At 64.2% G+C, this 115,343-nt stretch carries 93 protein-coding genes and 2 pseudogenes (2 of these 95 only partly in view); 53 read left to right on the top strand and 42 right to left on the bottom strand.

Annotation, left to right across the window (positions count from 1 at the left end; translation table 11 throughout):
- From ACVIN2_RS22430 to ACVIN2_RS22400, 7 genes are all read left to right on the top strand, one after another.
- On the top strand, positions 1–274 hold the 3' end of the coding sequence (locus ACVIN2_RS22430; protein WP_456767203.1) for a shikimate dehydrogenase. 605 nt of this gene lie to the left of the window's left edge; only the last 274 of its 879 coding nucleotides appear in the window; its start codon lies beyond the left edge, outside the window; the stop codon is at positions 272–274.
- A gap of 57 nt (positions 275–331) precedes the next feature.
- Entirely contained in the window at positions 332–1,462 is a 1,131-nt protein-coding gene (locus tag ACVIN2_RS22425; RefSeq protein ID WP_007597937.1) for an ABC transporter substrate-binding protein, read from the top strand.
- A 219-nt stretch (positions 1,463–1,681) separates the two neighbouring features.
- A complete protein-coding gene (locus ACVIN2_RS22420; RefSeq protein WP_456767202.1) occupies positions 1,682–2,557 on the top strand; it encodes a branched-chain amino acid ABC transporter permease in 876 nt (291 codons plus the stop codon).
- Complete coding sequence (locus tag ACVIN2_RS22415; protein ID WP_456767201.1) at positions 2,554–3,552, top strand: branched-chain amino acid ABC transporter permease; 999 nt, start codon at positions 2,554–2,556, stop codon at positions 3,550–3,552. Before ACVIN2_RS22420 ends, ACVIN2_RS22415 begins: the two co-directional genes overlap by 4 nt.
- Complete coding sequence (locus ACVIN2_RS22410; RefSeq protein WP_456767200.1) at positions 3,549–4,292, top strand: ABC transporter ATP-binding protein; 744 nt, start codon at positions 3,549–3,551, stop codon at positions 4,290–4,292. The genes ACVIN2_RS22415 and ACVIN2_RS22410 overlap by 4 nt, the downstream gene beginning before the upstream one ends.
- A gap of 11 nt (positions 4,293–4,303) precedes the next feature.
- Entirely contained in the window at positions 4,304–5,041 is a 738-nt protein-coding gene (locus tag ACVIN2_RS22405; RefSeq protein ID WP_456767199.1) for an ABC transporter ATP-binding protein, read from the top strand.
- The gene (locus ACVIN2_RS22400; RefSeq protein WP_456767198.1) at positions 5,038–6,909 is read left to right on the top strand and encodes a bifunctional sugar phosphate isomerase/epimerase/4-hydroxyphenylpyruvate dioxygenase family protein; all 1,872 of its coding nucleotides are present in this window, start codon (positions 5,038–5,040) and stop codon (positions 6,907–6,909) included. The genes ACVIN2_RS22405 and ACVIN2_RS22400 overlap by 4 nt, the downstream gene beginning before the upstream one ends.
- A 170-nt stretch (positions 6,910–7,079) precedes the next feature.
- Here the strand turns inward: ACVIN2_RS22400 and ACVIN2_RS22395 are convergent, their stop codons facing one another.
- Positions 7,080–8,252, bottom strand: a complete 1,173-nt coding sequence (locus ACVIN2_RS22395; protein WP_456767197.1) for an ABC transporter substrate-binding protein — start codon at positions 8,250–8,252, stop codon at positions 7,080–7,082.
- 298 nt (positions 8,253–8,550) lie between these two features.
- Between ACVIN2_RS22395 and ACVIN2_RS22390 the strand changes: the two genes are divergently transcribed.
- The gene (locus ACVIN2_RS22390; RefSeq protein WP_456767196.1) at positions 8,551–9,813 is read left to right on the top strand and encodes an NAD(P)/FAD-dependent oxidoreductase; all 1,263 of its coding nucleotides are present in this window, start codon (positions 8,551–8,553) and stop codon (positions 9,811–9,813) included.
- A gap of 229 nt (positions 9,814–10,042) precedes the next feature.
- On the opposite strand, the gene ACVIN2_RS22385 is transcribed toward ACVIN2_RS22390, so the two are convergent.
- Positions 10,043–11,254, bottom strand: coding sequence for an ABC transporter substrate-binding protein (locus ACVIN2_RS22385; protein WP_456767195.1), 1,212 nt, complete (start codon positions 11,252–11,254; stop codon positions 10,043–10,045).
- A gap of 44 nt (positions 11,255–11,298) precedes the next feature.
- A pseudogene (locus ACVIN2_RS22380) lies at positions 11,299–12,520 on the bottom strand (cytochrome P450).
- Between the two features lie 83 nt (positions 12,521–12,603).
- Between ACVIN2_RS22380 and ACVIN2_RS22375 the strand changes: the two are divergent.
- Positions 12,604–13,110, top strand: a complete 507-nt coding sequence (locus tag ACVIN2_RS22375; RefSeq protein ID WP_456769780.1) for a MarR family winged helix-turn-helix transcriptional regulator — start codon at positions 12,604–12,606, stop codon at positions 13,108–13,110.
- Between the two features lie 394 nt (positions 13,111–13,504).
- Here the strand turns inward: ACVIN2_RS22375 and ACVIN2_RS22370 are convergent, their stop codons facing one another.
- Positions 13,505–15,358, bottom strand: coding sequence for a feruloyl-CoA synthase (locus ACVIN2_RS22370; RefSeq protein WP_456767194.1), 1,854 nt, complete (start codon positions 15,356–15,358; stop codon positions 13,505–13,507).
- A 308-nt stretch (positions 15,359–15,666) separates the two neighbouring features.
- On the opposite strand from ACVIN2_RS22370, the gene atzF reads away from it, so the two are divergent.
- The gene (gene atzF / locus ACVIN2_RS22365) at positions 15,667–17,472 is read left to right on the top strand and encodes an allophanate hydrolase (protein ID WP_456769779.1); all 1,806 of its coding nucleotides are present in this window, start codon (positions 15,667–15,669) and stop codon (positions 17,470–17,472) included.
- A 92-nt stretch (positions 17,473–17,564) separates the two neighbouring features.
- On the opposite strand, the gene ACVIN2_RS22360 is transcribed toward atzF, so the two are convergent.
- From ACVIN2_RS22360 to ugpB, 10 genes are all read right to left on the bottom strand, one after another.
- Positions 17,565–18,287, bottom strand: a complete 723-nt coding sequence (locus tag ACVIN2_RS22360) for a GntR family transcriptional regulator (RefSeq protein ID WP_456767193.1) — start codon at positions 18,285–18,287, stop codon at positions 17,565–17,567.
- Positions 18,288–18,291: 4 nt separating this feature from the next.
- Positions 18,292–18,684 carry an oxalurate catabolism protein HpxZ gene (gene hpxZ / locus ACVIN2_RS22355; RefSeq protein ID WP_007615793.1) on the bottom strand — a complete coding sequence of 131 codons (393 nt, stop codon included), beginning with the start codon at positions 18,682–18,684 and terminating at the stop codon, positions 18,292–18,294.
- Position 18,685: 1 nt separating this feature from the next.
- Positions 18,686–20,083, bottom strand: a complete 1,398-nt coding sequence (locus ACVIN2_RS22350) for an AtzE family amidohydrolase (protein ID WP_456767192.1) — start codon at positions 20,081–20,083, stop codon at positions 18,686–18,688.
- A gap of 7 nt (positions 20,084–20,090) precedes the next feature.
- On the bottom strand, positions 20,091–20,270 hold the full coding sequence (locus tag ACVIN2_RS22345; protein ID WP_456767191.1) for a DUF4089 domain-containing protein: 180 nt from the start codon (positions 20,268–20,270) through the stop codon (positions 20,091–20,093).
- A 19-nt stretch (positions 20,271–20,289) separates the two neighbouring features.
- Entirely contained in the window at positions 20,290–22,029 is a 1,740-nt protein-coding gene (locus tag ACVIN2_RS22340; protein WP_456767190.1) for a dipeptide ABC transporter ATP-binding protein, read from the bottom strand.
- Positions 22,030–22,132: 103 nt separating this feature from the next.
- Entirely contained in the window at positions 22,133–23,032 is a 900-nt protein-coding gene (locus tag ACVIN2_RS22335) for an ABC transporter permease (RefSeq protein WP_354127039.1), read from the bottom strand.
- A 2-nt stretch (positions 23,033–23,034) separates the two neighbouring features.
- Positions 23,035–24,048, bottom strand: coding sequence for an ABC transporter permease (locus tag ACVIN2_RS22330; RefSeq protein WP_018456013.1), 1,014 nt, complete (start codon positions 24,046–24,048; stop codon positions 23,035–23,037).
- Positions 24,049–24,284: 236 nt separating this feature from the next.
- Positions 24,285–25,907, bottom strand: a complete 1,623-nt coding sequence (locus ACVIN2_RS22325; RefSeq protein ID WP_456767189.1) for an ABC transporter substrate-binding protein — start codon at positions 25,905–25,907, stop codon at positions 24,285–24,287.
- 384 nt (positions 25,908–26,291) lie between these two features.
- Positions 26,292–27,236, bottom strand: coding sequence for an aminoglycoside phosphotransferase family protein (locus ACVIN2_RS22320; RefSeq protein ID WP_456767188.1), 945 nt, complete (start codon positions 27,234–27,236; stop codon positions 26,292–26,294).
- Positions 27,237–27,426: 190 nt separating this feature from the next.
- A complete protein-coding gene (gene ugpB / locus ACVIN2_RS22315; protein WP_456767187.1) occupies positions 27,427–28,809 on the bottom strand; it encodes a sn-glycerol-3-phosphate ABC transporter substrate-binding protein UgpB in 1,383 nt (460 codons plus the stop codon).
- Between the two features lie 143 nt (positions 28,810–28,952).
- Here ugpB and ACVIN2_RS22310 point away from each other — a divergent pair, with 143 nt between their 5' ends.
- The 10 genes from ACVIN2_RS22310 (at position 28,953) to ACVIN2_RS22265 (ending at position 40,153) form a co-directional block, all read left to right on the top strand.
- Positions 28,953–29,948 (top strand): TRAP transporter substrate-binding protein, encoded by a 996-nt coding sequence (locus tag ACVIN2_RS22310; RefSeq protein WP_456767186.1) that lies wholly within the window; start codon positions 28,953–28,955, stop codon positions 29,946–29,948.
- Between the two features lie 54 nt (positions 29,949–30,002).
- Positions 30,003–32,033 (top strand): ATP-binding protein, encoded by a 2,031-nt coding sequence (locus tag ACVIN2_RS22305; RefSeq protein WP_456769778.1) that lies wholly within the window; start codon positions 30,003–30,005, stop codon positions 32,031–32,033.
- Positions 32,003–33,748 carry an ATP-binding response regulator gene (locus ACVIN2_RS22300; protein WP_456767185.1) on the top strand — a complete coding sequence of 582 codons (1,746 nt, stop codon included), beginning with the start codon at positions 32,003–32,005 and terminating at the stop codon, positions 33,746–33,748. Before ACVIN2_RS22305 ends, ACVIN2_RS22300 begins: the two co-directional genes overlap by 31 nt.
- A 10-nt stretch (positions 33,749–33,758) precedes the next feature.
- Positions 33,759–34,493, top strand: coding sequence for a response regulator (locus ACVIN2_RS22295; RefSeq protein WP_007597984.1), 735 nt, complete (start codon positions 33,759–33,761; stop codon positions 34,491–34,493).
- A 411-nt stretch (positions 34,494–34,904) separates the two neighbouring features.
- Positions 34,905–35,516, top strand: a complete 612-nt coding sequence (locus ACVIN2_RS22290) for a sigma-70 family RNA polymerase sigma factor (protein ID WP_018456005.1) — start codon at positions 34,905–34,907, stop codon at positions 35,514–35,516.
- A gap of 334 nt (positions 35,517–35,850) precedes the next feature.
- Positions 35,851–36,549 (top strand): cytochrome c biogenesis CcdA family protein, encoded by a 699-nt coding sequence (locus ACVIN2_RS22285; RefSeq protein ID WP_456767184.1) that lies wholly within the window; start codon positions 35,851–35,853, stop codon positions 36,547–36,549.
- A gap of 31 nt (positions 36,550–36,580) precedes the next feature.
- Entirely contained in the window at positions 36,581–37,144 is a 564-nt protein-coding gene (locus ACVIN2_RS22280; RefSeq protein WP_456767183.1) for a redoxin domain-containing protein, read from the top strand.
- A gap of 84 nt (positions 37,145–37,228) precedes the next feature.
- A complete protein-coding gene (locus tag ACVIN2_RS22275; RefSeq protein WP_456767182.1) occupies positions 37,229–38,203 on the top strand; it encodes a hypothetical protein in 975 nt (324 codons plus the stop codon).
- A gap of 264 nt (positions 38,204–38,467) precedes the next feature.
- Positions 38,468–39,061, top strand: coding sequence for a L,D-transpeptidase (locus ACVIN2_RS22270; RefSeq protein ID WP_354206045.1), 594 nt, complete (start codon positions 38,468–38,470; stop codon positions 39,059–39,061).
- Between the two features lie 54 nt (positions 39,062–39,115).
- Complete coding sequence (locus ACVIN2_RS22265) at positions 39,116–40,153, top strand: amino acid ABC transporter substrate-binding protein (protein ID WP_027514482.1); 1,038 nt, start codon at positions 39,116–39,118, stop codon at positions 40,151–40,153.
- 222 nt (positions 40,154–40,375) lie between these two features.
- Here ACVIN2_RS22265 and ACVIN2_RS22260 read toward each other — a convergent pair whose 3' ends face one another.
- Positions 40,376–41,515, bottom strand: coding sequence for an acyl-CoA dehydrogenase family protein (locus ACVIN2_RS22260; RefSeq protein WP_456767181.1), 1,140 nt, complete (start codon positions 41,513–41,515; stop codon positions 40,376–40,378).
- Positions 41,516–41,657: 142 nt separating this feature from the next.
- Positions 41,658–42,872: an acyl-CoA dehydrogenase family protein gene (locus ACVIN2_RS22255; RefSeq protein ID WP_456767180.1), complete on the bottom strand. Its 1,215-nt coding sequence runs from the start codon at positions 42,870–42,872 to the stop codon at positions 41,658–41,660.
- Positions 42,873–43,009: 137 nt separating this feature from the next.
- On the opposite strand from ACVIN2_RS22255, the gene ACVIN2_RS22250 reads away from it, so the two are divergent.
- Entirely contained in the window at positions 43,010–43,555 is a 546-nt protein-coding gene (locus tag ACVIN2_RS22250; RefSeq protein WP_377828516.1) for a carboxymuconolactone decarboxylase family protein, read from the top strand.
- A 91-nt stretch (positions 43,556–43,646) separates the two neighbouring features.
- Complete coding sequence (locus ACVIN2_RS22245; protein WP_456767179.1) at positions 43,647–44,141, top strand: VOC family protein; 495 nt, start codon at positions 43,647–43,649, stop codon at positions 44,139–44,141.
- Between the two features lie 127 nt (positions 44,142–44,268).
- Here ACVIN2_RS22245 and ACVIN2_RS22240 read toward each other — a convergent pair whose 3' ends face one another.
- Both ACVIN2_RS22240 and ACVIN2_RS22235 read right to left on the bottom strand, forming a co-directional pair.
- Complete coding sequence (locus tag ACVIN2_RS22240; RefSeq protein WP_456767178.1) at positions 44,269–45,507, bottom strand: MFS transporter; 1,239 nt, start codon at positions 45,505–45,507, stop codon at positions 44,269–44,271.
- Between the two features lie 141 nt (positions 45,508–45,648).
- Positions 45,649–46,896 (bottom strand): MFS transporter, encoded by a 1,248-nt coding sequence (locus ACVIN2_RS22235; RefSeq protein ID WP_456767177.1) that lies wholly within the window; start codon positions 46,894–46,896, stop codon positions 45,649–45,651.
- A 219-nt stretch (positions 46,897–47,115) separates the two neighbouring features.
- On the opposite strand from ACVIN2_RS22235, the gene ACVIN2_RS22230 reads away from it, so the two are divergent.
- Complete coding sequence (locus ACVIN2_RS22230; protein WP_456767176.1) at positions 47,116–49,185, top strand: prolyl oligopeptidase family serine peptidase; 2,070 nt, start codon at positions 47,116–47,118, stop codon at positions 49,183–49,185.
- 171 nt (positions 49,186–49,356) lie between these two features.
- Here the strand turns inward: ACVIN2_RS22230 and ACVIN2_RS22225 are convergent, their stop codons facing one another.
- A complete protein-coding gene (locus ACVIN2_RS22225) occupies positions 49,357–50,031 on the bottom strand; it encodes a DUF938 domain-containing protein (protein WP_456767175.1) in 675 nt (224 codons plus the stop codon).
- 259 nt (positions 50,032–50,290) lie between these two features.
- On the opposite strand from ACVIN2_RS22225, the gene soxX reads away from it, so the two are divergent.
- From soxX to ACVIN2_RS22175, 10 genes are all read left to right on the top strand, one after another.
- Positions 50,291–50,644, top strand: a complete 354-nt coding sequence (soxX, locus tag ACVIN2_RS22220; protein ID WP_456767174.1) for a sulfur oxidation c-type cytochrome SoxX — start codon at positions 50,291–50,293, stop codon at positions 50,642–50,644.
- Positions 50,645–50,682: 38 nt separating this feature from the next.
- Complete coding sequence (soxY, locus tag ACVIN2_RS22215; protein WP_456767173.1) at positions 50,683–51,174, top strand: thiosulfate oxidation carrier protein SoxY; 492 nt, start codon at positions 50,683–50,685, stop codon at positions 51,172–51,174.
- Positions 51,175–51,189: 15 nt separating this feature from the next.
- Positions 51,190–51,501 (top strand): thiosulfate oxidation carrier complex protein SoxZ, encoded by a 312-nt coding sequence (gene soxZ, locus ACVIN2_RS22210; protein ID WP_456767172.1) that lies wholly within the window; start codon positions 51,190–51,192, stop codon positions 51,499–51,501.
- Entirely contained in the window at positions 51,501–52,364 is an 864-nt protein-coding gene (soxA, locus tag ACVIN2_RS22205; RefSeq protein ID WP_456767171.1) for a sulfur oxidation c-type cytochrome SoxA, read from the top strand. The genes soxZ and soxA overlap by 1 nt, the downstream gene beginning before the upstream one ends.
- Positions 52,361–52,666 (top strand): hypothetical protein, encoded by a 306-nt coding sequence (locus tag ACVIN2_RS22200; protein ID WP_456767170.1) that lies wholly within the window; start codon positions 52,361–52,363, stop codon positions 52,664–52,666. Before soxA ends, ACVIN2_RS22200 begins: the two co-directional genes overlap by 4 nt.
- 55 nt (positions 52,667–52,721) lie before the next feature.
- Positions 52,722–54,473, top strand: coding sequence for a thiosulfohydrolase SoxB (gene soxB, locus ACVIN2_RS22195; RefSeq protein WP_456767169.1), 1,752 nt, complete (start codon positions 52,722–52,724; stop codon positions 54,471–54,473).
- On the top strand, positions 54,470–54,928 hold the full coding sequence (locus ACVIN2_RS22190) for a DsrE family protein (protein WP_456767168.1): 459 nt from the start codon (positions 54,470–54,472) through the stop codon (positions 54,926–54,928). The genes soxB and ACVIN2_RS22190 overlap by 4 nt, the downstream gene beginning before the upstream one ends.
- Positions 54,929–55,200: 272 nt before the next feature.
- A complete protein-coding gene (locus ACVIN2_RS22185) occupies positions 55,201–56,238 on the top strand; it encodes an MBL fold metallo-hydrolase (protein ID WP_027565962.1) in 1,038 nt (345 codons plus the stop codon).
- 75 nt (positions 56,239–56,313) lie between these two features.
- Positions 56,314–56,487, top strand: a complete 174-nt coding sequence (locus ACVIN2_RS22180) for a hypothetical protein (protein WP_456767167.1) — start codon at positions 56,314–56,316, stop codon at positions 56,485–56,487.
- A 265-nt stretch (positions 56,488–56,752) separates the two neighbouring features.
- Positions 56,753–57,961 carry an MFS transporter gene (locus tag ACVIN2_RS22175; RefSeq protein WP_456767166.1) on the top strand — a complete coding sequence of 403 codons (1,209 nt, stop codon included), beginning with the start codon at positions 56,753–56,755 and terminating at the stop codon, positions 57,959–57,961.
- 77 nt (positions 57,962–58,038) lie between these two features.
- On the opposite strand, the gene ACVIN2_RS22170 is transcribed toward ACVIN2_RS22175, so the two are convergent.
- Positions 58,039–59,373, bottom strand: coding sequence for an MFS transporter (locus ACVIN2_RS22170; RefSeq protein WP_456767165.1), 1,335 nt, complete (start codon positions 59,371–59,373; stop codon positions 58,039–58,041).
- Between the two features lie 145 nt (positions 59,374–59,518).
- Here ACVIN2_RS22170 and ACVIN2_RS22165 point away from each other — a divergent pair, with 145 nt between their 5' ends.
- The 4 genes from ACVIN2_RS22165 to ACVIN2_RS22150 are packed head-to-tail and all read left to right on the top strand — an operon-like array spanning position 59,519 to position 64,116.
- On the top strand, positions 59,519–60,172 hold the full coding sequence (locus tag ACVIN2_RS22165) for an ABC transporter ATP-binding protein (RefSeq protein WP_456767164.1): 654 nt from the start codon (positions 59,519–59,521) through the stop codon (positions 60,170–60,172).
- Positions 60,169–62,631: an ABC transporter permease gene (locus tag ACVIN2_RS22160; RefSeq protein ID WP_456767163.1), complete on the top strand. Its 2,463-nt coding sequence runs from the start codon at positions 60,169–60,171 to the stop codon at positions 62,629–62,631. The genes ACVIN2_RS22165 and ACVIN2_RS22160 overlap by 4 nt, the downstream gene beginning before the upstream one ends.
- A complete protein-coding gene (locus ACVIN2_RS22155; protein ID WP_456767162.1) occupies positions 62,621–63,703 on the top strand; it encodes a lipocalin-like domain-containing protein in 1,083 nt (360 codons plus the stop codon). Before ACVIN2_RS22160 ends, ACVIN2_RS22155 begins: the two co-directional genes overlap by 11 nt.
- Positions 63,704–63,729: 26 nt before the next feature.
- Positions 63,730–64,116: an MAPEG family protein gene (locus ACVIN2_RS22150; RefSeq protein WP_456767161.1), complete on the top strand. Its 387-nt coding sequence runs from the start codon at positions 63,730–63,732 to the stop codon at positions 64,114–64,116.
- A gap of 63 nt (positions 64,117–64,179) precedes the next feature.
- On the opposite strand, the gene ACVIN2_RS22145 is transcribed toward ACVIN2_RS22150, so the two are convergent.
- The 3 genes from ACVIN2_RS22145 to ACVIN2_RS22135 form a co-directional block, all read right to left on the bottom strand.
- Positions 64,180–65,373, bottom strand: a complete 1,194-nt coding sequence (locus ACVIN2_RS22145; RefSeq protein WP_456767160.1) for an ABC transporter substrate-binding protein — start codon at positions 65,371–65,373, stop codon at positions 64,180–64,182.
- A 275-nt stretch (positions 65,374–65,648) separates the two neighbouring features.
- On the bottom strand, positions 65,649–68,813 hold the full coding sequence (locus ACVIN2_RS22140) for an efflux RND transporter permease subunit (protein WP_456767159.1): 3,165 nt from the start codon (positions 68,811–68,813) through the stop codon (positions 65,649–65,651).
- Positions 68,810–70,027, bottom strand: coding sequence for an efflux RND transporter periplasmic adaptor subunit (locus ACVIN2_RS22135; RefSeq protein WP_456767158.1), 1,218 nt, complete (start codon positions 70,025–70,027; stop codon positions 68,810–68,812). The genes ACVIN2_RS22140 and ACVIN2_RS22135 overlap by 4 nt, the downstream gene beginning before the upstream one ends.
- Before the next feature lie 390 nt (positions 70,028–70,417).
- On the opposite strand from ACVIN2_RS22135, the gene ACVIN2_RS22130 reads away from it, so the two are divergent.
- The 7 genes and pseudogenes from ACVIN2_RS22130 to ACVIN2_RS22100 all read left to right on the top strand — a co-directional run bounded on the left by ACVIN2_RS22130 (position 70,418) and on the right by ACVIN2_RS22100 (position 79,091).
- Positions 70,418–71,572, top strand: coding sequence for an iron-containing alcohol dehydrogenase (locus ACVIN2_RS22130; protein WP_456767157.1), 1,155 nt, complete (start codon positions 70,418–70,420; stop codon positions 71,570–71,572).
- Positions 71,573–71,590: 18 nt separating this feature from the next.
- Positions 71,591–73,141 carry an AMP-binding protein gene (locus tag ACVIN2_RS22125; RefSeq protein WP_456767156.1) on the top strand — a complete coding sequence of 517 codons (1,551 nt, stop codon included), beginning with the start codon at positions 71,591–71,593 and terminating at the stop codon, positions 73,139–73,141.
- A gap of 295 nt (positions 73,142–73,436) precedes the next feature.
- Positions 73,437–75,035, top strand: coding sequence for an ABC transporter substrate-binding protein (locus ACVIN2_RS22120; RefSeq protein WP_456767155.1), 1,599 nt, complete (start codon positions 73,437–73,439; stop codon positions 75,033–75,035).
- 35 nt (positions 75,036–75,070) lie between these two features.
- Positions 75,071–76,019: pseudogene (locus ACVIN2_RS22115) on the top strand (ABC transporter permease).
- 188 nt (positions 76,020–76,207) lie between these two features.
- Positions 76,208–77,101, top strand: a complete 894-nt coding sequence (locus ACVIN2_RS22110; protein ID WP_456767154.1) for an ABC transporter permease — start codon at positions 76,208–76,210, stop codon at positions 77,099–77,101.
- Positions 77,101–78,108: an ABC transporter ATP-binding protein gene (locus ACVIN2_RS22105; RefSeq protein ID WP_456767153.1), complete on the top strand. Its 1,008-nt coding sequence runs from the start codon at positions 77,101–77,103 to the stop codon at positions 78,106–78,108. Before ACVIN2_RS22110 ends, ACVIN2_RS22105 begins: the two co-directional genes overlap by 1 nt.
- A complete protein-coding gene (locus ACVIN2_RS22100) occupies positions 78,105–79,091 on the top strand; it encodes an ABC transporter ATP-binding protein (RefSeq protein ID WP_456767152.1) in 987 nt (328 codons plus the stop codon). Before ACVIN2_RS22105 ends, ACVIN2_RS22100 begins: the two co-directional genes overlap by 4 nt.
- A gap of 15 nt (positions 79,092–79,106) precedes the next feature.
- Here ACVIN2_RS22100 and ACVIN2_RS22095 read toward each other — a convergent pair whose 3' ends face one another.
- The 7 genes from ACVIN2_RS22095 to ACVIN2_RS22065 all read right to left on the bottom strand — a co-directional run bounded on the left by ACVIN2_RS22095 (position 79,107) and on the right by ACVIN2_RS22065 (position 87,950).
- The gene (locus ACVIN2_RS22095) at positions 79,107–81,083 is read right to left on the bottom strand and encodes an acetyl-CoA carboxylase biotin carboxylase subunit (protein WP_456767151.1); all 1,977 of its coding nucleotides are present in this window, start codon (positions 81,081–81,083) and stop codon (positions 79,107–79,109) included.
- Positions 81,080–82,696, bottom strand: coding sequence for an acyl-CoA carboxylase subunit beta (locus ACVIN2_RS22090; protein ID WP_456767150.1), 1,617 nt, complete (start codon positions 82,694–82,696; stop codon positions 81,080–81,082). The genes ACVIN2_RS22095 and ACVIN2_RS22090 overlap by 4 nt, the downstream gene beginning before the upstream one ends.
- Positions 82,697–82,808: 112 nt before the next feature.
- Positions 82,809–83,675, bottom strand: coding sequence for a BKACE family enzyme (locus tag ACVIN2_RS22085; RefSeq protein ID WP_027514515.1), 867 nt, complete (start codon positions 83,673–83,675; stop codon positions 82,809–82,811).
- Positions 83,676–83,893: 218 nt separating this feature from the next.
- Positions 83,894–84,694, bottom strand: a complete 801-nt coding sequence (locus ACVIN2_RS22080; RefSeq protein WP_354205983.1) for an AraC family transcriptional regulator — start codon at positions 84,692–84,694, stop codon at positions 83,894–83,896.
- Positions 84,695–84,978: 284 nt separating this feature from the next.
- Positions 84,979–85,635 carry a glutathione S-transferase family protein gene (locus ACVIN2_RS22075; protein ID WP_456767149.1) on the bottom strand — a complete coding sequence of 219 codons (657 nt, stop codon included), beginning with the start codon at positions 85,633–85,635 and terminating at the stop codon, positions 84,979–84,981.
- Positions 85,635–86,798 carry an acyl-CoA dehydrogenase family protein gene (locus ACVIN2_RS22070; RefSeq protein ID WP_456767148.1) on the bottom strand — a complete coding sequence of 388 codons (1,164 nt, stop codon included), beginning with the start codon at positions 86,796–86,798 and terminating at the stop codon, positions 85,635–85,637. The genes ACVIN2_RS22075 and ACVIN2_RS22070 overlap by 1 nt, the downstream gene beginning before the upstream one ends.
- Positions 86,799–86,813: 15 nt before the next feature.
- Positions 86,814–87,950: an acyl-CoA dehydrogenase family protein gene (locus ACVIN2_RS22065; protein ID WP_456767147.1), complete on the bottom strand. Its 1,137-nt coding sequence runs from the start codon at positions 87,948–87,950 to the stop codon at positions 86,814–86,816.
- 264 nt (positions 87,951–88,214) lie between these two features.
- On the opposite strand from ACVIN2_RS22065, the gene ACVIN2_RS22060 reads away from it, so the two are divergent.
- Together ACVIN2_RS22060 and ACVIN2_RS22055 are read left to right on the top strand one after the other, a co-directional pair.
- A complete protein-coding gene (locus ACVIN2_RS22060; RefSeq protein ID WP_456767146.1) occupies positions 88,215–89,765 on the top strand; it encodes an acyl-CoA synthetase in 1,551 nt (516 codons plus the stop codon).
- An 83-nt stretch (positions 89,766–89,848) separates the two neighbouring features.
- Complete coding sequence (locus ACVIN2_RS22055) at positions 89,849–91,069, top strand: ABC transporter substrate-binding protein (RefSeq protein WP_456767145.1); 1,221 nt, start codon at positions 89,849–89,851, stop codon at positions 91,067–91,069.
- A 46-nt stretch (positions 91,070–91,115) separates the two neighbouring features.
- Here ACVIN2_RS22055 and ACVIN2_RS22050 read toward each other — a convergent pair whose 3' ends face one another.
- Together ACVIN2_RS22050 and ACVIN2_RS22045 are read right to left on the bottom strand one after the other, a co-directional pair.
- A complete protein-coding gene (locus ACVIN2_RS22050; protein WP_456767144.1) occupies positions 91,116–92,621 on the bottom strand; it encodes a glycosyltransferase family 2 protein in 1,506 nt (501 codons plus the stop codon).
- A 48-nt stretch (positions 92,622–92,669) separates the two neighbouring features.
- Positions 92,670–93,440, bottom strand: a complete 771-nt coding sequence (locus tag ACVIN2_RS22045; RefSeq protein ID WP_247426651.1) for a helix-turn-helix transcriptional regulator — start codon at positions 93,438–93,440, stop codon at positions 92,670–92,672.
- 183 nt (positions 93,441–93,623) lie between these two features.
- Here ACVIN2_RS22045 and ACVIN2_RS22040 point away from each other — a divergent pair, with 183 nt between their 5' ends.
- From ACVIN2_RS22040 to ACVIN2_RS22020, 5 genes are all read left to right on the top strand, one after another.
- Positions 93,624–95,885, top strand: a complete 2,262-nt coding sequence (locus tag ACVIN2_RS22040) for a marine proteobacterial sortase target protein (protein WP_456767143.1) — start codon at positions 93,624–93,626, stop codon at positions 95,883–95,885.
- Positions 95,886–96,055: 170 nt separating this feature from the next.
- The gene (locus tag ACVIN2_RS22035; RefSeq protein ID WP_456767142.1) at positions 96,056–96,625 is read left to right on the top strand and encodes a class GN sortase; all 570 of its coding nucleotides are present in this window, start codon (positions 96,056–96,058) and stop codon (positions 96,623–96,625) included.
- A gap of 152 nt (positions 96,626–96,777) precedes the next feature.
- Positions 96,778–97,758 (top strand): glycosyltransferase family 2 protein, encoded by a 981-nt coding sequence (locus ACVIN2_RS22030; protein WP_456767141.1) that lies wholly within the window; start codon positions 96,778–96,780, stop codon positions 97,756–97,758.
- A 159-nt stretch (positions 97,759–97,917) separates the two neighbouring features.
- Entirely contained in the window at positions 97,918–100,137 is a 2,220-nt protein-coding gene (locus ACVIN2_RS22025; RefSeq protein ID WP_456767140.1) for an acetate--CoA ligase family protein, read from the top strand.
- Between the two features lie 147 nt (positions 100,138–100,284).
- On the top strand, positions 100,285–101,115 hold the full coding sequence (locus ACVIN2_RS22020; RefSeq protein WP_007598064.1) for an MlaD family protein: 831 nt from the start codon (positions 100,285–100,287) through the stop codon (positions 101,113–101,115).
- Positions 101,116–101,181: 66 nt separating this feature from the next.
- Here ACVIN2_RS22020 and ACVIN2_RS22015 read toward each other — a convergent pair whose 3' ends face one another.
- The 8 genes from ACVIN2_RS22015 to urtA all read right to left on the bottom strand — a co-directional run bounded on the left by ACVIN2_RS22015 (position 101,182) and on the right by urtA (position 108,945).
- Positions 101,182–102,222: an aliphatic amidase gene (locus ACVIN2_RS22015; protein ID WP_027514530.1), complete on the bottom strand. Its 1,041-nt coding sequence runs from the start codon at positions 102,220–102,222 to the stop codon at positions 101,182–101,184.
- Positions 102,223–102,262: 40 nt separating this feature from the next.
- Positions 102,263–102,640: an FmdB family zinc ribbon protein gene (locus ACVIN2_RS22010; protein ID WP_456767139.1), complete on the bottom strand. Its 378-nt coding sequence runs from the start codon at positions 102,638–102,640 to the stop codon at positions 102,263–102,265.
- 90 nt (positions 102,641–102,730) lie between these two features.
- Entirely contained in the window at positions 102,731–103,960 is a 1,230-nt protein-coding gene (gene fmdA, locus ACVIN2_RS22005) for a formamidase (RefSeq protein ID WP_456767138.1), read from the bottom strand.
- 27 nt (positions 103,961–103,987) lie between these two features.
- A complete protein-coding gene (gene urtE / locus ACVIN2_RS22000) occupies positions 103,988–104,677 on the bottom strand; it encodes an urea ABC transporter ATP-binding subunit UrtE (protein ID WP_456767137.1) in 690 nt (229 codons plus the stop codon).
- Between the two features lie 11 nt (positions 104,678–104,688).
- Complete coding sequence (gene urtD, locus ACVIN2_RS21995; RefSeq protein WP_456767136.1) at positions 104,689–105,444, bottom strand: urea ABC transporter ATP-binding protein UrtD; 756 nt, start codon at positions 105,442–105,444, stop codon at positions 104,689–104,691.
- A 10-nt stretch (positions 105,445–105,454) separates the two neighbouring features.
- On the bottom strand, positions 105,455–106,594 hold the full coding sequence (urtC, locus tag ACVIN2_RS21990) for an urea ABC transporter permease subunit UrtC (RefSeq protein ID WP_456767135.1): 1,140 nt from the start codon (positions 106,592–106,594) through the stop codon (positions 105,455–105,457).
- A 17-nt stretch (positions 106,595–106,611) separates the two neighbouring features.
- The gene (urtB, locus tag ACVIN2_RS21985) at positions 106,612–107,538 is read right to left on the bottom strand and encodes an urea ABC transporter permease subunit UrtB (protein ID WP_018455942.1); all 927 of its coding nucleotides are present in this window, start codon (positions 107,536–107,538) and stop codon (positions 106,612–106,614) included.
- A gap of 147 nt (positions 107,539–107,685) precedes the next feature.
- Positions 107,686–108,945, bottom strand: coding sequence for an urea ABC transporter substrate-binding protein (gene urtA / locus ACVIN2_RS21980; RefSeq protein WP_018455941.1), 1,260 nt, complete (start codon positions 108,943–108,945; stop codon positions 107,686–107,688).
- Between the two features lie 173 nt (positions 108,946–109,118).
- Between urtA and ACVIN2_RS21975 the strand changes: the two genes are divergently transcribed.
- Both ACVIN2_RS21975 and ACVIN2_RS21970 read left to right on the top strand, forming a co-directional pair.
- A complete protein-coding gene (locus ACVIN2_RS21975) occupies positions 109,119–112,490 on the top strand; it encodes a hybrid sensor histidine kinase/response regulator (protein WP_456767134.1) in 3,372 nt (1,123 codons plus the stop codon).
- On the top strand, positions 112,474–113,403 hold the full coding sequence (locus tag ACVIN2_RS21970; RefSeq protein WP_456767133.1) for a response regulator: 930 nt from the start codon (positions 112,474–112,476) through the stop codon (positions 113,401–113,403). The genes ACVIN2_RS21975 and ACVIN2_RS21970 overlap by 17 nt, the downstream gene beginning before the upstream one ends.
- A gap of 202 nt (positions 113,404–113,605) precedes the next feature.
- Here ACVIN2_RS21970 and ACVIN2_RS21965 read toward each other — a convergent pair whose 3' ends face one another.
- The gene (locus ACVIN2_RS21965; protein WP_456767132.1) at positions 113,606–115,108 is read right to left on the bottom strand and encodes a flavin-containing monooxygenase; all 1,503 of its coding nucleotides are present in this window, start codon (positions 115,106–115,108) and stop codon (positions 113,606–113,608) included.
- A gap of 125 nt (positions 115,109–115,233) precedes the next feature.
- Positions 115,234–115,343, bottom strand: partial view of a S1 family peptidase gene (locus ACVIN2_RS21960; protein WP_456767131.1) — the 3' end only. Its footprint extends 649 nt past the window's final position; the window shows 110 of its 759 coding nt (coding positions 650–759); its start codon lies off the right edge, out of view; its stop codon occupies positions 115,234–115,236.

Below are 115,343 nucleotides of genomic sequence, written 5' to 3'. Positions count from 1 at the left end.
CGGCATGCTGCCGAACCGGGAAACGCCGGTCGCGCCGACGCTGCTGCGTCAAAACCTGTGGGTCGCCGATGCCGTCTACTCACCGCTGATCACGCCGCTGCTGGCGGCCGCCCAAGCCAAGGGCGCGCGGATCATGACCGGCCGGGAGCTTGCGATCTACCAGGCCGCCGACGCTTTCGAACTGTTCACTGGCCTTGCCCCATCCACCGAGATCATGGGAGAGGCATTCGACGAGGTGATGGCGGCACGAAGCCCGGCCTATCACGCAGCGTAACCGAAGCGGCCGGACACAAGGCCGCACGTAACATCAAAAGAAATCGGAGGAGAGACCATGAAATCGACCATTCTGGCAGGCGCCCTGCTTGCATTCGCGACCGCAACCAGTGTCCATGCCCAGGCGATCAAGCTCGCCGACGTCGCCGAGTTGTCCGGCGGCGGCGCCACCGTCGGCACCAATTGGAAGAACGGCATCGACCTCGCGATCGAGGAGATCAACGCCAAGGGCGGCGTACTCGGCCGCAAGCTCGAAGTCACCCATGCGGATTCGCAATCCAATCCGGGCGTCGCGCGCGCGCAGGTGCAAAAGGCGCTCGACGCCGAGCCCTATGTGCTGCTCGGACCCGGCTATTCCGGCTCGGTGAAGGTGACGGCGCCGCTGGCGGCCGAGGCCGGCATCGCGCAGATCATGGGCGGCGAAGCCGCCGAGCTGACGCAGGGCGGAAACAAATTCCTGTTCCGCACCTCGTTCGGCCAGCAATCGTCGATGCCGAAGGTCGCCAAATACATTCATGACGACATGAAGGCGAAGTCGGTCGCGGTGGTCTGGGTCAACAATGACTTTGGCCGCGGCGGTCGCGATGTCGTCGTCAAGGAGCTCGACCGGCTCGGCTCCAAGGTGGTCGCCGATCTCTCCACCGAGGCGGGTCAGGCCGATTTCGCCGCCGACGTCGGCAAGATCAAGGCCGCCAATCCCGACGCCGTGTTCGTCTATTTGAACGAGGAAGAGAGCGCGCGCATCCTGAAGGAGCTCAAGCGCCAGGGCGTCACCGCGCCGCTGATGGGCGAGACCACGCTGATCGGGCAGAAGGTGATCGAGCTCGCCGGCGATGCCGCCAACGGCGCGCGCGGCCATGTCGGTCTCACCACCGATGCGCCGGTCGACCTGATCAAGGCGTTTCGCGACAAGTTCGCGAAGAAGTACAATTACGTGCCCGACCATAACGGCCTGAAAGGCTATCTCGCGGTCTACATGGTGAAGGCCACGACCGACAAGATGGGCAAGGTCGATTCCAAGGCGTTCGCCGACACGCTGCACGGCCTGACCATCAAGGCCGCGGACGAGCCGGGCATCCTGATGGACGTCACCTTCAGCGACACCGGTGACATCGACCGCCAGAGCTTCCTGGTCGAAGTGGTCGAAGGCAAGCAAGTCGTGAAGCAGGTGCTGCCGAAGGTGAAGTGAGGTCTTTGCCCTTCGCCGGCTTCTTGCGGGGAGAGATCTTTCGTCTCCCTCTCCCCGCCCCTTCGCGGGGAGAGGGCGGGGTGAGGGGCTGCTTCCGCGGATACGGTGACAATCGAGTTCGCGGAGACAGCCCCTCACCCTGACCCTCTCCCCGTAAGAACGGGGAGAGGGAGAAAAGGAAGAGCGGGGCGAGGGAAGACAGAGCGCCGAGAGGGGAAAATGTCCAGTCTGTTCGATCTTCTGGTCGCGGGACTTGCCACCGGGGCGATCTATGCGCTGGTCGCGGTCGGCTTCACGCTGCTGTGGCAGACCTCGCAGACCATTAATTTCGCGCAAGGCGAGTTCGTGATGCTGCCGGCGTTCCTGATGCTGGCGGCGATGCATGCCGGCGCGCCGTTCTGGCTCGCGATCATCCTCGGTATCCTGCTTTCGATGCTCCTGCTCGGCCTCGCCTTCAAGATGCTGCTGGTGGATCCGATGATGCGCCATGGCGTGCTGCCGCTTGCGATTGCGACCATGGCGCTCGCGATCGGCCTCAAGGAGGCCGTAAAACAGTTCTTCAGCGCCGAAGCCTCACCCTTCCCCTCGATCGTGCCGACCGGCGACGTCTCCATCCTCGGCCATGCCGTCTCGCTGCAAAGCATCGGCGTCCTCGTCCTCGCTATCGTTGCCGTCTTCGGCTTGACCGCGCTTCTCAACCGCACCTCGCTCGGCCACCAGATGCAGGCGGCGGCGCAGAACCCGACGGTGGCGCGCATCATCGGCGTTCCGGTCGAGCGCATGATTCTCCTGACCTTCCTGATCAACGCGTTCCTGGTCGCTCTCGCCTCGCTGTTGATCACGCCGATATATCTCGCGAAATTCACGTCCGGCGAGGTGCTGGGCCAGGCTGCCTTCATCGCCGCGATCGTCGGCGGGTTCAATCAGGTGCGCGGCGCGATCGCAGGCGGCCTCCTGATCGGCGTGCTCGACAATCTCGCGGCCGCCTATGTCTCGACGCAGTACCGCGCCGCCGTGCCTATGATCTTCCTGATCGCCGTCATCCTGTTCCGGCCGCAGGGCCTGCTCGGTCGCGCCGAGGAGCGCACCGTATGAGCGGCTTCGCCAAACCTCTCAAGATCGCGTTCGGCCTCATCGTCCTCGCTGCGCTGATCGTCGTCCCCATGAACTTTAACCGTTATGGCCTGTTCATCCTGAGCCAATGGGCGGTGATGGCCATCGCCGCAATGGGCCTCAATCTTACGCTCGGTTATGCCGGCCAGGTCTCGCTGGCACAGGGCGCCTTCGTCGGCATCGGCGCCTACGCCGCGGCAATCATGACCACGCATGGCTGGCCGCTCCCGGCGGCGATCGTCGTCGCGATCACCTTGAGCTTCGCGGTCGGCTGGGTGCTCGGCTATCCCGCGCTACGGGTGCAGCACCACTACCTGGCCTTCGTCACGCTCGCCTTCTCCACGCTGGCCTTCCTGGTATTTCGCAACGAGAGCTGGCTCACCGGCGGCATCTACGGCATCTCCAACATTCCGCGTCCGCACATCTTCGGCATCGCGACCAACAAGCCGCTGCCGTTCTATTATGTCTGTCTCGGCTCGCTCGCGATCGTGTCGCTCGCGGTGTGGTGGCTGATCCGCTCGCCCTGGGGCCGCGCCTTCATGGCGCTGCGCGAAAACCCGCTGCGGGCGCAGTCGCTCGGCGTCGACACGCGACGCTATACGCTGATGGCGTTCGCGATCGGCTCGGCGCTCGGCGGCGTCGCTGGCGCGCTTTATGCGCCGCTGACGCAATATATCGATCCCGTGCCGTTCAACCTGTCGCTCTCGCTCGACCTCCTGATGATGGTGATCGTCGGCGGCGCCGGATTCTTCCTCGGACCGTTCCTCGGCGCGATGATCGCGGTGCTGCTGCCGGAATGGCTGCGCTTCACCGAGGGCTATTATCTGATGCTGTACGCGATCGCGGTGATGGGGCTGCTGATCTGGTCGCCGACCGGAATCTTGGGAATCCTCGACCGCTATCTCGCCGAACGCCGTACCAAGGTGGCCTCGGCCCAGCGCGCCGTCGCAAAGTCCCGGCTGGAGACGGTGCAATGAGCGCGGTTCTCGAAGTCACCGACATCAAGAAGAACTTTGGCGGCATCAGCGCCGTCGGCGGCGTCTCTTTCGACGTCCGCGAGGGCGAGATCCTCGGCCTGATCGGACCGAACGGCTGCGGCAAGTCGACCCTGTTCAACTGCATCCTCGGCCAGCTCACGCCGAGCGGCGGCGAGGTCAAGCTCGACGGCAAGGTCGTCACGGGCTTGCGACCCGCCGAGCTCAACAAGCTCGGGGTCAGCCGCACCTTCCAGCTCCTGCAAGTGTTCCCAAAACTCTCGGTGCGCGAGAACCTGATCCTCGCAGGACAGGAGCACCAGGGCAGCATGGCCTCGCGCCTGGTCGGCCGCTCCGATGCCGGACTGACGCAGGCCGCCAACCAGATGATCGGTTTCTTCAAGCTCGACCATCTCGCGGATGAACCTGCCGGCGGGCTGTCCTATGGCCAGCAAAAACTGCTCGACGCCGCCATGGCCTTCATGGGCGGACCGCGGCTGGTGCTGCTCGACGAGCCCGCCGGCGGCGTCAACCCATCGATGCTGACGGATTTGAAGGAGCGGCTGGTCGCGATCAACCGCGAGAAGAACGCCACCTTCGTCGTGATCGAGCACAACATGGAATTCGTGATGTCGCTGTGCTCGCGCGTGATGGTGATGGCGGAAGGCAAGGTGCTGGCGATGGGACGACCGGACGAGGTGCGAAAAAACCCCGCCGTGATCGAAGCCTATCTCGGACACTAGGGAGAGCCATCATGAGCGATCCGATCCTCTCGGTCCACAATCTCGTCGGCGGTTACGGCAAGATGACGATCCTGAACGGCACCACCTTCGCCGTGCCGCAGGCCACCATCACCACCATCATCGGCCCGAACGGCGCCGGCAAGTCCACCGTGTTCAAGGCGATCTTCGGCCTGCTCAAGCTGCGCGAGGGCAAGATCAACTTCGCCGGACGCGACATCACCAATTTGAGCCAGCGCGCGCTGCTCAATGCCGGCATCTGCTACGTGCCGCAGGGCCGCAACATCTTTCCCGAACTGTCGGTGCGCCACAACATCGAGCTCGGCGGCGTCTCCGCCGGCAAGGGCATCGACCTGCAGAGCCGGATCGAGGCCGCGCTCGACCTGTTCCCGGCGCTGCGCCGGAAATCGACGCAGCAGGCCTCCACGCTATCAGGCGGCGAGCAGAAACAGCTCGAAATCGCCCGCTCGCTGCTGCTCGAACCGAAGCTCGTTCTGATCGACGAGCCCTCGATCGGCTTGTCGCCGCTGATGGTGCAGCAGACTTTCGATATCCTGAAATCCCTGCGCGACCGCGGCGTCACCATTCTGATGATCGAGCAGAACGCACGCTCGGCACTGGAGATTTCCGACATCGGCATCGTGCTCGAACTCGGCCAGACTCGGATGATCGACGACGCGAAGCGCATTTTGAATGATCCCCGCATCGGACAATTGTTCCTCGGCGGCGCGATGGAGGACAACGCAGCATGACCAAACGCTCGATCGCAACCGTCTCACTCTCCGGCGCTCTCGACGAAAAGCTCCGCGCCATCGCATCCGCCGGATTCGACGCGGTCGAGATTTTCGAGAACGATCTGCTGTCGTTCGGCGCCGGCCCGCGCGACATCGCAAAGCTCTGCGGGGACCTCAATCTCGAGATCTGCGCGTTTCAGCCGTTCCGCGATTTCGAGGGCATGCCGGAGCCGCAGCGTGCGCGCAACTTTGCCCGCGCCGAACGCAAGTTCGACCTGATGCAGGAGCTCGGCACCGACCTGCTGCTGATCTGCTCGAACGTGTCGCCGGCCGCGCTCGGCGGCATCGACCGCGCCGCGGATGATTTTCGCGAGCTTGGCGAGCGCGCGGCCAAACGATCTTTGCGCGTCGGCTACGAGGCATTGGCCTGGGGACGCCACGTCAACGACTACCGCGATGCCTGGGAAATCGTGCGGCGCGCCGATCACCCCGCGATCGGAATCATCCTCGACAGCTTTCACGCACTGGCCCCCGGCTTTCCGGTCCGCGCGATGGCCTCGATCCCCGGCGACAAGATCTTCCTGGTCCAGCTTGCGGACGCGCCGAAGCTAGAGCTCGACATCCTCTCCTGGAGCCGGCACTTCCGCTCCTTCCCCGGTCAGGGCGACCTGCCGGTCGGCGAGTTCATGGCGGCGATCGCGGCGACCGGCTATGCCGGGCCGCTGTCGCTGGAGATCTTCAACGACCAATTCCGCGCCGGCTCGGCCATACAGACCGCGGTCGACGGCCTGCGTTCGCTGATCCTGCTGGAGGACCAGCTTGCACGGGATTGGCCAAAGCTCATCAGCGAGCCCCTGGCGCCCAAGCCCAGAAGTCGCGGCACGGGATTCATCGAGTTTGCCGTCAACGAGACCAAGGCCGGCGAACTCGCCCGCCTGCTCGCGCAGCTCGGTTTCCGCAAAACCGGCAAGCATCGCAGCAAGGCGGTGGAGCGCTGGTCGCAAGGCAAGGTCGAGCTCGTCGTCAACTCCGAGACCGACGGCTTTGCGCATTCGCACTACGCGACGCATGGCCCCGGCGTCTGCGCCATCGCGCTCGACGTCGACAATGCCGGCCTCGTCATGCAGCGCGCCGAAACACTGAAAGCGCGCACCTTCTACCAGCCGGTCGGACCGGGCGAGCTGGAGATTCCCGCAATCCACGGCGTCGGCGGCAGCCTGCTTTACTTCCTCGACCAAGCCGGCAAGAACTGGGACACCGATTTCGAACAAGTCCCGAGCGACGCTCGCGCGGACGCCCTGCTGGCCGTCGATCACATCGCGCAGTCGATGCCCTATGACGAGATGCTGTCCTGGCTGCTGTTCTACACCGGCATCCTCGACCTCAAGCGGCTGCCGCAGATGGAGATCGCCGATCCCAGGGGCCTCGTGCAAAGCCAGGCCGTCGTCAACGGCGACCAAAGCCAGCGCTTCGTGCTCAACGGCTCATCCGCCAACCGCACGCTGCCGGCCCGTTTCATCTCGGAATTCTTTGGCTCGGGCGTGCAGCACGTCGCGTTCACGTGCCGGGACATTTTTGCGGCGGTCGCGGAGATGCGCAAGCGCGGCGCGGATTTTTTGGATATCCCTGACAATTACTACGACGACATCGAAGCCAAATACGACCTCGCGCCCGACCTGATGGCGCAGCTGCGCGCCAACCACATTCTCTACGACCGCGAAGGCGACGGGGAGTTCTTCCAGGTCTACACCCACATCTTCGACGAGCGCTTCTTCTTCGAGATCGTGGAGCGACGCGATTATCAGGGCTTCGGCGCGGCCAATGCCGGGATCAGGCTTGCCGCGCAAGCGCGCGAGGTGCGGCCTGTTAGCATGCCGCGGGTGTAGGTCTTTTCCCCTCTCCCCTTGTGGGAGAGGGTGGATCGCCGCGAAAGCGGCGAGACGGGTGAGGGGTTCTCTCCGCGAATTCGATAGACTTCGCTTTGCGGAAACAACCCCTCATCCGGCGCTTCGCGCCACCTTCTCCCACAAGGGGAGAAGGGGCATCGTGCTTGTGGCTACTTCATCGCGCATTTGTCGTGGAAGCGATCCTGGTCGTTTTCGACGATGGTCGCGACCGTCTTCAGCGAGAGCTGGCCTTCGCCGTCCTTGACCACGTCCTGGAGATAGAAGTTCTGCACCGGGATGTGGTTCTTGCCGTACTTGAAGGGACCGCGCAGCGACTTGAAGTTGGCCTTCTCCATCTCGGCCTTCATCGCGTCCTTCTTGCTGGTGTCGCCCTTCACCGCGACCACGGCGCTGTTGATGAGCTGGGCCGCGTCATAGGCTTGCGCGCCGTAATAGGTCGGGCGCAGGCCGGGGTACTTCTTGCGATAGTCGGTGACGAAGCGCTTGTTCTGCTCGTTGGGCAGATCATTCACCCATTCCTGCGCGCCGGGAACGCCGAGCGCGTTCTCCTTTTGCAGCGGCAGCGACAGCTCGTCGACGGTGAACGCCGTGTAGAGCGGCATCGTGCTCTTCAGCCCGGCCTGCGCATATTGGTTGAGGAACTGCACGCCGGCTGCACCGGGATAGAACACGAAGATCGACTCGGCGCCCGAGGCCCGCGCCTTGGAGAGCTCGGCGGAGAAGTCGAGCTGGCTCGGCCAGACCGTGTATTCCTCGCCCTTGACCTCGCCCTTGAACGTGCTCTTCACGCCCGCGAGCATGTCCTTGCCGGCAGCGTAGTTCGGGCCGATCAGGAACACGCTCTTGACGCCCTTCTGGTTCATGTAGAGGCCCATGGCGGCCGGCGTCTGGTCGTTCTGCCAGGAGGTCGAGAACACGTAGGGCGAGCAGAGCTCGCCGGCGAGCTGCGACGGACCGGCATTGGCCGAGATCAGGATGGTCTGCGAATCCACGGCGGTCTTGAGCGAGGCCAGCAGCACGTTCGACCAGATGTAGCCGACGATGAAATCGACCTTGTCGGACTGCACCAGCTTCTCGGTCTTCTGCTTGCCGACGTCGGGCTTCTGTCCGTCGTCCTCGTAAATCACCTCGACCGGCTTGCCGTCCATCTTGCGGCCGATGTGATCCAGCGCGAGCTCGAACGAGTTGCGCATGTCGTTGCCGATCACGGCGGTCGGGCCGCTGAAGGTCGAAACGAACCCGATCTTGATGGTGTCGCCGGCGGATGCCGGGCCTGCCAGCACCAGCGCCGCTGCGCCCGCCAGCCAGAATGCCGTCCTCATAACCACTCCCCTCCATATTATTATGCCCGGAAGCGGGGTGATTGCCGCCCCGGGTCATCTCTATTGAACGCAAAATCTGTCGCGCCGCCAATGGCTCAGCGCCCACCTCTGCACCATATTTCGCCCCGAATGGCGATAGCAAGAAATATAATTCTACTTACTTCGACTGAGGCTGCGGCGCTTGTTCGCGGGAGATCGATACGCCAGGCCTATTCAGCGATTGATGACGGCTATTGGACCGCGGCGCCTGATCAGCGTTTAGATGAGGATAGAGCCGCGAGATTCGGAGGGGCGCATCATGACCACGACACCGCACCGCGTCGTCATCGTCGGAGCCGGCTTCGGCGGGCTGGAGACGACCTACCGGCTCGCCGGCAGCCCGGTCGAGATCACGCTGATCGACCGCCGCAACCATCATTTGTTCCAACCGCTGCTCTACCAGGTCGCGACCGCCTCGCTCGCCACCAGCGAGATCGCATGGCCGGTCCGCCACCTGATGCGCGACCGGCGCGATGTGACGACGCTGTTTGCGACCGTCAGCGGCGTCGATGCCGACAGGCGCTGCGTGCTGATCGACGACGGCAGCGAGGTGCCTTACGACACGCTGGTGCTCGCCACCGGCGCGCGGCATGCCTATTTCGGCCACGACGAATGGGAGCAGTTCGCGCCGGGCCTGAAGACGCTGGAGGACGCGACGACGCTGCGCCGTCACATCCTGGTGGCGTTCGAGCGCGCCGAGCGCGAGACCGATCCGGCCAAACGCGCGGCACGGCTGACTTTCGTCATCGTCGGCGCCGGCCCCACCGGCGTGGAGCTCGCCGGCACCATCGCCGAAATGGCGCATCACACCTTGCCAGCCGACTTCCGCAACATCGACACCAACAAGGCGCGCGTGGTGCTGATCGAGGCAGGTCCGCGCGTGCTCGCGGGCTTTCCCGATGATCTCTCGGCTTACGCGCAGGCCTCGCTGGAGAAAATCGGCGTCGAGGTCGTGCTCGGACAGGCCGTCACCGAGATCAATCGCGAGGGCGTGGTGTTCGGCGGCAAGCTGCTCGAAGCCAAGACGAGAATCTGGGCCGCCGGCGTGCGCGCCTCGCCCGCAGCCGAGTGGCTGGGCGCACCGGCCGATCGTGCCGGGCGCGTGCAGGTCAAAGACGATCTTACGATCCCCGGTCATCCCGAAATCTTTGCGATCGGGGATACCGTTCTGATCAACGCCTGGGAGGGCAAGCCCGTGCCCGGCATCGCGCCGGCCGCCAAGCAGCAGGGCCGCCACGTGGCCGAGACCATCAAGGCCCGGCTGCGCCAGGAGCCGACCAGCCCGTTCCGCTACAAGCACTCCGGCAGCCTCGCGCAGATCGGCAAGCGGCTCGCGGTGATCGACTTCGGCCGCATCAAGCTGCGCGGCACCATCGCGTGGTGGATCTGGGGCGTCGCCCACATCTACTTCCTGATCGGCTTGCGCCACCGCCTCAGCGTCGCGCTGAGCTGGCTCTGGATCTATGCCCGCGACCAGCGGGCGGCGCGGCTGATCACGCAGGGGAGTAGTAAGGTGGTGTAGCTCTCCTTGCCTTCTCCCCTTGTCTTGTGGGAGAAGGTGGCGTAGGCGGCCTTCAGCCGCCGTCCTTAAAAGGACGCCGATGCTTCGCATCGGCTATGGCGCCGGATGAGGGGTTTCTCTCCGCTCGCAATACCATTCGTGAGGAGAGAGACCCCTCACCCGGCTTCGCTTTGCGAAGCCACCCTCTCCCACAGGGGGAGAGGGTGCAGCGGCGCTCGCGGCTACATCACTACTTAACCAACTCACACCCACCTTCCGCCAGCGGGCGGAACGCCTGCTCCGCAGAGATCGTCGAAATCAGCTTGTAATAGTCATACGGATATTTCGATTCCTCCGGCTTCTTCACCTCGAACAGATACATCGGATGCACGACGCGGCCGTCCTGGCGGATCGCGGTGTCGCCGAACAGCTTGTCCTTGCCTTTGAACTTCTTCATCTCGGGCACCGCGTCCTTGGCATTGTCGCTGCCGGTCGCGGCGACCGCGTTGAGATAAGCGAGCGTGGACGCATAGACGCCGGCCTGGTTGCCGCTCGGCATCTTGCCGTTCATGCCGGGCCGCGCGGCGAAGCGCTTGGCGAAGGCGCGGGTGTCGTCGTTCATGTCCCAATAGAAGGCTTCCATGAGCTGGAGGCCCTGAGCGACCTTGATGCCCATGCCATGGACGTCGTTGATGAAGAGCAGGAAGGCGACGAGCCTCTGCCCGCCCTGCTGGATGCCGAACTCGGCGGCCTGCTTCACGGCATTGATGGTGTCGCCACCGGCATTGGCAAGTCCGATCACCTGCGCCTTCGAGCCTTGCGCCTGCAACAGGAACGAGGCGAAGTCGGAGGTACCGAGCGGATGTTTGGATGAACCGATCACCTTGCCGCCATGGGCCTCGATGTATTTCTGGGCCTCGGCCTCGATGCCCTTGCCGAGCGCGAAATCGACCGTGAGGAAGTACCACTCCTTACCGCCACGCGACATCATCGCGGCTGCCGTGGTGTTGCCGGTCGCCCAGACGTCGTTGACCCATTGGATGGTGTTGGGCGAGCAAGCCTTGCCGGTGAGGTCGGAGCTCGCCGTCGACGACGCCAGGAAGGTCATACGGCTGTCGCGCAGCAGCGTGTTGATGGAGAGGCCAACGGCCGAGTTCGGCACGTCGACGATGGCGTCGACGCCCTCGACATCTAGCCATTTGCGCGCGATGGCGTTGCCGACGTCGGCCTTGTTCTGGTGATCGGCATAGACGATGTCGACCTTGATGCCTTTGCCGCCGCCGTTGAAATCCTCAGCGGCCATACGCGCGGCCTCGACCGAGCCCATGCCGTTGGTGTCCTGGAAAATGCCGGAGATGTCGTTGAGCACGCCGACGCGCACGACATTGTCCGATATCTCGGCATTTGCCGCGCCGCCAATCAGGCTCGCGGCCAGCGCAAGCGTCCATTTCAAGTTCTTCATTGTTCCCTCCCCTGTCGCATTTGTTGTTTTCGATGCCGGTAGCGTCAGGCCGGCGTGATGCTCACAGGCAGGCTGTCGAGCCCGCGCAGCGTGTTGTTGAAGCGGCGCTGTGGCTTGCCCGTGATCTCGATTTTCGCGATCCGGCGGGCCAACGCCGCGAGCATTGTCTCGCCTTCGAGCCGCGCGACCAGCTGGCCGACGCACATGTGAATACCCGAGCCATAGCCAACATGGCCGGAGGTGCGGCGGCTGATGTCGTAGCTGTTCGGCTTGTCCCAGCGCCGCGGATCGCGATTGGCAGCGGCCAGAAACATCAACACCTTCTCGCCCTCACCGATGGTCGCACCTGATAGTTCGACCTCGCGCGTTGTCGTGCGGAAGAAGGTCTGCACCGGGCTTTCAAAACGAACAGCCTCCTCGAAAGCGTTGCGCGCCAGCGTGACATCGTTGCGCAGGCGCTGCCACTGCTCAGGGAAGCGCGCGAGACAGTAGACCGCCGCCCCGATGCCATTGACGGTGGTGTCGAGGCCCGCCGACAGCAGCGAACGCACCAACAGCGGTGCTTCGCTGGCGGTGATGGCGCCCTCGTCGACATGGGCGTGGATACAGGCGCCGATGCCGCCGGGCGTGAGGTTGTCGCGCTGGCACTGATCGGTGACGTAAGCCTGGTGCGGGCGCCGAACGCGCGATCGCTTCCTGGCGCAGCTCGTTCGGCGGGCCGAAAGCATTGAACACGACACTGGCATAAGGAATCAGATGTTCGCGGCCCTCCGGCTTCAGCCCGAGCGCATCCGGGAAGATCGACAGCGGATAGGCCTCAGCGAGGTCCGTGATGGCATCGAAGCTGCGCTTCTCCAGCAGCGCGTCCACACGCTGTTCCGCTACCGCGGCAAAGCGGTCGCGGAGCCCCTTCATCACCGTCGGCGACAGCACCTTTGAGAGCACGGCGCGGGTCCGCGAATGCGCGGGCGGATCGGCTTCGAGGATCAGGCTCGGCGGCCGCCACGGCGTCTCCTTCTTGAAGTCGGAAAGGCCGACGCCGCGGCTGGAGCAGAACGTCGCGGGATCATTCAGCACGGCATGAACCTCGGCATAGCGCGCCACGCCATAGACGTTCCACTTGTCGAGATAGACGACAGGCCCCGCCTCCCGCAGCAGCTCATGCGTGGGATAGGGATCGGTGAAAAAATCCATCGCGAAGGGATCGACGTCGAGATGCGGGACGGCCGACGAACCGCTAATTTCCGGGGAGCTGGAAGTGCTCATGGAAGTCCTCCCTCATTTTGATCTTGTGAAAGGGCCGCGCTTACCCTTAGGTCTTCGGACACGCCGTGAGACAGAATCCCGACATGCCGCCGTCTTCGACCAAACCCCGTCAAAAACCTGCGCCCGCCGAGACGGGACCGACGCTCGATCTCGACCGCTACGTTCCGGCGTTCATCACCTTCATCGCCAACAAGCTCTCGAACAGCGCCACTGCGTTCTATCAGCGGCAGTTCGGCGTCAACGTCACCGAATGGCGGATCATGTCGCTGCTGGCGATCGAGCCCGGCATTCCCGCCTCGCGCATCTGCCACGTCATCGGTTTCGACAAGGGCCCGGTGAGCCGGACGCTGGCTGGTTTGGAAAAGCGGGGGCTGATCTCGATCCGCACCGATCCCAACGACGGGCGCACCCATTCGATCTCGCTGACCGCCAAGGGCCGCGCCATCCATGACAAGGTGATCGTCGCCGCATTTGAGCGCGAACGGCGCCTGTTGTCGTGCCTGGACAAGGACGAGCGCGAGGTGCTGATCGACCTGTTGCGCCGCCTGCACGAGAATCTCGGCGTGGTGACCGGCAGCACCGAGACCTGACGGGGCACGCGCGGTAGGCGGACCTCTGTCATCTCCAGGCATACGCCGGCATTCGCCCGCGGCACCCTCTCTGCCGAGCATTGCTTCCTCCGATCCGACGCGGCGGTTCCTCCCGCCGTCATCCTTGTCTGGAACGGTTCGCACAAATTAGTTGCTTAGGCAACAAAGGAATTGTGCAGGATAATACGGCAGGGCGGCTGGCGTATCGCGAGCTGTCTCTCTCCCTCTCCCCGTCTTCACGGGGAGAGGGTGGGGTGAGGGGCTGTTTCCGCAGATGAGATGATCGCGAGACCTGTACCCCCTCACCCGGATCGCGCCGGACGATGCTCCGCATCCCCGGGGCGTTCCGACCTCTCCCCGCAAGCGGGGAGAGGTTAGGAGCAGCGGCGCGCAATCAGTAGCAACCGATCCACTCGCCCGACGCATCGTCATCCAACCGCGCCAGTGCATCGGCACGCCGCGTCAGCACCGCGCGCTGGTTGATGTAGCCCTTGTCGGTGATCTCGCCGCCGTCCACCGACGGCGGCTCGGCGAGCAGCAGCGCACGCGTCGCGTGGCCGGAGGAGTTGGCGCCGTGTTGCTTGAGCTTCGCCAGACCCTGCGCGATCGCGGCTCTGACCTTGTCATGCGCGAGCAATTCGTTCACGTCCGCGGTCTCGGGCAAGCCGGCATGCGCGCGGCATGCGGCGATGTTCGGGAACACCAGGAAGCGCACCTCGTCGCCGCCATGGCCGGTGACGACGATGTCCTGCGCGAGCGGCGTCAGCGCGGCGATGCCGGCGACGCGCAGCGTGCCGACATTGACCCAAGTGCCGGAATTGAGCTTGAAGTCCTCCGCAACGCGGCCGTCGAAGAACAGGCCGCGCTCAGGCCGGTTCGCATCGGCGAACTTCACGGCATCACCAATGAGATAAAAGCCCTCCTCGTCAAAAGCCTGCCTGGTCAGCTCCGGCGCCTTCCAATAGCCCGGCGTGACGTTGGGGCCGCGCACGCGCACCTCCAGCTTGTCGCCGGAGGTGACGAGCTTCAATTCGGTGCCGGGGATAGGCACGCCGATATTGCCCGAGCGTTCCGCGAGAAAATGGCAGTCGGTGGCCAGCGGCGACGTCTCGGTCGAGCCCCAAGCCGAGACCATCGGCATCGCGCGGCCTACAGTCTTGACGGAAAGTTCTTCCAGCGCGTCCCAAAGATTCTGCGGCAGCGCAGCCCCAGCGTAGAACGCGAATTTCACCTCGCTGAAGAAGCGGCGACACAGCCGCTCGTCGTCGCGCAGCGCCGCAATCAACATGTCGAAGCCGCGCGGCACGTTGAAGTAGACCGTCGGCATCACGCTTCTGAGATTGGCAAGCGACGTCGCAAACAGGCCGGGCGCCGGCTTGCCGCCGTCGATATAGAGCGAGCCGCCATTGCGCAGCACGAGATTGAAATTGTGGTTGGCGCCGAACGTGTGGCTCCAGGGCAGCCAGTCGAGAATGACGAGATCGTCGCGCCCCTGTTCGAGAAAGGTCCAGGTCTGCGCCTTCGCTTGCTGGCTGGAGGTCAACATGCGCTGGGTGTTGATCACGGCTTTCGGCGTGCCGGTCGAGCCCGAGGTGAACAGGAATTTTGCGATGGTGTCCGGTGTGACAGCGGCGAAGGCTCTTGCGACGTCCGCAGTTTCAGGCGTCGCCGCAACGGTGCGAAAGGCGAGCGCATCGGCGTCGCTCGCGTTGCCGCTGATGACCTGCGCACGATGCAGCGGCTTGATCGCGGCCAGCGCCGCCGCAAACGGCTTGGTCGCGGAGACATAGATCGCGCCGGGCTCCAGCAACGAGATCATGCTCCTGAGCTTGTCAAAATCCTTCGACATCAGCGAATAGGCTGGCGAGATCGCGGCCGAGGGCACGCCGACATGCTGGGCCGCGAGTGCAAGCAGCGCATGGTCGATACTGTTATCGGATAGGATCACGAGCGGGCGTTCGGCGCCGAGTCCTTGCGCCAAAATCCACGACGCCGCCGCGCGGACTCTCCGCAAGGCCCCCGCGTAGGTCATGGTAGCCCAGGGCGTATCGGCGCTGTCACGCTCAGCGAGGAAGACCGTGTCGGGCTTTTGCCGGGCCCATTGCTCCAGCCAGTCGCCGACACAGCGCGCGCCATCGCGCAAGGGGTCGGGCGAGCGCAGCACGATGCTGCCGTCGGCGCGATGCTCGGCAACGGTTTGGGGTGTCGCAAACAAGATTGAAGCATCACCGCGTCGGGCGGCTGTCATGGTTTCCTCCTCGCCCGGAAGCCGGGATCGGCCGCAGCCTCGTCACGGACCGCGTTGGCGGGCATGTTGGCCATGACAATTGTTGGGGCGCAAGCTCGGGCCCGGTGAGCTGCCTATTATTTGCGCAAATGCTCGTAACAGGGCGCTGACGCGCAGGCCCGCCGGCGCTCGAAATATCCCCCAAGCCACTGATCTCTCGATAACATCCGCAGCACTTGTCCTGCCCGGATTCTGTACACAATGGCACATCGCTTGCTTCGATCGGGCTGAAGAGACGTAGCCGGAGATTTGTCGCCATGAAGGCTGAAATGGGGGCTGAGCAGCCTGAAACGATCGCCGCGATCGTGGCCGCGCATCGCGCGGGCACGCTCACCCCGGCGCAGACGGTCGCGCGCACCTATCAGCGCATCCGCGACCACAATGATCCCGCCGTCTTCATCAGCCTGCGCGACGAAAAGGACGCGATCGCCGAGGCCGAGAAGCTCGCCACCAAGGAGGCCGCCAGCCTGCCGCTCTATGGCGTGCCGGTGGTGGTGAAGGACAATATCGACGCGCTGGGATTTCCGACCACCGCGGCGTGCCCGGCCTTCTCGTACATCCCGACGCACGATTCGACCGCGGTTGCGCGGCTGCGCGCCGCCGGCGCCATCATCATCGGCAAGACCAATCTCGACCAGTTCGCGACCGGCCTTGTCGGCGTGCGCTCGCCCTACGGCATCCCCAGAAACGCGATCCGCGACGACCTCATTCCCGGCGGATCGAGCTCGGGATCGGCCACCGCCGTTGGCGCTGGCCTCGTGCCGCTGTCGCTCGGCACCGACACCGCCGGCAGCGGGCGTGTGCCGGCGATGCTCAACAACATCGTTGGTCTCAAGCCGAGCCTCGGCATGATCTCGACCGCCGGCCTGGTGCCGGCCTGCCGGACGCTCGACTGTATCTCCCTGTTCGCGCTGACCGTGGACGACGCTGCGCTGGCGCTCTCCGTGATGGCAGGTCCCGATCAGGCCGATCCGTTCTCGCGCGACCGGCCGCTTGGCGCGATCACCCCGCTCCCGGCAAACCTGCGCCTGGGCGTGCCGCGCAGCGGACAGCTGATCTTCTTCGGCGACAAGAAGGCGGAAACGGCTTACGCCGACGCGTTGAAGCGCTGGACCGCGCTTGGCGCAACGCTCGTCGAGTTCGACCTCGAGCCGTTCTATGAGACGGCCCGACTGCTCTACGAGGGACCGTGGGTCACCGAGCGCTATCTCGTGATCCGCGACCTGCTGGCGTCCGCGCCGGATGCGATCCATCCGGTGACGCGCGAGATCACCGCGGCCGGCGCGCGGCTGACGGCGGCGGACACCTTCTCCGCGCTCTATCGTCTGCAGGGCCTGCGCAAGATCGCCGAACGCACCTTCACAAATATCGACGCGCTGGTGCTGCCGACGGCGCCGACGGCCTATACGACCGCGCAGGTGCTGGCCAATCCGGTCGAGCTCAACAGCCGGCTCGGCACCTACACCAATTTTGTCAATCTGCTCGACCTCTGCGGTCTCGCGCTGCCGGCGGCGATGCGCGCCGACGGCATCCCGTTCGGCATCACGCTGCTTGCGCCCACGGGTCACGACGCGCTGCTCGCTAGCATCGGGCGCGTGTTTCATGCGGATACCAAATTGACGCTTGGCGCAAAGGGCGTGGCGCAAGCTGCGCTGGCGCCGCTTGCCGCCGATAGCAGCGATGAGATTCCGATCGCGGTGGTCGGTGCGCACCTCTCCGGCATGGCGCTGAACGGCGAACTGAAAGCGCTGAACGGTCAGCTGATCGAGGCGACCAGGACCGCGGCGGACTACAAGCTCTACGCATTGAAGACCACGCCGCCGAAGCCGGGCATGCTGCGCGTCGAAGCCGGCAAGGGCGCGTCGATCGAGCTGGAGATCTGGTCGCTGTCGTCGTCCGCCTTCGGCAAGTTCGTCAACGCGATTCCTGCGCCGATGGCGATCGGCACCGTGCGGCTGGCGGATGGCCGCAACGTGAAGGGATTTCTGGTCGAGCCGGAAGTGCTGAGCGAGGCTCGCGACATCACCGCGTATGGTGGGTGGCGGAAGTATATGGCGGAAGCCGCGACAGCGTAGCTTTCGTAGGGTGGGTTAGCGCAGCGTAACCCACCTCTTCTGTCTGTGCGGACGCGAACAGTGGTGGGTTACGCTGCGCTAACCCACCCTACTTAAACCGACACCGCGTAGATCTCGTACTCCCCGCGCACCAGCTCGATATGCGCGCGCATCGCGGCGGCGGCGCCCTGCTTGTCGCCGCGCATGATGGCGACGACGACGCGGTCATGCTCGGCTTGCGATTTTGCGAGGCGACCGAGATTGCGGAACTGGGCGCGGCGAAACGGCTGCACGCGCACGCGCGTCGCCAGCGTGATCTCGGCGATGTAGCCGTTCTGCGATCCCGCATAGATCGCATTGTGGAAGCGCTCGTTGACCTCGTGGAAGCGATCGGGATTGCCGGCGTAGCTCAACACCCGCAGCTCTTCGTGGATGGCTTCGAGGCCGTGACGCTCAGTGGCGGACATGCGCTCGGCGGCAAGACCCGCGCACAGCGCCTCGAGTTCCGCCATGGCCTCGAACATGCCCGTCAGCCGTTCGAACGAGGGCTGCGCCACCACCGCGCCGCGATGGGCGCGCGCTTCGACGAGGCCGCTTGCCACGAGCTGACGCAGTGCTTCCCGCACCGGCGTGCGCGAAACGCTGAAGCGGCGCGCGATGTCGGTCTCGTCAAGCGGTGCGCCGGGGGGCAGAGCTCCGCGCACGATCTCGTCGGCGAGCTGCAGGCGCAGCTCCTCGGCGCGCGTGACCTTGTGCGCTGATGGCGACGCCCGGTCGACACGCGGCACCGCCGGTTCGGCCGGCAGCGTTCCGGGCGGAAGATCGTCAAGCGTCATACGGTCAGGTCTCTTTCGACTCGTCGATGATGCTGACATGGGCGGCGACGACGCGCCAGCCCTCCGGGAATTTTACCCAGGTCTGCATCTGCCGGCCGACCTTGCCCGGCATCGTGTCGCGATAGAACAGGGTGGAGGCGACCGCGGTGTCGCGGCCATAGCTGGTGATCACGGTTTTCGCGGTGCGGCGGTTGAGGCCGACCGGCGAGCGCCCGGCGCGAAAGCCGGAGATCGCCTCATAGCCGTACAGATTCTCGCCGATGCCATAGCGCAGCGTGCGGGGATCGTTACGGAAGAGCTCGCCGAGCACTGCGACGTCGTTGGTGATCAGGGCCTGCTCATAGCGCTCGAACGCGGCTTTGACGTCCGCGATCACGTCGGGGAGATCGATCTCCATCTCAAAATCCTTTTGGGCTGGGCGCGGCGGCGACGCCCATCTTCTCCAACGCGTAAGCGACGCGCAGCGCGATGTCCTCGCGCCAGGGTGCGGCGATGATCTGCACGCCGATCGGCAGCGGCTCGAGCGGCACCGGCACGGCGACGACCGGCAGGCCGATGAATGAGATCGGCTGGGTGTGGATGCCGATATTGGCGCGCACCGGCAGCTCGACGCCGCCCAGGTTGAAATTGACCTGGCCGAGCTTCGGCGCGGTGCATGGCGTCGCGGGCGCAATCAGCACGTCGACGGATTTGAAAATCTCCGCGAATTGCGCGCGATACCAGCGGCGGAATTTTTGCGCGCGGTCGACCAGCGGCGCCGGCACCATGGCGCCCGCGATCAGCCGGTCACGCACGGCAGGATCGAAATCGTTCGGGCGTTTGCGCAGCCGATCGAGATGCAGCGAGGCGCCCTCGGTGGTGGTAATGACGTAGGCCGCCGCGCGGGCGCGTGCGGCTTCGGGCACGTCCACCACGCGCGTTGCGCCCAGCGCCTTGGCGACGCGGCCGACGGCTTCGACGGCTTCCGGAAACAGATTCTGCTGGAAGTAGCCGCCGGCGATCGCGATGCGCAGGTCCGAAACCGGATTGGCGAGCAGCGGCGTCGTCGGCTCCAGACCACGTGTGGTGGTGCAGGCGGCATCGTCGGCATCCGGTCCCTGCATCGCGTCGTAGGCGAGCGCGAGATCGGTGACGGAGCGCGCGAACGGACCGAGATGATCGAGGCTCGCGACGAACGGGAAAGAGCGCGCACGCGAGAGCCGGCCATAGGTCGGCTTCAGGCCGAAGATGCCGCAGAACGAGGACGGCACGCGGATCGAACCATTGGTGTCGGAGCCGAGCGCGATCGGCACCAGCGCGCCGCCGACGGCGCTGCCGGATCCGCCGGAGGAGCCGCCGCTCATCCGCGTGGTGTCGTGCGGATTGCGCGAGGGACCGTCATGGACGTTCTCCCCGGTGAAATCATAGGCGTATTCGCCCATGTTGAGCGCACCGACCAGCACGGCGCCGGCCGCTTCCATGCGCTCGATCAGCGTGGCGTCGCGCGTGGCGGGTGCGCGATCGCGGTTGATCTTCGAGCCTGCCCGCGTCGCGAGGCCTGCGACGTCGAACAAATTCTTCACCGCGAAGGGCACGCCGGCCAATGGGCCGACGGTTTTGCCGGCAGCGATATCGGCATCGATCGCGCGCGCCTTGGCGCGGGCGCGATCGGCGGTGATGTCGGTGAACGCATTGAGGATGGTGTCGTGCTGCTTGATGCGCGCAAGCGCTGCTTCGGTCACATCGAGCGCCGACATCTTGCGGCCGGCAACCGCGCTCGCGATCTCGGAGGCCGTCATCTCTGGCTTGGTCGTCATGGCGGCGTCAGACCGTGAACACGGGCGCCGGCTCGGTCTCGTCCGGCAGCGCGAATTCGTCGACGAGACGGCCGAGCCACAGCGAGACCTCGAGATTGGCGCGAATGGACGACCTCCATGCTTCCTCGACGGGCAACGCCAACGCTTTCGTGACAGCGTCGATATAATCGTCCAGCGGTTCGGCCATCACGCTCCCAAACAAGCTCTCAGTGTGCGCCCAGTGTCTGCAGCGGCGGATGCGGGATCGCCGTCAGCAGCTCCTTGGTGTAATCGTCCTGTGGATCGCTCAAGACCCGCTCGGAAGACCCTTCCTCGACGATTCGACCCGACCGCATGACAATGACACGATCACACAGCAAGCGCACTACGTTCAAATCATGCGAGACGAACAGATAACTCATACCTAGCCGCGCCTTGAGGTCCTGGAGCAGATTGAGGACCACGGCCTGGACCGAAACGTCGAGCGCGGCGGTGGGCTCGTCCAGGATGACGAGCTTCGGGTGCAGGGCGATGGCGCGGGCGATGCCGACGCGGGCCTTCTGGCCGCCCGACAATTGGTGCGGGAAGCGATCCAGCAGATTGTGCGGCAGGCCCACCATGGTGGCGAGCTCCTCACAGCGGGCGCGGAGCGCGTCGCGCCCCCTGATGTCACCGAGCTGCATAATGGGATCGGCGATGGCGCGGACGGCGGTGAAGCGCGGGTTGAGGCTGTCGGTCGGATCCTGGAACACCATCTGGATGCGGCTGCGCTGCGGCAGCCGGGCAAAGCCAGCGGGCGCGATGGCGCCGATGTCCTCGCCGTCGAACTGGATCAGGCCCGAGGTCTGGTCCAGCAGCCGCATCACCATCATAGACGTGGTCGATTTGCCGCAGCCGGACTCGCCGACCAGGCCGACGCTCTCGCCATGGCCGATCGAGAAGCTGATGCCGTCGACCGCGCGGAACACGTCGGGCTCGACCGGCGGCTTGCGGCCGAACAATTTGCCGAGCGTGGCCGTGGCGCCCTGACGGGGATATTCCTTGACCAGCTTGTCGATGAGGAGAAGGGGCGTCTTGCCCGCCGCGGCGGTCGGAGCCAATTCCGCGGATGCTGCGCTCGTGGCGGCGAGTGCTGCGCTCTCCTCCTCCGGCAACAGATCCCGCAGGCTCACACCGAGCCGCGGCGTCGCGCGCATCAGCTTCTTCGTGTAGGGGTGCTGCGGGTTGGCGAAGATGTCGGCGGCCTTTGCGGTCTCGACCACCCGGCCCTTCTCCATCACGACGACGCGGTCGCAATAGGCGGCCGCGAGGCCGAGGTCATGCGTGATCAGGATGGTGGACATCGCCTTGCGCTTGGTCAGCTCGACGATCAGATCCATCATCGCCTTCTGCGTGGTGACGTCCAATCCTGTCGTCGGCTCGTCCGCGATCAGCAGCTGCGGATTGCAGGCGAGCGCGAGCGCGATGACGACGCGCTGGCACATGCCGCCGGACAATTCGAACGGATATGCGTGATAGCGCTCGCGCGGGCGGGCGATCTTGACCTGCTCCAGCGCCTCGATCGCCTTTTCGCCGCGGTCCGAAACCATGGCCTGCTGGACATGGGTGCGCAGCACGTCCTCGATCTGGTCGCCGACCTTCCGGATCGGGTTGAGCGCGGCGCGCGGGTTCTGGAAGATCATCGAGACTTCGCGACCGCGCAAATCGCGCATCTGGTCTTCGGTCGCGGCCTTGACGTCGATGCCCGAGAACATCACCGAGCCTTCGGCGATCCGCCCCGCACGATCGAGGATGCGCATCACCGCATACGACGTCACCGATTTGCCGGAGCCGGACTCGCCGACGATGGCGAGCGTCTCGCCCTTGGCGACGGAGATGTTGACGTGCTGGACGGCTTTGACGATGCCGCGGCGGGTGGTAAATTCGACCGTGAGGTCCTGGACGTCGAGCAGGGGCTGGGCGGTCATGAATGCCTCCCAAACAAAAACATCGAAAACAACCCCATGCACAGTAGAACGGCATTGATTTCATTAGAGAATTTTGAGCGAAAATTTGCGCCTAAACCCGCCATCACGTCCTCCGCTGGGGGTCGACGATGTCGCGCAGGCCGTCGCCGAGGAGATTGAAGCAGAACACGGCGATCATCAAAGCAAGGCCCGGGAATAGCGCGATCCACCATTCGCCTGACACCATGAAGCCGGCGCCTTCGGCGACCATGATGCCCCATTCCGCCGTCGGCGGACGCACGCCGAGGCCGATGAACGAGAGACCGGCGGCGTTGAGGATGGCGTAGCCCATGGTCAGCGACATCTGCACGATCATGATCGGCATGATGTTCGGCAGGATATGCACGAGAAGAATGCGGAATTCGCCGTTGCCCGACAGACGCGCGGCCTGCACGAAGCCGGCGTTGCGGCGCACGTTGGCTTCGGCGCGCGCGACGCGGGCATAGAGCGGGAAGTTCACGATTGCCGTGGCCAGGATGATGTTCTGCACGGTGTTCCCCAACGCGGCGACGATGCCCATGGCGAGCACGAACAGCGGGAACGCCATGATGGTGTCGGCGATGCGGCCGACGATGCGATCGGTCCAGCCGCCGAAATAGCCGGCCGCGATGCCGGCGAGCCCGCCCATCAAAAACACCAGCACGACGGAGGCGACCGCGATGAACGTATCGAGCCGCGTCGCCACCACGACCCGGCTAAAGATGTCGCGGCCCAACTGATCGGTACCGAACCAGTGCGCGGCCGAGGGTGGCTTCAGCGACGCCGCGGTGTCGGACGCCAGGGGGTCATACGGCACCACATAGGGGCCGAAGATCGCGGCAAGGAGGATCACGATCAGCAGCGCGAAGGCAAAGCCGGTGACCTTGTTCTCGCCGAGCACGTAGCGGGTCTGGTCGAGCAGCGCGACGAACCCTGAGGTCCGCGCGGGACCGACAGGTTCAACAGCAGGCGCAACGGTGCTCATGATTAGCCCTCCAGCCTGACGCGCGGATCGATCACGCCGTACAAAATGTCGATCACGAGATTGAGCAGCACGTACATCACCGCCATGGTCAGCACGAAACCCTGCACCGGCGCGAAGTCCGACGAGATCAGCGCTTCGACCGCATAGGAGCCGATGCCGGGCCAGGCGAACACTTTTTCCACCAGCACGTTGGCGCCGAGCAGGAAGGAGAACACCATGCTCAACGTGGTGATGACGGGGAGCATCGCGTTGCGGAAGGCGTAGGTGACGATGACGGTTGCCGGGGACAGGCCGCTGGCGCGCGCGGTGCGAACGAATTCCGACGACAGCACCGCCAGCATCGAGGCACGCGTCATGCGCGCGATCGGCGCCAGCGAGAAGATCGCAAGCGTCGTCGCCGGCAGGATCAGCTGGCTGCATGCCGAACGGAACGCCTCGAAGTCGCGCGCGATCAGGGTGTCGATCAGATAGAAGCCTGTGACCGTCGGCGGCGCGCTGTAGAACACGTCGAGCCGGCCGAGCGGCGCGGGCGACCAGCCGAGCCGGAAATAGAACACATAGACCAGCACCAGGCCGGTGAAGAACACCGGCAACGAGACGCCGGCGGTCGTCGTCACACGACAGAGATGATCGACCCACGAGCCCGGCCGCGTCGCCGCCAGCACGCCGAGAGGGATGGCGATCACGACCGAGACGATGAGACCGAGCAGCGTCAACTCGGCGGAGGCCGGCAGGCGGTTGCGGATCTCGGCTGCGACCGGCTGGCCCGTCGTGAGCGAATTGCCGAAATCGCCATGGGCGAGATCGTTGGTGTAGCGGAAGAACTGCTCGATCAGCGGCTTGTCGAGGCCAAGTTTTTTCCGGATCTGCTCGACGGCCTCCTTCGTTGCGGCGGGTCCGGCGAAATACGCCGCGGGATCACCCGGCAGCGCGCGGGTCAGCAGGAAGGTGACGATGACGACCCCGATCAGCGAGGGAATCGCGAACATCAGGCGCTTGCCGATCATGGTCAGCATTAGAGCGCTCTCCTGCTGCTCTGCGTTTGTGGGCGGGTTCGCGCCACCTGCTCCGCTGCGCCCCCTCTCCCCTTGTGGGAGAGGGTTGGGGTGAGGGGTAGCCCCAAGCGAGGTCGGAGTTCGTGGCTACCCCTCACCCTGCCCCTCTCCCACAAGGGGAGAGGGAATGAGAGAGCGGTGGCCGCCTCACTCAGAAAGAGAGTCGACGACGCGACCATCTCGCCCGCCATGCCCCCTCACCCCTTCGCCATCGCGCGATAATCCAGCCTCCGATGGAACCAGTATTGGTAGCCGCTGATGTTCTTCTGCATCGCGACGTTGACGAAGGGCTGGTACAGCGGGATGCGCGGGATGTCGCTGTAGGCGAGGTCGACGAAGCCCTTCACGTCGGCGTCGTAGGTCGCGGTGTCGCCAGTCGCGGCGGCTGCGCGTGCGCCGTCGATCAGCTTGTCCATCTCCGCCGACTTGTAGCTCATGGTGTTGAAGACGGAATTGTTGCCGTGATAGCACCAGTAGAAGAAGTATTCAGGGTAATCGAGCCAGCCCGAGAACACGTTGGTGAACAGCGGCATTTCCTTCTTGTTCAACTCGGTGCGCCAGTTGGCGCCAGGCACCTTGTTGATGGTGGTCTTGATGCCGATCTGGGCGAGGCTCTCCTGCACCAGCACGCAGAGCGGCTCGTTGACGCCCGCGAAATTCAGGTCGAACGAGATCGTGGTCTCGAAGCCGTTGGGATAACCAGCTTCAGCGAGCAGCGCCTTCGCCTTGTCCATGTCGGTGTTGTATTTGTGCGGCTGCGGCCAGGCGACTTCGGTCGGCTTGTCCTTTGCCGCGCCGAACATCGGGTTTGCCAGCCCGAACATCACGGCGTCCATGATCTTCTGGTAGGGAATCGCGTAGGCGACCGCCTGACGCACCTTGGGATTGTCGAACGGCGGCTTGGTCACGTTCATGCCGATGTACTGGATGCCGTTGGAGAACGGCAGCGACACCACGTTGAGCTTGCCGCTCGCCTTCATCTCCTGGAAATCCTTGAACGGCAGCTCGTAGGAGATGTCGGCGTCGCCGCGCTCCAGCAGCGCGCGGCGATTGCCGGCCTGCGGCACCATGCGCCAGATCACGCGCTTGATCTTCGGCAAGGGGCCGCCGACCCAATCGTCGTTGCGCTCCATCACGACTTCGGTGCCGGCAGTCCACTTCGTCACCTTGTAGGCGCCGGATCCCGCGGTCTGCTGCTTGGTGTACTCAAGACCCCAGGGATCCTTCTCGCTGGCGTTCTTCTTCACCAGCTCGGAATTGATGATGCAGGGCACGATCACCGCGAGATCGGGGATCGTCAGCTTGTCCTTTTTCAGGAAGTCGACACGCACCGTGTAGTCGTCGATCACGACGAACTGCTCAGGCTTCGTCAGCGAGCCCGCGCTCATCTGGAAAGTGGGGAAGCCGCCGACGCTGACGGCGCGGTCGAGCGACCACTTCACGTCCTTGGCGGTGACAGGCGCGCCGTCGTGGAATTTGGCGTTCTTCTTCAGCTTGAAGGTGACCGACATGTCGTCGATCTTGAACTCCTCGGCGAGCTCGCCCTTGAACTTGTCGCGGTCGTAATAGGGCACGCCGCCGGGGCCGGTCTTCATCTCGTGGCTGAGCAGGCGGTCGTAGCAATTCCAGGACACCTCGTAGCCGGGCACGTTGGTGCCGACGCCGTGGATGTCGAGATTATTGGGGCCGCCTTCCGAGACGATCAGCAGCGTCTCCGAGCGCGCATCGGCATAGGCGGACGAGACCACGGACGGCATGGCCGGAAGCGCCGCGCCTGCGGCCAATCCGGAAACGGACTTGAGGAAATCGCGGCGCTTCATGAAATGGCTCCAACACAAAGTTTTCTGGTTGGAACTGGATTCGCAAGGTTCGTGCCAAGGCTTAATGAGAGTTTAAACCGGAATAAGCCTCTGAAATGCTTAAGGGAAACAGCCATCGGTCGCGCCGTCGATCAAACGCCAAGTCTTGGGGCATTGCATACAAAGATGCGCATTTGCTCATAAAATGAGCTGAATGAAGTCTCGCTTGTTGGCAGGCGGCTTATTGAACCGCCGTCGTCCTGGCGAAAGCCAGGACCCATTACCCCAGGGAAAAGTTGCGGCGCGAAGCTGGCAACCACGAGTCTTCGCAAAACACCTCCCTCGGGTAATGGGTCCTGAATCGCGCTGCGCTTGTCCAGGACGACGGCGGGGGATCGCCGGCGATCACCCCGGCCAGATCAGGTCCTGAAGTTCGACCAGATCGCCGGCCTTGTCCTGCCAACCCTCGATGCAGATGTGGCTGTTGAGGTCGCTGGCGCGATGCAGCAGCATCAGTGCCATCAGGCGGCGCTTGAGCGCGTAGTCCGGCTTCGCATAGCCAAAACCTTCGAGCAGGTTGCGCACGCGACCGGGCCGGCCCGCTGCCATGAAGGCGCTGGGGCCGAGCAGATCGTAGTCGCGCCATCCCGCCAGCACGTCGCCGAAGTCGAACAGGCCGGCGAGCGACCATTGATCGCCATGGCAGGCGAGCAGGAAGTTCTCCGGAATGTATTCGCCGATCAGGATCACCGGCGCATCCATCGGAATGAGCGCGGCCGCATCACGCAGGATGTCGTCGAGGCCGGCGAGGAATTTCGGCGCAAGGCCGAGCCGCGTGTGCCGCGCGCGGCACGCCTGCATCTGGGCGCGCATGAAGTCTCCCCAGCGCGGCTCGATCTGCGCGAGCGGGCCGAGCGGGGCGCGCTGCACGGCGGCGATGGTCTCGCCGATCTGGCGCAGCACGCGTTCCTTCTGCGCTTCCGCCAAGTGCGGCCAGACCTCCGAGCCGAGCGTGCCGGCAAGGCGTGTGATGACGAGATACGGCCAGCCGTCGCGCTCGCCTTCCGCGACGATCTCGGGGATCGGCAAATGGAGGCGGCCGGCAAGCTGGGTCAGCGAACCGCGCTCGGAGACGAATTGCGCGCGGAGCAGCGGAGGGAAGATTTTCAGGATCAGCCTATCGCCAAGCCCGACCACAAGATTGGTGCCGGTGGCAAACACGTGCGGCGCGCTGACGTCGAGATCGTGGCTGCGGGCGATGTCGATGGCGATCGGCAGCCAGCGCGATGGGTCGGCGCGAAAGGCGCGAAAGCTTTCCGCGTCGATAAAGTGGGGGAGTGACATCGACATCGTAACCTAATGCATTTCAAGAGTAGTTTCCCCGCGGCCCATCCTTCGAGACGCCCGCTTTGGCGGGCTCCTCAGGATGAGGACGGAGTGCGCGACAACAATTTTGGCGGGCACCGATGCCGCTTAGCCTCTTCCTGAGGAGACCGCGCCAGCGGTCGTCTCGAAGGACGAGGCGTGCGCTCGGCGCGCTCTACCTATCCGGGCTGGCGCGTTCGAACTGGCGCAGGATCTTGTTGCCGCGCTCGACCGCGGCATCGAGCGCGGCTTGCGCGCTCTTGCGGCCGGCAAAGGCCTGCTCCAGCTCGTCCTCGATCGCGCCGCGGATCAGCACGAAGGAGCCGAGCCGGATGCCCTTGGAATTCTCCGTCGGCGGATGCAGCGTGATCTCTTCGAACGACATCGCCGAGCCCGGATTGCGCTCGTAAAAACCTTGCGCGCGGGTCAGCTCGAAAGCAGCGCGGGTCACAGGCAGATAGCCGGTGTTCTGGTGCCAGGCAGCCTGCACGCCGGGCTGCGACAGATAGGCGAAGAATCGCGCCACACCCTTGTATTCCTCGCGCGGCCGGTCGCGCAGCACCCACAGCGTGGCGCCGCCGATGATCGAGTTCTGCGGCGCACCCTTCACGTCGGGCCAATACGGCATCATGCCGTAGCCGATCTCGAACTTCGAATTCGCCTTGATGTCGGCGCGCGTCGCCGAGGAGCCGATGAAGATGCCGCATTCGCCGTTCTGAAAGCGCGGCTCGGCCGACTGGCCGCGGCCGCTATAGTCGAACAGTTTGGTCTTCTGCCACTCGCTGAGCTCGGCGACGTGACGCACGAGAGACGGATTGTTGATGGTCAACTCCGCATCGAGCGCGGCAAAGCCGTTGGTGCGCGTCGCCAGCGGCAGATTATGAAAGGCGGAGAAATTCTCGACATGGATCCAGGACGGCCAGGACGTGGTGAAGCCGCACGCCGCGCCGCGATCGCGCAGGCGCTTTGCGGCAGCACCGAGCTCCGGCCAGGTCTTCGGCGGCGCCTCCGGATCGAGCCCTGCGTCGCGGAACATGGTCTTGTTGTAATAGAGGATCGGCGTCGACGAATTGAACGGGAAGGACAAGAGATTGCCGGCCGCATCGGTGTAGTAGCCGGAGACCGCCGGAAGGTAATCATTGAGCGAGAACGGCTCGTTCATGTCCCGCATCAGGCTGAACACGGGATAGATCGCGCCCTTGGCCGCGGTCATGGTGGCGGTGGCGACCTCGTTGACCTGGACGATCGCGGGCTGGCTGCGCGAGCGGAAGGCGAAGATCGCGGCCGTCACCGTCTCGGTGTAACTGCCCTTGTAAGTCGGCACGACGCGATAATCCGGCTGCGAGGCGTTGAAGTCGGAGGCGAGCTTCTCGAGCTGTCGGCCGAGCTCGCCGGACATGGCGTGCCACCAGGCGATGTCGGTCGCGGCCCGCACCGGCGCGGCCAAGGAGAGGGCCGCAAGGGCGGCAACGAGCTGCAAGAAGCGCAATGCTGAAATCACGATGGCTCTTTCCGTATCGCGCGACGACGGCGATGGTCCCTGCTTAAGGCGCGGCATTTGCGGTTTCAACCGGGAATGAGCCCCGGCCGCGCCGCACAATCACGCCGAAGCCCCGGGCGGGATGGCCTTCCCCCGACCATCTGCTAGATTGCATTGAACCTTTTGCTCCCGCCATAGACTCCACCACTGAGGGGTTGAGTGTGCCAGTATTGAACCGTGCCGAACGCTCGCGGACCGGGGTGGTTTTCGTCGCGCTTCTGATCGCCATCTGCGCGACGGGAGCCGCTGCGCGGGAATTCCGCGCCGCCGACACCCAGACCGAGGATTATCCGACCGTGCAGGAGCTGCGCTACATGGGCGCCCTGATCGCCGAGCGCAGCGGCGGCCGGCACGAGGTCAAGGTGTTCCACTCCCGCCAGCTCGGCGAGGAGAAGGAGACCATCGAGCAGACCCGGGTCGGCGCGATCGATCTCAACCGGACCAATGTGGCGCTGATCGGCAACTTCGTCCCGGCGATGAACGTGCTGGCGATGCCGTTCCTGTTCCGGTCCATCGAGCACATGCAGAAGGTGCTGGACGGGCCGATCGGCGTCGAGATTCTCGGGAGCTTCGAGCCCTATGGCTTCGTTGGCCTCGCCTTCTACGATTCCGGCGCGCGGTCGATCTACAACGGCGCCCGGCCTGTGCGGAGTGTCGCGGACCTCAAGGGATTGCGGATCCGGGTGCAGCAGTCGGAGTTGATGAGCCAGATGATCCGCGCGCTCGGCGCGGAGCCGGTCGAGATGCCCTATGGGCAGGTGCTTGCCGGGCTTGCCAACCATCTGATCGACGGCGCCGAGAACAACTGGCCCTCCTACGTGACGACGGACCATTACAAGCATGCCGGCTATCTCGCCCTCACCGAGCACACGATGAGCCCCGAAGTGCTGGTGATCTCGCTGAAGGCCTGGAAAAGCCTCTCGGTCGACGACCAGACCATCTTCAGGGAAGCCGCGCAGCGCTCCAGCCGGTTCATGCGCGAGAAATGGCGCGACCTCGAGGAGCAGTCGCAGCGCAAGGCGGAAGAAGCGGGCGTCACCATCGTCAGGGATATCGACCGCAAGCCGTTCGAGGACGCGATGGTCGCGATCTACGCCAAGGCCGGGCAAGATCCGGTCGCGGCCGCGCTGATCGAACGCATTCGCAAGGTGGAGTGAAGCCTCTTGCCCGGGCTTGGACACAGCGAGCATGCAGACAGGTCGCCCGGCCCGATGGGGCGGCTGCGCGCGCGGCTGGTCGGCGTGCTCCGGGCGGTGCCGATCCGCTGGCGCATCCTGTCGATCGCGGCGCTGAACTCCGCCGTGGTCATCGTGCTGGTCGGGCTGATCTGGAACGGCTCGCAGGTGCTCGGCTCGGCCTGGGACGACGTGCGCCAGGTGCGCGAGTCCGACCGGATCCTGGCGCTGCTCGAAAGCGAGACCGGGCGGCTGCACAATCTGATCCACCGCTACATCAACCAGCCGAGCCCCGATTTGTTCGCCGAGATCCTGCTGCTGCGCGAGGCGGTGCTGGGGACGCTGGCCAATCGCGCCGCCAAGGACCCGATGCTGTCGGGCTCGGTCGAGGAGCTGGAGCGCACCACCGACCGCTTCCTCAACGGCTTCGGCGAGCTGCGCGGCGTGCAGGCCACCATCGCGAAGACCTATGAGGATCAGGTGCAGGGACCGGCCAGGGACATGGCCGGGCTTTACTCCATCATCGAAGGCGCCACCGGCCATCGCGACGCGCTGATCTGGCCGTCGCTGGGCAAGTCGCGCGAGGCCTTCACCGCGATGCTGGTCGCGGCCAATTCCTACTATCTGTCGCTGTCACCGGGTGCGGCCGACGACGCCCGCCGCAACACCGAGACGATCGAGAAGACCATTCCCGTGATGATCGATCTCGCCGACAACGACCTCCAGCGCATGGCGCTGCGACGGCTGGCGGCCCGGACCGCCGCGCTGCGCGAGGGCTTTGCAAAGCTCTCCGAGCAGCTCACGAACCGAACCGAGCTGCTGCGCAACACCATCGACGCCAACCAGGCCGAGGCGATCGGCGCCATCGACGATCTCTCCACCAAGATGCGCCAGCGCGAGCAGAAGGCGCAGGAAACGTTCGACCGCACGCTGGCGGACATTTCCCGTCGCGTTCTCTCCATCGCCGTGATCTTCCTCGGCATCATCCTCACCGCCGGCGTGCTGATCGCGCTGTCGATCCGGCTGCCGCTGCAGCAGATCATGGCAGCGATGCGCGCGATCACGCTCGGCGACCTCGGCCGCGAGGTGCAGGGCACGCGCGCGCGCGACGAAGTCGGCGCCATGGCGCGCGCGGTGGAAGTGTTCCGCGAAAACGCCATCGCGAAGCGCCAGACCGAGGACGAGCTGCGCGCGTCCAAGGAGAAGGCCGAGAGCGCGCTGCTCGAGCTCAACGCCGCGCAGCAGAATCTGATCGATGCCGAGAGGCTCGCAGCTCTCGGCGGCCTCGTCGCCGGCGTCGCGCACGAGGTCAACAATCCGATCGGCATCAGCCTCACCGTTGCGTCGAGCTTTGCCCGGCGCACGGAGATCTTCGAGGCCCAGCTCAAAGGCGACGGCGGCCTGCGCCGCTCGCAGCTGGAAGAATTCGTGCAGTCCTCGCGCGACGCCTCGCAGCAGCTCGTCGCCAATCTCCAGCGCGCCGGCGAACTGATCCAGTCTTTCAAGCAGGTCGCGGTCGACCGCTCCCATGCCGAGCGGCGGCAGTTCTCCCTGAGCGAAGCCACCGACCAGATCATCGCGAGCCTGCGCCCGGTGCTGAAGCGCTCGCCGATCACGCTCAATGTCGACATGCCCGAGGGGCTGCTGCTCGACGGCTATCCCGGCTCATACGGCCAGATCCTGACCAATTTGTTCCTCAATGCAGCCAACCACGCCTTTGCCGACGGCCGCGCCGGCACGATCACGATCTCGGCGCGGCCCCGCGGGGCCGACGACGTCGAGATCATCTTCACCGATGACGGGGCCGGCATGACCTCCGACGTGCAGCGCCAGGCCTTTGACCCATTCTTTACCACCAGGCGCAATGAAGGTGGCACGGGACTCGGCCTCCATATCGTCTATAACCTCGTCACCCAGCAGCTCGGCGGTCGCATGATGCTGGAATCCAAGCTGGGACAAGGCACCACTTTTCGCATTATCATGCCCCGGGTCGCCAAAGGCGGCGGGCAAAGCACAGAGACTGACGGGACTTCTCAATGGCCGAACAGGACGATGTCCTCCACCTGATCGACGACACCGGTACCGCATCGGAGGATGTTGACGCCCGGAAATGGAAGATCGCCGTCATCGACGACGATCCGGCCGTGCATGACGGCACGCGCTTCGCGCTGTCCGACTACAACCTCAACGGCCAGGGCCTGGAGATCCTCTCCGCCCATTCCGCGGCGGAAGGCCGCAAGCTGATGTCCGCGCATAACGACATCGCCGCCGTGCTGCTCGACGTGATCATGGAGACTGATGTCGCCGGCCTCGAGCTGGTCGAGTACATCCGCAACGAGCTCAAGAACGAGACCGTGCGCATCATCCTGCGCACCGGACAGCCCGGCCAGGCGCCCGAGCGGCGCGTGATCGTGCAGTACGACATCAACGACTACAAGGCCAAGACCGAGCTCACCGCCGACAAGCTGTTCACATCGCTGACCGCGGCGCTGCGCTCCTATCAGCAGCTCGAGCGCATGCTGCAGACGAGGCGCGGGCTCGAGATCATCATCGACGCGGCTTCCACGCTGTACGACTTCAAGTCGATGCAGCGGCTCGCCGAGGGCGTGCTGACCCAGCTCGCCTCGCTGCTCAACGTCGATTGCGCCGGCATATTGGTCCTGCGCGACAATGGCGGCATCGACCCCGAGCTCTCGGTGCTCGCCGGCAGCGGCTGCTACAGCCGGTTCATCGGCACGACCTCGTCGAAGGCGCTCGACCCCGATCTGCGCGCGATGGTGGAAGCCGCTTTCCAGGGCCGCAAGAACGAATTCGCCGACCACCGTAGCGTGATCTATTTGCGCACCGGAAGCGGGCGCGAGGTCGTGGTGCTGCTGCAGGCCGAGCGCGAGCTGTCCGAGACCGACCGCTCGCTGGTCGAGATCTTCTCCAGCCGGCTCTCGATCGCCTTCGACAACGTCATCCTCTACCAGCAGCTCCAGGCCGCCAACACCCAGCTGGAAGACCGCGTCGCCCAGCGCACCCGCGCGCTGATGCAGGCCAACCGCCGGCTCTCGGCGCAATGGCTGCGGCTGCAGCGTGCCAACGGCTTCAAGAACGAGATCCTCGGCACCGTCGCCCACGATCTGAAGAATCCGCTCGGCGTCATCCTCGGCCGCACCGAGATGCTGAAGGAGCTGATCTCGACCGGCGCGTCGTCAAGTGGCGTGGTCGCCCAGGTCGATCACATCCGCGATGCGACCAAGCGCCTGACCTCGATGGTCGACCATCTGATCTCGGACGCGATGGCCGATGCCTTCGACATCACCATCCGCCGCGAGCCGGTCGACGTCGCGGCCCTGGTCAAGGAAGTCGCCGAGGCCAACCAGCCGCTCGCCGTCAACAAGCAGCAGGCAATCAGCGTCACCGCGCCCGTCAACATCGTCACCATGTGCGACACCGACCGCATCCGCGAGGCGATCGACAACCTCATCAGCAACGCCATCAAATACTCGCCGATCGGCGGCAAGATCGGCGTCATCGTCAGCCATGAGGGCGGCGACACCATCGTCCGCGTCAGCGACGAGGGCGCCGGCCTGTCGCCGGAGGATCTCGGCCGCTTGTTCGGCCGGTTCCAGCGGCTGTCGGCAAAACCGACCGCCGGCGAGAGCTCGACCGGGCTTGGGTTGTCCATCGTCAAGCGTATTATCGATATGCACGGCGGCGAGGTGACCGCCGAGAGCGAGGGCCCCGGCAAGGGCTCGACCTTCACCATCACCCTCCCCGCGACCGAAATACCGTGATCTCAGGACCATGACCCAAAGCCAGCACATCATGATCGTCGACGACGAGGCCCCGGCCCGGGAGATGGTCGGCGATTACCTCAAGATGCACGGCTTCACCGTGACGCTGTGCGACGGCGGCAAGTCGTTGCGCACGGCGATCGACGGCAGCATGCCCGACCTCGTCGTGCTCGACCTCAACATGCCGGAGGAAGACGGGCTCTCGATCATCCGCGACCTCAAGAGCCGCATCAACGTGCCGGTGATCATGCTGACGGCGACGGCGAGCCCGATCGACCGCGTCGTCGGCCTCGAGCTCGGCGCCGACGATTACGTGGCCAAGCCGTGCGAGCTGCGTGAGCTGATGGCGCGCATCCGCTCGGTGCTGCGCCGGAGCGCGCCGGCGAAAGCCGTGGCGGAAACGGCGGCTGCGAAGTCGGACAAGGAGCAATTGGTACGGTTCGGGACGAAGTGGCTCGATCTCGAAGCGCAGGCCTTGCGCGACGACGAGGGCAACGAGCACCCGCTGACCGCATCCGAGTTCGGGCTCTTGAAGGTGTTCGCGGCCAATCCAAAGCGCGTGCTGTCGCGCGAGCGCCTGCTGGAATTGGCCAATGCGCGCGACGCCGAAGCCTTCGACCGCGCCGTCGACCTGCGCATCATGCGCATCCGCCGCAAGATCGAGCCCGATCCGGCCAAACCCGCCGTGATCCGCACCATCCGCGGCGGCGGCTATCTGTTCTCGCCGGCGGGCGAGAAGGCGTAGATCACCCATCGTCGTCCTGGCGAAAGCCAGGACCCATTACCCCAGGCAGAAGTTGTGGCGCGAGCTGGCAACCACGCGTCTCCGCAAAACGTCTCCCTGGGGTAATGGGTCCTGGATCGGCGCTCGCTTTGCTCGCTTGTCCAGGACGACACGGGGAGTGCGAACGCGAAGGCCCGAAATACGTTCCCGGCGCCTCCGCTCGTCGCCTAATCCCCACCCCCGTATTTTCCGTACATTGAAATTGCACGCTTTTTTGCCCCGAATGTTTCATCGCGGCTAATCCGACGAAACAATTTGATGGCGCACGAAACCATTTTCCCCTTTTCGTGCAGACGTCCCGAAACGTTGGCTCATTAACACTTTGGTCGAAGGAAACGCCGCTCGGTTGCGGCGCTACGGGGAGCCAAGTCAATGCCGAACGTCATCGCCATCAACGCCCAAGCCAGCCAGAGCATCATTGCCGCTCAGGCGACCTCGGACGACATGCTTCTCGAAAGCATTGCCGACGGCAACCGGACGTCCATGCACATCCTTTATTGCCGGCACAATGTGCGCGTCTACCGCTTCATCCTGCGGATCGTGCGCGACGCCACCACGGCGGAAGACCTCGTCAGCCAGGTGTTTCTGGACGTCTGGCGGACCGCCGGCCAATTCCAGGGCCGCTCGCAGGTTTCGACCTGGCTGCTCTCGATCGCCCGCTTCAAGGCGCTGACCGCGATGCGCCAGCGCCGCTTCGAGGACATCGACCAGGAAGACGTGCGTCAGATCGCCGACGGTTGCGACACGCCGGAGACGTCGCTCGACCGCAGCGACACCAGCGCCATCCTGCGCGCCTGCGTTCAGAAGCTGTCACCCGCGCATCGGGAAATCATCACCCTCGTCTACTACCATGAGAAGTCGGTGGAGGAGGTCGGGCAGATCATCGGCATCCCGCAGAGCACTGTGAAGACCCGGATGTTCTACGCCCGCAAGCAACTCGCCGAATTGCTTAAGGGCTGCGGCGTCGAGCGCTTCGCCGCCTGAAGTTCAGATATTTCAATGGGGTAGGACATTGTTTTGGCCCTGCCCCGGACACGGAAGTGTTACCGCCGACGAAACAATTGAAACAAAGCACAACATCAGGCGGAAAAACTTCCCTCCTATAAAGCTCACATACGGTTTCGTTAAACCTCCCAAGACCTCCAACGACCCGGACGGGATGCCCCCCTCCGGGTCGTTTTGTGTTTGGGGGTGGTTCAGGTGCCGGCCTTATGGTTCGAGACGCCCGCTGCGGCCACCCGTCACGAAGGCGTGACACGGCGTAACGACAACCTCTCTCCCCCCGAACAGCCCTCGTGACCCTCTTCACGAGTGCCCGATGCTCGAACTTCTCTTCGCTCTCCTCGCCGGAATCCTCACCATCGCCGCGCCGTGCACGCTGCCGATGCTGCCGATCCTGCTTGGCGCCTCGATCGGGCGCGCGGGACACTTACGCCCGGCGATGATCGCGCTCGGCTTCGTCATGTCTTTCTCCGCGACCGCGCTGTTGCTCGGCGCCATCACGCGACTGCTCGATTTCGATCCGAATGTGCTGCGCGAGGTGGCATCGATCCTGCTGCTCGGGTTCGGCCTGTTGATGCTGTGGCCGGCGCCGTTCGAATGGCTGTCGATCCGGCTCAACGGCTGGCTCGATCTCGGCAACTCCGGCGCCACGCAGCGCGAGGGCGCGCTCGGCGGGCTCGTGCTCGGCACCACGCTTGGCCTGGTCTGGACGCCCTGCGCCGGCCCGGTGCTCGGCTCGATCCTGACGCTGGTCGCGACGACGAAGAATTTTGGCTGGGCCGGCACGCTGCTGATCGCCTACGCGATCGGCGCGGCGATCCCGATGCTGGCGATCGCCTATGGCGGGCAGGCCGCGACCACGCGGGTGCGCAGTCTCGCGCGCATCTCGCCACGGCTGCAGCAGGGCTTTGGCGTTGTCGTGATCGGCTTCGCCGTCGCCGCCTATTTCCAATACGACACGCTGATCGTGGCGTGGCTCACCGGCTTCTATCCCACCGGCCAGATCGGCCTGTGATCATCGCGCATCTCAACCGGAGGACTCGTCCATGACTTTCAAACTGCTCGCCGTCTCCGCCGCACTGGTCGGCATCGCCGTGACAGGCGCCGTCATCCCCGGCATCTGCGACGAGGCTGCGCGCGCCGTCCCTATCGTCACCGCTGCTGCAAGCCAGCAGACCGCGCCCGACTTCACCGGCATCAACAACTGGTTCAACTCGAAGCCGCTCAGCCTCGCCGACCTCCGCGGCAAGGTCGTGCTGGTCGACTTCTGGACTTATGGCTGTGTCAACTGCGTCAACACGCTGCCGCACGTCACCGAGCTCTATGCCAAGTACAAGGACCGGGGTCTCGTCGTGGTCGGCGTGCACACGCCGGAATTCCCGTTCGAGCGCTCGGCCTCCAATGTGCAGGCGGCGCTGAAGCGGCACGGCATCACCTATCCGGTGGCGCAGGACAATGATTCCAGGACCTGGAACGCCTACAGCAACCAGTACTGGCCGGCGCAGTACATTATCGACCAGAACGGCAAGATCGTGTTCCAGCACGCGGGCGAGGGCCGCTATGATGAGATCGACCGCACCGTGGCAAAGCTGTTGAACGCCAATAGCTAACACCCGGCGCGGGTCGCGCCGTTGTTGCTTGACTCCACGGACCCGTCCGTGGAGTTTCGCGGGCCACGTAATCAGCCGCCCGCGATGGACGACGCCACCAGCAGCACTGACATTCGCCTTCGTGAAGGCGCCTCGATCGCGCAGCGGCTGGTCATGTCCGGCTTTGCGGCCGCCGTTGCGCTGTGCTTCACGCCGGGCCTGTTCACCCATGACATCCTGGAGGTGACCATCTCCGTGGTCGCGCTGCTGGTGGGAGCAGCGTTCGTCGGCATCATCATGCTGGCGCCGGCGGTGGTGTGGATCATCACGCCGGACGAGATCTTGATCGGGGAGCAGCGTCCGTTCGGAAAACTTCGGACGCGGATCGTTGCCAAAGATGACATCAGGGGATTGCAGGTTCCCGGCAGCAAGAGGGCGAAAGCGCGCTTCCAGCTGGCCTTCACGTTGGCCTCCGGTGAGCGCCTGACATCGCCGCCGATCGCCGATGTCACCCACGTGCACGACACGGTGGCGCGGATCGCCGCGCAATTCGACGTTCCCGACGTCGAGTCTCCGGTCAATCCGCTCGATGCCAGCAATCCCGAGATGCGTCTCGGCGACCCCCTCGAGCCGTTTTCCACGAGGGACATCAGGATCGTCGCACTGATCGTCGTCGCATTGTGCGCCGTTCCCTACGCCTACAGGCTGTGGCGTGGCCTGTCGCCCGGGCCGATCGACATCATGCTGCTGCCGGTCGGCGCGATCGCCGCTTTCGGCGTTTCCCGTTATGCCAACCTTGTGACCGGCGCTTTCTGGATCATCCGGCAAGGCGATATCCGCGTCGAACGCCTGTGGGGCGACGGCACGTTGCGCGCCGACCACATCGAAGGGCGCGACGTGAAGACGATCACGGTCGAGCGCCGCGGCCGCTCCGAGGACGAGCACTGCATCGTCGTGATCCGGTTGCAGTCCGGGCAACGGTTTCGCAGTCCTCGCATTGGCTCTCGGCCTGAAGCCCGGGCCGTAGGCGCCGAAATCGTCCGGCGGCTCGGGATCGCGCCGGAGAACAACCAGATCTAGCTGGCATCTCGTGCGAATTGGCGAAGTTTGATCTCGCCGCTAGTTCGGTCCGCCCCTCTCCCGCAAGCGGGAGAGGGAGCACATCGCGCCCGGCTCACTGCTTTTCGCGCCATCCCCTGTTTGTGGCATTGCGCGCGGTCCGTCAAAAAACCAAAGCATTCTCGTGACATACCAGCCGGGCGCGCCATCAACTTGCCATGAAGCTGCCGCTGGGTTCAGATGGTTCCGAACGATATTCGCTGTGGTAGTGGGGGAGAGCTTGAAATGACGGATTTTCGTCGCCTGACCGGGATATTTGTGGCTGCGATCGGCCTGATCCTGTCCGCGCCCCATGCCTACGCCCAGCAGCCCGACCGCGGCGACGAGCCGGGCCTGGTCGCCGACGATGCTTTCGAGCTCGATCCGGAATGGCAGAAGCAGGTCGTCTACTTCCGCACCACCGAAGCGCCCGGCACGCTCATCATCTCGACGGCCGAACGGCACCTCTATCTGGTGCAGCCCGGCGGTCGTGCGATCCGCTACGGCATCGGCGTCGGCCGCGATGGTTTTCAGTGGCAGGGGCTGGTGAACATCACCAACAAGAAGGAATGGCCGGACTGGACGCCGCCGCCGGAGATGATCCAGCGCCAGCCCTATCTGCCGCGCTTCATGGCCGGCGGCCCCGGTAATCCGCTCGGCGCCCGCGCGATGTATCTCGGCACCACGGTCTACCGCATCCACGGCACCAACCGGCCCGACACGATCGGCACCAAGGTCTCCTCCGGCTGCTTCCGGCTCGTCAACCGCGACGTCGCCGATCTCTACGATCGCGTCCCTGTCGGCACCAAGGTTGTCATCCGGCAGAAGCCCGAGCTCTGATCTCCTCGCCCTGGCGAATATTCCTTTTCCCGATTATTTCGAGAGAGCAACATGATGCGCACTTTTCGTGGCGGCCTGCTGATCGGGCTCGCAGTCGCCGTGCTGGTCGCTGTTCTGGCCATCATCTATGAATTCTACGACACCCGCACGCTGAAGCGCACCGTGCGCCGCGGCGAAGTGCTGTGCGGCGTCAACAAGGGCCTGCCGGGCTTCTCGATCCCCGACGACAAGGGCAACTGGACCGGCTTCGACGTCGATTTCTGCCGTGCGGTGGCCTCCGCGATCTTCAACGACCCGAGCAAGGCGAAATTCGTCGCGCTCGATGCCAGCGAGCGCTTCAAGGAATTGCAGAGCCGGAAAGTGGACATCCTCTCGCGCAACTCGACCTGGAGCATGGCGCGCGAGCTCGACTACGATCTCTATTTCCCCGCGGTCGCCTATTACGACGGTGCAGGCTTCATGCTGCCGCGCGCGCGCAACAAGGAAACCGCGCTGGATCTGACCGGCAGCAAGGTTTGCGTCCAGACCGGGACCACCACGGCGCTCAACGTCGCGGATTACTTCCGTGCCAACAACATGAAGTATGAAGAGGTGAAGTTCGACAAGCTGGACGACGTCGTGAAAGCCTACGACACCGGCAAATGCGACACGCTCTCCGCCGACGTCTCCCAGCTCTACGCGCTGCGGATCAACCTGTCGAAGCCCGGCGACCACATGATCCTTCCGGACATGATCTCCAAGGAGCCGCTCGCGCCCGTCGTGCGCCAGCGCGACGACGACTGGATGATGATCGTGAAGTGGACGCTGTACGCGATGATCAACGCCGAGGAGCTCGGCGTCTCCTCGGAGAACATCGACGAAGCCCTGAAGTCGAAGAAGCCGGAAGTGATGCGGCTGGTCGGTACCGAGGGCAATTACGGCGAGCAGCTCGGCCTCACCAAGGATTGGGTGGTCCGCATCATCCGCCACGTCGGCAATTACGGCGAGATGTACGAGCGCAACATCGGCGAGAAGTCGAAGCTGAAGATCCCGCGCGGCATGAACCAGCTGTGGAATGCGGGCGGCGTGCAGTACGCACCGCCGGTGAGATAAGGAGCGGTCTAGCCGCCGTCATTGCGAGCGTAGCGAAGCAATCCAGAATCTTTCCGCGATGACAGGCTGGATTGCTTCGTCGCAAGTGCTCCTCGCAATGACGGGACGAGAGCTTTCATCCTCGCGAGGACCGTAGCCCGGATGGAGCGCAGCGCAATCCGGGGCGATCTCGCCGCGTGGACAGAACCCGGATTTCGCTGCGCTCCATCCGGGCTACGAGCCTCAATACCCCCGCGCCCTGGCCAGCTGCTCGGTGTGGTAATTGGCGTCGCCGAACAATTCCTCGCACACGCGCGCGCGCTTCATGAAGAAGCCGATGTCGAACTGGTCGGTCATGCCCATGCCGCCATGCATTTGCACGCCTTCCTGCACCGCGCGGGTGGCGGTGGTGCCGGCGCGGGCTTTTGCCACTGCGACGCTTGATGCGGCCTTGGCGACATCCGTATCCAGCGCTTGCAGCGCCTTCATCACGGCGGCGCGGGTGATCTCGATGTCGACATAGAGCTCGGCGGCGCGGTGCTGCAGCGCCTGGAATTCGCCGATCAGCTTGCCGAACTGCTTGCGGCTCTTCAGGTACTCGACGGTGCGGTTGAACACTTCTTCGCTCAGGCCGACCATTTCGGAGGCCACCGCGCCGCGCCCGATATCGAGCACGCCGTCGAGCAAGCCGGCGCCCTGGTCGACTTCGCCGAGCACGCTGTCGGCATCGACTTCGACATTGGCAAGCTCGATCCGCGCCGCATTGTGCGCGTCGACCATGATGGTGCGCTCGATCGCAACGCCCTTGGCCTTCGGGTTGACCAGGAACAGCGTCAGCCCCTCGCGCTCACCGGCCGAGCCGGCGGTGCGTGCCGCGACAATGAGAAGATCGGCGACGTGACCGTCGACCACCAGCGCCTTGGCGCCGGAGAGCCTGAAGCCGTTGCCGGCGCGTACGGCCTGAAGGTTGGTCTGAAGCGGGCGATGTTTTGCGCCCTCGTCGATCGCGAGCGTCGCGAGCAGGGAGCCGTTGGAAATCTTCGGCAGATACTCCGACTTCTGCGCGGCATTGCCGCCACGGTTCAGCGCCGAGGCCGCGACCACGCTGGTGGCGAGGAAGGGCGACGGCATCAGCGTGCGGCCGATCTCCTCCATCACCACGCCGGCCTCGACATAGCCGAGGCCGCTGCCGCCGAACTCTTCCGGCACCAGCAAGCCGGCAAAGCCCATCTCGGCGAAGGAATGCCAAAACTCCTTGGAAAAGCCGGTGGGGTCTTTGCTGTCGCGCAGATGCCGCAAATGCGACACCGGCGCCTTGTCGCTGATCAACCCGCGCGCGCTGTCGCGGAGCATCGATTGTTCTTCGGTGAGGACGAGGGCCATGTGCGTGTTTCCGATTCTATATTTTCTTGTCATTCCGGGATGCGCCGTGAGGCGCAGGCCCGGAATCCATTGTGCGGCAGCGCTGGTCGAGGAATAGATTCCGGGCTCGCGACTTCGTCGCGCCCCGGAATGACGGAAAGGCTCACGCCCCCGGCAAATCCAAAATGCGCTTGGCGACGATGCCAAGCATGACCTCGGTCGTGCCGCCCTCGATCGAGTTGGCCTTGGTGCGCAGCCAGGCGCGCGGACGCGCTCCTTGCTTCGAACGTTCGCTCTCCCATTCCAGTGCATCGACGCCGCCGGCCGACATCAGGATCTCGTAACGGCGCTTGTTGAGCTCGGTGCCGTAATATTTCATCGCCGACGAGAACGCCGGATGCGCCTGCCCCGCCTTGGCGAGATCGACCGCGCGCTCGGCGCAAGCTGCAAGGGCGGCTTCATCGACGTCGAAGCTGGCGATCCGGCCGCGCAGCATGGAATCGTCGAGCCGTCCCAGCGCATCGGTGCCGACGGAATCGGCCGCGATCTGGCCGAGCGGACGGCCGACGCCGCGCTCGCCCATGCCTGATATCATCGCGCGTTCGTGCTGGAGCAGATATTTTGCGACGTCCCAGCCGCGGTTGACTATGCCGACCACGTGCGATTTCGGCACGCGGACATTGTCGAAGAAGGTCTCGCAGAACGGCGAGTAGCCGGAGATCAGCAGGATTGGCTTGGTCGTCACGCCCTTCGAGGCCATGTCGAACAGGATGAAGCTGATGCCATCATGCTTCTTCGCGGCGGGATCGGTGCGGACGAGGCAGAAGATCCAGTCGGCGTAGTTGGCATAGGAGGTCCAGATCTTCGACCCCGTAATGACGAAATCATCGCCGCCGCTTTCAGCGCGGGTCTGCAGCGAGGCGAGATCGGAGCCGGCGTTCGGCTCGGAATAGCCCTGGCACCAGCGGATCAGGCCCGCCGCGATCTTCGGCAGATGCTCTTTCTTCTGGGCGTCGTTGCCGTATTTCAGCAGCGCCGGCCCGAGCATCCAGATGCCGAAGCTCGACAGCGGCGGACGCGCGCCCATCCTGGCCATTTCCGCGCGCAGCACCTTGTGCTCGGCAGCGCTGAGGCCACCGCCGCCGTACTCCTTCGGCCAATCAGGTACGGTCCAGCCCTTGTCGCGCATGCGCTCGAACCAGATGCGCTGCGGCTCCGACGAAAATTTTGCGTTACGTCCGCCCCAGAACACGTCGGCGTCGGACGTCGCTGGCTTGCGCATCTCCGGCGGGCAGTTGGCTTCCAACCAGGCGCGCGTTTCGCTGCGGAAGGTTTCGAGATCGGCGGTCTCAGTCTCGCTGGCCCTGGAGTCAGTCATTGGTCGTTTCCATCAATCTAAATCGGCTTGTTGGCCGCGACTCTGGGCCAAGCTCCCGCGGAATTCAACCACTTCCGTGTCACGCATCCGCTATAGTCGCCGCGACGGCGAAGCTTGAAAACAAAGAGGAAACAACAATGCGCCTGAAACTTCTTTCGCCTGGCGAAATGAACGAGAGCCAGCGGCAGACCTATGACGAGTCGATTGCCGGCAAGCGCGGCAAGCCGCCGGCGCCGATGATGGCCTGGCTCAACAGCCCCGACATGGCCCGTCACGCCACGCGGCTCGGCGAGGTCCTGCGCTACGACACGATATTTCCCGCAAAGCTCTCGGAGATCGCGATCCTGGTGACGGCGCGGCACTGGACCGCGCATTACGAATGGTATGCGCACAAGCGCCTCGCGCTTGCGGGCGGCATGGATCCTGACATCATCGACGCCATCCGCGACCGCCGCACGCCCGTCTTCGACGATCCCAGGGCTAAGATGATCTACGACGTCGCGAAATCGCTGCATGAGGGCCACGGCGTCGAGAAGGGCCTCTATGACGAAGCGGTGAAGCTGCTCGGCGAGCGCGGCGTGGTCGAGGTGATTGGTCTCTGCGGCTATTACACGCTGGTGTCGATGACGCTGAACACGTTTGAGTTCGAGCTGCCGGAGGGCGAGGTGCGGGAGTTGTCGTAAGTTGCCTATCCGGAAACGCTGGGTTTCGGGATCGGCCGGTAGCACTGTCCCGGGCCCGGGCTTATTTGGAGTTCATCAACGGAGCAGCCGCATGTCGCAGAACCAAGCAGTCGCCGCCGGCACCAGGATCGGCCACGTTCACCTCAAGGTCGCCGATCTCGATCGCGCGCTGGGCTTCTATTGCGGCGTGCTCGGTTTCGAGCTGATGCAGCGCATGGGCTCCGGCGCGGCCTTCATCTCGGCCGGCGGCTATCACCACCACATCGGGCTCAACACCTGGGAGAGCAAGGGCGGCTCGCCGCCACCGCCAGGCACGACGGGCCTCTATCACACCGCGATCCTCTATCCGACGCGGCCCGCGCTGGCGGATGCGCTGCACCGCGTGCTCTCGGCCGGCATTGCGCTCGACGGCGCCAGCGACCATGGCGTGTCCGAAGCGCTCTATTTGCGCGATCCGGACCAGAACGGCGTAGAGCTGTATTGGGACAAGCCGCGGGAGCAATGGCCGTTCGGGCCGGACGGCAAGCTTTCGATGTTCACGAAGCGGCTGGATGTGGAAGCCCTGCTGAAGCAGCGCGAGGGTTAAACTCAACCCTCTCCTCGTCATTGCGAGGAGCGAAGCGACGAAGCAATCCAGAATCTTTCCGCAGTAGCAGTCTGGATTGCTTCGCTGCGCTCGCAATGACGGAGGATGTTGAAGCGACGCCGCGCCTCTACGCAGTCGTCGCGTGCGGCTTCCCCCGCACCATGATCAACGCCGCCGCCGCCACTTCCAGCGCAATGCACAGATAGAACGGCAGCTCATAGCCACCGGAGAAATCGCGCAGAAAACCGACCACGCCAGGGCCGAACGCATAGGTCACCTGGTTGATCGCGGTGTTGAGGCTGATCAGCACGCCGAACGAGGCGGAATCGAATTCCTGCTGCACGATCAGCGACGGCAGCGTGATGAGATTGCCGACCGAGAAGCCGAACAATGCGCAGGCCGCGATCAGCACGTAATCATTGTGCAAATTGATGACCACGAGAAGCGCCACGGCCTGGCTCAGGAACGACAGCGCCGAGGCGAGCCGCTGGTTGAGGCGGTCGATCACCAGCGAGAACAGCACCCGGCCGATCACCGCCATCGCGGTCAGCACCGCAACCGCGACGGCCGCGCGCTCGCGCCCGATCACGGGATCGAGGAACGAGATCAGGTGGACGATGAAGCCGACCTGCGCGAACAACACCAAAGCAAAGGCAATGGTCACGGTGAGGAAGCCGACGTCGCGCAACGCCTGACTGCGAATTTGCGCCGACGATTGCGGCTTCGTTTTCGTCGCGGCGCGCCGGCCATGGAGATCGGGCGGGCGGCCGACGACAACCAGGATCACCGGCACGAGCAGCGCCAGCATGGCGCCGGCGACGATAAACATCGCGCTGGCGAAGCCGACATGGCCGATCAGGGTCACCAGCAGCGGCACACCGACAATGCCGCCGAAGCTTGCGCCGTTCAGCGCGAGGCTGATCGCCATGCCGCGCTTGTGGTCGAACCACAGGCTGATCGTGTTGGTGATCATGGCGAGGCTGGTGCCGGCCCAGCCGAAGGCGAGCACGGCGTTGGCGAGATAAAGCTGCCACGGCTCGCGCACCGCGCCGATCGCGACCGCGGCAGCCGACATCGCCAGCGTACCCGCGATCAGGCCAAGGCGCGGGCCGTATTTGTTGACGGCCTCGCCGACGAAGACGACGAGCAGCGCGCCGAACAGATAGAAGAACGTCGTGCCGGACGAGATCAGCGAGGCCGACCAGCCGTGCGCGCGCTGGAGCTCGGCGACATAGACGCTCTGGCCGTAGAAGCCGAGCCCCCAGCCGAAGGTCGCGAGCAGGAAGCAGACCGCAACGATGCGCCAGCCTTCGTAGCGGAGAGAGGATTCGTCGATGGATCCATCGTGTCGGGGGTTGTCGAGCATTTGCGCTTGTCCTTCGTTTCCCCCGCGAGCGCCGTGCTTCACGCTCGCCTGTTCATGACGAGCATCATGTAACAACCCAAGCCGCGGAAATCACTTCGACCTGGATCGAACTATCAACGCTGCTGACAGCCTCCCGCCATCTCAGATCGCATCCGGGAACTCGCCCATGGCCGCGTCCAGCCGCGCCTTGCGGCGGCGGGCGAAGGAGGCCAGCGAGAGCACGGCGAGCCCGAGCAGCACCGGCGGGAACACGACCATGTTCACCGCGGACCAGCCGTAACTGGCGAGCAATTGGCCGGATGAGAACGAGCCGATCGCCATCATGCCGAACACCAGAAAATCGTTGAAGGCCTGCACCTTGTTGCGCTCCTGCGGCCGATGCGTCTCCAGCACCAGCGCGGAGGCGCCGATGAAGGAGAAATTCCACCCCACACCGAGCACGATCAGCGTGGCCCAGAAATGCATCGCGGTGATGCCTGATAGCCCGATGCCGGCCGCGCCGGCCTCCAGCAGCAGGCCGGCGGCAACGACCTTGCGCGCGCCGAAGCGGGCGATCAGCGCGCCCGTGAAGAAGCTCGGCCCGTACATGGCGACGATGTGCCATTGAATGCCGAAATTGGAATCGGAAACGCTCAAGCCGCACAGCTTCATGGCGAGCGGCGCCGAGGTCATCACCAGATTCATCATGGGGTAGGAGATGACGCCGCACAGCGCCGCCGCCACGAAGCGCGGCTGGGTTACGATCTCGAGCAGCGGCCGCCCGCCGTGGAGATCGGCCGGTGCCGGCTTCGGCATGTCGACACCTGCGACGATGCCCATCGCGATGAGCGCGACGGCAGCCTGGACCAGGAAGCTGAAGGCGAACAGATAGGGCTGCCAGACATCCATGGTCCATTGCACGAGCTGCGGACCGAGCACGCCGGCGAACACCCCGCCCGCCATCACCCAGGACACCGCCTTGGGCCGATACGCAGCACTGGCGCCGTCGGCGGCAGCGAAGCGATAGGACTGCGCCACCGCGCCGTAGAGGCCGCCGAGAAAAGTCGCCAGACAGAACAATGGAAACGAAGCGTGCAGGATCGCGAACGAGCCGAGCAGACCGGTCAACGCGCCCAGACCTGTGCCGACGATGAAAGCCATTCGGCGGCCGAAGCGGCGTGAGATCGCGCCGGTCGGCAGCGTGCCGGCGGCGAGGCCGAGCACATACATCGAGATCGGCACGGTCGCGAACGAGACGTCGGGCGCGAGCGTCGCGCCGACGATCGCGCCGGTGGCGAAGATCACCGCCGAGTTGGCGCCGGTCAGCGCCTGCGCGGCGGCAAGGCGCACCACATTGGCGCGCACGCGGGCGTCGGCGGCGATCTCATTGGCTGCAGTCACATCCAGCATCGGCATTTCCGCCCCAACGGGCTTTCGAGGGGCTTTCAAAGGCTTTCAAGGAGCTCGCTTGATTCCCGGCACTATGGCGGGGCGCGGGAGGGCGGGCAACCGGCGCAAACGGGCGCAGGCCATGTCTCTGACGCAATCGGGCCGATGATAATGGGCCGCGCACTTGACGGCTTGCGCTCGATCAAATCCTATCCGCCGCAATCTTCCGGAGTTTCGTTCATGTCCGTCGACGACAGGCCTACGCTCAGCGCTCCCGACGACGATCCCTGGCTCTGGCTGGAGGAGATCGAAGGCAAGCAGGCGCTCGATTTCGTCACGCGGCAGAACAGCCTGACGCTCGACGCGTTCGGCGGAGCGGCCTTCGCGCGCGACCGCGACCTTCTCGCGGCGATCTACGATCGTCCGGACAACATTCCCTATGTCAGCCGGCGCGGCGACGAACTGCACAACCTCTGGAAGGACGCCACCAACCCGCGTGGCCTGTGGCGGAAGACTTCGCTGGCCGAGTTTCGCAAACCGCATCCCACGTGGGAGATCATGCTGGATGTCGACCAGCTCGCCGCGCGCGAAGGCGAGGACTGGCTGCTGAGCGGCATCACCACACAGAAGGGAAGCTCGCGCGCCATTCTGGGCCTGTCGCGCGGTGGCAGCGACGCCGTCACCTTGCGGGAATTCGACCTCGACACCAAGAGTTTCGTTGCCGACGGGTTTGCGCTGTCGGAAGCCAAGGGCGGCGCCGATTGGCTCGATGCCGACACGCTGCTGCTGTCGAGTGCCCATGGTGAAGGCATGGCGACTGCTTCCGGATATTCGCGGACGGTTCGCCTGTGGCGACGGGGCAAGCCTGTCGATCAGGCGCAAATAATCATCGAGACCACGGCGGATCATATGGCGATCTCCGGCATCGTCGACGACACCGCTGCGGCCCCGCGCAGCTGGATCGTCGACCAGATCGACTTCTTCAATTATGCGCTCTGGCTGCGCGATGCAGACGGCACGACGACGAAGCTCGATCTGCCGACCGGCATCTGGTTGCAGGCGCATGGCGACTGGTTCGCGATGAAGCTGCGCGAAGCCTGGTCCATCAAGGGCAGAACCTATGCCGCCGACACCGTGCTCGGCATATCGCTCCCGGCCTTCCTCGCCGGCAGCCGCGAGTTCGCGATGCTGTTCGAGCCGGAGCCTCGCCGCGCCCTGCAGGGTCTGTTCTGGGCCGGCGGCAGACTGGTGCTGTCGATCCTCGACGAGCTCCAGCCGCAGTTCGAGATCTGCACGCCGTCTGGCACAAGCTGGAGCCGCGAGTCACTCGGCGGTCTGCCGCAGATCGGCGTCGTCGACATCTGGCCGCTGGATCGCCATCCTTCCGAGAGCAATGGCGACTTGCTTGCCAATGTGCAGGATCCGCTCACGCCGCCGTCGCTGCTGCTGATGGAGCGCGGCGTCGCGAGCCCGACCGTGCTGAAGCAGGCGCCGAAAACATTCAATGCCGATGGCCTCGTGGTGACCCAGCACGAGGCGATCTCGATCGACGGCGAGCGCATTCCCTATGTGCAGACCGGCCCCAGCGGCGAGACCGGCGATGCTCCGGTCTATATGAGCGCTTACGGCGGCTTCGCCCATTCGGTGAAGCCGTATTACAACGCATCGCTCGGCAAGCTGTGGCTGGAGCGCGGCGGCACGACGGTGCAGGCGAATTTGCGCGGCGGCGGCGAGTTCGGCACGCGCTGGCACGATGCCGGCCGGCTCGCCGGCAAGAAACTGTCGCATGACGATTTCGCAGCCGTTGCCGCCGATCTCGTCCGCCGCGGCGTGACGACAGCAAAGCGCATCGCCGCGCAGGGTGGATCGAACGGCGGCATCCTCATCACCAACATGCTGGTGCGCTACCCCGAACGCTTCGGCGCGCTGTTCTGCACCATCCCGCTGATCGACATGCGCCGCTACACGAAGCTGCTCGCCGGCGCGAGCTGGATCGCGGAGTATGGCGATCCCGACAAGCCGGAGGAGTGGGACTGGCTGAAGACCTACTCCGCCTATCACAACGTCAAAGCTGGCCAGCTCTATCCGCCGATCCTGATCGCCACCACGCGGCGCGACGACCGTGTCCATCCCGGGCATGCGCGCAAGATGGCCGCAAAGCTCCAGGCCATGGGCTACGAGGCCTGGTTCTACGAGCCTGAAGCGGGCGGCCACGGCTACGGCAAGGACAACAAGGAACGCGCCGGGTTCGAGGTGATCGGTTTTCGGTTTTTGAAGGACAAGATCAGGTGGAAGGACGGCGAGAGTTGACCGGCTGGTGTTCTGAGATGCAGGAGCTTCGCAGCCATCCTTCGAGACGCCGCTGCGCGGCTCCTCAGGATGAGGACGCGTTTCGCGGCAAATCTTAGATCCTCATGGTGAGGAGCGCCGCCTTACGGCGCGTCTCGAACCATAGAGGCCGAGCGGCTTCGCAGCAACGCCTCAACCCCGCCCAAACACCAGCGTCAGATTGTTCGCCGGCATGTCGATGGTATCGACGAGGCGAAGACCTGCGCCGCGGGCGAGCGCCTCGACATCGGCGATGTCACGCACGCCCCAGTCGGGATTGCCTTCACGCAAAGAGGTGTCGAACACGGCGTTGCTGAGCGCGATGTGCTTGCCGCCGCGCTTGAACGGGCCGTAGAGGAACAGCTTGCCGTCCGCCCGCAAATAGCGGCCGGCGCCGGCGAACAGGCCCTCGGCGACGCTCCATGGCGCGATGTGGATGACATTGGCGCAGAACAATGCGGCAAGACTCGACGGCGCCTGCCCGCTCTTAATCTCCGGGCACCAGTCGGGATCGGTGAGATCGATCCGCAGCGGCGAGCGGATGTTTTTCAGGCCTGAATGAACGCGCCAGGCCTCGATGCTCTTGAGGTGGCGCTGGTTGAGATCGCTGGGCCACCAGATCAGGCCGGGCGTGTGACGGGCGAAGTAGACCACGTGCTGGCCGGTTCCGCTGCCGAGCTCGACCACGTTGCCGGTGCAGCCGGCGAGATGCTTTTCCAGTGCCGCCCAGAGCGGCTCGTGATTGCGATGAAATGCCGGTGCGTCGAGCCGCCCGTCGGACTCGACCCGACCGCCATCCCTGCCGAATTCGACGACATATTCAGCCAAGTGAGGTCCCCTTGAAAAAACGAGAACGCGATGAAAACAGGTTGAGCGCCCAAACGCTCAGGAAACAGCCGGCCCGCGCCACAGCCCTAAACTCTCGGGCCAAATCGGCTGAACAAATAATCTCATTAGTTGCAATGGGGAAGATATTAACTTCATTTTGTCGCGTGCATAGTCTTGATTGTCAGGCGGTGCCCTTTGTGCTTTGGAACGCTTCTATTTCGCGATCGACACCATCGATATAACGCCTCGGAATGACGCCTTGACCGCCTTTTCCCGGACGCCCGTTCTGTTCATCTTGCTGGCCATTGCCGCCGGCCTCGCCAGCCCGGCGTGGGCGCAGTCCGCTGTGGCCGACGGGCAGAAGCTCGCTTTCGACCGCGGCAAGGGCAATTGCCTGACCTGCCATGTCATCCGGGGTGGCGACCTGCCGGGAACGATCGGGCCGGAACTGAAGGACCTCAAGGCCAAGTACCCCGATCGCAACGAGCTCACCGCAATCATCTTCGACGAGACCAAGCGTAATCCGCAGACCATGATGCCGCCGTTCGGCCGGAACCGGATTTTGACCGAGCAGGAGATCAGCGCGATCGTTGATTTCCTGCAGACCCTGTGACTTCAGGCACGCCACGAGATTTGGTTGGGAGACCCGAGATGACCACACTCACCGGCCCTACCGCGACGCGGCGCCTGATCCTTCAGGGCGCAGCCTCGGTCGCGCTGCTCGGCCTCGGCAATCTGCCGTTCGGCGCCGCTCCCGCGCGCGCCGCGGCCAACGACAAATATCCGGAAGAGGCGTTCAAGCAGAAGAGTGAGGCGGACGCCATCAAGGCGCTCTACGGCAAAGCCGCCGAGGCGTCCGACAAGGTCAAGCTGGACGCCCCCGAGATCGCCGAGAACGGCGGCGTGGTGCCGATCTCGGTGACGACGACGCTCGACAAGGTCACCTCGATCTCGTTCTTCGTGGCCGAGAATCCCAGCGCGTTGGCCGCGAGCTACAGGATTCCCGAAGGCACGATCCCTGCTGTCGCCAACCGGCTGAAGATGGCCAAAACCACCAACGTCGTTGCGATCGTGGAGGCCGACGGCAAGCTCTACAGCGCGACCAAAGAGGTCAAGGTCACCGTCGGCGGCTGCGGCGGCTAAGCGAGGAAGATCGAGATGGCATCCAGCATTCGCGTCCGCGCCACCGCCAACGGCGACATCACCGAAGTGCAGGCGCTGATCCAGCACCCCATGGATACCGGCTTCGTCAAGGACGCCAAAGGCGAGCTGATCCCGGCGCATTACATCCAGCAGCTGAAATTCGAATGTAACGGCAAGGACGTCTTCGTTGCCGATTGGGGCACCGCGGTCTCGAAGGACCCCTACGTCAAGTTCAGCTTCAAGGGGGCCAAGAAGGGCGACGATCTCAAGGTCTCCTGGACCGATAACAAGGGTGCGTCGGACGCGATCACCGCGAAGATCTCGTGATGAAGGCCCGCACCTCTATCCTGCTTGGTTCGTTGAGCGCCGCGCTCGTCGCGTTCGCCCTCACCTCTCCGCGCGTGGTGGCTGCCGACAAGGTCGATCCCGTTGCAGATGCGAAAGCGTTCCAGAACTTCTTCTTCCAGAAGTTCCCGACAGTGAAGCACGAGGACTTCGTCAACGGTCCTTATTCCATGAACGAGGACATGAAGCGGCAGTGGCAGGAGAAGGAGGAATTCCCGCCTTACGAGTTCGCGCTCGACGCCGGCAAGGAGATGTTCGCCACCCCGTTCAAGAACGGCAAGACCTATGCCGACTGTTTCCCGAACGGCGGCATCGGCATCCGCCAGAACTATCCTTATTTCGACGAGAAGGAAGGCAAGGTCGTCACGCTGGAGCTGGCGCTCAACCGCTGCCGCGAGGCCAATGGGGAGGCGCCCTATTCCTACGTCAAGGACGAGATGGCCTCGCTCACGGCGTACATGGCCTTCACCTCGCGCGGCAAGCCGATGGACATCAAGATTCCCGACGATCCGCGCGCGCTCGAAGCCTTCGAGAACGGCAAGCGCTATTTCTACACCCGCCGCGGCCAATTGAATTTCTCCTGCGCGAGCTGCCATGTGCAGAGCCCGGGCGAGCGCATCCGCGCCGAGATCCTGGCGCCAGCACTCGGCATTCTGAACGCGATGCCGATCTACCGCTCCGAATGGAGCGGCATGGGCACGACCAGCCGCCGCTTCGTCACCTGCAACAGCCAGACCCGTGCGGTTCCGCTGGAGCCGCAGGCGGATGAATATCGCGACGTCGAATATTTCCTGTCCTACGTCGCCAACGGCCTGCCGATATCGGGACCGGGAGCGCGGCCATGAAGCGGTCACTTGTCCCCGCCATGCTGCTCGCCTTGGGCCTCGCGCCGGCGGCGCACGCGGCAAACGAGGCAGACTACAAGACGGCCTATTCCGCAGCCGAAGCTGCCGCGAAGGAGGCCGCCAGCTTGCGCCACCAATGGACCGTGACCGTCTCGACGATGGCCGCCGCAAAGAAGGCGGCCGATGGCGGCGATTTCGACCGCGCCGTGGCCGCAGCCAGGGAGGCCGAGGCGCTGGCGAAGGCCTCGATCTTCCAGGCGATTTCCGAAAAAGAAGCCTGGAAGGCGATGGAAATCCGCTAGACTGTTCGCTCCTGCAACAGCCTTGCGACCATAAGAGGGCGCGGAGAATTTCTGGATGGCGATCCGCCGCCGCGATTTCCTGAAGAATGCAGGCCTAGCTGCCGCATCGCTCAGCCTGCCACGGCTTGCGCGCGGTGCTGAGGCCGCGAGCATTTACGACCTCGAACGGTTCGGCAATGCGCGGATCCTTCACCTCACCGACACGCATGCGCAACTCAATCCGGTCTATTTTCGCGAGCCCAGCGTCAATATCGGGATCGGCGAGATGGCGGGACGGCCGCCGCATCTGGTCGGCCGCGCCTTCCTCGACCGTTTCGGCATCAGGCCCGACAGCGCGGACGCCTATGCCTTCAGCTGCTTCGAGTTCGAGAAGTCCGCAGGCCGCTTCGGCAAGCTCGGCGGCTTCGCCCATCTGAAGACGCTGATCGACCGCTTGCGCGGCGATGCCGGCGAAAAACACTCCATGCTCGTTGACGGCGGCGATCTCTGGCAAGGAACGGGACTCGCCAACATCATGCAGGGCCGCGACATGGTCGAGGCCGCAAACCTGCTCGGTATCGAGGCGATGACCGGGCATTGGGAATTCACCTACGGCGAGCAGGCGCTGCGCGACAATCTCGCGCGCTTCAAGGGCGAGTTTCTGGCGCAGAACGTTTTCCTGACCGAGGAAGCCGCATTCAACGACGCCCCCGCCTTCGACAAGGCGACGGGGCGCGTGTTCAAGCCCTCCGTGATCAAGGAGCTCGGCGGCCATCGCGTCGCGATCGTCGGCCAGGCCTTCCCTTACGTGCCGATCGCGCATCCCAAACGGTTCACGCCGGACTGGACCTTCGGCATCAGGGAGGAAGAACTCCAGAAGCATATCGACGGCTTGCGCGGCACCGACAAGGTCGATGCGGTGATCCTGCTGTCGCACAATGGCATGGACGTCGATCTCAAGCTCGCAAGCCGCGTCACCGGCATCGACGTCATCCTCGGCGGCCATACCCACGATGCGATCCCGCAGCCAATCGCAGTAAAAAATGCGAGCGGCACGACGCTCGTCACCAATGCCGGCTCCAACGGCAAATTCCTTGCCGTGCTCGATCTCGCGCTCGACAAGGGCAAGGTCGGCGACGTCAAGTATCATCTGCTGCCGGTCTATTCCGAGCTGTTGAAACCTGATCCCGCGATGGCCGAACTGATCGGCCGGTTGCGGGCGCCCTTTGTCACCGACTGGTTGGAGAAGATCGCGACGCCCGATCGCCTGCTGTATCGACGCGACAATTTCGCCGGCCCGGTCGACGAGCTGATCTGCAGCGCGCTGCGCACCGAGCTCAACGCCGAGATCGCGCTATCGCCGGGCTTCCGCTGGGGCGTCACCGGGCTGTCCGGCCAGGCGCTGACGATGGAGGATTTGCTCGCGGAAACCGCGATCAGCTATCCCGAGACCTATGTGCAGGAGATGACGGGAGCCCAGATCAAGGACGTGCTGGAAGACGTTTGCGACAACCTCTTCAATACCGATCCCTATTACCAGCAGGGCGGCGACATGGTGCGCGCCGGCGGGCTCAGCTACACCTGCATGCCGACGGCGGCGATCGGCAGCCGCATCTCGGAGCTGAAGCTCAATGGTGGCAAGGCGCTCAGTGCCAGCCACCGCTACAAGGTCGCGGGCTGGGCCTCGGTCAACGGCCAGCAAGGCGCGCCGGTGTGGGATGTGGTGGCAAAATATCTGCGCTCGGGCCGGATGTTTCAGGAGCGGCTCGGCTCCGGCGTCACGCTAAAGGGCGTCGAGGGTAATCCGGGCATTGCAGGACAGGGATGATGCGGTCGCAAACCCTATCCGCGATGCTGCTGGCGCTGTTCGCCTGGACGGCGGTGCCGCCGGCGTTCGCGCAACAGGTGCCGCTCCAGGACAAGCCGTTCGCCGAGCACAAGATCGTGCTGCAGCTCTCCGATGGCGATGCCAGGAAGCAAGCTCTGGTGCTCAGCGTCGCTAACAATTTGCTGAAAGCCTACGACCCCGACAAGGTCGCAATCGAGGTGGTGGCTTTCGGTCCCGGCATCGATCTCCTGTTGTCAGGCAGCGAGCGCCGCAAGCAGGTCGAAAGCCTGATCGCGCAAGGCGTACGCTTCGACATCTGCCTCAACACCGTTGACACGATCGAGCGGGAGACCGGCAAGCGGCCGGAGTTCATCCCTGCCGCCAAGCCGGTGCAGGTCGGGGTCGGGCAGATCCTGTTTCTCAGCGAGAATGGGTACACGGTGGTGCGGCCCTGAGCCTTTTGTCGGGGCAAAGCGTCGCGGCACAGCCGGTGTCATCGCTCGCGAAGGCGGGCGATCCAGTACTCCGAGACGGCGAGGGGTACGGAAAGGGCGCGGCGTACTGGATTCCCCGCCTTCGCGGGGAATGACAGCGGTGGCCAGGTGACGCCCACTCGCCCGTCACAGAAATAAAAATCTTCCAAATTTTGTTGCTTACACAGTGAATTGCTTCTCTTGTGAGCCCGAAATGTAGTAGAATCTCCGGGTAATCCACGCCGGGTCTTGCCATGATCTTCCGCCAGCTCTTCGACAGTGTTTCGGGTACCTACAGCTATCTCCTGGCGAGCCGCCCCGGCGGCGAGGCGCTGATCCTCGATCCCGTGCTGGAGAAGGTCGACCGCTACTGCCAGTTGCTGCGCGAGCTCGATCTCAAGCTGGTCAAGGCCGTGGACACCCATCTCCACGCCGACCACGTCACCGGCCTCGGCGAGCTGCGCGACCGCACCCATTGCATGACCGTGATGGGCGACCAGACCAAGGCCGACGTGGTGGCGATGCGGGTTGCCGACGGCGACAAGGTGACGATCGAGGGCCTGGCACTCGACGTGATGTACACGCCCGGCCACACCGACGATTCCTATTCCTATTTGATGGGCGACCGCGTCTTCACCGGCGACACGCTGCTGATCCGCGGCACCGGCCGCACCGATTTCCAGAACGGCTCGTCGCGCGCGCAATACGATTCGATCTTCAACCGCCTGCTCAAGCTGCCGGACGAGACCATGGTGTTCCCGGCGCATGACTACAAGGGCGACACCGTCTCCACCATCGGCGAGGAGAAGCGCTACAATCCGCGGCTCCAGGTGCGCTCGGTCGACGACTATATCGAGCTGATGGCCAATCTGAAGCTGCCCAATCCGAAGATGATGGACGTCGCGGTGCCCGCCAACATGCATGTCGGCCTGCATCAGGAGGAGCTGGAGAAAGAGGGCCGCGCGCTGCGCGCCGTCGAGGCGATCCGCAGCCTCGGCCGTCCCGATATCCTGCTGGTCGATTTGCGCGAGACCAACGAGCGGATGAAGCACGGCATGCTCGAAGGCGCGCTGCATACGCCCTATCCGTCCGTCGAGGACAGCCTCAAGCCCGGCGGCATGCTGCGCGAGGTCGCGGCCGCCACCGGCCGCCGCGTCGTGTTCTTCTGCGCCTTCGGCGAACGCTCTGCGATGGCGGTCGCCGCCGCCAAGGAGGCCGGGCTCACCAACACCGCCCACATCGCCGGCGGCATCGATGCCTGGAAGAAGGCCGGCGGGCCGGTGGTGCACTGACGACTTGAGATAAGTCAGGGACCGCACATATCTTCCGGATAGGATCGGGCGCAGCATCACCATCCGGGACCAGCCATGGCCAAGATCGGCAAGCCGAGCGCGCCGCCCAAAATTGCGGACGACACGCCAGCCAAAGACAAGGCGAAGAAGCCTCCGCCTCCGCCCGACACCGACGACGATGATTACGAGGACGGCGACATCGCGACACCAAAGCGCGACCGCTACGGGCCGGATGACGAGCCGTTTTGAGGGCTCGGCTCTTGCCTCGCTCTCAACTGTCGTCCTGGCGAAAGCCAGGACCCATACCGCGTGATCCCTCGATCGTGGACGGTGGCAGTACCGGACCACGAGTTTTCGCCAAACTGCTTCCTGGGGTAATGGGTCCTGGCTTTCGCCAGGACGACGATGGGCATTCAACTCGCCCACACTACCAGCCATGCGCCTGCGTTCATGGACAAATAACCGCTCTGGCCGATAGTTTGCGCGTCTCCAAAGGACGTGAAACGGAACTGCAATGGTCGACGTTCTCGCCGCACCGCAACAAGGCAAGGCGGACAGCGCGCTACGCACGCTGACGGGAATCTCGATCGCGCATTGGGTCAGCCATTTCCATCTGCTGGTCCTGCCGATGCTGTTTCCCTTCCTCAAGAATCAACTCGGCGTCGGCTATGTCGAGCTCGGCTTCGCGCTGACGGTGTCGGCCGTGGTGTCGGGGCTGACGCAGGCGCCGACCGGCTATCTCGTTGACCATTTTGGCGCGCGAAGGATTTTGCTGGGCGGTCTCACCCTCGGCGGCCTCGCGCTGATCCTGCTTGGTCTGCATCTCAGCTACACCTCGCTGATCGCCTGCGCCGTACTGCTCGGGCTCGCCAACAGCGTCTATCATCCGGCCGATTACGCCATCCTCGCCGAGCACATGGACGAAGCGCGGATGGGACGCGCCTTCTCGATCCATACCTTTGCCGGATATTTCGGCGGCGCGGTGGCACCGGCGATCGTCGCCGCAATGGTCACCGTATCAGGCGGTGCCGGTGCGCTGATCGCATCGGGCGTGATCGGCGTTCTGGTCGCGCTGTTGCTGGTGACCATGAACATCCCCGATGCCGGCGCGCACAAGGCCAAGCCGGGCACCGAGAACGCACCTAAACAAGCCGTGATCACGCCGGCGCTGATCACGCTGACAGCGCTGTTCATGCTGCTCAGCCTGTCGGTCGCCGGCATCAACAATTTCGGCGTGGTGGCGCTGATGAGTGGCTATGGCGTCACCTATTCCGCGGCCAACGTCGCGCTCACCGCCTTCCTCGGTGCAAGCGCCGCCGGCGTGCTCGCGGGCGGCTTCCTTGCCGACCACACCGAGCGCCACGGCTATGTCGCCGCCGCCTGCTTTGCCGCGAACGCGGCGATCGTGCTGCTGATCGCGCTGGTCACGCTGCCGGGCTGGGCGCTGACCGCCACGATGGCGGCCGCGGGATTCCTCTCCGGCGTGATCGCGCCCTCGCGCGACATGCTGGTGCGCAATGCAGCACCTCCCGGCGCGGCCGGCCGCGCCTTCGGCATCGTCTCCACCGGCTTCAATCTCGGCGGCATCGTCAGCCCGCTGCTGTTCGGCTGGATCATGGACCAGAGCGCGCCGCATTGGGTGTTCGGGGCGTCCGTGATTTTCATGGTCGCGACGGTGGTGCTGTCGCCGTTCACGGAGCGGAAGCGGCGGCCGCAAACCTAGTCGTGGTCCCGGCCTGGAGCGCAATTGCGCGCCAGGCCAGAACGACGATTGTAATCGGGTTTGGCGGAGCCCGTCCTTTACGTCGGCGACACCGCGCTCTTCAACGGCGCGGCCTGCGGCGTAGCTCCACCGGTGAGCCTCGCCTTTTCCGTGTTCGGCCAGAGCAGGAGCAGCCCGAGCAGGCCGGAGCCGACCATGATCGCGGCGTTGATGGTGAAGCCGGTCATGTAGCCGTCGAGCATGCTGCCGGCGCGCTGGATCACGCTGCCCATCACCAGCGGCGCCACGATGCCCGAAAGCGTATAGAGCGCACCGTAGATCGCGAGAACCGCGCCGCGCTGCGAGGTCGGCGTGAACTCGCCGAGCATGGGCGGGCAGACGACGTAGATCGCGCCGCACAGGCCCGAGCCGACCACGAGCAGGGCGATCTGGAGGCCGGCACCCTGGACGTGCGGCATCATCGCGAGGATCAGGCCGCCGACGATCAGCGGCACCGAGCCGAGCACGCCGCGGGAGATTCGCGACGTGTAGCCGCGTGCCAACATCACCTGCGAGATCCAGCCCGTGAGAATGACGATCGTCGCCCCGAACACCCAGGGAAGGATCGAGACGAAGCCCGCCTGAGATTGCGAGAAGCCGAGGCCCTTGACGATGAAGGGCGTGAACCAGGTGAGCCCGAGCGACAGCGCCCAATAGGCGCCGAAGGTCGCGGTCACACAGCCGATGAAGGTGCGCGATGTCAGAAGCTGGAGGTAGGGTATTTTAGGTTCGATGACGGCCGATGCGTGGGTGTCCAGCGGGCCTTCCTTGCCGAGTGCGAGCCAGGCAGCGACCCAGATCAGGCCGACGATTCCAAGCGCACCGAACGCATAGTGCCAGGAATGATTGACGATGATCCAGTTCAGCGCCGGGACCGCCAGGATCACGCCAAAGGCCGAACCCTGCGACAGGATCGCGGTCGGCATCGTGCGCTTCTCGTCGGGGAACCATTTGTAGACCGCGTGCATCGCCACCGAGGCCGCCGGGCCTTCGCCGGCGCCGAGCACGATGCGGCAGATCAGGAGCGTGGTGAAAGAGACGGTGCCGACCATCGGAAACTGCGTCAGCGCCCAGATCACCGCGAGCGTCAACAGCACCCAACGGGTCGGGACCTTATTGACGATGAAGCCGACCACGATCGCCGAGATCGAGAACAGGAAGAAGAACGACGAGCCGAGCAGACCGAACTGCTCGGGCTCGAGCTTCAGCTCGGTCATGATCGGAACGCCCGCGAGACCGACGACGATCTTGTCGGCGAAGTTCACCAGCATGAAAAGAAACAGGAGAAATGTAACGGTCCAGGCCCCCTTAGGCGTTTCCTTGGACATCCCTGTCATCTTGCCCGCCGCGGGCTGCGTTGCCTGAGCGCTCATCGTTCTCCCCGTCGTCCCTTTTTGGCACTTTTTTGATGTGGTCCTCTCAGGAGCTAACAACGGCTTCCATACCAACGCAACCCGGCATTTCCGCAGCAAGTGTGCTACGCAGCAATTCCGCTAATTCCGTCCGGCGCCATTCATCGTGCTGAGCATCCGAAACCTCTCCAAGACGTTCTCTTCGGCCGGTGAACCGGTCCATGTCCTGCGCGGCGTCGATCTCGACCTCAAGGCCGGTGAACGCGTCGCACTGACCGGCGAATCCGGCAGCGGCAAGAGCACGCTGTTGCACCTGATCGCAGGGCTCGATGCCGCCGATGGCGGCACGATCCACCTGGAAGATACCGAGGTCACCAAGCTGTCCGATGCGGGACGCGCGGGCCTGCGGCGCGACCGGATCGGCCTGGTGTTTCAACAGTACAATTTGATCCCGAGTCTGTCGGTCGGTGACAATCTGGTGTTTCAGGCGCGGATCGCGGGCCGGTACGACGCAGCTTGGTACGAAGAGCTGATCGAGCGTCTCGGGCTTGGCGGCCTGCTCAAGCGTTATCCAGAACAATTATCGGGCGGACAGCAGCAACGGGTCGCGATTGGCCGGGCCCTGGCGACAAAGCCGTCGTTGCTGCTGGCGGACGAGCCTACCGGCAATCTCGACGAGGCCACCGCCGAGGACGTGTTGGCCCTGACGCGCGACCTCGTCACGCGCACCGGCTGCGGCTTTCTGATGGTGACGCACAGTCTGCATCTGGCCGCGACGCTCGATCGCCACGTCAACCTGCATGCCGGGCGGATCGCATGAGGCGCGCGCTCTGGGTCCTCGCCGTGCTGCTCAGTCATTGGCGGCGCCACAAGATGCAGTTCGCGACGCTCCTGATCGGGTTGATTGCGGCGACCGCGCTGTGGAGCGGCGTGCAGGCGATCAACCAGCAGGCCCGCAATGCCTATGACCGCGCCGCGGCAACCTTCGGCGGCGCGCGCACGCCGATGCTGGTCGCACCTGATGCCGCGACCTTTTCGCAGGAATTGTTCGTCAAGCTCCGCCGCGCCGGCTGGCCGGTCTCGCCGATGTTGGAGGGACGGGTCCAGGTCAACGGGCGCTCAGTCCGGCTGCTCGGCATCGAGCCGGTGACGCTGCCGGTCGATGTCGGCAACGCACCGCGCCTCGGCGCCGCCGATCTCAGCAGTTTCGTCGCGCCGCCGGGCCAGACGCTGGTGGCGAAGGAAACGCTGACCGATTTGCAGGAGCGGGAGGGCGCGGCACCAGCGATCAGCAACGGGGCAAAACTGCCGCCGCTGCGCGTGCTGCCGCAGCTTGTGCCCGACGTGCTCGTGGTCGACATCGGCGTGGCGCAGCGACTGCTCAACAAGCCTGACCAGATCTCGCGACTGCTGATCGGCAAGCCGAAGGGCAAGCCAGCACCCTTGGCGAGCGTCGTCGGCGACCGCTTGCAGCGGGTTGAGCCGGATGCGGAGACCGAGCTGGAGCGCCTCACCGACAGCTTTCACCTCAACCTCACGGCGTTCGGCCTGCTGTCGTTCTTCGTCGGTCTTTTCATCGTCAATTCAGCCGTCGGTCTCGCCTTCGAGCAGCGGCTGCCGATGCTGCGCACGCTGCGGGCCTGCGGTGCCTCGGCGCGACTGGTCAACACTGTGCTGGTGGTCGAGCTCGTGGCGCTGTCGCTGATCGCAGGCCTGATCGGGCTTGCCTGCGGCTATTTCATTGCGGCCGCGCTCTTGCCCGACGTCGCAGCATCCCTGCGTGGACTCTATGGCGCGCAGATCCCGGGGCAGCTCAGCTTGCGACCTGAATGGTGGCTCGCCGGGATCGGCATCAGCGTTGTGGGCGCGCTGGTGGCCGCGGCGACCAGCCTGATCAAGGCTGTCAGGATGCCGGTGCTGGCGACCGCGCAGCCGCGCGCCTGGCAACAGCGGCAGCGCCGTTGGCTGATCCTGCAAAGCGGAGCTGCCTGCGCCGTGTTCGCGGTCGCGCTGTTGCTGCTCCAGTACGGGCAATCGCTGATCGCGGGCTTTGGCGTGCTGGCAGCGCTGATGCTCGGCGCCGCGTTGATCCTGCCGGCCTTCCTCGACATCATCCTGCGTACCGGGCAGCGTTTCGCGCGAAAACCGCTTGCGCTGTGGTTCTGGGCGGACAGTCGGCAGCAGCTCTCGGGTTTGTCGCTGGCGCTGATGGCGCTGCTGCTCGCGCTCGCCGTCAATGTCGGGGTGTCCACCATGGTGGAAACGTTCAGTCGCACCTTCATCGGCTGGCTCAACGGGCGGCTCGCCGCCGACGTCTACATCAGTGCCTCCGACAATGCGAAAGGCGTCGCGATCCGCAACTGGCTGAAGGAGCGCCGCGATGTCGAGGCGATCCTGTCGGGCGGACGCGCCGAGACCCAGGTGCAGGGCGAGCCTGTGGAGCTGCTCGGCCTGCCCGATCACGCGCTCTATCGCGAGCGCTGGCCGCTGCTCGAAGCCGCGCCCCGTGCCTGGACACAACTCATACCCGGCAATGCCGCGTTCATCAGCGAGCAACTGAGCCGCCGCCTCAACGTCCGCGTCGGTGACGTCATCGAGGTGCCGGCGCCGGGCGGGACCTGGGAGCTCGACATCGTCGGCATTTATGCCGACTATGGCAACCCCAAGGGCCAGCTTGCCGTGAATGTCGCGGCGCTGATCCGGCAATTTCCGCAGACGCCGCAGACACGCATCGGTCTGATCGTCGCGAAGCAGAATATCCCCGGCCTGATCACGGCGCTGCAGAAGCAGTTTGCGCTCGACGACCGCAGCGTCGCCGACCAGGCGACGGTGAAGGCGGAATCGATTCGGATCTTTAACCGCACTTTTGCGGTGACGTCGGCGCTGAACGCGTTCACGCTCGGCGTCGCCGGGATCGCGCTTCTGACCAGCCTTCTCACGCTGGCGAACTCGCGCCTGCCGCAGCTTGCGCCGCTCTGGGCGATCGGCATCACGCGGCCGCGCCTTGCGGCGATCGAATTAACCAAGACGCTGTCGGTCGCGCTGTTCACCTCGCTCCTGGCCGTTCCGCTCGGCCTGCTGGTGGCATGGTGCCTGATCGCGATCGTCAACGTGAAGGCGTTCGGCTGGCGGCTGCCGTTCCATGTGTTTCCGTTGCAACTGGTCGAGCTGGTCGCAGTCGCGCTGTTCGCCTCGTTGCTTGCCGCGCTGCTGCCGATGATCCGACTGGCCCGAATGCAGCCGGCGAGCCTCGTCAAGGTGTTTGCCAATGAGCGCTGACAGGATATCGCGGCGCACCTTCGCCGGCGGCATCGCCGCACTCGCGGCAGTCCGCCGCGCGGGCGCGCAAGGCTATGCCGGGCTCGGCGAGACGGCCGATGGCTTTGCCAAGGTCACACCGGGAAAGACGTTCGCCTTTCCGGACGATCACGGGCCGCATCCGGAGTTTCGCATCGAGTGGTGGTATCTCACGGCGAATCTCGTCGATAGCAGCGGCGCGGCTTGCGGCCTGCAATGGACGCTGTTCCGCCAGGCGACACAGCCGGGGCCGCAGGGCGAAGGCTGGGCCAATCAGCAGGTGTGGATGGCGCATGCGGCGGTGACGCGCGCCGACACTCACCGCTTCAACGAGCTGTTTTCCCGCGGTGGTGTGGGCCAGGCTGGCGTCACCGCGAAACCGTTCTCAGCCTGGATCGACGATTGGGCGATGAACGGATCCGAGCGTACCGAGGATCGCACCCTGGCGCCGCTGACGCTGAAGGCCGCTGGCACCGGCTTCAGTTACGCGCTGACACTTGAGGCCGATCGTCGGGTGGTGCTGCAGGGCGACGGCGGCTACAGCCGCAAGTCGGAGCGCGGACAGGCCTCCTATTATTACAGCCAGCCGTTCTACCGCGCCCGCGGCACGCTCACCATCGACGACAGGACGGTCGATGTGTCTGGCCAGGCCTGGATGGACCGCGAATGGAGCAGCCAGCCGCTCGACGCCGACCAGACCGGCTGGGACTGGCTGTCGCTGCATCTCGCGTCCGGCGACAAGCTGATGCTGTACCGGCTGCGCCAGAAGGACGGCAAAGATTATCCGTTCGGCAACTGGATCAGCGCCACAGGCGACACGCACATGATTGCGGGCGACGACATCCAGATGAGTCCGAAGGCGACCGCCGAGGTCGCGGGACACAAGCTGCCGGTGGAATGGCAGATCGCGATCCCCTCGCGGTCGTTCTCCATTCAGTGCAAGCCGCTCAATCCAAAGGCGTGGATGGGGACCGGCTTTTCCTATTGGGAAGGACCGATCAGCTTTGCCGGCACGCATGACGGCGTTGGCTATCTCGAGCTGACCGGCTATTGAACCGGGACTCTTCAAGGAACCGAGCGATGCATCACCTCACCGCCCTCGTCACGCTGCTGGCAATCCTGTTCTACTTCTTCACCACCATCAACGTGTCGCGCTCGCGCACCAAGACCGGCGTCAAGGTGCCGGCAATGTCTGGCCATCCGGATTTCGAGCGCGCGTTCCGGATCCAGATGAACACGCTGGAATGGATGCCGATCTTCCTGCCGTCGCTCTGGCTGTTTGCGATCTACATCAGCGATGCCGGCGCGGCGGCGATCGGCGCGGTCTGGATCGTCGGCCGCATCGTCTACTTCATCGGCTATTCGAAGGCTGCGGCAAAACGCGGCCCGGGATTCTTTATTCAGGGCATCGCGGCCATCGCGCTGTGGGCGGGGGCGCTGGGAGCGGCGGTGCTGCGGCTGGTGTGAGGGGCGGGTTGCGAAGACTTCCCCGCCGTCGTCCTGGCTTTCGCCAGGACGACATGGAGACCCCTACTTCGTCAGCGGACAGCCGCTCTCCTTGGCAGTGAAGAACGCCTTCTCGCCGGGAACGACCGCGAGCTGCTTGTAATAGTCCCAGGGCTTTTTCGATTCCGAGGGCTTCTTGACCTCGAACAGATACATGTCGTGGACCATGCGGCCGTTCTCGAGCACCTTGCCGCCTTGCGCGAAGTCGTCGTCGACCGGCAGTTCCTTCAGCTTCTTGGCGACCGCATCCGGATCCTTAGTGCCGGCGGCTTTGACCGCCTTGAGATAGCTCAGCGTCGCCGAATAGGTGCCGGCCTGGATCATGTTCGGCATCCGGCCGGTGCGCTTGAGAAAGCGTTCGCCGAGATTGCGGGTGCGGTCGTTGACATCCCAGTAATAGCCCTCGGTCAGCACCAGGCCTTGCGCGGCCTGGAGTCCGAGACCGTTCACTTCGGCGAGCGTCATCAAGAGGCCCGCGAGCTTCTGGCCACCGGAGACGATGCCGAACTCTGAGGCCTGCTTGATCGAGTTGGTGGTGTCGAGGCCGGCATTGGCAAGGCCGACGATCTTCGCCTTCGAGCTCTGCGCCTGGAGCAGGAAGGAGGAGAAGTCCGAAGAGTTGAGCGGCACGCGCACCGAACCAAGCACCTTGCCGCCATTGGCGGTGACGATCTCGCTGGTGTCCTTCTCGAGCGCATAGCCGAAGGCGTAGTCCGCGGTGAGGAAGAACCAGCTGTCGCCGCCGGCCTTGGTCAGCGAGCCGCCGGTGCCGACGCCGAGCGCGCGGGTGTCATAGGCCCAGTGAAAACCATAGGGCTGGCAGGCATCGCCGGTGAGGCGCGAGGTCGCAGCGCCAACCACGATGTCGATTTTCTTCTTTTCCTTGGAAAGCTCGTGGATCGCGAGCGCGACCGATGAGGTCGTCAGCTCCGTGATCATGTCGACGTTCTCGACATCGTACCAGCGCCGCGCGATCGAGGTCGCGAGATCCGGCTTGTTCTGGTGGTCGGCGGTGACGAGCTCCACCTTCTGGCCCAGCACCTCGCCGCCGAAATCCTCGATAGCCATCCTGGCGGCCTCGACCGACCATTTGCCGCCGTAATCGGCGTAGACGCCGGACTGGTCGTTGAGGATGCCGATCTTGACGCCTTGCGCAGAGGCCGGCGCGGCCGCCAGCAAGGCCGAAATTGCGACAGCGGCCAAAAGTGCTGATTTCATGTGTTAGCTCCCAGCAGTTTTCTGTTTTGAAATCGCGCGGATACTAGTGAAGAACCCCGGCGGTGCCCATCCATTTCGGCCTAGGCCGTTAGTATGGGCGCGGCCATTTTTGATGAATTGCCGTCGTCCTTGGACAAGCGAGCGGAGCGAGCGCTGATCCAGGACCCATTACCCCAGGGAGCAGTTTGGCGAAGTCTCGGAGTTAGCAGCTCGCACAGCAACCACTCCCTGGGGTAATGGGTCCTGGCTTTCGCCAGGACGACATTGGAGAGGAATCAGGCCACCGCCGTCGGCTTGCCCTCGTTCTTCCCCTCGGCCAGGTTCCGCACCACGACGTAGAAGATCGGCGTGAACAACAGCCCGAACAGGGTGACGCCAATCATGCCGAAGAACACGGCGACGCCGACCGCTTGCCGCATCTCCGAGCCCGAGCCGGACGAGATCACCAGCGGCAGCACGCCAAGGATGAAGGCGAAGGAGGTCATCAGGATCGGCCGCAGGCGAAGGCGGCAGGCGTCGATCACGGCCTCCAGCCGCGGCTTGCCTTCCTTCTCGATGTCGCGGGCGAACTCGACGATCAGGATCGCGTTCTTCGCCGCCAATCCCACCAGCACGACAAAGCCGATCTGGGTGAGGATGTTGACGTCCTGCCCCATGATGCGCACGCCGATGGTGGCGGCCAACAGGCACATCGGCACGATCAGGATCACCGCGAACGGCAAGGTCCAGCTGCCATATTGGGCGGCGAGCACGAGATAGACGAACAGCACGCAGATCGGGAACACATAGAGACCCGCATTGCCGCCCGTGATCTGCTGGTACGACAGATCGGTCCATTCGAAGGTGAAGCCGCTCGGCAGAGTGTCGTCGGCGAGCTTCTTGATGGCGTTGAGCGCGGTGGTCGAGCTGGTGCCCGGCGCCGGCTCGCCCTGGAGTTCGGATGCCGCGTAGAGATTGTAGCGCGCGACGCGGTCGGGGCCGGAGACGTCCCTGAACTCGACCACGCTGCCGAGCATCACCATGTCGCCAGAGGCGTTGCGCGTGCGCAACCGCGAGAGATCGCTGGGCTCTTTGCGGAACGGAAAGTCCGCCTGCGCGGTGACGTGGTAGGTGCGGCCGAACAGGTTGAAGTCGTTGACATAGGTCGATCCGAAATAGGTCTGGATCGTGTCGTTGATGTTGGCGATGGGAACGCCGAGCTTCTGCGCCTTGGTGCGGTCGATGTCGACGAAGAGCTGCGGCGTGTTGGCCGAGAACGGCGAGAACACGGAGGGAGCGAGCAGCAAGGGCGATTTGCGCGCCGCGGCGACAAGCTCGTCAGTAGCCGCGGCGAGCATCTCCGGCCCACGGCCCTGGCGGTCCTGGATGCGGATGGTGAAGCCGCCGCCGGTGCCGATGCCGGGCACGGCCGGCGGCGGAATCACGATGATGAAGGCACCCTGAATCGCGGCCAGGCGTTTGCGCAGCTCGACCGTGATGGCGTTCGCGGACAATCCCTTCTTGATCCGCGCCTCGGGCTCGTCGAACACCGGGAAGAGCGCCGCCGCATTGCCGGCCTGCGTCCGCGTCGCGCCGGAGAAGCCGGCGAAAGCGGCGACGCGGATGATACCCGGCGTATCCAGCGCGATCCGCTCGATCTCGCGCACGACCTCGGTGGTCCGCGCCAGCGAGGCCGCGCCCGGCAATTGCACGGAGATGATGACGTAGCCGCGGTCCTGCGCCGGAATAAAGCCTTGCGACGTGGTCCCGATCAGCCAGCCGGCGCTGCCGATCAGCACGACGTAGATCAGGATCATCACCGCCGAATGCCGGATCACGAAATTGGCCAGGCCCGCATAGCCATGCGCGAGACGGTCGAACACGCGGTTGAAGACGCCGGTGAAAGCGTTCCAGCCGCGTGCGAGGATATTCCAGCGCGCCGGCGGCCGCTTCTCCTCGTGCGGAACGAGAAGAAGCGAGGCCAGCGCCGGCGACAGCGTCAACGAGCAGAAGCAGGAGATTGCGGTCGCGACCGCAATGGTGACGGCGAATTGCTGGAAGAATTGCCCGGAGATGCCGCCCAGAAACGCGGTCGGGACGAACACCGCGCAGAGCACCAGCGCGATCGACACCAGTGCTCCGCCGACTTCCTCCATGGTCTTCAGCGCGGCATCGCGCCGGCTCATGCCATGCTCGAGATGCCGCTCGACATTCTCGACCACCACGATGGCGTCGTCGACGACGATACCGACGGCGAGAACGAGACCGAACAGCGTGAGATTGTTGATGGAGAAGCCGAGCGCCGCCATCACCGCGAAGGTGCCGACCAGCGACACCGGGATCGCGATGATCGGAATGATCGCGGGCCGCCATCCCTGCAGGAACACCAGCACGACGACGACCACGAGCAACATGGCTTCGTAGATGGTCTTGATCAGCTCGTGGACCGACTGCGCGATGAACTCGGTCGGGTTGTAGCCGATATTGAAGTCGAGGCCTTTCGGAAAGGTCTCCTTCAGCTTCGTCATCGTGTCCGAAATGTGCTTCGCGGTCGCGAGCGCGTTCGATCCCGGCCGCTGCGTCACCAGCATGGCGACCGCCGATTTGCGCAGCAGGAAGCTGTTGGTGGAGTACGCGAGAGCACCGAGCTCGATACGGGCGACGTCGCGCAGGCGCACCGTGCGGCCGTCGGAGCCGGCCTTGATCAGGATGTCCTCGAACTGCTTCTGGTCTTTCAATCGCCCGGTGAAAGTGAGGTTCGGCTGGAAGGCGCGGTCGGCGATCGGCGGTTCGGCGATCTGGCCGCCCGCGATCTGCACGTTCTGCGCACGGATCGCGGCGAGCACTTCGGCCGACGTCAGGCCGAGATTGGCGATCCGGTCAGGATCGAGCCATAGCCGCATCGAATAGTCGCGTGCGCCAAAGATCTGGATGTCGCCCACGCCGTCGATCCGCAGCAGCTGGTCGCGGACCTGCAGCAGCGCGTAGTTGGAGATGTAGAGCTGGTCGAAAGTGTCGTCCGGCGACAGCATGAACACGACCATCAGGATGTCGGGCGAGTTCTTGCGTGTGGTGACGCCGTTGCGCTGAACCTCTTCAGGCAAACGCGGCTGCGCGATCGCGACGCGGTTCTGCACCAGCACCTGGGCCTTGTCGAGATCGGTGCCGAGCTTGAAAGTGACGGTGATGGTGAGCTGGCCGTTCGAGGTCGCCTGGCTGTAGAGATATAGCATGTCTTCGACGCCGTTGATCTCCTGCTCGATGGGAGCTGCAACCGTGTCGGACACTGTCTGCGCGGAGGCGCCGGGATATTGCGTGGTGACGACGACGGTCGGCGGCACCACTTGCGGATATTCGGAGACCGGCAGCGTGGTGTACGCCAGCGCGCCGACGATCAGCAGCACGATCGACAGCACCATCGCGAGAATGGGCTGGTTGATGGAGAGGCGGCCAAGGTTCATGACTTGTCACCGGGCTTGCCACCGGCCGGCGCTGGCGCAGTCTGCGGGGCAACCTTGGCGCCGACACGGGCGCGCTGGATGCCGTTGACGATGACGCGGTCCTCGGCCTTCAGCCCCTCGCGGATCACGCGCAAGCCGTCGTCGAGCGGCCCGAGCGTCACGGGACGCGCCTCGACAGTGTCGTCCGGCTTCACCACGAACACGATCTTACGGGACTGGTCGGTCGCAACCGCGACGTCGGGAATCAGCAGCGCCTCATAGGGCGCGCTGCCGATCAGGCGGACGCGACCGAACTGACCCGGCAGGATCGACAGATCGGTGTTCTTGATCACGGCGCGGCTGCGCAGCGTGCCGGTGGAGACATCGAGGCGGTTGTCGAGGAAATTGATGCTGCCTTCACGGGATGGTTTCGTCTCGCCGGCGAGCGTCACCTGCACCGGGTTCGCCGTATCGCGCGAGCTCGGGCGGCGGCCTTCGAACCACAGCTTGCTGTATTTGATGAAGGTCGCCTCATCCATGTCGAAATAGATATAGATCGGGTCGAGCGTCACGATCGAGGTGAGCAGCGTCGACGTTCCGGTATCGCTGCCCTGCACGAGATTGCCAGGGCTGACGAGATGGCGGCTGACGCGGCCGGTCAGCGGCGCCGTCACATGCGTGAATTCGATATTGAGCTTGGCGACTTTGAGCGCACCCTCGGCCTGTGTTTCGGCAGCGTGCGCGGCCTGCAAGGCCTGACGGCGCTGATCGACAACCTGCTCGGAGACGGCACTGGTCTGCACCAGGCTCAAACCGCGATCGAGCTCCCGCTTTGCAAGCTCCACCTTGGCACGCGCATCGGAAAGCTGCCCCTCCGCCTGCGTAGCCACCGCCTCGAACGGACGTGGGTCGATGACATAGAGCAGATCGCCCTGACGCACGATGGCGCCATCCTGGAATTCGACAGAGTTGACGAACCCGCCGACGCGCGGGCGGACCTGCACCTCCTCCATGGCCTCGAAGCGGCCGGTGAACTCGTCCCAATCGGTGACGGTGCGCTTGACCGGCTGGGCGACGGTCACCGGCGCGGGCGGCGGCGCGGCCGCTTGCGGGGTCGGCTGGCCACAGCCCGCAAGACCGAATGCCGCGGCGAGAAGCCCCGCGATCACACGAGGTCGAGGCGAAACGAAATCGTGCCTTTTGGCAAACTGCTCGCTTCCGTCCGGTCCGTTCATCCCAGGTCCTCGCATAAAAACCGCGGAAATAGCAGGGTACGCCTGTACCCGCGGGCGCCACAAGATGGGTTTCGATCATGAACTCTTCAAGACCACCGCACGCGCAATGCTCGGGGGCATGCCCTGGCCGGATGACGGGTTGACAGGTCCTTCTTCGCCTCTCCCCGCCTGCGGGGAGAGGCCGGATCGCGGACGCGATCCGGGTGAGGGGAGCCTCCGCGAGTCCGACTGCCACCGTGATTGTTGAGACAGCCCCTCACCCCAACCCTCTCCCCGTAAGAACGGGGAGAGGGGGAGAAAAAGCCCAGCGTCTTCGCGCATGACGAATGCCGCCAGCGCGGTTAGACTACCCCCCACAAAAATAAGTCGAATTGTCCGGGGAGGACAGGCGTGCACCAGGGACGTGTCGTTTACGGCGCGATCGAGGAAATCGTGTTCGGCCACCCCGCGGCCGAGGCCGTGGTCGCGCAGATGGAGCGGCTGGGGACGCGCCGTGCCTTCCTGATGGTCTCGGGGACGCTCAACCGCCAGACCGACGAAATTGCCAAGATCAAACAGGCCCTAGGCACAAATTGCGCGGGCGTCTTCGATGCCATGCCGGCGCACACACCGCGCGAGGCGGTGATCGCCGCCACCAATGCGGCGCGCGACGCGGGCGCCGACCTGATCGTCACCGTGGGCGGCGGCTCGATCACCGACGCCGCCAAGGCGGTGCAGCTCTGCCTCGCCAACGGCATCGACGATGTCGACGGCATCGAGCGTATCCGCGTGCACAAGGGCGTCGCGCCCGAGATGAAGGCGCCGACCGTGCGTCAGATCAGCGTCCCGACCACGATCGCCGGTGGCGAGTTCAGCTCGATCGCAGGCGTCACCGACCGCACCGCCCGTGTGAAACAGATGCTACGGCATCCGCTCGCAGTGCCGCGCGCGACCATCCTCGATCCCGCCATCACCGTGCACACGCCGGAATGGCTGTTCCTCTCGACCGGCATCCGCGCCATCGATCATTGCGTCGAGGCGATCTGCTCGCGCGAGACGCATCCCTATGCCGACGCGCAGTCGGTGAAGGGCCTCGCGATGCTCGCCGACGCGCTGCCGCGGGTGAAGGCTGACCCTGCTGACCTCGACGCACGCATGGATGCGCAGATCGGCACCTGGCTATCGATGGGCGCGCTCGCCGCCGGCGTGCCGATGGGCGCGAGCCACGGCATCGGCTACGTGCTGGGCGCAGCCTTCGACGTGCCGCATGGCTACACCTCCTGCGTCATGCTGCCGGCCGTGATGCGCTGGAATGCACCCGACAATGCCGAACGCCAGATGATCGTCGCGGCCGCAATGGGCTTTCCCGGCCACAAGGCGGCCGACGTGCTCGATGCCTTCATCCGCTCGCTCGGCATGCCGCGCAGCCTCGCCGATGTGCAGGTCTCGCCGGAGCATTTCGACGCCATCGCGGACGCTGCGATGCGCACGAACTGGATCCCGCGCAACCCGCGCAAGATCGACGGCCCCGCGCAGGTGCGCGAAATCCTGCTTCTTGCCGCATGATCTAAAGCCGGAGGACCGATGTACCCAGGTCAGCATGCCCGCCTGCGCCCGCTCCAACCCGCCTTCATTATGGCGGTAACCGGCGAGGCCGTCACCTATCGGGAGCTCGATGCGCGGAGCAACCGGCTGGCGCATTTGTTCCGCAAGCACGGCTTGAAGCGGCTCGACCATTATTCGATCTTCATGGAGAACAATTCCCGCTACCTCGAAGCCTGCGGCGCGGGCGAGCGCTCCGGCCTCTACTACACCTGCATTAACTCGTTCCTGACGCCGGGCGAGCTCGCTTATCTCCTGGTCAACAGCCAGTCGAAAATCCTGATCACGTCGGTTGCGAAGCTTGAGATCGCGCGCGAAGCCATCAAGGTCTGTCCCGACATCAAACTGTGCATCGTCGCCGATGGCCCCGGCGAGAGTGAGCGCATCGTCGGCCTCACCGAGGTGACCGCCAACCTGCCGAAGACGCCGATCCCGGACGAATGGCTCGGCACCGCTATGCTGTATTCATCGGGCACGACGGGACGGCCAAAAGGGATTCTGCGACCCCTTCCGGAGGAGCCGCCAAAGCACAATCTGCCGTTGTTCGATTTCCTGACCAAGCTTTGGCAATACCGCGAGGGCATGATCTACCTCTCGCCGGCGCCGCTCTATCATTCGGCGCCGCAGGCCGCCGTGAACCTCACGATCCGGATGGGCGGCACCGTCATCATCATGGAAAATTTCGATCCCGAGCGTTACCTCCAGCTCGTGCAGCAATGGGGCATTACTCACACCCAGCTGGTGCCGACGATGTTCTCACGCGTGCTCAAGCTGCCGGAGGCGGTGCGCACGCGCTATGACCTGTCGTCGCTCGAAATCGCAATCCATGCCGCCGCGCCCTGCCCGGCCCTGGTGAAGGACGACATGATCAAATGGTGGGGACCGATCATCCACGAATATTACGGCGCGACCGAAGGCCTTGGCTTCACCGCCTGCGACAGCGCGGAATGGCTCGCCCATCGCGGCACCGTCGGCAAGGTGCTGCTCGGCGAGCTCCATATTCTCGACGAGACCATGAAACCATGCCCTACCGGCACGCCAGGACAGGTCTGGTTCAAGACGGCCTCGCCTTTTGAATATTTCAACGACCCGGAGAAGACCAAGGAGGCGCGCTCGGCCGACGGCAGCATGAGCACGGTCGGCGACGTCGGCTATGTCGACGAGGACCGCTTCCTTTATCTCACAGACCGCGCGACCTTCATGATCATCTCGGGCGGCGTGAACATCTATCCGCAGGAGTGCGAGAATCTGTTGATCACCCATCCAAAGGTTGCGGACGCCGCGGTGTTCGGCGTGCCCAATCCCGACCTCGGCGAAGAGGTGAAGGCGGTGGTGCAGCCGATGCCCGGCATCGTGCCGGGCGAGGCGCTCGCCGAAGAGCTGATCGCGTTCTGCGGGGCGTCGCTGTCGCGGCAAAAGGTGCCGCGCTCGGTCGATTTCGAGAAGGAGTTGCCGCGGCTGCCGACGGGGAAGCTGTACAAGCGGCTGCTGCGGGACCGCTATTGGGGGAACAAGGCGTCCAGGATCGTGTGAGGACCGCTGTCGTCCTGGCGAAAGCCAGGACCATACCGCGTGATCTCACGAGTAGAGAAGGTAGCAATACCGAGCGACCAATCTTCGCCAAACACCTCCCTGTGGTAATGGGTCCTGGCGTTCGCCAGGACGACGCCGGAGGGTCGTCTCACAATTTATGAGAGAAATCCCCTGCGGCCTTGCGTCATCCGAATTGCCGAGAGGCCGCCCGTCCTTGCCGGTTGCCTCCCCGCACACGCGTCGCTATCGTCCACTCAAGCAGGCCGCAAAAGGCTAATGTCCAGGGAGGACGAGGATGCGGAGCGTACGAGCGCTCGCCGCGACGGCGGCGCTATCTTTGCTTGCGTTTTCGACCATTGCACTCGCCGGCGAGCCCAAGCAGGGCGGCATTTTGCGGATGTACCACCGCGACAGTCCCGGCAACGCCTCGATCCACGAAGGCGCGACCTACTCGCTCAATGTTCCCTTCATGCCGGTGTTCAACAACCTCGTCATCTACAAGCAGGACGTGGCGCAGAACAGCATGGACACGATCGTGCCCGAGCTCGCCGAGAGCTGGGCCTGGGTCAACGACAACAAGACACTGACCTTCAAGCTGCGCCAGGGCGTGAAGTGGCACGACGGCAAGCCGTTCACCTCGGCGGACGTCAAATGCACCTTCGACATGCTGATGGGCAAGTCGCAGCAGAAGTTCCGGCAGAACCCGCGCAAGAGCTGGTACGAACAGGTCAACGATGTCTCCACCAACGGCGATCTCGAGGTCTCCTTCAACCTGAAGCGGCCGCAGCCTTCGCTAATTGCACTGCTCGCCTCGGGCTACACGCCGGTCTATCCCTGCCACGTCTCACCCGGCGACATGCGCACGCACCCGATCGGCACGGGCCCGTTCAAGTTCGTCGAGTTCAAGGCAAATGAATCGATCAAGCTGACTCGCAATCCCGATTATTGGCGCAAGGGGCGGCCCTATCTCGACGGCATCGAGTTCACCATCATCCCGAACCGCTCGACCGCCATTCTCGCCTTCGTCGCCGGCAAGTTCGACATGGCCTTCCCGACCGAGGTGAGCATCCCGCTTCTCAAGGACGTCAAATCGCAGGCGCCGAACGCGGTCTGCGTGGTCGAGCCCAACAATGTCGCGACCAACATCATCGTCAATTCGTCCGCGCCGCCGTTCGACAATATCGACATCCGCCGCGCCATGGCGCTGTCGCTCGACCGCAAGGCCTTCATCTCGATCTTGTTCGAGGGCCAGGGTGACATCGGCGGCACCCTGCTGCCGCCGCCGAACGGGCTGTGGGGCATGCCGAAAGAGATGCTCGAGACCATTCCGGGCTACGGCCCCGACATCAACGCCAACCGCGAGGAAGCAAAAAAGTTGATGCAGAAGGCCGGTTATGGACCGGACAAGCATCTCGCGGTCAAGGTCTCGACCCGCAACATCCCGGTCTATCGCGATCCCGCGGTGATCCTGATCGACCAGCTCAAGAGTATCTATATCGACGGCGAGCTCGACGTGGTCGAGACCGCGAACTGGTTCCCGAAGATCGCGCGCAAGGACTACATGCTCGGGCTCAATTTGACCGGCAATGCCGTCGACGATCCTGACCAGTCCTTCTACGAGAACTATTCCTGCGGCTCCGAGCGCAACTACACCAATTACTGCAACAAGGAGATCGAGAAGCTGTTCGACGTGCAGTCCCAGGAGACCGACGTCAGCAAGCGCAAGAAGCTGGTGTGGGACATCGACAAGAAGTTGCAGGAGGACGTCGCCCGCCCGATCATCTTCCACGCACGGACCGGCAGCTGCTGGCAGCCTTACGTCAAGGGCGTGACGGTGATGTCGAACAGCTCGTATAATGGATATCGGTACGAGGATGTCTGGATGGACAAGTAGCGCGGGCGGCTGACGGGTTCGACGGGAGGCGATGCATGTTTGCCTATCTGGTGCGGCGCCTGTTGCTGATGCTCGTGACCCTGTTCGGGATCTCGGTCGTCATCTTCTTCCTGCTGCGTATCGTCCCCGGCAACATCGTCGACATCCTGTTTGCCGCGGCCGGCTATGTCGATCCCGCGGACAAGGCCAATCTGGAAAAAGAGCTCGGCATCGACCAGCCCTTGGTGGTGCAATATTGGCACTGGATCAGCGGCTTTCTGCGCGGCGATTTCGGCTACTCCTACGTCTCGGAGAAGCCGGCGCTCCAGGAGATCCTGCCACGGATTCCGATCACCGCACGGCTCGCCGGGCTGGCGCTGTTGTTCTCGGCGTCGATCGGCATTCCCCTGGGGCGTCATCAGCGCGGTGAAGCAGGGAACGAGGCTCGATTACGCGTTGCGTGTGGTGAGCCTCAGCGGATTGTCGCTGCCTTCGTTCTGGCTCGGCCTGCTCATCCTCACCGCCTCGGTCGCGATGTTCAACCAGATGCCGATCTTCAATCCGAATCCGGCGACCTGGCTGGAAGCCTTCGCGACCTATGCCGTGCCCGCCGCCGCCGTCGGCTTCCGTAGCGCAGCGCTGACCATGCGCATCACCCGTTCCTCGATGCTGGAGGTGCTGCGGCAGGACTATATCCGCACCGCGCGTGCCAAGGGCGCATCGGACGCCGCCGTGAACTATCAGCATGCGCTGAAGAACGCGATTTTGCCCGTCATCACCGTGATCGGCATCGAGGCGGCGTTCCTGATCGGCGGCCTCATCGTCACGGAGACGGTGTTCAACATCCCCGGCGTCGCGCGCTTCCTGGTCGAGGCGATCCGCTGGCGCGATTATCCGATCGTGCAGAACCTGGTGATGCTGATTGCCATCGTCGTGGTGAGCGCGAATTTCATCGTCGACATGCTGTACGCCGTGTTCGACCCGCGCATCAGGTACACGGATTAGCCCGATGACCATCGCTCACACTACGCTCACGCGTTCCTTCACCTCTCCCCGCTTGCGGGGAGAGGTCGGATTGCGCAGCAATCCGGGTGAGGGGGAGCTTCCGCGAGTCCAACTGCCACCTTCCCCGCGGAGAGCCCCCCTCACCCCGACCCTCTCCCCGCGCGCGGGGAGAGGGGGAAGGTAGACCCATGGCCGCGATCGACTATGATGTTGAACTGAGGCGCGCCGGGGCGCACGCGACCGTCGGCTGGCGGCGCGTGCTGTTTTTGGCCCAGCGGCATGTGCTGGGCGCGGCCGGGCTCGTCATCATGACCCTGTTCGTGTTCACCGCGATCTTCGCCGACTTCATCGCGCGTTACGATCCGCTGACGATCGACGCCGGCCGGGCGCTGGCGCGCCCAAGCCTGGCCCACTGGATGGGGACGGATTCCTTTGGCCGCGACGTCTTCAGCCGCATCATTCATGGCGCGCGGATCTCGCTCGCGGTCGGCATCGGCTCGACGGCGCTCGGCGGCTCGATCGGAGTGATCGTGGGCCTCACCTCCGGTTATCTCTCCGGTTGGGTCGATCTCGTGTTCCAGCGCGTCTCCGATGTCCTGCAGGCGCTGCCGCTGCTGGTGCTCGCCCTGATCATGACCGCGGCGCTTGGGCCGTCCTTGCCGAACGTCATTATTGCGATCGCCATTCCGCTGATCCCGACCGTGTCGCGCGTCATCCGCGCCAACACGCTGGCGCTGCGCGAGCTGCCATTCATCGAGGCGGCCAAGTCGATCGGCATGAGCGAGGTACGCATTGCGCTCCGCCACGTGCTGCCGAACACGCTGGCGCCGCTGATCGTGCTTGCGACGGCCCAGCTCGGCTCGACCATCCTCACTGAAGCCTCGCTCTCCTTCCTCGGTCTCGGCATTCCCGAGCCTTACCCGTCGTGGGGCCGCATGCTCTCTGAATCGGCCGCCGAATATGTCCGCACGGCACCCTGGCTGGTGATCTTCCCGGGCATCGCCATCAGCCTCGCGGTGTTCGGCGCCAATCTGTTCGGCGACGCCCTGCGCGACATCCTCGATCCCCGGCAGCGCGGCTGATGGCTGACAAATCCGATCTCGTGCTCGAAGTGAAGAACCTGAAGACGGTGTTCTTCACCAACTCCGGTCTGTTCAAGGCGGTCGATGATGTGTCCTTCACGGTGAAGCGCGGCGAGACGCTGGCGATCGTCGGCGAATCCGGCTGCGGCAAGAGCGTCACCGCGCTGTCGCTGATGCGGCTGGTGCCGGATCCCCCCGGCCGCATCGTCGGCGGCTCCGTCACGCTTGAAGGCACTGATCTTCTGACGCTGGACGAAGCAGAGATGCGCGCCGTCAGGGGCAACCGGATCTCGATGATCTTCCAGGAGCCGATGACCTCGCTCAATCCGGTGATGCGGATCGGCGACCAGATCGTGGAGGCCGTGCGGCTGCACCGGAACATGTCGAGTAAAGAGGCCCGGGACATCGCGATCGAGATGCTGCGCCTGGTGCGCATCCCCGAACCGGCTCGGCGCGCGCGGGAATATCCGCATCAACTGTCCGGCGGTATGCGCCAGCGCGCCATGATTGCCATGGCGCTGGCGTGCCGGCCGGCGCTGCTGATCGCGGACGAGCCCACGACCGCGCTCGACGTCACCATCCAGGCGCAGATCCTGGCGCTGATCCTGGACCTTCAGAAAGAGCTCGGCACCGGGCTCGTGCTGATCACACATGACCTCGGCGTCGTCGCGCAGACCGCGCAACGGGTCATCGTGATGTATGCGGGACGGAAGGTCGAGGAAGCGAGCGTCGAGGCGCTGTTCGCCGCGCCGAAACATCCCTACACGCGCGGATTGATGGCCTCGATCCCGGCGGTGCCGGCGCCGGGCGTCGCCGCGCCGGCACGGCTGAACGAAATTCCCGGCATGGTCCCGTCGCTGGTGCGGCTGCCGAAGGGCTGTGCGTTCGCGCCGCGCTGCAAGCTCGCGATCAAGCGCTGCGAGGCCGAATATCCGCCGCTCATCGATTGGGGCGGCGGCCATCTCGCCGCCTGCTGGCGTGCGGCCGAAGTGGCGGAGGTGGCATGACCGAGGCGCTGCTCGAAGTCACCGATCTCAAGAAGCACTATCCGGTGCGCGCCGGTGTGTTGCGCCGACAAATCGGCACAGTGCATGCAGTCGACGGCGTCTCGTTTTCGGTTGCGGTCGGCGAGACGCTGGGCCTCGTTGGCGAATCCGGCTGCGGCAAGTCGACGGTGGCGCGCAGCGTGCTGCGGCTGGTCGAGCCGACCTCGGGTCAGATCCGCCTCGAAGGCGAAGACATCACGCATTTGTCCAAGTTCGCGCTGCGCCCACATCGTCGTTCGATGCAGATCGTGTTCCAGGATCCGTTCGCCTCTCTAAATCCGCGGATGACTGCCGGAGACATCGTGGGCGAGCCGCTGTTTGTGCACGGGCTCGCGACCGGCAAAGCGCTGGAGGCGCGTACCGCAAACTTGTTCGAGCAAGTCGGCTTGCGGCCCGACCAGATGCGCAACTTCCCGCACCAATTCTCCGGCGGCCAGCGCCAACGCATCTGCATCGCCCGCGCGCTGGCGCTCGGGCCGCGGCTGATCGTCTGCGACGAGCCGGTCTCCGCGCTCGACGTCTCGATCCAGGCCCAGGTGATCAATCTTCTGATCGACCTGCAGCGCGACCACGGCTTCTCCTATCTCTTCATCGCGCATGACCTCGCCGTAGTCGCCCATATCAGTCACCGCGTCGCCGTGATGTATCTCGGCCGAATCGTCGAGATTGCCGACAAGGACGAGCTGTTTGCAAATCCGCGCCATCCCTACACGCAGGCTCTGCTCGCCTCGGTGCCGGTCGCCAATCCGCTTGCCAAAAAGCTCGTGCCGCTGGTCGACGGCGACGTGCCAAGCCCGGTCAATCCGCCGCCGGGGTGCGCGTTTCACACCCGCTGCCGGTTTGCGATGGAGCGATGCCGGACGGAACGGCCGGCGTTGATGGAGGCGAACGACGGGCACCAGGTGGCGTGTTTGCTCAACGACGGGACGGGGCGGAGCCAGTAGCTCCGCTGTCGTCCCCTACCCAGCCCCAATCTCGGCCACGATCCGGCCGGTCGTCACCTGCTCGCCCTCGGCGACGTCGATCGCGGCGACGACGCCGTCGATGCCGGCCTTGTGGACGTGCTCCATCTTCATCGCTTCCAGGGTCATCACCGGCTGGCCGGCACTGACGCGGTCGCCCGGCTTGACCAGGACGGCAACGACGCGGCCGTTCATGGCGGCGCGAACCTTGCCGTCGCCGCCGTTGCTTGCGGCGGCCTTCGGCGCGGCGAGCGTGAGATCGGTCGCCGCGAGCGGGATGCCGCGGCGCTGGAGGTGGAGCCGGTCGCCGTCGCGCAGGAATTTTGCACTGTCCATCACGCCGTCATGGCGGAAGCGTATCATGTCGAGATCGAGCTGATCGATCTCGAACCTGCCGTGCCGGCCGTCGCTGGCAACAATGTAGCTGCCATCGCGTTCGCGCCAGACTTCATGCTCATACGCCTGGCCTGCGATCTCGATCTTCGCCGGTAGCGGGAACGTTGCCGCGAGGCTCCGTCCGCGGCGCCACGACGGTGCCTGCGGGTTCGTGACATAGAGCAGCAGGCCGGCCAAAGCGATATCGAATGCAGCGTCCGCGCGCGGCGCCAGCAATTCGTCGCGATGCGCACCAATGAACGCCGTCGTCGCTTCACCCTTGGCAAAGCCGGGATGACGCAGGCACGACATCAAGAACGCCTGATTGGTGGTCACGCCGAAAGCGGTGAGCTGTTCAAGGCCGACGATCAGCCGCCCCCTCGCCTCCTGGCGCGTCACGCCATGGCCGATCACCTTCGCGATCATGGAATCGTAGAACGGCGGAATCTCGGAGCCGGATTGCAGCGCATGTTCGACGCGGATGCCATCCGGCACCTGCCAGCGCGCCATGCGTCCGGACTGCGGCATGAAATCCTGCGCGGCATCCTCGGAGCACAGCCGCACCTCGATGGCGTGGCCTGTGAAGCGAATGTCCTGCTGCTTCACCGGCAGCGGCTCGCCGCGCGCGACCCGCAGCTGCAATTCGACGAGATCGAGTCCGGTGATGGCCTCGGTCACGGGATGCTCGACCTGGAGGCGCGTGTTCATCTCCATGAAGTAGAACGCGCCGCTCGCGTCGAGCAGGAATTCGAGCGTGCCGGCGCCCTCGTAGCGCAGCGCCTTCACCGCGGCGACCGCGACCTCGCACATCTTCGCGCGCAGTTCCGGTGTCACCGCGGGCGACGGCGCCTCCTCGATCAGCTTCTGGTGTCGCCGCTGCACCGAGCAGTCGCGTTCGCCGAGATGGATGGCGTTGCCATGGCTGTCGCCGAACACCTGAATTTCAATGTGACGGGGATTCTGGATGGCGCGTTCGAGGATCACCGTCGGATCGCCAAACGCCGCCTTCGCCTCGGACCGCGCGCTACGCAGTGCATCAGGAAACGACGCCGCGTCCGTCACGAGCCGCATGCCGCGCCCACCGCCGCCGGCAACCGCCTTGATCATCACGGGAAAGCCGATCTCTCGCGCCTCCGCGAGCATGACCTCATCGCCCTGATCGGCGCCCTGATAGCCGGGCACGACGGGCACGCCGGCCTTTTTCATGATTTCCTTGGCGCCGGCCTTGTTGCCCATCGACTCGATCGCCTGGGGCGACGGGCCGATGAAGACGAGGCCGGCATCCTTGCAGGCCTGCGCAAACTCCTCGTTCTCGGCGAGGAAGCCATAGCCGGGATGAACGGCATCCGCGCCGCTGGCCTTTGCGGCCGCAACGATCGCGGCGATGTTCAGATAGGATTGCGCCGGCAGCGGCTCGCCGATGCGCACGGCCTGGTCGGCGTGTTGCACATGAAGCGCGTCGCGATCCGCATCCGAATAGACCGCGACGACGCCGAGGCCGAGCTTCCGCGCACTGCGCATCACGCGCAACGCGATCTCGCCGCGATTGGCGATCAGGACCTTGAAGAACGGCCGGTGCTGCGTTGAACCGTTCCTCATGGTCGGGCCACCGAGAATTGCATGCGCTGGGGTGTCCGAGCGTCGCCCTCGCGGCAGATCGCGAGCACTTCCGACAACAACGCGCGGGTGTCGCGCGGATCGATCACGCCGTCGTCGAGCACTCGCGCGCTGGTCGAGAACACGTCCATCTGGCCGTCGAACACGCCGATGATCTGCGCCTTCATGACCTCGAGCTTTTCTTTCTCCACCGGCTTGCCGCGGCGAGCTGCTGCGGATTCGGTGACGATCGCCATGGTCTCGGCGGCCTGCTCACCGCCCATCACGGCAGTCTTGGCGTTGGGCCAGGAGAAGCAGAAGCGCGGATGGAAGCCGCGCCCGCACATGCCGTAATTGCCGGCGCCGAACGAGGCGCCGCAATAGATGGTGATCTGCGGCACCGTCGCCGACGTCACCGCCTGGATCATCTTGGAGCCGTGCTTGATCATGCCGGCTTCTTCGTAAGCTTTGCCGACCATATAACCGGTGGTGTTGTTCAGATACAGCAATGGCGTGCGGGTCTGGCAGCACGCCTGGATGAAATGCGTCGCCTTGTTGGCACCGGCGGGATCGAGCGGACCGTTATTGGTGACGATGCCGATGGCCTGGCCCTCGATACGGGCATGGCCGCAGACGGTGGCCGGGCCGTAGTTCGGCGCCATCTCGGTGAAATCGGAATCATCGACGATGCGCGCGATGACCTGCTTTATGTCGACCGAGCGCTTGTGGTCCATCGGCATGATGCCGAGCAGCTCGTCCTGGTCGTAGCGTGGCGGCTTGTATTGCGCAGCTCCCTTGTCCGGCCGCTCCCATTCCAGCGCCGCCATGATCTCGCGCGCGATGCGCAGGGCGTCGCGGTCATCCTCGGCGAGATAGTCGCCAAGTCCCGACACCTGCGTGTGCATCTCGGCCCCGCCAAGCTCCTCCTCGGTCGCGATCTCGCCGGTGGCGGCCTTCAGCAGCGGCGGGCCGGCGAGGAAGGCGCGAGTGCGGCCACGGACCATGACGATGTAGTCGGAGAGGCCGGTCTGATAGGCGCCGCCAGCGGTCGACGAGCCATGGGTTACGGTCACGACGGGTAGGCCCGCCGCCGAGAGCCGCGCGAGATTGCGGAAGATGTTGCCGCCGCGAACAAAATCCTCGACGCGATAGCGCAACAGATTGGCACCGGCGCTTTCGACCAGCTGGACATAGGGCAGCTTGTTCTCCAGCGCGAGCTCCTGCACCCGCAGCGTCTTGTCGAGACCGTAGGGCTGAAGAGCGCCGGCATCGATGCCGGAATCATTGGCGCTGATCATGCAGCGGATGCCCGAGACGAAGCCGATGCCGGCGATGACGCCACCGCCGGGCACGCTCTTGCTCGAATCCGGCACGTCGAACATAAAGCCGGCGAGCGTGGACAGCTCGATGAAGGGCGCACCGGGATCGAGCACCAGCGCGACGCGTTCGCGCGGCAATAGCTGCCCGCGCTTGTGGAAGCGGTCTTTCGCCGCCGCCGACGCCGCGCGCGTGCGCTCTTCCAGCGCGCGCATGCGGTCGATCAGGCCAAGCATGCCGTCGCGGTTGGCGCGGTAGGCGGCGCTGCCGGGGGAAATCGTGTTTTCGAGAATAGACATAACTCAATCCTGCTCGTCATTGCGAGGAGCGAAGCGACGACGCACCAGGCTGCATCCATGGAGAGATTCTGGATTGCTTCGCTTCGCTCGCAATGACGGTTGAGGCGATAATTTACCTATTCGTCCCAAAAATCTTTCGCGCTTCCGCCGGGCTCGCGATCTCGCGGCCCGCACGGCGGGCGCAGGCGGCGATGGCCTCGATCAGCTGGCCGTTCGACGTCACCTTCTTGCCGTCCGCGAGATAGAAGGCATCTTCGAGACCGGTGCGCAGATGACCGCCGAGCTCCGCACAGCGCTGGTGCAGCGGCCAGATTTCTTCGCGGCCGATCGCGGTGACCTGAAATTGCGCCTCGGGACGCTTCAGCTTGATCAGGATCGGCAACAGATCGGGATCCGACGGCATGCCGGAGGCGACGCCCATCACAAAGTTATATTCCAGCGGGCCCTTGTACATCCCGACCTGGCGGTACATGCCGACGCAGCGGACGATGCCGACGTCAAAACATTCGAATTCGGGGATGGTACCGACCGCGTTCATGACGTCGAGATAGTCCTTCACCTTCTCGACCGCATTGTCGAACATCATCGGCGGCCAGGCCCAGCTGTTGTCGGCCTTCACCTTCAGATAGTTCAGCGAGCCGGCATTGCAGGCGGCGATCTCCGGCCTGGTCTCACGGATGCAATCCAGCGCTCCACTGTAGTTCGGCCCGGAGACGCCGGAGGTGTGGTTGATGATCACGCCGGGGCAGGCTTCGCGGATCGCCTGCTGGATTTCCTTGCTGACGCTGACCTCCCAGGACGGCAGGTGCCCCTTGTCCGGCGCCTGCTGACGCAAATGGATGTGCATGATGGACGCGCCGGCATCGAACGCAGCCTTGGCCTCGCGCGCCATCTGCTCGGGCGTGACAGGCACGTTGTGCTGCTTCGGGTCGGTGAGCACGCCGTTCAGCGCGCAGGTGATGACGGCCTTGTCGCTCATGCCTTGAATGTCTCGCACGTTGATAATTCAACGCTTGCGATCATGTGATGGGCGGCATGCGGCTTCTTGCGCGGAGAAGCTGGAAAACGGAAGTCGTAGGGTGGGTTAGCCGAAGGCGTAACCCACCTCTTTGGTTTCCGCGTAGACAGAAGTGGTGGGTTACGCTAGCGGACTGCGCTTCGCGCAGCCCCGAGCTAACCCACCCTACAAGAGCGGCGCTAACTCGCCTCCGCCAGCCTCACCGTCTCGCTGCTGCGATAGATCGCAAGATCACGCGAGCCGACGAAGATCGCGCGCGGCTTCAAGCCGTAGAAGCGGCGGATCGAGTGGCTGAAATGGGTGGAATCGGGATAGCCGATGTCCTGCGCGAGATGGGCCAGATTGAGGTCCTGGTTGGCGAAGTGCAGCAGATGCCGCGCGCGCTTCCAGGCGCGGAAGGAGCGGAACGAGATGCCGGTCTCTTCCTTGAACAGATGCAGGAAACGCGAAGCGGAAAGTCCGGCGTCCGCCGCGCATGTGTCCGCCGTCACGGGCTCACCTGTGAAGCGGCCGATACGGGCGACCGCACGCGTCACGCGGGGGTCGAGCACCCGGCGCGGCAGCGCTTCGCCAAAACACATCTCGTCGAATTCGGCGGTGGTGATGTCGCCGTAGCGACGCTGACGCAGCAGCGTGTAGGCGGCGAGGATCTTGCGGGCATAGACGGCCCTGTCGGGTCCGGTGAGCCGCTCGGCCAGGACCTCGATCACGCCATCAGGCATGCTCTCCGGCTCCAGCGTGACGCTGATCGCGGTGCGATAGTCGCTGGCAATGGAATGCCGCTGGTTCGGCAGGGTGACGAACAGCTCGCCGGTGGCGAGGGCATCATCGATCGTCAGATGCAGGCTGCCCTTGACCGCGACATAGACGTGACAGCAGCCGGGAGTCCGCTTGCGGGGGCGGCCGAGCAGGCCGGCATAGAATACCCGCTCCGGCGTGATCAGCATCAAATGGTCGGATTCGCGACCGTTATCTTCCATTGGGATCCTCCTCGCGCGGCTCTTTGGCCGCTGCGGACGGAGGTCACCTTAGCGGAAATCTGGGCGCTGTCACGGCGGGGTAGCGCTATCATGAAGCGCAAAACGGCGGCAGGCCGGCGACGGATGGGGACGAGACGGAACTCTTCAACAACCGTCGTCCCGGCGAAGGCCGGGACCCATACCGCGAGGTCTATCGAAAGGGACGGTGCTGATCCCGAACGACTAGTCTTCGCAAAAGATCTCCCTGGGGGTATGGGTCCCGGCCTTCGCCGGGACGACCAGTCTTACGCCCTCACCCTCGGCGCCACGTTCTGCTCGACGCCGGCCTGTTGCTCCGCAGCAACCGCGCGCTTGAAACCATCGCGCTGCTGCAAGCGCGCCCAATAGGCTGCGACATTTGGCCCAAAATCCTTGGCAAGCCCGATAGTATCGGCGAGGCGGAGCGCGTAGCCGATCACGATGTCGGCGGCAGTGAAGCGGCCGGCACACAAGGCCTCGGTATTTGCGGTGGCTGCCTCGACGGCGCGCAGCCTCCCTAAGAACCATTTGGCATAGTCGCCGGCGACCTGCGGATTGCGGCGCTCTTCCGGCTCGAGCTGGGTGTATCGGAGCACCAGCGTCTGCGGGAAGGTTAACGTGGCGTCGCTGAAATACATCCAGTTCAGGAACGCGCCGTAGGCGGGATCTTCCGGCCCCACCATCAGTGGCGTCGGTCCATGCCTGACGCCGAGATAGTGGCAGATGCCGGACGATTCCGTCATCTTGGTCTCGCCATCAACCATGAAGGGAATCGTGCCGAGCGGATTGAGCGCGAGGTATTCCTTGGCGAAGACCCGGGGCGGGAACGGCAGCATCTTGAGCTCGTAGGGAAGCCCCATTTCCTCCAGCATCCAGAGCGGACGGAACGAGCGCGCGCCGTCGCAGTGATAGAGCGTGATCATCAGGAACTTCCTTTGCTGCCGGGCAGCGTGCCCATCATCTTGCACAGGACCATCAGCATGACCTCGTCGGCGCCGCCGCCAATCGATGTCAGGCGGCTGTCGCGATAGGCTCGGCTGACCGGCGTCTCGTTGGTAAAGCCCATTCCGCCCCAATATTGCAAGCAGGCGTCGGTAAGCTCGCGGCCGAGCCGCCCGGCCTTCAGCTTGGCCATGGTCGCCAGTTTCGTGACATCCTCGCCCGCCACCAGCGCCTCACCGGCGCGGTAGATCAGCGCGCGCAACAGCTCGACCTCTGTCTGCATCTCGGCAAGCTTGAAGTGAACGACCTGGTTGTCGAGAATCGACTTGCCGAAGGCCTTGCGGTTGCGGGTGTATTCGATGGTCTCGTTGATGATGTATTCATGCGCCTTCAGGCAGGCGGCCGCGCCCCAGAGCCGCTCCTCCTGGAACTGGATCATCTGATAGGTAAAGCCCTTGCCCTCCTCGCCAATCCGGTTGCGCCTGGGCACGCGGACATTGTCGAAGAAGATTTGCGCGGTGTCCGAGGAGCGCATCCCCATCTTGTCGAGCTTTCGCGCGACAGTGACGCCCTTGGTCTTCATGGGGACGCAGATCAGCGACTTGTTGCGGTGAACGGGCCCGTCGCCGGTATTGGCAAGCAGGCAGATCCAGTCGGCCTGAGTGCCGTTGGTGATCCACATTTTGCCGCCATCGATGACGTAATCGTCGCCGTCGGAGCGCGCATTGGTCTTGATCGAGGCGACGTCGGAGCCTGCGCCGGGCTCGGAGACGCCGATGCAGGCCACATAGTCGCCGGAGATCGAGGGCGCCAGAAATTCGCGCCGCACCTCGTCGGAGCCGAACCGCGCCAGTGCGGGCGTCGCCATGTCGGTCTGCACCCCGATCGCCATCGGCACCCCGCCGCAATTGATGGCGCCAAGCTCCTCCGCCATCATCAGCGCGTAGGAGTAATCGAGGCCGGAGCCGCCGAACTCGACCGGCTTGTTCAGCCCGAGAAAGCCGAGGCTGCCCATCTTCCTGAACAGCTCGTGCGCCGGGAAGATGTCGGCCTTCTCCCATTCATCGACATGCGGATTGATCTCGTTGGCAATGAATTTCTGTAGGGAACGGCGGATCTCGTCGTGGTCGGCGGTAAACAGCATTGCTTCCTCTCGTCGTCACAACCCCATCTGCCGCGACGCCAGATCCTTCATGATCTCTTCCGTGCCGCCGCCGATGGCGTTGACCTTGACCTCGCGGTAGATGCGCTCGGCCTTGATGCCGCGCATGAAGCCGGCGCCGCCAAAAATCTGCACGGCTTCAGAGGCGCAGAATGCCATGGTCTGGGTCGCCTGGTTCTTCATCATGCAGATTTCGGCGACCGGGCTTTCGCCCTGCTCCAGCCGCCAGGCCAGCATCTCCAGCATCGCTTGCGACGCGGCGACCTTCTGCGCCATGTCGACGATCTTGTGGCGGATCACCTGGTGCTGCGCGAGCGGCTTGCCGAAGGTCTTGCGCTCCTTGGCGTAGGCAGTGGCTTCGTCGAGGCAGACGCGCGCGAACGCGGTGCAGCCCGCCGCCATGCCCATGCGCTCGCTGTTGAAATTCCGCATGATGATCCTGAAGCCCTGGCCCTCCTCGCCGATCAGGTTTTCCGCCGGCACGCGGCACTCGTCGAAATGCAGGGTCGCGGTGTCAGAGGCCCACCAGCCCATCTTCTTCAGCTTTGTCCGGGACAGGCCCGGCGTATCCCCCTCGATCAGGAGCAGGCTGACGCCGCCGGCGCCCTCACCCCCGGTGCGCACCGCAACGGTCAGATAGTCGGCGCGCATCCCCGAGGTGATGAAGGTCTTCTCGCCGCTCACGACGTAGTGATCGCCATCGCGCCGCGCCTTGGTCCGGAGGCTCGCAACATCAGAACCGCCGCCCGGCTCGGTGATCGCGAGCGCGGAGATTTTCTCACCCGCGAGCACCTGAGGCAGCACGCGCGCCCTGACCTCGGGGCGCGCGGCCCGCGCGACCGGCGGCGAACCGATGGTATGGCTCATCAAGCTGGCGCTGACGCCGCCGGCGCCAGCACGCGCTAACTCCTGGCTGGCGACGATCTTCATGAACTGGTCGGCGGCGATCCCGCCATATTCCTCGGGGAAACCGAGCCCCAACAGCCCGATATCGGCCGCCCTGCGATAGAGGGCGCGGGGGAATTCGCCGGCCTCGTCCCATTCGTGGGCGAAGGGCGCAATCTCTTTGTCGACGAAGCGGCGCATCACGTCGCGAAAGGCGTCATGCTCGGCGGTATAGAACGGGCTCATCATCGCACTCTCGCCTTGCTGGCGGATTCGTCTCGTCCACCATGGCCGGAACCTTGGCGGCTCACTTGCGCGGAGTGGCTGGCCAAGGCTCCCCTCCGAGCAGGCTCGCTCTAGCAACTCAACGCAAGACGATTTTCATCGCTCGCGCGCCAACTCCGGATCAAAAAAAGGCGTGGTGCACAAACTCCGGCTGGCCCCAGGGCCATGCCGGGCATGGTGCATGGCAATAGGGACGCGGGTGGCACCAGACCGCCGAGGGAGGAATTTTTGGCCGTTCGTTACTACGACTGGATCGCCCATTATGGCCGCCGCACGCCGAACAAGGTCGCGGTGATCGACCTCGCGAGCGAGCGCCGCTTCAGCTATGCGCAGCTCGACGCGCGCATCTCTCGTCTCGCCTCATTTCTGCGTCATACGCTGAAAGTCTCGCGCGGCGAGCGCGTCGCGGTGCTGGCGCTGAACACGACCGATACGCTGGAGGTGCAATTCGCCTGCGGCCGGTTAGGTGCGATCTTCGTGCCGCTGAACACCCGACTCACCGTTCCCGAGCTCCAGTTCATCACCGCAGATTGCGCGCCGAAGGTGATGATCCACGATACCGAGCTTGCCGAAACGGCGCTCGCCGTGGCAAGGCTCTGCAGCATTGAGACGAGCCTGCTGCTTGGCCCGGGCGGGACTTATGAGGCCGGCATCGCCGCCGCAAAGCCGCTCGAGAAAATCGAGGAGGTCACCCTCGATGATGTCTCGACCATCATGTACACCTCCGGCACGACGGGTCATCCCAAGGGCGCCACCATCACCCATGGCATGACCTTCTGGAATTGCGTCAATCTCGGCGGCCCCGCCTGCATCGGGCCGTCCTCGGTGCTGCTCACCGTCCTGCCGCTGTTCCACACCGGCGGACTGAACTGCTACACCAACCCGGTGCTGCATGCCGGCGGCACCGTGATGATCATGCGCGCCTTCGATCCCGGCACGGCGCTTGGCCTGATCAACGACCCCGCGCAGGGCATCAACGTGTTCTTCGGCGTGCCCGCGATCTACCAGTTCATGGCCCAGCATCCGGCCTTCGCGACCACCGACCTCGGTCGGCTGATCGTCGGCGGTGTCGGCGGCGCACCAATGCCAGTGCCCCTGCTCAAGGTCTGGGAGGCGCGTGGCGTCGCGCTCCAGCAGGGCTACGGCATGACCGAGACCTCGCCGGCCGTGCTGGTGCTCGACCGCGAGGACGCTGCACGGAAAGCCGGCTCCGCCGGCAAGCCGGTGCTGCACACGGAAGTGCGCATCGTGCGTCCTGATGGCAGCGACGCCGATGTCGGCGAGCTCGGCGAACTCTGGGTCAAGGGACCGAACATCACGCCCGGCTACTGGAACAGGCCGGAGGCGAACAAGACGTCGTTCACCGACGGATGGCTGCACACGGGCGACGCGACACGCGTCGATGAGGAAGGTTTTTACTACATCGTCGACCGCTGGAAGGACATGTACATCTCCGGCGGCGAGAACGTCTATCCGGCTGAGGTCGAGAACGTCCTGCACCAACTCAACGCCATCGCGGAAGCCGCCGTGATCGGCATTCCCGATCCGCAATGGGGCGAGGTCGGCCTCGCCATCGTCGCGGCCAAGCCGGGCCAGCGGTTGACCGAGGCCCATGTCTTCGCGCACTGCGCGGCGAATCTCGCGCGCTTCAAATGTCCGCGCCAGGTCCGCTTCGTCGATGCGTTACCTCGCAACGCCACCGGCAAGATCCAAAAGCCGACCTTGCGCAAGGAATTCTCGGTCACTTCCGAAGTCGACAAGAAAGCCGCCAACGCCTGATCAAAGCGCCCCTCTCGCGGGCGCTTTTCTTTTTTGAAGTGCCAAAGTCAGAAGAAACCCCAAAGAAGCCCCAAGGAATTTTCATGAACAAGAAACTCGCCCTGCTTGCCGCGGCAACAGCGATGACGCTGTTTGCGACCCACTCCGCGTATGCGCAAAAGGCGTACGACACCGGCGTCACCGACACCGAGATCAAGATCGGCAATGTCGAGGCCTATTCCGGCCCGGCTTCGGCCTACGGCGTCATCGGCAAGACCGAGGAAGCCTATTTCAAGATGATCAACGACCAGGGCGGCATCAACGGCCGCAAGATCAACTGGATCTCCTACGATGACGGCTACTCGCCGCCAAAGACCGTTGAACAGATCCGCAAGCTGATCGAGAGTGACGAGGTCTTCCTGGTCTTCAACGCGCTGGGCACGCCGACCCAGACCGCCGTGCAGAAGTATCACAATTCCAAGAAGGTGCCGCAGCTGTTCCTCGCCACAGGCGCCAGCAAGTGGAACGACCCGAAGAACTTTCCCTGGACCATGGGCTTCCAGCCCAGCTACCGCGTCGAGGCACAGATTTTCGCCAAGTATATTTTGAAGGAGAAGCCGGACGGGAAGGTTGCGATCTTCTATGCCAACGATGATTTCGGCAAGGACTACCTCGCCGGCATCAAGGACGTGTTCGGCGACAGGGCATCGAAAATGATCGTGGCGGAAGAGAGCTACGAGACGTCAGAGCCTTCGATCGACGCCCATATCGTCAAGCTCAAGGGGACCGGCGCCGACGTCTTCGTCAACATCGCGACCCCGAAGTTTGCGGCGCAGGCGATCAAGAAGATCGCGGAGCTGGAGTGGAAGCCGATGCATCTCATGACCGATGTCTCGGTCTCAATCGGCGCGGTGATGAAGCCGGCTGGTCTCGAGGCATCGGAAGGGGTGCTGTCGGCCGGTTATCTGAAGGACGCGTCGGATCCGCAGTGGAAGGATGATGAGGGCATGAAGAAGTTCATGGTCTTCGTCGACAAATACATACCCGGCGCAAATATTTCGGACGCCAATCTGGTTTACGCCTATGCCGCAGCCCAGACGATGGTGCAGGTGCTGAAGCAGGCGGGCGACAATCTGACCCGTGAGAACGTGATGAAGCAGGCCGCCAGCCTCAAGGACTTCGTCCCCGACACCCTGATCCCGGGCATCAAGATCAACACCTCGGCCACGGACTTCGCGCCGATCGAGCAGCTCAAGATGTGGCGATTCAAGAAGGGCCAGTGGGAGCTGTTCGGCGACATCATCAGCGCCGAAACCGGCGGCTAGCTCGACCGAAAACTACCGAATAGCGGCCGAAGGGCCGCTATTCTTTTCAAGGGAGCGACGACGCTATTCCCGCGCTTTCGACCTCGATCATTTCGTGGCCGACGTCGATGCCCGCGATGGACAGACCGAGACGACGCGAATCGCCGACGCCCCTGAACCCGGGGCATGCCCAGGCGAGGGTGGCGATGCCTGACGGCGGCAGATCGAGGCTCAGTGTGTAGCTGTCATAACCGGTCACGACCGCTTCGGGGGCGACGGGCGTGCCGTCGAGATAGAATCGCGTGCCGATCGTATGCAGCGGCGCGCGAAGCGGCGGGCTTCGAACGCGGACGATGGTGCGGCCGGGCATCCCCTTGATCCGCACGGCGGCCTCCGGTTCGCTCCAGCGGAACGTGTGACCGGCAGAGAACTCCTCGGCATGGAATCCGGTCTGCGCGATAATCTGCTCCCCAAGAAGCCCGCCGGCAGACCGCGCATCTCGCCCGAGACGATGAATGCAATCGAGTCTCTGATGCCGGATCAGCGCGGCGATGTATCGCCGCATCCATCGCGAGATCGCCTCGCTCGATCCGACGGCCGTCAGAACGACCAGCACGGCCCGCGCGTGCCATGCCCCCAGCCGCGCGAAGCCGCGCGCGCCGAGATCGCCGAGCAGCGCCGGCACGGCCCAACGCCACAACGCCAGCAATTTCTCGCCAGGCCGTCCCCAGCCGGCGCCAGCGAGGCTGTAGCGCAGGAGCGCGTTCAGTGCATTGCGGGCGAGCGACGTGCCGGCCTCGCTCCGCGAGCTCCACTCGATCGGAACGTCGAGCAGCTCGCTGCCGGGATCGTTGCGGGACTCGCTCAGGTAGCGAATCTCGCCTTGCACGAAGTCGAGCGTGAATTGCTTCAGCTCGTCGAGCTCGCCGACATAGTAGTGATGGAAGCGCGCCTCCTCGAGATAGCCGAGGGAATAGCCTCTCGCGTGATAGGCGGCGGCAAGCACCCATTCGGCGAAATGACCGAACTCTTCGCGTAGGCCACCGCATTCCCGGTAGACGTCGCGCCGCGTCACGAAACACTGATCCAGGACCTTGCGCCAGGGATGCTGCTTCATACCGAACTCGATGTCGGCCTGGTACATGGCTGCCTCTGCCACGGATAGTCGGTTATGGCAGATCGGGATCGAACGGCAGGAAAAGCCGGCCCAGTCGGGATGAGCATCGATCGCGCGAATGCAGAGTTCGATCACGTCGGGTTCGGGCCGGCAGTGCGATTCCGTGAAGAACAGATAGCTGCCGCGCGCCTTCGTCGCGCCGAATGCGCAGAGCCCGATGTCGTGTTCGGAATCGCTGAACTCGAGGCGAGCCCTGTTGCCGGCCAACGCCTTCAACTGCTCGCGTGCCGTGAAATCCAGCGGCACGACCAGAATGATCTCGTAGAGCGATTTGTCGGCAGTCTGCGACGTCCAGCCGAGCCAGGACAGCTCCCACTGCCCGCGGTGAGATTCGAGCGGGATAATGATTGAGAACAGCGGAGATTCGCCGTCGTCGAGTGCGGGCGCGTCCTGCATGTCCCCTTATAGACGCATGCGGCGTCATTCCAGACTATTTCTTGCGGACTATACCGACAGAAACAGCGCGAACGATTCTTCCACCGTTCGGCGCAGATGCTTTTGGTACAGTTCGTGGTTGGCATCGCCGGGCGCGACCCGGCCCAGCGAGGGCTTCGCGAAGTTTCGGAGCGGCACATAGGCGATCGGCGCTGCGATCGGCGTCAGCTGCGAGCCGGGGCCGGCGCGGAGCGTCGAGATGATCCCGTACATTTCGCCGGCGACCGTCGGCCGCGACACCGTGATCACGCGATGCTGGCCGTGCTTGATGATGACGAGATAGATGAAGCCGGACTGATGCGGCACGGCGACCTCGCCGGTGTGTTCGTAGGCGGCATCGGTCCGCTCCCCCTCGCGGAACACCAGTGCAGAGACCTTCGGCTCCCAGACGATCTCGGTGCGGTAGGCGAAGATCGCGTCCTTGTCGCCGAACGACGGTCGCAACGTGATGTAGACGTCCTCGAGCCAGGTCACCGCGCGATGTGCGTAGGAGCCGAGGCTGTCGGGCGCGACATCGCTTGCGGCCGGAGGCGTCACCACGGCGGCGCTTCTGCGCAGGGAGACGCCCAGCGCCTGCTCCAGCCGCACCGTGGTCGCCAGCGTGAACGGCCGTCGGCCGCCGAGCACCTTCTCCAGCGTCGACAGGCTGAGCTTGGCCTGCTCGGCCAGCGCCTGCCGGGAGATCCGGCGTCTGGCGAGCTCCTCGCGAATGGTCTCCGCGATCTCGCGACTCTGCTCGTCCGAAAGCTGCTTGTCGGTGAATTTGTCCTGCGTCTGCATCGTGGCCCTGCTCCAGGACGACATCCTAGCAGGGCGGACAAACCAGCACAAAACCGCACTTCGTCCCCCCACGGCGGCCCGCGCGGGCCGGCCGCGACGGATCATTGCCGATCATTCTGCTCGCGAACTCGGGCCGTCCCGGCGGATGCTCAGAACCAGCAAACATCCTCGGGAGCAGGCCAAATGGATACCTACGACACGACGGATAGCAACGAACACCCTTGGCTGGGCAGACTGATCGTGGTCGGACTTTTCCTTCTGGCGCAGGGCATCGCGGTGATGCTGGTCGCCTTCGTGGCCCTGCTGGTGAGCTTGGAGCCGGGCTGGTCGGCGACGACGGAGCAGGCCAGCCTGCTCCAGCCCGGCGATGCCAAATCCGGATCTCTTCTCCTCAAGGAGGACGGCGCCTACACGGAAGCGATCCGCCTCGGCATCGACGTCGACATCACGGTATCAGGCCCGACGCTGCGCGCCCGCGTCACCCAGATCTTCCGCAATCCGACCAAGGACTGGGTCGAGGCGACCTATGTCTATCCGCTCCCCGCCGGCGGTGCCGTCGATTCGCTGAAGATGGTGGTCGGCAACCGCGTCATCGTCGGCGACATCAAGGAGCGGCAGCAGGCGCGCGTGATCTACGAAGAGGCGCGCCGGGCCGGCCAGAAGGCCGCGCTCACCGAACAGGAGCGGCCGAACATCTTCACCAACTCGATCGCCAATATCGGCCCCGGCGAAACCGTGCTGGTGCAAATCGAATATCAGGAGCCGGTGCATCAATCCGGCAACGAATATTCGCTGCGCCTGCCGCTGGTGGTCGGGCCGCGCTACAATCCGGCGCCGATCGTCCAGAGCGTCGATTTCCGCAACGACGGTTCCGGCTGGGGCGCGACGAATTCGGACCCGGTGCCGGACCGCGACCGCATCTCGCCGCCCGTGCTGGATCCCGCCCGGAATGCGCCGGTCAATCCGACCAGCATCACGGTGCGCCTGAACGCCGGCTTTGTGCTCGGCGAGGTCAAGAGCCCCCACCATAATTTCAAGGTCGAGAGCCCGGACAATACGACGCGAATTGTCACGCTTGCCGAGAGTGCCGTGCCAGCCGACCGCGATTTCGAACTGACCTGGAAGCCGGCTGCCGTGAAGGCGCCGTCGGTCGGCTTGTTCCGCGAGCGCGTCGGCGACGCCGATTATCTGCTCGCCTTCGTGACCCCGCCCGCCGCCGAGCAGGCGACGCAGAAGCCACGGCCGCGCGAGGTGATATTCGTGATCGACAATTCCGGCTCGATGGGCGGCACGTCGATCGTTCAGGCCAAGGCGAGCCTCACCTACGCGCTCTCCCGTCTGCAGCCGACCGACCGTTTCAACGTCATCCGTTTCGACGACACCATGGACGTGCTGTTTCCGGTCTCCGTGGCGGCGGATGCCGAGCGTGTCGGTGAAGCCACCTCGTTCGTCAGCGCGCTGCAGGCGCGTGGCGGCACCGAGATGGTGCCGGCGATGCGGGCCGCGCTGACCGACAAGCTCGGCGACGCCAGCATGGTTCGCCAGGTCGTATTCCTGACCGATGGCGCGATCGGCAACGAGCAGCAATTGTTCGAAACGATCACGGCGATGCGCGGCCGCTCGCGCGTGTTCATGGTCGGCATCGGCTCGGCGCCCAATACCTATCTGATGACGCGCGCCGCCGAGCTCGGCCGCGGCGCCTTCACCCATATCGGCTCCGTCGAGCAGGTCGAGGAGCGCATGCGCGGCCTGTTTGCCAAGCTCGAGAACCCGGCCGTGACCGGCCTGAGCGCAAAGTTCTCCGAAGCCAAGGCCGACGTCACACCGACGATCATTCCCGACGTCTATCGCGACGAGCCGCTGGTGCTGGCGACAAAGCTCGACACGCTTGCGGGCTCGGTCGAGATCAAGGGCCGCGTCGGCGACCGCCCATGGTCGGTGACGCTGCCGCTGCAAAATGCGGCCGAAGGCAAAGGCCTGTCGAAGCTTTGGGCCAAGCGCAAGATCGACGATGCCGAGGTGGCGCGCACCCTGCGCGAGATGACGCCCGAAGACTCCGACAAGGCGATCCTGGCACTGGCACTCGACCATCAGATCGTCACCCGGCTCACCAGCCTCGTCGCGGTCGACAAGACGCCGAGCCGTCCCGAAGGCGAGCCGCTCAAGCCCAGCGAGTTGCCGATCAACCTGCCGGCCGGTTGGGATTTCGCGAAGGTCTTTGGCGAACGACAGCAGGTCCCGGCGCAGCTCCGCGAGCGTCACGCCGATGCACGCAACCAGCCGGCCACGAGGCGGCCCACACCCGCTGCACCGGATACGATCCGCCTGCCCAAGACCGCGACCTCGGCGGAGCTGAAAATGACCGCAGGCCTGATCCTGATCGTGCTCGCCCTGATCCTGTTCGTGTTCAACCGGCGTCAGACCTTGCTCACTGACGCCGCTTGAGAGAGGAGTCCCCCGAACTCCTCTGTTAGCGCGCGCGGCTGCCCGTCCCACACCAACGGCCGCGCGCGCCTTTTTTGTCGTCATTGCGAGCGCAGCGAAGCAATCCAGGCTGCCTCCGCGGAAAGATTCTGGATTGCTTCGCTTCGCTCGCAATGACGGGTGTGGAAACAATGCCCCGCTTCATCTCTCCCCTGGCTCTCGCCGTGATCGGCATCATCCTGTTCGGCGACGGCGCCTACATCCATGCCAAAGCGTGGCTCGCGCAGGTGCTGCTGGAGCGCGCGTTCGACCGGAGCGTTGCGACCGGCGAGGTGGTCAGGCCATGGTCATGGGCCGATACCTGGCCGGTCGCGCGAATCGAGGTGAAGCGGATCGGCGCCAGCGCGATCGTGCTGGAAGGCGCGAGCGGCCAGGCGCTCGCCTTCGGGCCCGGCCATATCCGCCAAACGGCTGACGCGGGCGAGCGGGGTGTTGCCGTATATGCAGCGCACCGCGACACTCATTTCCGCTTCCTGCGGAATGTCGCCATTGGTGACCTGATCGATGTCACACGCAGTGATGGCAAGCACTTTCGTTTTCGCGCGGATTCCTCCGCTGTGGTTCGCTTCGATGCCTCCGGCATCGATCCTGCGGCACGGGCTGCCGAACTCGTGCTCGCGACCTGCTGGCCGTTCGACGCGCTCGCGTCCGGCCCCGAGCGCTACATCCTGCATGCCACCCTGATCGGAACCGATGAATAGCGGTTCGCAATCGATCCGCACCCCCCACTTGAATCCGCCCGACCTGTAGGGACAATCCCGCTTGATGGAACCGCTGAACCGGCGCCGTCGACCGGAGACCTATCAGAACGGCCCATTGAGCATTTTCGCTGCAATTTGCGAGAATAACGGTGATGGATGAGGAGTTCAGGCAGCGTCTCGAACAGCTCGAGAACCGCGTCGCGCTCCTGGAGAGGAACCAGGATCTTATTGCCGCCGGGCAAAGACGCTCCTCGCTTCGGAGCCTCTGGCGCCGACCGCCGATGTGGACCTTCGAGCAATATCCGCCGCGCCTGCTCAACCTGACGGCTTTCCCGCCAGCACCTGCGATCCATCCGGGCGCGCCCCGAATCGCGATGGTCACGCCGAGCTACAACCATGCGCAATATCTCGGCGCCACGATCGACAGCATCGTCAGCCAGAACTATCCGGACCTGCATTATCACGTGCAGGACGGCGGCTCGATCGACGGCACGCTCGATCTCTTGAAGAGGCTCGGCGATAGCCTCAGCTGGAGCAGCGGACCGGACAATGGGCAATCCAGCGCCATCAATCTCGGCTTCGCCGGCATCGAGAGCGAGATCATGGCCTATCTCAACAGCGACGACATGCTGCTGCCCGGGACGCTTGCCTATGTCGCAAATTACTTCATCGCACATCCGCGTGTCGACGTCGTCTACGGCCATCGCGTCTTCATCGATCGCGAGGGACTCGAGGTCGGCCGCGCCGTGCTGCCGCCCCATGACGGCAAGGCGTTGCGATATGCCGACTACATTCCCCAAGAGACGATGTTCTGGCGCAAGCGCGTGTGGGACAGGATCGGGCCGATCGACGAGAGCTTGCACTACGCGATGGACTGGGACTTCATCCTGCGAGCGCAAGCCGCAGGATTCAAATTCGCACGCTTGCCGCGATTTCTCGCCTGCTTTCGAATCCATGACGCACAAAAGACGGCGTCCACCTATGCGGTCGGCGTCAGGGAGATGGGCGTCCTGCGGCGACGCATTCTCGGCTTCGAACCGACACAGATGCAGATCCGGCGCGCCGTCGCTCCTTATCTCGCGAAGCAGCTGGCCTATCACTACGCCTACAAGCTCGGCATGCTGAGATATTGAACGACCGCGCGATCAGTGATCTGAGCATGTCGATCACCGGGGCTTGACGCGCGCTCATTCCACCGCACGGCATACCCGCCCACGTGGTTGCCAGTCCGAAGAACTCGCCATAGAACAGAGCGACGCACCGCCAACAAGAACAACAGGTGAGGTCACACCATGGAAGCTCGCGTATCTGCCGCCTCCGCTTCAGCGCGCCCATGGTCTCCGCCGCCCGATGCCAGCGACGTCGTCAAGGGCATCCACGCCATGCTGCATCCGCGCAACATCGTGCTGGTGGGCGCGACCGACAAGCCCGGCAACTATGCCGAGCGCATCTGGAACAATCTGGTCAAATACGGCTACGAAGGCGGGCTCTATCCGGTCAATGCCAAACGCGACACCGTCTGGGGTGTCCCCTGCTACAAAGACTTTGCAAGCCTCCCGGAAAAACCCGACCACGTGCTGGTGCTGGTCCCGGCGCGCTTTGCCGTGCAGGTGATCCGCGATGCCGCCGCGGCCGGCGCGCGCTCGGCCACCATCGTCACCTCGGGCTTCAGCGAGCTGCAGGACGAGGAAAGCCAGAAGCTCGCCGCCGAACTGCAAGCGGCCGTCCGCGAGACGGGATTGGCGGTTACCGGCCCGAACTGCCTCGGCAATTTGAGCGCCGGCGAAAAGCTCTTCACCAATATCGACGACCGTATCGTCACCATGGAACAGGGCGCGGTGGCGATTGCCGGACAATCCGGTGCCATCGTCATGGCGATCCGCCAGGCCTTGGAAGATCGCGGCGTCGGGGTCGGCTACATGGTGACGACCGGCAACGAGGCCGGGCTCGAGACGCCGGACCTGATGCGCTATTTCGCCGAGGATCCGAGCATCAAGGTGATCGTGGTGTACCTCGAAGGCGTGCGCAACACCAAGGCATTCCGGGACGCCTGCAAGGCCGCGCGCGCCGCGAGCAAACCGGTGATCGCGCTCAAGCTCGGGGCGTCCGAGGGTGGCCGCGCAGCGGCGATGGCACACACCGGCGCGCTCGCGGGCTCGATCGAGACATTCGACGCCATTGCAACGCGCGAAGGGGTCATCCGGGTCGGCGGGCTCGACGAGCTGATCGAGACCACCGAATGCTTCGTCCATGCCGCCGTGCCCAAGGGCGACCGGCTCGCCGCAGTGACGCTATCCGGCGGCAAGCGCGGCATGCTGATCGACGCCTTCGATGCAGAGGGCCTGAATTTTGCACCGCTCAGCTCGCATGTCGGCTCGGAGCTGGCAAAGATGCTCGGGCCGGGCTCGATCGTCGGCAACCCGCTCGACGCTGGCTTTGCCGCGGTGGTCGATCCCTCCGTCTACATGAAAACGATCGGGCTGATGATCGACGACCCCGATATCGACATCGTCATCATCGATGCCGAACTGCCGAAAGCGCCGCACGAGCTGCGCGAGCGCAATCTGCGCATCGTCGACGAGATGGCGAGCCGGGCCGGCAAGCCGGTGATCTATATCAGCGCGATGTCGATCGGCTTCACCGAATTCACCAAAACCTTGCGCAAGTCGCTGCCGCATCTCGCGGTCATGCAGGGCATGGATCGCGCGGTGACTGCGATCAAGTCGCTGCTCGACTACGCCAAGCTGCGCAAGGAAGTGCCCGATATCGTCTCGAGCTCGAAGCCTGCCGCGCGTGCCGTGCTTGAGAAGGCGCTGAAATCGGCAACCGGCGCCGCGCTCGACGAGGTCGCCTCCAAGAAGCTCCTGAAGGCCTATGGCATCCCGACCTCGAAGGAGGCGATCGCCCAGACGGCAGCCGAGGCCGTGAAGATCGCCAAGCAGATCGGCTTCCCTGTCGTGGCCAAGGTCGTCAGCGCCGAGATCCTGCACAAATCAGATATCGGCGGCGTGGTGCTGAATCTCACCAGCGCAGCCGAAGTGAAAAAGGCGTTCGCCGACATCACCGCGCGGGTGAGCAAGCTGAAGGGCAAGCCGAAGCTCGATGGCATCCTGATCGCGCAACAGGTCAAGGCCGATCTGGAGCTCGTGGTCGGCGCCTCCCTCGATGCCGAGATGGGCCCGGTCGTGCTGTTCGGCACCGGCGGCATCGACATCGAGCTGATGAAGGACGTCGCGCTCGCCGGTGCGCCGCTGGACGAGGCGGAGGCGCGGCTTCTGATCGGCCGCACCAAGGCCGGCATCAAGATGCGCGGCTATCGCGGCAAGCCGGCCTTGCACGAGGCCTCCGCGGTGAAGGCCCTGGTCGGCCTGTCCAACCTGATCGCCGATGCCGGCGACCGGATCGCCTCGATCGACGTCAATCCGTTCCTGATCAATGCCAAAACAGGCGTCGCCGTCGATGCCCTCATTGTGCTGAACAATGCTGCGGCAAAACGCGCCGCCGGGCATTGATGTCGCTGAGGGCGGATTAGCGCAGCGTAATCCGCCAAATCGGTCCATGGCCGCACGAGGCGTTGGCGGGTTACGCTTCGCTAACCTGCCCTACGTACCATTGCAGCTCCTTCCAACTTCCCTCGTTTGGCCGTAAAATCACCCGGCATGGCACGCGCGAGCAATCTGGTGATCGGAACGGCGACGCTGGCGGTGATTGCCGTGGCGTTCGGCGGCGTGCTCGGCGTGCAGAAATGGCGCACCCTCCAGAGCCGCAGCCCGTTGCGCGTGGTATTCGAGGGCGGCTCTGCCAGCGGACTGCGCCGCGGCGGGCCGGTCAATTTCGACGGTGTTCCCGCAGGCCAGATCTTGTCGATCAAGCTGGACAATCCGCGCAAGGTCGTGGCGCTCGTGATGCTCGACAACTCCGCGCCAATCCGCAAGGACACCGTCGCGGGCATCGAGTTCCTGGGTCTCACCGGCGTCGCCGCGGTCTCGCTGATCGGGGGCGCGCCCTCCGCGCCGCCAGTGCCGCTGGACTCGGACGGCGTCCCCGTGCTGACCGCCGATCTCAGCGACGCCGAATCCATCGTCGACACCCTGCATAGTGTCGACCGCACGATCGTCAGCAACGCCCCGGCGATCAAGGAGGGCCTGCGCACGTTCGAGAACTACACCGCCGATCTCCGGAGCAAGGGCGGCGAAATCGATTCCGTCATGGCCAAGGTCGACAGCGCCTTCGCGGGCTTCGACAAGGCGGTCACAAAGATCGAAGGCGTAGTGCCCGGCTTTGCCGACGGCAAGGCGGATGAGCTGTTCGAAAAGATCCAGGGATTGCACGAGCTCGCCGATACCATGAGAAAGAAATCGGCGAACTTCCTCGAAGACATCCGTCGCTCGCTGCTCGACGTCAGCGAGGCCGCCAACAAGATGAGCGGGACACCAACCCCGGCCGCCGCTCCGCGCCCGCCGCGCAAGCCGGCGCAGCAGAAGCGGTAGCACCTACCACGTTAGTGCACGACGCCCTTGCCGGTGCAGGAGCGGATGGCTGATGCCAGCCACGGCTCAGTAGTTGCTCGGCGCCGCTTCATTCGGGATACCGTCGATTGGGCATTCGGCGGTCCCGGGCGTCGCGCGCGTCATCGCCTCGACCATGTCCCTTGTGCCCTCGGGATCGGCGATCCAGTTCTTGTAGAAATCATAGGGGCAGGCTGCGACGCCGCGCGGGCTTTCGCCGGAATTGATCATGCCGGTGTAGCCGCGATGGACCAGCTTGTAGAGATGGTTCTGCGACTGGCCGTTGCGGCGCGCATCGCGGATCAGATGCTTCGACAGCTGAGCATATTGGATGCCGTAGTCCTCCTCGCCGCACTCACCGAGGGTGCGGCCGTCGAAACCGATGATCGCGGAGTGACCGAAATAGGAATAGACCCCGTCGAAGCCGGCGGCATTGGCGACCGCGACATAGACGTTGTTGGCCCACGCCATCGCTTTTGAAATCAGGATCTGCTGCTCCTTGGCCGGATACATGTAGCCTTGGCAGCGCACGATCAGCTCGGCCCCCTTCATGGCGCAGTCGCGCCAGATCTCCGGGAAGTTGCCGTCGTCGCAGATGATCAGGCTGACTTTCATCCCCTTCGGGCCGTCGGAAACATAGGTGCAGTTGCCGGGATACCAGCCCTCGATGGGCACCCACGGCATGATCTTGCGATACTTCTGCACGATCTCACCCTTGTCGTTCATCAGGATCAGGGTGTTATAGGGCGCCTTGTGCGGATGCTCCTCGTGGCGCTCGCCGGTCAGCGAGAACACGCCCCACACCTTGGCCTTGCGGCAGGCTTCGGCGAAGATCGCGGTCTCCTCACCCGGCACCGCGCAAGCGGTCTCATACATCTCCTTGGAATCGTACATGATACCCTGGGTGGAGTATTCCGGGAAAATCACCAGATCCATGCCGGGAAGGCCGGTCTTCATGCCCACCACCATGTCGGCGATCTTGCGGGCGTTGTCGAGCACCTCGGCCTTGGTGTGCAGGCGGGGCATCTTGTAGTTGACCACCGCGACGCCGACGGTGTCGTTGCTGCTGGAGATGTCACCGTGAAGCATTTGAATTGCTCCTCTACTCTGTTTGAGATTGCCGCGTGAATCAGTGACTGATCATCCAGGGCCGCGCGGTCGGAAAACCCTTCGCGCCGCTTCTGGTCTTGGTCACCAGGCGCGCCGGCTTTTTCTTGTCCGATGAGCTCTTGTCCGACGAGCTTTTCCCCGTCGAGCAACAGCCGCAGCCGGGGCCATGCGAGGCCTTGTATTGCGACAGCGTCTGCGGCGCGTGCGTGCTGCGCTCGTTGACGGCGTGAGCCTTACGCGTCTCCGACGGCATGCAGAAGAAGTTCGGGGCGGTCAGAATGACGCGCGGGGCCATGATTTCACATTGCGGACAGACCTGCGGATCGTCGCATTCGGCCATCGGGCGCATATCCTTGAACGGACCGCAATCGTCACAGAGATATTCATAGACCGGCATCGCATCATCCCTACGCTGTTGTCTGTGAGAGAACTGCCGCGGCGGATGCGGGGCGGCAGATACGCCGTCCCGCATCCCGTCGCGCAGGGATTATTTGTCGGGTGAGATCGGCATCTGGACATCGCCCTTGATGTGCTTGATCGGTCCTGCCGAGGACGGCATCACGTCGAAGTCGAAGATCTCCGTCGGCAGCCATAGCGTGGCGCAGGCATTGGGCACGTCGACCACACCGGAGATGTGGCCCTGAACCGGTGCGGTGCCGAGGATCGAATAGGCCTGGGCGCCGGAGTAGCCGAACTTCTTCAGATATTCGATCGCATTCAGGCAGGCCTGGCGATAGGCGATGGTGACGTCGAGATAGTGCTGCTTGCCTTGCTCGTCGACCGAGATGCCTTCGAAGATCAGATAGTCCTTGTAGTTCGGTGTGATCGGCGACGGCTTGAAGATCGGATTCTTGACGCCGTACTTCGCCATGCCGTCCTTGATCACCTCCACCTTCAGATGCAGCCAACCAGCCATCTCGATCGCGCCGCAGAAGGTGATCTCGCCGTCGCCCTGGCTGAAGTGCAGATCGCCCATCGAGAGACCGGCACCGGGCACATAGACCGGGAAGTAGATCTTGGAGCCGCGCGAGAGATCCTTGATGTCGCAATTGCCGCCATGCTCGCGCGGCGGCACGGTGCGCGCGCCTTCCGCGCCGATCTTGTCTTTGACCTCGCCCTTGGCGCGGCCGCCATGAGCGGTCGGCGCGAACGGCGGATTGGCAAGGCCGGGCACACGGGTCGGGTTGGTCGCGATCAGCTCGGCCTCGCGCTTGTTCCAGGTGTCCAGCATCTTCGGATCGGGCAGACAGCCGATCAGGCCGGGATGGATCAGGCCGGCGAAGTTGACGCCGGGGATATGCCGCGACGAGGTGTAGAGGCCCTTGATGTCCCAGATCGACTTCTGCGCTAGCGGGAAATGGTCGGTGAGGAAGCCGCCGCCATTCTGCTTGGAGAAGAAGCCATTGAAGCCCCACATGCTCTCCTTCATCGGACCGACGTCGAGCAGGTCGACGACGAGCAGGTCGCCGGGCTCTGCGCCCTTGACGCCGATCGGGCCGGAGAGGAAGTGCACGATCGATAGATCGATATCGCGCACGTCGTCGGCGGAATCGTTGTTCTTGATGAAACCGCCGGTCCAATCATAGGTCTCGATGATGAAATCGTCGCCGGGATTGACCCAAGCTACGATCGGAATGTCGGGGTGCCAGCGGTTATGCACCATGTCATTTTCATAGGCCGACTTGGTGAGATCGACCTTGATCAGTGTCTCTGGCATCGAGATGCTCCCCTTTTACACGGTTGGTTAGACGGACAGATATTTCGAGACCTGCGCGGCATCGACGGCGTCGCGCGGATCGTCGCGGACAATCTCGCCGTTCTCGATCACCAGCACACGGTCGGCGATATCGAGCGCGAAGCTCAGGACCTGCTCGGACACGACGATCGAAAGCCCCTTCTCGTCGCGGATGCGCTTGAGCGTGCGCGCCATCTCCTTGATGATCGACGGCTGGATACCTTCGGTCGGCTCGTCCAGCAGCAGCACTTTTGGCTTGGTCGCCAGCGCGCGAGCGATCGCGAGCTGTTGCTGCTGGCCGCCGGAGAGATTGCCGCCACGGCGGTCTTTCATCTCCAGCAGCACCGGAAACAATTCGTAGATGTCGCCGGGCACCTCGGTTCCGCCGGAGACCACGAGGCCGGTCTCGATGTTCTCCTTCACCGTCATGGTGGAGAAGATCATGCGGCCCTGCGGCACATAGGCGAGGCCCTTGGCGACGCGCGCGTAGCTCGGCAAGGCACCGAGCTCGGCGCCGTCCATGGTCACCGAGCCGCTCTTGGCCGGCAGGATGCCCATCAGCGATTTCATCAGCGTGGTCTTGCCCATGCCGTTGCGGCCCATGATCGCCACGATCTCGTTGGGCGCGACCTTGACGTTGAGCCCGTGCAGCACCTCGCTCTGGCCGTAGGCGACGTGAAGACCAGAAATAGCCAGCATCGTCGCGCTCCTTAGTGACCGAGATAGACTTCGACGACCTTGGGGTCGTTCTTCACCTTCTCCATGGTCCCTTCCGAGAGGATCTGGCCCTGGTGAAGCACGGTGACCTTGTGCGCGATGTCCTCGACGAACTTCATGTCGTGCTCGATCACCAGCACCGAGCGGTTCTTGATGATGCGGTTGAGCAGCTCGGCGGTCTTGACGCGTTCGGACACGCTCATCCCGGCGACGGGCTCGTCGAGCATCAAGAGGTCGGGGTCCTGGATCAGCAGCATGCCGATCTCAAGCCATTGCTTCTGGCCATGGCTGAGCTCGGAGGCATAGGTGTTGAGCTTGTCCTTGAGGAAGATCATCTCGGCGACCTCCTCGACGCGTGACTTCACCGGCTGGTCACGCTGGAAGGTGAGTGAGCCGAACACGGTGCGACCGCGCGGAAACGAGATCTCGAGATTCTCGAACACGGTGAGGTCTTCGAACACCGACGGCGTCTGGAACTTGCGACCGACGCCGGCCTTGACGATCTCGTTCTCCTTCAGCTTGGTCAGCTCGGTACCGCGAAACTGGATCGAGCCTTCGGTCGCCTTGGTCTTGCCGCAGATCAGGTCGAGCACCGTGGTCTTGCCGGCGCCATTGGGGCCGATGATGACGCGGATCTCATTCTCCTCGATGTAAAACGAGAGATCGTTGACCGCCTTGAAGCCGTCGAAGGAAACCGTCAGTCCGGAGACCGCGAGCAGGAATTCCTTCGGCTGATGTCCAACAAGCATGATGGTCTCCTCACTCTGCGGGTGCGCCGTCGGCAACCGAATTGTCGGTCCAGCCCGGCTTCTTGCGCGAGGCGAACAGGCGGTCGATGCGCAGCTGCACATAGTCGGCCCAGAGCCCCGACAGGCCGTTCGGGAATGCGAGCACGACCGCGATGAACAGCGCGCCGAGACCAAACAGCCAGAGTTGCGGAAAGGATTCCGACAGGCTGGTCTTGGCGAAGTTCACCAGAATGGCCCCCCATATCGCGCCGAAGATCGACATCCGTCCGCCGACCGCGGTGTAGATCACCATCTCGATCGACGGCACGATGCCGACAAAGGACGGCGACATGAAACCGACATTGAGCGCGAACATGGCCCCGCCGATCGCGGCGAAAACCGCGGCCATACAGAACGCAAAGATCTTGAAGTTGGCGACGCTGTAGCCGGAGAAGCGGACGCGGTCCTCCTGTTCGCGCATAGCCACCAGGATGCGGCCGAGCTTGGTCAGGCGGATGAACTGCGCAATGCCGATGCAGGCGAACAGCAGCACCACTTCGACGAAGTACAGGATGACCTTGGCGTGGTCGGGCCGGATGTCCCAACCCTTGAGAGTGCGCAGGTCGGTCATGCCGTTGATGCCGCCGGTGTAACCCTGCTGGCCCACGATCAGGATGGTGAGGATGGCCGCCACCGCCTGGGTGATGATGGCAAAGTAGGTGCCGCCCACGCGGCGCTTGAACATCGCAGTGCCGATGATCAGCGCGAAGATGCCGGGGACCAGGATGATGGCGAGGATGGTGAAGGCGAGACTGTGAAACGGCTGCCAGAACAGCGGCAATGACGTGATCTGATTCCAGTCCATGAAGTCCGGGATGCCTGGCGTCGATTGGATCTTGGTATTCTCGACGCTGGAGGCCTCCAGCTTGAGGAACATCGCCATGCAATAGCCGCCGAGGCCGAAGAACACGCCTTGCCCCAGACTGAGAATGCCGCCGTAACCCCAGCACAGCACCAGACCGAGCGCCACGAAGGCGTAGGTCAGATATTTCGCGACAAGATTGAGACGGAACACATCCAGCGAGAGCGGCAGGATCACGAACAGCACGGCGGCCAGCACGAGGAAGCCCATGAGCTCGGATCGATTGAAGAAGCGTGAGTTGATGACCATGACTTGCCTGCTTCTTGTTATTTGCGGACCTTGAGGGCGAAGAGACCCTGCGGCCGCAGCATCAGGATTCCGACAACGGCAAGCAGCGTCAGCACCTTGGCCATCGAGCCCGACAGGAAGAACTCGAGGGTTGATTGGGTCTGCGAGATCGAGAAGGCCGATGCGATGGTGCCGAGCAGGCTTGCCGCGCCGCCGAACACGACCACGAGGAACGTATCGACGATGTAGAGCTGTCCGGAGGTCGGCCCGGTCGAGCCGATCATCGTGAAGGCGCTCCCGGCGACACCGGCAATGCCGCAGCCGAGGCCGAAAGTGTAGCGATCCACTTTTTCGGTGTTGATGCCGACGGCTCCGGCCATGATGCGGTTCTGCACGACGGCGCGCACCTGCCGACCCCAGCGCGATTTGTACATCACGTAGGCGACGCCCACGGTGATCAGGACGGTGAGGCACATCACGAAGACGCCGTTGATCGGCACTTCGATGCTGTCGGTCACGTGCAGCGAGCCAAGCATCCATTGCGGCAGCTCGACGCCGACCTCGCGCGCGCCGAACACGGAGCGATAGGCCTGTTGCAGGATCAGGCTGAGGCCCCAGGTCGCAAGCAGCGTGTCGAGCGGGCGCTTGTAGAGATGCCGTATCAGCACCCATTCCACCAGCATCCCCAACGCACCGGATGCGACAAAGGCCAGGATCATCGCGAGGAAGAAGTAGCCGCTGAACAGGCTCGGCAAATAGGACTGGAAGAAGCTCGAGGTCATCCAGGTGACGTAGGCCCCGAGGATCATGAATTCGCCATGGGCCATGTTGATGACGCCCATCTGGCCGAAGATGATCGCGAGCCCCAGCGCCATCAGGACGTAGACGGAGAACAGGATCAATCCTGCAAAGCCCTGCATGACGAAGATGGAGCCAAGGTCACCAAGCGAGTAGTCGCCGAACATCGATGTCCTCCGTCGGGAAAGGGTCCCGCGTCGCGAGCAGGTTCGCGACGCGGGGGTCTTGGGCGTGGATTTGCGGTCCACGCCAGGGAGAGGTTTGCCTGAGAGGGAAACGGCGACGAACGCCGCGTCTTACTGGTAGCTCTCGTCTTACTGGTAGCCCTTGGGGAACGGATCCGGCTCGACCAGGTCGGCGGTCTCGTAGATCAGTTCGAACTGGCCATCGAGCTTGGCGCGTCCCACCCGAGTCTTCGACCAGAGGTGATGATTTTCGTGGATGCGCACATAGCCTTCCGGAGCGCCCTTGAACTCGATGCCTGGCGACGCCGCCGCGATCTTGTCGATGTCGAAGGAGCCCGCCTTCTCCACCGTCAACTTCCACAGCCACGGGCCGAGATAGGCAGCCTGGGTGACGTCTCCGATCACGGTCTTCTCGCCCCACATTTTCTTGAACGCCGGGACGAAGGTCTTGTTGTTCGGATTGTCGAGCGACTGGAAGTACTTCATGCAGGCATAGGCGCCCGCGATGTTCTCGCCGCCGATGCCGTCGATCTCGTCTTCCGTCACCGAGATCGTCAGCAGCGCCTGCTTGGAGAGGTCGATGCCGGCGGCCTTGAGCTGCTTGTAGAACGCAACGTTCGAACCGCCGACGACGTCGGTGAAGATCACGTCGGGCTTGGTCAGCTTGATCTTGTTGATGACCGAATTGAACTGGGTGTTGCCGAGCGGATAATATTCTTCGCCGACGACCTTGCCCTTCAGCACGTTCTCGACATGCTTGCGCGCGATCTTGTTCGAGGTGCGCGGCCAGATGTAGTCGGAGCCGATGAAGAAGAACGACTTCGCGCCCTTCTCCTTGGCGATCCAGTTCAGGCCGGCGAGGATCTGCTGAGTGGCTTCCTGGCCGGTATAGATCACGTTCTTGGACTGCTCGAGACCTTCGTAGAAGGTCGGGTAGTAGAGCATGCCGTTGTACTGCTCCATGACGGGCAGCACGGCCTTGCGGGACGCCGAGGTCCAGCAGCCCATGATCGCCGCGACCTTGTCGTTGACCAGCAATTTCTTGGCCTTTTCGGCAAAGGTCGGCCAGTCGCTTGCGCCGTCTTCCTGGATGAACTTGATCTTGCGCCCGAGCACGCCGCCCATGGCATTGATCTGCTCGATGGCGAGCTTTTCGGCTTCGATCGAGCCAGTCTCGGAGATCGCCATGGTGCCGGTCGCCGAATGCAGAATGCCGACCGTCACCTCGGTGTCGGTAACCGCGAGGCCCGTGGTATTGACCGCCGAGGTCGCCGGGGCCTGCGCAAAAGATGCTCGCGGTAGCATGGTGATGGCCGGCACGGCCGCCATTCCCATCAATAATTTGCGCCGGAGCGGCGATAACAGGCCCTTGTTCGCTTCGTCTGACATGAGCACCCCACTGTTGTTCGAGAACACGCGATTGGTGCCGTGAGGATGGCTCGAATTTGTGCACTGCAAGCATACGCAAGATCGCGTATACTGCACCGCAAAATGACGACGTAGGCTTTTGGTACGGGTTTTGCGAGGGGTCCGGCGCGTTCGGGAGTAGGAGTGGGGGTTAAGTGGCAGGGCGGCAGCGAATAGATCGCGTCAGGCGCCAGTACAACCAATGGGTCGCCAACCAGACGCTGGAAGACTACGCGCTGCGCTTCACCGCCAAGAGCGCGCGCCGGTGGTCCGCCGCCCGCGTCGCCAACACTGCACTGGGCGCCATCTCCTTTCTCGCGCTGGAGGCGATCGGAGGCACCATCACCCTGAACTACGGGGTTACCAACGCCACCGCCGCGATCCTCGTCGTCTCCACCATCATCTTCTGCTGCGGCGTCCCGATTGCCTATTATGCCGCCAAATGCGGCATCGACATTGACCTGCTCACCCGCGGCGCCGGTTTCGGTTATATCGGCTCGACCGTCACCTCGCTGATCTACGCCTCCTTCACCTTCATCTTCTTCGCCATCGAGGCGGTGATCCTGGCGACGGCGCTCGAGATGTGCTTCGGAATTCCGCGCCCGATCGGCTACCTCATCAGCGCGGTCGCAATCATCCCGCTTGTCACCTACGGCATCACGCTGATCAGCCGCTTCCAGCTCTGGACGCAGCCGATCTGGATCATCCTGCACATCCTGCCCTTCGCAGCGATCGCCTGGGCGAACCCTTATTCGTTCACGGAGTGGCGCAAATTCGCCGGCGAGCACGGCGACCCCAGCGGACATTTCGATCTGCTGCTGTTCGGTGTCGCATCCTCCGTAGTGTTTTCGCTGGTGGCCCAGATCGGCGAGCAGGTCGATTTCCTCAGGTTTCTGCCGCGCGACCGCCGCACCTCGCGAACGTCGTGGTGGGCCGCCCTGCTGATCGCGGGCCCCGGCTGGATCATCTTCGGCGCGCTGAAACTGCTGCTGGGCTCGTTTCTCGCCTTCTTCGCGCTGAGCCACGGTCTCTCCAGCGAGCTGGCGGCCGAGCCTGCGCACATGTATCTCGAAGCGTTTCGCTACGTGCTGTCGCAGCCGGACATGGCCCTGGCACTCACCGGCGCGTTCGTGATCCTGTCGCAGCTCAAGATCAACGTCACCAACGCCTATGCAGGCTCGATTGCCTGGTCGAATTTCTTCTCGCGTCTGACGCATAGCCATCCCGGTCGGGTCGTCTGGCTGGTGTTCAACGTGATGGTAGCCTTGCTGCTGATGGAGATCGGCGTCTACAAGGCGCTGGAGCAGACGCTCGCGCTCTACTCCAATGTCGCGATCGCCTGGGTTGGCGCGCTGGTGGCCGATCTCGTGGTCAACAAGCCGCTCGGCCTGCGCCCACCGCAGATGGAGTTCAAGCGCGCCCATCTCTACGACATCAACCCGGTCGGCGTCGGCGCGATGACGATCGCGACCATCGTCTCGATCGCGGCCTTCTACGGCCTGTTCGGCTCGACCATGAAAGCGCTCGCGGCCTTTGTCGCGCTGACGGTCGCCTTCGTCACCGCACCCATCATCGCCTGGCTCACCGACGGTAAATACTACATCGCGCGCAAGCCGAAGAAGAGCTGGGCCAATATCGAATCGATCCAGTGCTGTATCTGCGAGCACCATTTCGAGCCGGAGGACATGACCTCCTGTCCCGCCTATGCGGGCCCGATCTGCTCGCTATGCTGCTCGCTCGATGCGCGCTGCCACGATTTGTGCAAACCGCATGCGCGCGCGCAGGTGCAGTTCGCCGACGCGCTCGCCAGGATCTTGCCGCAGGCGATCTATCAGCGGATCAACTCGCAGTTCGGCCACTATATCGGTGTGTTCGTGGTCTCCGCGGGCCTCGTCGCGCTGGTACTGGGGCTGATCTACCTCCAGACCTCGGTCAGCGTGCCCGGCGAGAACATGCTCGTCTCCAACGTGCTCTGGAAGGTGTTCTTCTCGCTCAGCATCATCATCGGCGTCGTGGCCTGGCTGTTCGTGCTGGCGCAGCAGAGCCGACGGGCCGCCGAGGCCGAGACCCGGCGCCAGACCACGCTGCTGATCCAGGAGATCGACGCGCACAAGCGCACCGACGCCGAGCTCCAGCGTGCCAAGGAAATCGCCGAATCCGCCAACCTCGCCAAGAGCCGCTACGTGGTGGGCCTGAGCCACGAGCTGCGCTCGCCGCTGAATGCGATCAGCGGCTATGCCCAACTCCTGGAGCAGGATACGACGCTCAACACCAAGCCGCGCGACCAGGTCCGCGTCGTCCGCCGCAGCGCCGATCACCTCTCCGGCCTGATCGACGGCATTCTGGACATCTCCAAGATCGAGGCGGGGCGGCTGTACCTGTCCCGCGACGAAGTGCGCTTGAGCGAATTCCTCGACCAGCTCGTCGGCATGTTCCGCCTTCAGGCCGCTGCCAAGAGCATCGACTTCGTGTTCAGGCGGCCGGCGCATTTGCCGGTCGTGGTCTATGCCGACGAGAAGCGGCTGCGCCAGGTGCTGATCAATCTGCTGTCCAACGCAATCAAGTTCACCCAGACCGGCAGTGTGCAGTTCGTGGTGCACTATCGCAGCCCGGTCGCGGAGTTCGAGGTGATCGACACCGGCCCCGGCATCCAGGGCGACGATCTCGAACGCATCTTCGCACCGTTCGAGCGCGGCGCGCTCGGCGTCTCGCAGCCGCAGACCGGCACCGGGCTGGGCCTGACCATCAGCCGGCTGCTCGCCGGCGTCATGGGCGGCGACATCAAGGTCTCGAGCACGGTCGGCAGCGGCAGCACGTTCAAGGTCAAGATGCTGCTCTCGGAAGTCACCAATCCGCAGCGCATCGCGCCGGTAGAGGCCCCGATCTCCGGCTATCACGGCGCGCGCAAGACCATCCTCATCACCGACGACGATCCCGTACATCGCGACCTCCTGCGCGAGGTGTTGACACCACTCGGCTTCATCCTGCTCAGCGCGCCCGACGGCCCCGGCTGCCTGGCGCTGGCCCAGCACTGCCGGCCCGATCTGTTCCTGCTCGATATCTCCATGCCGGGCATGGATGGCTGGACGGTCGCGGAGACGTTGCGCGCGAACGGCCACCATCAGGCGCGCATCCTGATGGTGTCGGCCAGCGCGCTCGAGGCGCACGGCACACCGCTGGCGCAGCCTTTCCACGATGGCTATCTGATGAAGCCGATCGACATTCCCAGGCTTTTGGAAAGCATCCGCCAGCTTCTCAAGATCGAATGGCAATACGGCTCGGAGGAGATCGCCGTGCCGCTATGGCGGCCGGAGAGCGGCTCGCGGCCACCTGTACGACACATCGAGGCGCTGATCGGGCTCGGTCAGATCGGCTACGTCAAGGCTATCGAGTTGAAGCTGGACGAGATCGGCAGTGAGCATCCTGAACATGCCGACTTCGTCGCGGAAATGCGGTCGCTGATCGACCGCTTCGATCTCGACCAGTACATGGCCACATTGAAGACGTTGCATGCGTATGAGCACTGAGTCGAAAAAGCGCGACGTCGCGCTCGTTGTCGACGACTCCCCGGAGACGCTGCGGCTGCTTACCGACGCGCTCGACAGCGCAGGGATGACGGTGATGGTGGCGCTCGACGGCGCAGCCGCGATGCGCATCGTCGACCAGATCACGCCTGACATCGTGCTGCTCGACGCGGTGATGCCGGGCATGGACGGGTTCGAGACCTGCCGCCGCCTCAAGCGCGATGCGGGCCTTGCCAATGTTCCGGTGATATTCATGACGGGGCTCGCCGAGACCGAGCACATCGTGCGCGGGCTGGAGGCCGGCGGGGTCGACTACGTGACCAAGCCGATCGTGATCGAGGAGATGCTGGCGCGCATCCGCGTTCATCTCGGCAATGCGCGGCTGACGCAGAGCGCACGCGCCGCGCTCGACGTCTCCGGCCGATTCCTGTTCGCGGTCAATCGCCAAGGCAAATTGTTGTGGGCGACCCCGCAGGCGCAGAAGCTGCTGGCGGATCACCACGGCGCACAGGCCGAGGACGACTTCGTCCTGCCAGTACCATTGCTGCAATGGTTGGAGCAGGCGAAAGGCAAGGGCAGCTCGAAGTCTCAAGCGGCTTCCCTGCCCGACAATCCTCAGCTCCGGCTGTATTATATGGGCGAGACCGCGCCGAACGAGTTCCTGCTGCGGCTGTCAAGGGAGTCCGGCACCGCGCCGCCACCCGAATTCACCAGCGAGCTCGGCCTCACCACCCGCGAAGGCGAGGTGCTGGCCTGGCTCAGCAAGGGCAAGACCAACCGCGACATCGCGCAGATTTTGGGCTTGAGCCCGCGCACGGTCGACAAGCATCTCGAGCAGATCTATTCCAAGCTCGGGGTCGAGAACCGGACCGCGGCGGCGGCGATTGCAACGAATGCGACAAGAAGGAATTCGTAGCGATGCTGCGGGTGAGTTGAGACCTGCCCACCCAATAACCAGTGTCGTCCCGGCGCAGGCCGGGACCCATAGCCACAAGACGTAGTTTGGCGATGACTCGTTATCGTGGGACTACTACCAACCGCAGTCGATAGATCACGCGGTATGGGTCCCGGCCTTCGCCGGGACGACATTGCAATGCGTGGTTAGCGCCTACCCCACCTCACCCGTACACAAACTCCCCGCCATCCAGATCCGTCTTCGGGATCTCGTCCTTTTCGGTCCAGTAGTCCTGGCTGTGCTGCCATTCCGGCTTGTCGCCGCGCTTGGGAAGCAGGTCCATGTTGCGCATCATGTAGCCGGGGTTGAAGTTCTCCGGATCGATCCAGGGCAGGATCGGCATGTTGTGGTCTTCGGCGCGCAAGCTCACCTCGACCTTCTTCTTGCCTTTGGCCTTCATGTGACCGAGCAGACGGCAGACGAAGTCGGCGACGAGGTCGACGCGCAGCGTCCAGCTGGCGCGGAAATAGCCGAACACCCAGACCATGTTCGGCACGCCCGTGAACATCATGCCGCGATAGGTGACGGTGTCGCCGAAGGCGAGCGGCTTGCCGTCGACCTCGAAGGCGATGTCGCCGAGCGCCGCGAGATTGAAGCCGGTTGCGGTGACGATGATATCGGCTTCGAGCAGCTTGCCGGATTTGAGCTGGATGCCGTTCTCGACGAAGCACTCGATCTCATCGGTGACGACGGACGCCTTGCCGCTGGCGATGCCCTTGAACAGATCGGCATCGGGCACGAAGGCGATGCGCTGCCGCCACGGCCGGTAGCTCGGCGTGAAATGTGTGTCGACATCGTACTCCGGACCGAGCACCGCGCTGATCTGGCCGATCAGCTCTTTCTTCACCTGCTCCGGCTTGGAGATGCAGAGTTTCGTGAACGCGTCCTGCTCGAACAGGATCTTTCGCCGGACAATCTCGTGGATCCAGGCTTCGTCAACCTGAAGCCTGCGTAGCTCCTCCGCGATCTCGATGGCGTTGCGCCCGAGACGGAAATAGGTCGGCGAACGCTGCAGCATCGTGACATGCGCGCATTTGTCGGCGATGTTCGGCACCAGCGTCGCCGCCGTCGCGCCGGAGCCGATCACGACGACTTTCTTGTTCGCGAGATCGATATCGTCAGGCCAGGTTTGCGGATGAACGATGCGGCCCTTGAAGCGCTCCGTACCCTTCCATTCCGGCGTATGGCCTTCCGAATGGCGGTAATAGCCCTGGCACATCCAGAGAAAGTTCGCCGTGAAGGTTTTCGGCTCGCCAGTGTCGGTCGTCACCGCCTCGATGGTCCAGAGGTTTTGCTCGCTCGACCAGCTCGCCGAGTTGATCTTGTGCTTGTAGCGGATATGCCGCGCGAGATCGTTTTCGTCGATCACCTCGTTCATGTAGGCGAGGATTTCCTCGGCGGTCGCGATCGGCGGCCCGACCCAGGGCTTGAAGCTATACCCGAAGGTGTGAAGATCGCTGTCCGAACGAATTCCGGGATAGCGATGCGTGGTCCATGTGCCGCCGAACGTCGCCTGCGTTTCCAGGATGACGAAGCTCGCACCCGGAAGCTGCTTGGTCATGTGATAGGCGCTGCCGATGCCCGAGATGCCGGCGCCGACGATCAGCACGTCGAAATGTTCAGAAGCCTGTTTGGCCGTGGCGTGACTGCGAACAGCGACATTCATTGTTGCTTCTATGCCTTGCTTGTTTTTATGGCCGCCCTTGGTTGGACGACGCGTTTCCCCCGCGACGGACATGGTTGCCCATCGCGCTTCCGCTTCAAGATGACATAGATCGGGACGCGGTCAAATCACAGCGCCGCACCCCAGCTCCGCGCGGTCTGCAAGATCCAGTCGCGATAGAGCGTGAGCGGCGTGACTCCGGTCAGCCCGCCGCAGCCGGCGGCTCCGTTCGGCCCCG

Source organism: Bradyrhizobium sp. USDA 3650 (assembly GCF_054057395.1).
Note: the sequence above shows the minus strand (reverse complement) of the source record. Positions and strands in the feature narration are given on the sequence as shown.

What these genes read in the sequence shown, in the direction of transcription:
- ACVIN2_RS22290 (WP_018456005.1), top strand. Translation starts at nt 34,905, where the DNA reads ATGCCGAACGTCATCGCCATCAACGCCCAAGCCAGCCAGAGCATCATT.
- ACVIN2_RS22105 (WP_456767153.1), top strand. Translation starts at nt 77,101, where the DNA reads ATGGCTGACAAATCCGATCTCGTGCTCGAAGTGAAGAACCTGAAGACG.
- ACVIN2_RS22275 (WP_456767182.1), top strand. Translation starts at nt 37,229, where the DNA reads ATGGACGACGCCACCAGCAGCACTGACATTCGCCTTCGTGAAGGCGCC.
- ACVIN2_RS22055 (WP_456767145.1), top strand. Translation starts at nt 89,849, where the DNA reads ATGAACAAGAAACTCGCCCTGCTTGCCGCGGCAACAGCGATGACGCTG.
- ACVIN2_RS22250 (WP_377828516.1), top strand. Translation starts at nt 43,010, where the DNA reads ATGCGCCTGAAACTTCTTTCGCCTGGCGAAATGAACGAGAGCCAGCGG.
- ACVIN2_RS22070 (WP_456767148.1), bottom strand. Translation starts at nt 86,798, where the DNA reads ATGCTGTTTACCGCCGACCACGACGAGATCCGCCGTTCCCTACAGAAA.
- ACVIN2_RS22090 (WP_456767150.1), bottom strand. Translation starts at nt 82,696, where the DNA reads ATGTCTATTCTCGAAAACACGATTTCCCCCGGCAGCGCCGCCTACCGC.
- urtE (WP_456767137.1), bottom strand. Translation starts at nt 104,677, where the DNA reads ATGCTGGCTATTTCTGGTCTTCACGTCGCCTACGGCCAGAGCGAGGTG.
- ACVIN2_RS22265 (WP_027514482.1), top strand. Translation starts at nt 39,116, where the DNA reads ATGCGCACTTTTCGTGGCGGCCTGCTGATCGGGCTCGCAGTCGCCGTG.
- soxB (WP_456767169.1), top strand. Translation starts at nt 52,722, where the DNA reads ATGGCGATCCGCCGCCGCGATTTCCTGAAGAATGCAGGCCTAGCTGCC.
- ACVIN2_RS22135 (WP_456767158.1), bottom strand. Translation starts at nt 70,027, where the DNA reads ATGAACGGACCGGACGGAAGCGAGCAGTTTGCCAAAAGGCACGATTTC.
- ACVIN2_RS22200 (WP_456767170.1), top strand. Translation starts at nt 52,361, where the DNA reads ATGAAGCGGTCACTTGTCCCCGCCATGCTGCTCGCCTTGGGCCTCGCG.
- ACVIN2_RS22035 (WP_456767142.1), top strand. Translation starts at nt 96,056, where the DNA reads ATGCCCCGCTTCATCTCTCCCCTGGCTCTCGCCGTGATCGGCATCATC.
- ACVIN2_RS21970 (WP_456767133.1), top strand. Translation starts at nt 112,474, where the DNA reads ATGCGTATGAGCACTGAGTCGAAAAAGCGCGACGTCGCGCTCGTTGTC.
- ACVIN2_RS22015 (WP_027514530.1), bottom strand. Translation starts at nt 102,222, where the DNA reads ATGCTTCACGGTGACATCTCCAGCAGCAACGACACCGTCGGCGTCGCG.
- ACVIN2_RS22025 (WP_456767140.1), top strand. Translation starts at nt 97,918, where the DNA reads ATGGAAGCTCGCGTATCTGCCGCCTCCGCTTCAGCGCGCCCATGGTCT.
- urtB (WP_018455942.1), bottom strand. Translation starts at nt 107,538, where the DNA reads ATGTTCGGCGACTACTCGCTTGGTGACCTTGGCTCCATCTTCGTCATG.
- ACVIN2_RS22270 (WP_354206045.1), top strand. Translation starts at nt 38,468, where the DNA reads ATGACGGATTTTCGTCGCCTGACCGGGATATTTGTGGCTGCGATCGGC.
- ACVIN2_RS22100 (WP_456767152.1), top strand. Translation starts at nt 78,105, where the DNA reads ATGACCGAGGCGCTGCTCGAAGTCACCGATCTCAAGAAGCACTATCCG.
- ACVIN2_RS22405 (WP_456767199.1), top strand. Translation starts at nt 4,304, where the DNA reads ATGAGCGATCCGATCCTCTCGGTCCACAATCTCGTCGGCGGTTACGGC.
- urtC (WP_456767135.1), bottom strand. Translation starts at nt 106,594, where the DNA reads ATGGTCATCAACTCACGCTTCTTCAATCGATCCGAGCTCATGGGCTTC.
- ACVIN2_RS22385 (WP_456767195.1), bottom strand. Translation starts at nt 11,254, where the DNA reads ATGAAGAACTTGAAATGGACGCTTGCGCTGGCCGCGAGCCTGATTGGC.
- ACVIN2_RS22065 (WP_456767147.1), bottom strand. Translation starts at nt 87,950, where the DNA reads ATGATGAGCCCGTTCTATACCGCCGAGCATGACGCCTTTCGCGACGTG.
- ACVIN2_RS22170 (WP_456767165.1), bottom strand. Translation starts at nt 59,373, where the DNA reads ATGAGCGCTCAGGCAACGCAGCCCGCGGCGGGCAAGATGACAGGGATG.
- ACVIN2_RS22240 (WP_456767178.1), bottom strand. Translation starts at nt 45,507, where the DNA reads ATGCTCGACAACCCCCGACACGATGGATCCATCGACGAATCCTCTCTC.
- urtA (WP_018455941.1), bottom strand. Translation starts at nt 108,945, where the DNA reads ATGTCAGACGAAGCGAACAAGGGCCTGTTATCGCCGCTCCGGCGCAAA.
- ACVIN2_RS22050 (WP_456767144.1), bottom strand. Translation starts at nt 92,621, where the DNA reads ATGCAGGACGCGCCCGCACTCGACGACGGCGAATCTCCGCTGTTCTCA.
- ACVIN2_RS21965 (WP_456767132.1), bottom strand. Translation starts at nt 115,108, where the DNA reads ATGAATGTCGCTGTTCGCAGTCACGCCACGGCCAAACAGGCTTCTGAA.
- ACVIN2_RS22245 (WP_456767179.1), top strand. Translation starts at nt 43,647, where the DNA reads ATGTCGCAGAACCAAGCAGTCGCCGCCGGCACCAGGATCGGCCACGTT.
- ACVIN2_RS22030 (WP_456767141.1), top strand. Translation starts at nt 96,778, where the DNA reads ATGGATGAGGAGTTCAGGCAGCGTCTCGAACAGCTCGAGAACCGCGTC.
- ACVIN2_RS22410 (WP_456767200.1), top strand. Translation starts at nt 3,549, where the DNA reads ATGAGCGCGGTTCTCGAAGTCACCGACATCAAGAAGAACTTTGGCGGC.
- soxZ (WP_456767172.1), top strand. Translation starts at nt 51,190, where the DNA reads ATGGCATCCAGCATTCGCGTCCGCGCCACCGCCAACGGCGACATCACC.
- urtD (WP_456767136.1), bottom strand. Translation starts at nt 105,444, where the DNA reads ATGCTTGTTGGACATCAGCCGAAGGAATTCCTGCTCGCGGTCTCCGGA.
- ACVIN2_RS22040 (WP_456767143.1), top strand. Translation starts at nt 93,624, where the DNA reads ATGGATACCTACGACACGACGGATAGCAACGAACACCCTTGGCTGGGC.
- ACVIN2_RS22095 (WP_456767151.1), bottom strand. Translation starts at nt 81,083, where the DNA reads ATGAGGAACGGTTCAACGCAGCACCGGCCGTTCTTCAAGGTCCTGATC.
- ACVIN2_RS22180 (WP_456767167.1), top strand. Translation starts at nt 56,314, where the DNA reads ATGGCCAAGATCGGCAAGCCGAGCGCGCCGCCCAAAATTGCGGACGAC.
- ACVIN2_RS22390 (WP_456767196.1), top strand. Translation starts at nt 8,551, where the DNA reads ATGACCACGACACCGCACCGCGTCGTCATCGTCGGAGCCGGCTTCGGC.
- atzF (WP_456769779.1), top strand. Translation starts at nt 15,667, where the DNA reads ATGGGGGCTGAGCAGCCTGAAACGATCGCCGCGATCGTGGCCGCGCAT.
- ugpB (WP_456767187.1), bottom strand. Translation starts at nt 28,809, where the DNA reads ATGCCGCGCCTTAAGCAGGGACCATCGCCGTCGTCGCGCGATACGGAA.
- ACVIN2_RS22335 (WP_354127039.1), bottom strand. Translation starts at nt 23,032, where the DNA reads ATGAGCACCGTTGCGCCTGCTGTTGAACCTGTCGGTCCCGCGCGGACC.
- ACVIN2_RS22420 (WP_456767202.1), top strand. Translation starts at nt 1,682, where the DNA reads ATGTCCAGTCTGTTCGATCTTCTGGTCGCGGGACTTGCCACCGGGGCG.
- ACVIN2_RS22350 (WP_456767192.1), bottom strand. Translation starts at nt 20,083, where the DNA reads ATGACGACCAAGCCAGAGATGACGGCCTCCGAGATCGCGAGCGCGGTT.
- ACVIN2_RS22110 (WP_456767154.1), top strand. Translation starts at nt 76,208, where the DNA reads ATGGCCGCGATCGACTATGATGTTGAACTGAGGCGCGCCGGGGCGCAC.
- ACVIN2_RS22395 (WP_456767197.1), bottom strand. Translation starts at nt 8,252, where the DNA reads ATGAGGACGGCATTCTGGCTGGCGGGCGCAGCGGCGCTGGTGCTGGCA.
- ACVIN2_RS22010 (WP_456767139.1), bottom strand. Translation starts at nt 102,640, where the DNA reads ATGCCGGTCTATGAATATCTCTGTGACGATTGCGGTCCGTTCAAGGAT.
- ACVIN2_RS22305 (WP_456769778.1), top strand. Translation starts at nt 30,003, where the DNA reads ATGGGGCGGCTGCGCGCGCGGCTGGTCGGCGTGCTCCGGGCGGTGCCG.
- ACVIN2_RS22150 (WP_456767161.1), top strand. Translation starts at nt 63,730, where the DNA reads ATGCATCACCTCACCGCCCTCGTCACGCTGCTGGCAATCCTGTTCTAC.
- ACVIN2_RS22190 (WP_456767168.1), top strand. Translation starts at nt 54,470, where the DNA reads ATGATGCGGTCGCAAACCCTATCCGCGATGCTGCTGGCGCTGTTCGCC.
- ACVIN2_RS22425 (WP_007597937.1), top strand. Translation starts at nt 332, where the DNA reads ATGAAATCGACCATTCTGGCAGGCGCCCTGCTTGCATTCGCGACCGCA.
- ACVIN2_RS22360 (WP_456767193.1), bottom strand. Translation starts at nt 18,287, where the DNA reads ATGACGCTTGACGATCTTCCGCCCGGAACGCTGCCGGCCGAACCGGCG.
- ACVIN2_RS22345 (WP_456767191.1), bottom strand. Translation starts at nt 20,270, where the DNA reads ATGGCCGAACCGCTGGACGATTATATCGACGCTGTCACGAAAGCGTTG.
- ACVIN2_RS22295 (WP_007597984.1), top strand. Translation starts at nt 33,759, where the DNA reads ATGACCCAAAGCCAGCACATCATGATCGTCGACGACGAGGCCCCGGCC.
- ACVIN2_RS22340 (WP_456767190.1), bottom strand. Translation starts at nt 22,029, where the DNA reads ATGACCGCCCAGCCCCTGCTCGACGTCCAGGACCTCACGGTCGAATTT.
- ACVIN2_RS22145 (WP_456767160.1), bottom strand. Translation starts at nt 65,373, where the DNA reads ATGAAATCAGCACTTTTGGCCGCTGTCGCAATTTCGGCCTTGCTGGCG.
- ACVIN2_RS22370 (WP_456767194.1), bottom strand. Translation starts at nt 15,358, where the DNA reads ATGACAGCCGCCCGACGCGGTGATGCTTCAATCTTGTTTGCGACACCC.
- ACVIN2_RS22155 (WP_456767162.1), top strand. Translation starts at nt 62,621, where the DNA reads ATGAGCGCTGACAGGATATCGCGGCGCACCTTCGCCGGCGGCATCGCC.
- ACVIN2_RS22400 (WP_456767198.1), top strand. Translation starts at nt 5,038, where the DNA reads ATGACCAAACGCTCGATCGCAACCGTCTCACTCTCCGGCGCTCTCGAC.
- soxY (WP_456767173.1), top strand. Translation starts at nt 50,683, where the DNA reads ATGACCACACTCACCGGCCCTACCGCGACGCGGCGCCTGATCCTTCAG.
- ACVIN2_RS22280 (WP_456767183.1), top strand. Translation starts at nt 36,581, where the DNA reads ATGACTTTCAAACTGCTCGCCGTCTCCGCCGCACTGGTCGGCATCGCC.
- ACVIN2_RS22085 (WP_027514515.1), bottom strand. Translation starts at nt 83,675, where the DNA reads ATGAGCGACAAGGCCGTCATCACCTGCGCGCTGAACGGCGTGCTCACC.
- ACVIN2_RS22235 (WP_456767177.1), bottom strand. Translation starts at nt 46,896, where the DNA reads ATGCTGGATGTGACTGCAGCCAATGAGATCGCCGCCGACGCCCGCGTG.
- ACVIN2_RS22300 (WP_456767185.1), top strand. Translation starts at nt 32,003, where the DNA reads ATGGCCGAACAGGACGATGTCCTCCACCTGATCGACGACACCGGTACC.
- ACVIN2_RS22125 (WP_456767156.1), top strand. Translation starts at nt 71,591, where the DNA reads ATGTACCCAGGTCAGCATGCCCGCCTGCGCCCGCTCCAACCCGCCTTC.
- ACVIN2_RS22325 (WP_456767189.1), bottom strand. Translation starts at nt 25,907, where the DNA reads ATGAAGCGCCGCGATTTCCTCAAGTCCGTTTCCGGATTGGCCGCAGGC.
- ACVIN2_RS22230 (WP_456767176.1), top strand. Translation starts at nt 47,116, where the DNA reads ATGTCCGTCGACGACAGGCCTACGCTCAGCGCTCCCGACGACGATCCC.
- ACVIN2_RS22075 (WP_456767149.1), bottom strand. Translation starts at nt 85,635, where the DNA reads ATGATCACGCTCTATCACTGCGACGGCGCGCGCTCGTTCCGTCCGCTC.
- hpxZ (WP_007615793.1), bottom strand. Translation starts at nt 18,684, where the DNA reads ATGGAGATCGATCTCCCCGACGTGATCGCGGACGTCAAAGCCGCGTTC.
- ACVIN2_RS22285 (WP_456767184.1), top strand. Translation starts at nt 35,851, where the DNA reads ATGCTCGAACTTCTCTTCGCTCTCCTCGCCGGAATCCTCACCATCGCC.
- ACVIN2_RS22185 (WP_027565962.1), top strand. Translation starts at nt 55,201, where the DNA reads ATGATCTTCCGCCAGCTCTTCGACAGTGTTTCGGGTACCTACAGCTAT.
- ACVIN2_RS22120 (WP_456767155.1), top strand. Translation starts at nt 73,437, where the DNA reads ATGCGGAGCGTACGAGCGCTCGCCGCGACGGCGGCGCTATCTTTGCTT.
- fmdA (WP_456767138.1), bottom strand. Translation starts at nt 103,960, where the DNA reads ATGCCAGAGACACTGATCAAGGTCGATCTCACCAAGTCGGCCTATGAA.
- ACVIN2_RS22260 (WP_456767181.1), bottom strand. Translation starts at nt 41,515, where the DNA reads ATGGCCCTCGTCCTCACCGAAGAACAATCGATGCTCCGCGACAGCGCG.
- ACVIN2_RS22320 (WP_456767188.1), bottom strand. Translation starts at nt 27,236, where the DNA reads ATGTCGATGTCACTCCCCCACTTTATCGACGCGGAAAGCTTTCGCGCC.
- ACVIN2_RS22175 (WP_456767166.1), top strand. Translation starts at nt 56,753, where the DNA reads ATGGTCGACGTTCTCGCCGCACCGCAACAAGGCAAGGCGGACAGCGCG.
- ACVIN2_RS22255 (WP_456767180.1), bottom strand. Translation starts at nt 42,872, where the DNA reads ATGACTGACTCCAGGGCCAGCGAGACTGAGACCGCCGATCTCGAAACC.
- ACVIN2_RS22020 (WP_007598064.1), top strand. Translation starts at nt 100,285, where the DNA reads ATGGCACGCGCGAGCAATCTGGTGATCGGAACGGCGACGCTGGCGGTG.
- ACVIN2_RS22080 (WP_354205983.1), bottom strand. Translation starts at nt 84,694, where the DNA reads ATGGAAGATAACGGTCGCGAATCCGACCATTTGATGCTGATCACGCCG.
- ACVIN2_RS22140 (WP_456767159.1), bottom strand. Translation starts at nt 68,813, where the DNA reads ATGAACCTTGGCCGCCTCTCCATCAACCAGCCCATTCTCGCGATGGTG.
- ACVIN2_RS22330 (WP_018456013.1), bottom strand. Translation starts at nt 24,048, where the DNA reads ATGCTGACCATGATCGGCAAGCGCCTGATGTTCGCGATTCCCTCGCTG.
- ACVIN2_RS22045 (WP_247426651.1), bottom strand. Translation starts at nt 93,440, where the DNA reads ATGCAGACGCAGGACAAATTCACCGACAAGCAGCTTTCGGACGAGCAG.
- ACVIN2_RS22375 (WP_456769780.1), top strand. Translation starts at nt 12,604, where the DNA reads ATGCCGCCGTCTTCGACCAAACCCCGTCAAAAACCTGCGCCCGCCGAG.
- ACVIN2_RS22160 (WP_456767163.1), top strand. Translation starts at nt 60,169, where the DNA reads ATGAGGCGCGCGCTCTGGGTCCTCGCCGTGCTGCTCAGTCATTGGCGG.
- ACVIN2_RS22415 (WP_456767201.1), top strand. Translation starts at nt 2,554, where the DNA reads ATGAGCGGCTTCGCCAAACCTCTCAAGATCGCGTTCGGCCTCATCGTC.
- soxA (WP_456767171.1), top strand. Translation starts at nt 51,501, where the DNA reads ATGAAGGCCCGCACCTCTATCCTGCTTGGTTCGTTGAGCGCCGCGCTC.